This is a genomic window from Pseudomonas sp. GW821-FHT02H06 (assembly GCF_059421525.1).
Window position 1 is genome coordinate 1 of record NZ_JBWKVD010000013.1, and the last position, 115,037, is coordinate 115,037.

Sequence of the window (115,037 nt, forward strand, 5' to 3'; positions counted from 1 at the left end):
TGCCACCGACCGTTTACGAACGGACGATGGCCTTGAAACCACCTATCGAGGTGTCCGGAATTAGTTGACCACTACAGCCTTCCCGGCTAAAGCCGGTCCTACAGTCGGATTTAACCCCGGCCCACCACCGAGCAAGCGATCGGGTGCAGACCTTTCTACTTGGTCTTCATCAACGCCGAACACGCCGCTTTGTACGCCTCGTGCTGATACTTGTTCAGTGCTGCGGGCAGTTCAAAGCTGTGCTTCTTCATCTGAGCATTAATGGTTTGGGGCGACAGCAGGATGACGTCGCATTCTTCCAGCAGCTGAAAGATAGTCTCGATCTTGAAGGTCGTCGGGCCGCCGGCGAATTCGCCTTTCTTGCTGCGCTTTTTGATCGCGATATGACCAATGCCGTTATCACGCACGAACGCCTCGATCTGGCGGGCGAACGCTTTCACGTTGACGGCTTCATCGTCGTCTTCGAGTGCGATCTTTTTGGTCGGCAGTGGGATGTGTTCGAGCGCGCCAGATGCGCGAGTGGCGACAGCGAAGATGGCCTCGCTGCCTTTGATTTCTACGCCGCAGATGTTCATGTGCCTACCTTGAGCTCGGGAAGGGCGTCAGGGTAGCGCATTCGGGATCACTCAGACTGCGCGACGGTGTCCAGATACTCCGATCGTTCGTCACTGGCGCGGGTCAGGCAATCGTTCTGATCGATATTGAATTCCTTGGTACCCGGTTTGGCGGGAAACACTTCCACTGCGCAGTCCGCGTCACGCAGTTTTTTCCAGGCTTCCTGAGCGGCCTTGAGTTTGGTGGCGAATTCCTCGGCCTGGGCCTTATTCGCCCCGAACTGCGTCTGCACACGCTCAAGCACGTTCTGCACATTCTCGGTCAGCAACTTCTCCGCCGTATCGCGGGTGTATACCGAGCACTCAAGCGTCTGCTGATCTTCTTCAAGGCCCTCACAGGGGTCGGCGGCCGGAGTGGCTGCTGCGTGTGCGCCTGTCGCGAATAGAGCCAGAGCCAGAAACATGGTTTTCATTAGGGCTTTCCGAGTCAGAGATGGATTGGATTCTCGCCCAAGCGCGAGGCAATGAACAGGTATCAAATGCGGCGACCGTCTGGACGCCGTGAGCCGGCGTCGCTTGTTGACGGTTTCGACACTTTTCCAGTCGTTTTATCTCGCGATGCTTGGCCTTTTGATGCGTCAAGAAAGGAGTTTTGTCGAATCTCCACTGGGTAAAAGAACCGTCCTACGGAAAAGTCTGAAATTTTCCATCAGGGTTTTTGTAGCGAGTTTCTTTGGGTAGGATCCAATCCGCGCCGTTAACCGGCACACGCAAATAACCCAGCAACTCAGGGAGAGAACTCATGGCGCTCGACGCATTTATCCAATTTGACGGCATTCCGGGTGAGAGCCTCGACGACCAACACAAGAACTGGATTGAAATCCTCGGCTATAACTTCGGTACCCATCAGAGCGCATCGGCGACCGCAACCTCGGCGGGTGGCGCCTCGTCGGGCCGGACCACTGTCACCACATTCAACTTTTCCAAGTTCCTTGATTCGGCAAGCGCCAAACTGATGCAAGCGAGCTGCGCAGGCCAGCATTTCAAAAAAGTAACCATCGCGGTGCACCGCGCTGGCGGCGAAAAGCTCAAGTACTTTGAGATCGTGCTAGAGGAAGTGATCATTTCTGACTACAGCCACAGTGCCACCGACGGCGTGCCCCGCGAAGTGGTGCAGCTCGATTACGGACGTATCAAAACCAACTACGTTCAGCAGCGTCGTAGCGATGGTGGTGGGGGCGGCAACGTGACGGGTGGCTGGGACCGTATCAAAAACACGATTTACGCGTGAGGGTCGTCTATGTCGCGGCCTTACAGCTTCATCAATGATCAGATGCAGACCTATTTTTCTATCAAGGCAAAACTGCCCTTGGGACGCCGCGCGGCTGATAAATTCGATGTGCTTAATGCCCACATCCGCAATTCCACCGTAGCGGCGGGAGAAATCGTCATCGTCCCCGATGATCTAACCTCTGCGTGTACGTCTGAAGAAGCCGAACTCATGAGGCTTGCTACGATGACCCATCAGGGCCTCATCGATAACGACGCAGGAGGCGACGACTTCATCGTGGCCAACCACGAACTCATCACGCGGCTACTTGGCAATACCTCAATCGGTATCGGAATGGCTGCTGACGCTTGGGAAAAGCATCTGGAGCAGATCAAGACCACGCTCGACAGCATCGATGCCCTGCATAAGCAACACATGGCCTCGGGAACCCTGATCGAACGAAATCTGTTCTATACCAAACGCCGCCAGCTTTTCGACAAACTCGAAAAGCTGCTGAAAGGCTTTCTTAGTCTGGGAGCAGGACTGCGGAACACAGGCTCAATCCGGCGAATGCTGGGGATCTCAACTAAAAGCTACCTGCACACTGGCGAGATCAGACACTACGCCGAAAAAACGAGCGGCATTGCCAAAGCGGCGAAGCTAATAAAAAGAGGAGCTTATGTGGGGATAGTTCTCGATACAGCTTCGACGGCGGTTGATATCAAGACGGCTTGCTCGACGGGCCGGGAGGATGAGTGTACGAAGGCGAAGTATGTTGAGGGGAGTAAGCTGGTTGGTAATTTGGGGGGCGCTGCGGCCGGCGCGGGAGTGGCTACTGTGATTTGCGTTACCGGGTTGGGGCTTACAACAGGTCCGGGTGCACTCGCCTGCGGTGTCATCACTGCTGGGATATTGGGTTGGTTGGGGGGCGAGATAGGAGGTAAGGGAGGCGAGATGACGGGCGAGTTACTCTATGAGGTCTCTCAATGAAAGATATCGTACCTGGCCTAGTTGCAACTTCGATAATGATCCCTGGAATCCTGAACTTATTGGTGCTGCTATTCATCACCTGGTGGGTAAGGGACGAGGTGGACAGCCGTCTTTCTCGATGTTCCATAATTGTAGATATCAAGGCCACTTTTGGTGGCTTGGGATTTATCGGAGATGTCTATAGGGTAGGCACTGTGGCGTGTATCTTAATTTTCCCTAAGCTGTTCCTCAAGCGAGGAGTCATTGATGTTCGGCAGGTAGTGGACTTTCCAAAAAAATGGAAACTATTGATCGTGGTGCCGTTTTTTCTAAATATCATTTTTTTTACGGCCATGTTGGTGTTTCGTGCCTGGCTCTACTTTTATGATTTCTAACGACTTCATATGCTTTGAAGAATATCTCCATTGGCACCGAAATAGCAGCCGACGCTGGTGAGAGCTATTTTCAAAGGGTGGCATCATTAATGTAAGCATATAAGTATTTTGGTTGTATTTGCAGGGTGCGTGAAGCTATTAGTAGCTGGCAGCTTTTTTGCGATCGGCCCGGAGGTCATTATGATAATTAGAAGCGGACACTATCGTCATGGTGGCGCCATTCATTCTGCGGATCATGACTTTATCGTTTTGACGATGTGTATCCTTTTCGTAGTCACTCTGTTGTATACGGTGTTGATAACGTTGTATCTGCGAAACAAGATCAATAAATCACTGGATAACTGTTTAGCGGTCACGGACTCTAGTTTGTTCCAGATCGGGACCGGGTTTCTAGGAGATATCAGAAAATTAGCCATCGTAAGCGCGATGTTCCTTCGGCCCCGAATGTTCCTGAAACTGGGCGCCATCGACTTGGAGCAGGTCGATACATTCCCAAAAAAATTCAAATACATGATGTTGGCTCAGGTGGCTCTAGTCACATTGACGACGTTAGTCACCCTCGTTTTTTTTGTTTGGGCGTATCTTCCCGACTTCTGAATTCCGCCCCAGAGCGCCCCCCTGCCTGAATGCCTGCATCATCGTGAGGACCTGCTGCGTCGTCATGCCTATGCCCTTTGTCGTTTCTTGACGCTTTCGGCAATTCCCCTGTCGTTTTTGCACCCGGCTCCTCCGACCCTCAGGCATATGCTGACCCCAAAGCGCCGGCAGACCTTCCGGCCATTAAAGAACCCCAGGGGACCGCCTGATGAGCCCAGCCGAATTACACGCCGACAGCATCGTCATTGACGGGTTGATCATTGCCAAATGGAACCGTGAGCTGTTCGAAGACATGCGCAAAGGCGGCCTGACCATGGCCAACTGCACAGTCTCGGTGTGGGAAGGTTTTCAGCAGACCGTCAATAGCATCGCGTCCAGCCAGAAACTGATTCGTGAAAACAGCGACCTGGTGATTCAGGTGCGCAACACGGCCGACATCCGCAAAGCCAAGGAGCTGGGCAAGACCGGCATCCTGTTCGGCTTCCAGAATGCCCATGCTTACGAGGATCAGATCGGCTACGTCGAGATTTTCAAACAGCTGGGCGTGGGCATCGTGCAGATGTGCTACAACACCCAGAATCTGGTGGGCACCGGCTGCTATGAGCGCGACGGCGGCCTGTCGGGTTTCGGGCGTGAAATCGTCGCGGAAATGAATCGCGTCGGCGTCATGTGCGATCTCTCCCATGTGGGATCGAAGACTTCTGAGGAAGTCATCCTCGAATCGAAAAAGCCTGTCACCTACTCCCACTGCCTGCCTTCGGGTCTCAAAGAACACCCCCGCAATAAGTCCGACGCCGAGCTGAAGTTCATCGCCGATCACGGCGGCTTTGTTGGTGTGACCATGTTTGCGCCGTTTCTGGCCAAGGGTATCGATTCGACCATCGACGATTACGCCGAAGCCATCGAGTACGTGATGAACATCGTCGGCGAAGACGCCATCGGCATCGGCACTGACTTCACCCAGGGCCACGGCCAGGAATTTTTCGAATACCTGACCCACGACAAAGGCTACGCCCGGCGCCTGACCAACTTCGGCAAGATCATCAACCCGCTCGGCATCCGCACCGTCGGCGAATTCCCGAACCTCACCGAAACCCTGCTTAAACGCGGCCACTCCGAGCGCGTGGTGCGCAAGATCATGGGCGAAAACTGGGTACGCATCCTGGGCGATGTCTGGGGCGAATAAGCCTCCGGATTCACTCGCCGAACACAGAATTTTTCCCTCTCCCATCGCGGAGAGGGCTTCCACACGAATTTCCCGGAGTTAAGTTTCCATGGCCAAGATCGCCCCGCAATTGCCAATCGAAGTCGACAGCGAGACCGGTGTCTGGACCTCCGACGCCCTGCCGATGCTGTACGTGCCGCGCCATTTCTTCGTCAACAACCACATGGGCATCGAAGAAGTGCTGGGCGCCGAGGCGTACGCCGAAATCCTCTACAAGGCCGGTTACAAGTCCGCCTGGCACTGGTGCGAGAAAGAAGCCGAATGCCATGGCATCGAAGGCGTTGCGGTGTTCGAGCACTACATGAATCGTCTGTCCCAGCGCGGTTGGGGCCTGTTCAAGATTCAGGACATCGATCTGGAAAAAGGCACCGCCAGCGTCAAGCTCGAGCACTCGGCGTTCGTTTACGTCTACGGCAAAGTGGGGCGCAAGGTCGATTACATGTTCACCGGTTGGTTTGCCGGCGCCATGGACCAAGTCCTTGAAGCCAGCGGCAGCAACATCCGCACCGTGGCCGAGCAGGTTTACGGCGGATCGGAAGAAGGCCACGACGACGGCCTGTTTGTCGTCAAGCCGTTGTAAGTCGAGGTTTCCGTCATGGCTTTCGAAGCGATGTTTCAACCGATTCAGATCGGTAAATTGACCATACGCAACCGCGTATTGAGTACCGCGCACGCCGAGGTCTACGCCACCGACGGCGGCATGACCACCGACCGTTACGTGAAGTACTACGAGGAGAAAGCCAAGGGCGGCATCGGTCTGGCCATTTGCGGCGGCTCGTCCAGCGTGGCCATCGACAGCCCGCAGGGCTGGTGGAAATCGGTCAACCTGGCGACCGACAAGATCATTCCGCACTTCCAGAACCTCGCTGACGCCATGCACAAGCACGGCGCCAAGATCATGATCCAGATTACCCACATGGGCCGTCGCTCCCGCTGGGACGGCGATCATTGGCCAACGCTGCTGTCGCCTTCGGGCATCCGCGAGCCGGTACACCGCGCGACCTGCAAGACCATCGAGCCGGAAGAAATCTGGCGCGTGATCGGCAACTACGCCAGCGCGGCGGCGCGTGCCAAGGCCGGTGGTCTGGACGGCGTTGAGTTGTCCGCCGTGCACCAGCACATGATTGACCAGTTCTGGAGCCCGCGGGTCAACAAGCGCACCGATGAGTGGGGCGGCAGCTTCGAGAACCGCATGCGTTTCGGCCTGGAAGTGATCAAGGCAGTGCGCAAGGAAGTGGGGCCTGATTTCTGCGTGGGCCTGCGTATCTGCGGCGACGAATTTCACCCGGATGGCTTGAGCCACGAGGACATGAAAGAGATCGCCAAGTATTACGACCAGACCGGCATGATCGACTTCATCGGGGTCGTGGGTTCGGGGTGCGATACCCACAACACCCTCGCCAATGTCATCCCGAACATGAGTTATCCACCGGAGCCATTCCTGCATTTGGCGGCCGGGATCAAGGAAGTGGTCAAGGCGCCAGTGCTGCACGCGCAGAACATCAAGGACCCGAATCAGGCGACCCGTATTCTCGAAGGCGGCTACGTCGACATGGTCGGCATGACCCGCGCGCACATCGCCGACCCGCACCTGATTACCAAGATCAAAATGGGCCAGGTCGATCAGATTCGTCAGTGCGTCGGTGCCAACTACTGCATCGACCGTCAGTACCAGGGTTTGGATGTGCTGTGCATTCAGAACGCCGCGACGTCCCGCGAATATATGGGCGTGCCGCACATCATCGAAAAGACCAGCGGCGTGAAGCGCAAGGTGGTGATCGTCGGCGCAGGGCCCGCGGGGATGGAAGCGGCGCGCGTCTCGGCCGAGCGGGGCCATGACGTGACCTTGTTCGAGAAGAAAGACGCCATCGGCGGACAGATCACCACGGCGTCGAAAGCGCCGCAGCGCGACCAGATTGCCGGCATCACACGTTGGTTCCAACTGGAGCTGGCGCGTTTGAAAGTCGATCTGCGTTTGGGCACGGCGGCAGATATCGCGACCATCATGGACCTGCGGCCTGATGTGGTGGTGCTGGCGGTGGGCGGTCATCCGTTCATTGAGCAGAACGAGCATTGGGGCGCGGCCGAAGGGTTGGTCGTCAGCAGTTGGGACATCCTCGACGGCAAAGTTGCGCCGGGCAAGAACGTGCTGGTCTACGACACCATTTGCGAGTTCACCGGCATGTCCACGGCCGACTTCCTGGCGGACAAAGGCTGCCAGGTCGAGATCGTTACTGACGATATCAAGCCTGGCGTTGCCATCGGTGGTACGTCGTTCCCGACCTACTACCGCAGCATGTACCCCAAAGAAGTGATCATGACCGGCGACATGATGCTGGAAAAGGTCTACCGCGAGGGCGACAAGCTGGTCGCGGTGCTGGAGAACGAATACACCGGCGCCAAAGAGGAGCGGGTAGTCGATCAAGTGGTGGTCGAGAACGGCGTGCGTCCTGACGAAGCGCTCTACTACGGGATGAAGGAAGGTTCGCGCAACAAAGGCCAGATCGACATCGACGCCCTGTTCGCGATTCAGCCGCAGCCGTCGTTGAGTCAGCCGGGTGACGGGTATCTGCTGTTCCGCATTGGCGATTGCGTGGCACAGCGCAATACCCATGCGGCGATCTATGACGCACTCAGGCTGTGCAAGGATTTCTAGCGGCCGGCACACAACCCTGTAGGAGTGAGCTTGCTCGCGAAAGCGGCGGGTCTGTCGGCATCCATGTTGAATGTCAGCAGGGCTTCGCCAGCAAGCTCGCCTCACGGGAAACGAGTCAGGCATCCCGACGTGCAAGACCCTGAGTCTTTGGGAGCTCCACATGTTAAACACCCTTCTTCCCATCCTGCTTTTCGCTGCCCTGGGCCTCGCGGTCCTTGGCGCGTTGCGGCGGGTGAGCCTGTGGCGCAACGGGCGTGCCGCCAAGGTCGACCTGCTCGGCGGATTGCTGGCGATGCCCAAGCGCTACATGGTCGATCTGCACCACGTCGTTGCGCGGGACAAATACATCGCCAACACCCACGTGGCCACGGCGGGCGGCGCGGTTGCGTCGATCATCCTGGCGATTCTGGTACACGGCTTCGGCTTGCATAACCGCATCCTCGGTTACGCGCTGTTGCTGATGTCGGCGGTGATGTTTGTGGGCGCAATCTTCATGTACCTGCGTCGTCTTCAACCGCCAAGCCGGTTGTCGAAAGGCCCGTGGATGCGCCTGCCGAAAAGCCTGCTGGCGTTCTCGGGTTCGTTCTTTATCGTCACGCTGCCCGTCGCGGGCGTGCTGCCGGCGAACTTCGGTGGCTGGTTGCTGGCGAGCATTCTGGGCATCGGTGTGCTGTGGGGTGTGTGCGAATTGTTCCTCGGGATGACCTGGGGCGGCCCAATGAAACACGCCTTCGCTGGCGCGTTGCACCTGGCGTGGCACCGCCGCCCGGAACGCTTCGGCGGTGGCCGCTCTACGGGGCTGAAACCCCTCGATCTGACGGACAAAACCGCGCCGCTGGGTGTAGAAAAACCCAAGGACTTCACCTGGAATCAGCTGCTGGGTTTCGATGCGTGCGTGCAGTGCGGCAAGTGTGAAGCCGCGTGCCCGGCCTTCGCTGCCGGCCAGCCGCTGAACCCGAAAAAACTGATTCAAGACATGGTCGTCGGGCTGGCGGGTGGCACCGATGCCCATTTCGCCGGCAGCCCTTACCCGTCGCTCGACGGCCAGGGCAAGCCTATCGGCGAGCATGGCGGCAATCCCCATCAACCCATCGTCAACGGGCTGGTCGACGCCGACACCCTATGGTCGTGCACGACCTGCCGGGCCTGCGTGGAAGAATGCCCAATGATGATCGAGCACGTGGACGCAATCGTCGACATGCGCCGGCATCTGACCCTCGAAAAAGGCGCCACCCCCAACAAGGGCGCCGAGGTCCTGGAAAACCTCATCGCGACGGACAACCCGGGCGGCTTCGCGCCGGGCGGACGCATGAACTGGGCGGCCGACCTGAACCTTGACGTCATGAGCCACAAGAAAACCGTGGACGTGCTGTTCTGGGTCGGCGATGGCGCGTTCGACATGCGCAATCAGCGCACCTTGCGCGCCTTCGTCAAAGTGCTGAAAGCCGCCAAGGTCGACTTTGCCGTGCTGGGTCTCGAAGAGCGCGACAGCGGCGATGTGGCCCGTCGCCTGGGCGATGAAGCTACCTTTCAGATGCTCGCCAGACGCAATGTTCAGACGCTGGCCCAGTACGACTTCAAGCGCATCGTCACCTGCGACCCGCACAGCTTTCATGTTCTGAAAAACGAATACGGTGCGTTCGACGGTCACTACGTCGTACAGCATCACAGCACATATCTTGCCGAGCTGATCGGCAACGGCGCATTGCATCTGGGTACGCACAAAGGCGCCAGCGTCACCTATCACGATCCTTGCTACCTCGGGCGTTACAACGGCGAGTACCAGGCGCCGCGCGATGTGCTGCGTGCGCTGGGCATCGAGGTCAAGGAAATGGTGCGGTCCGGTTTCCGCTCACGTTGCTGCGGCGGCGGTGGCGGCGCGCCGATCACCGACATTGCGGGCAAGCAGCGGATCCCTGACATGCGCATGGATGACATCCGCGAGACCGGCGCCGAGCTGGTGGCTGTGGGTTGTCCACAGTGCACCGCGATGCTTGAAGGCGTGGTCGAGCCGCGGCCGATGATCAAGGACATCGCCGAACTCGTTGCTGATGCACTGCTTGAGGAAACCGCACCTGTAAAACCGGCAGCGGCCCGACGTGAACCTGCGGAGGCGCATTGATGAGCGACATTATCCGCCGTGACCCACGCGCTGAATGGATTGCACGAAACCGGCTGCATCCCCTGCACGCCGCCATGCAACCGGCGCAAACCAGCTGGATGGGCCCCAACGGGGTGCTGCGTAAAAATGTGCATGGCATCGGCTTTATCGGTCCCAACGGCGTCAAACGCATCGACCGAAGCGGGGCGCAGCAAGGCGGCGCGGTCAAACGCTCGGCATCGGTGGACGTGCAATTGCCGCTGCATCGGATTGCGACGCCAGCCTTCTACATCGCTGTGGTGCCCGACATGGTCGGTGGCCGTTTGAGCAGCCACGACCGAGACCTGCTGGGCTTGGCCCATGGGCTGGCGGGCAACGAGGGCGCCGTCCTGGCGGTCATTTTTGGCGAGCACAAAGAAACGGCGTTCGACACCGCTGGCGTCGATCGTCTGTTGATATTGGAAGGCAATGCGTTCACTGGCTATTCCCCCGAGCAACGTGTGCAAGGTTTGCGGGCTGTGGATAACCAGTTCGACCCCCATCACTGGTTGCTGCCTGACAGCCGAAACGGCGGGGGAGAATTGGGTCGTCGTTTTGCGGCAAGTCTGGGAGAGCGGCCGTCGACACGCGTCTGGCAAGTGGCTGGCGAACAGTGCATCGGTCGTGCAGGCGCTGGTGCGCAAGACCTGTTGCGTCCCGTGTCACGCTTGATCCTCGCCCAGGCGGAATGCGCCGAACCGGTCAGTGAGACCCGGCACGAAGTACTGCCCGTCGAGTTATCCACAGCTGTCGCGCGCAGTTTGCCGCGCATCGAAGACCTTGGCGCTGTGGCGGTCGATCCGGCACTTATCCCCATGTCCGAAGCTGAATTCATATTTTCGGGTGGTAACGGGGTCAAGGATTGGTCGTTGTTTCACCGCACCGCCGTCGCGTTGGGCGCAACTGAAGGCGCTTCCCGTGTGGCCGTCGACGATGGCTTCATGACCCGGGATAGCCAAGTCGGTGCGTCGGGCACTTGGGTCACTGCCCGGGTGTACGTGGCGGTAGGGATTTCCGGCGCGATCCAGCATTTGCAGGGCATTGGTGCCTGCGACAAGGTCGTGGCGATCAACCTCGATCCGACCTGCGACATGATCAAGCGGGCCGATCTATCGGTGATCGGAGAGAGCTCCGCCATTCTCGAAGCGCTGATTGAAGCGGTCGACAGTTACCGGGATGGGGCAAAGCGCGATGCAGCCTGAAATGGAGGTCTCTGTGGATAAAGGTGCGCTGCACGTAATCAGCCTGGTCTCCGTCGGTGCGCACCCGACGTCGGGACGGCAGCGTCGTGCCGAGCAGGATGCCCGTGCCGTTGAGCTGGGTTTGCAACTGGCTGGGGATAACTTGCACGTGTTGCATGCGGGTGATGCCGAAGAACCCGCATTACGTGGCTATCTGGGCATGGGCGTGGATGAGCTTCATGTGCTGGCTCAGCCGCCGGGTGCGGACGCGTTGCCTGGGCTGACGGATTACATCCGCGAGTCGGGCGTGCAGCTGGTACTGACCGGCAGTCAGGCCGAGACGGGCGAAGGTTCCGGCATGCTCCCGTATTTGCTGGCTGAAACGCTCGGCTGGCCGCTGGTGGTGGGCCTGGCCGAGGTCGAGTCCATGAGCAACGGCAGCGCCCAAGTGCTGCAGGCGCTCCCTCGAGGTCAGCGCCGTCGACTCAAGGTCCGATTGCCGTTCCTGGCAACAGTGGATAACGCCGCCCCGAAACCGCGGCAAAGCGCTTACGGACCGGCGCAACGGGGTCTGCTGGATGTGGAAGAGATCGAGGTGGTCATCGACGAAGTGTTCACCGGCGCAGAGCTGACGCCCGCGAAACCTCGGCCAAAACGCCTGAAGGTCATCAAAGCGAAAAGCGGCGCTGATCGTATGAAAGCCGCCACGGCAAAAGCGAGCGGAGGCGGTGGGCAGGTGCTCAAAGGGGTGACTGCTCAGGAGGGGGCTGCGGCGATTTTGAAGTTGTTGGTGGAGGAGGGGGTGGTTCGCTGAACACCGAAAGGCGCCACAATGGCGCCTTTTCTCCGTTCACGACTGAGGCGTATCGGGCTGCATTTTTCGACTTGTGGAATCTGCATCTACAATCACAACGTCGAATACCTGCTCAATGACCTGACGTGGTCCCTGTTTCAAACTCCATGCAAAGAAAACGAGGCACCCAACGAGTAAAGTGAACAAGCCCGAGCCAACGAGGCTCTGCGCAGCCCCCTTCCAGAACCCTGGCCGCGCCATTCGGATGTCGTTGGCGGCTCTTGAAGAGTAAAACGCTGCCAACTCCTCCGTTTCGGTACTCAGTGAGGACTCTAGGAAGTTTGTCGCCAGCCGGGTCGCTTGGGTTCGATAGGCTTCAATTTGCGAGCTGCTGTTGCTGATGTCGTGGAACGCAACGAGATCGCAGTCTAGCGGATCAGTACCGTTTCTCTCTTTGAACGCGTGGATATACTCGATTTTTTGACGTTTATACACCGAATAGGCCAGTTGGCCGAGTATGTCGTCCTCATCGCTTACTAACTCGCTGAAGATGTAGTTGTAGCGCTCTTCGATCATATGAAATCACTCCTGCCGGAGCCTGCGGGAGGCCGATCGGAATGCTTCCCTGATTTCTTCCGTAGTCTTAGGTTTAAAGCTGATAATGCCCAATAATTCTTTGGGCAGAGCGAACGAGGCTCCTTGCTTACGTTTGGATAGCCTGTTGTTCGCCTCGATGACGACTTTGCGTGAGAACGGTGTCCAGTGATGCATGAGCGTATTCCCTGCTGACGGTTGATGTGCGCTGAGTGTAGCGAGCGGTCCGGGACTTGGATGTCAGACGCTTCCTAAACGTACCGGCCCAAACGTCCATGTACATATACCCACAATCGCTGTTGATCCGCCTGTGGATAAACTGTTCGGCCATTGCTACAGACCATGTTGACTGTGGCTTTCAGGCAGGTGGTCAATTTTTGATCGCTCTATCCCGCGGATTCTTATAGGTGTTTTCCACAAGCCAGGCCTCGCGGTCCGTGTTCTTACCCACATTCTCTGTGTGCGGGCGTGTGGATAAGATGTTTGTGATCCGCTGTAGCCCCTGTAATCCGTGGCCTGTGGAATGGTGGCCAAATTTTAACCAATAACAGCTCTAGCGCGTCCGTTTGCGTCTCTGACCGTCATCATCACGCCCATTGCACGCTTTTCCACAGCGATGGGGAGACTTACGCACATAGGCTGTTGGTGCTTCTGTGGATAACATGTTCGCGGTCAGGGATGGGCCCCTGAATCCGGCGCGTTGAGCGATATGCTCAAAAAATGATCAACGATTCCCGCTCAATAATGACGAAGCGGCATTGAATCGGGCTAATACCCCCAAATCCTCAAACCTGATGGCGTTGTAAATCTCCTCAATCGGCACGGAGGTGAGGAGCCTCGCCGTTTGGTTCAACAGCCTCGTATCTACGCCAGCGCCTGCGCAACGACCCCGTCGTTTTGCAATTCGCTCCAGGGGCCGTCTGCAATGACCTCGCCGTTTTTCAACACAATCACACGATCAAAACGGGACAGCGCAGTCATGTCGTGGGTAGCGCACACCAGCCCCCTTTTATGGAAGTGCTCGAACAGAGTGCTCCACACACCCAAGGCAGTTTCCTGATCCAGAGCCGATGTTGGCTCGTCGAACAAGTTGAAATCTCCAGGGCGATTGATTAGCCGGAGCAGTGAAAGTCGCTTTGCTTCGCCTCCGGAAATGTTGACTGCGCCTTCAGCTATTGATCGGTAGGCGGCCAGGTGTGCCACGCCAAGATCGTCAAGGATTCGGGGGAGGTGGTCTGACATGGGTTGATCAAAGAGCACAGAGTGTTTGAATGTGCCTTCAAGAAACACTGGGTCTTGAGGACAGTAGCGAACCCGATCCAGATACGTCTGAATGTCGCACCCTCGTAATGTCCTGCCGTTTATGGAAAGGGCGTGGCGGAGTGTTTTCAGCGTTCCGGCCATCGTGTCTAAAAGCGTGCTTTTGCCGGCACCACTGGGCCCGATGATCGCAACGGATTGGTCAGGCGTGAAATGGAGCTTAAAGTTCGTTACCTGAGCAACTGCGACCAATTCCAGTCTTGATAAAGGTTCAGGTAAAGGTTCTTGCGGTACCTCTACAAGATCCTCCAGTGACAAGATTTGCAGAAGCCTCTGTCTGTCTACCGAAAACTGATCCAGTGCCCGATAGGCCTCTGCCAAAGCGCTGCAATTACTGAGAAACATGCCCGCCAGCGAAAATACCGCGACCAGCTCCCCAACAGACAAACGTGGGGATAGGGAAGCCTGATCACTGACGCCCCAGGCAAGCAGCCCGGCCGTGGACAGCCCGATGTACAACACTTTGATCGAGCTGAGAACAGCACCGGTACTTGCCACTCGTGTTGCCGCGTGTGCGTACTCCGTGTAACTCTGACGAAGCGGCTTCATGGCGAGGCCGCAAGCCTGTTCGAGCTTCAGGATTTTGCCGGCTTGCAGGGTTTCGAATAGCTTGGACGACACCCTGTCTTCTTCATCATTGACGGCAACCAGATAAGGACGCCGCCAGCAGATCAGCTGGTGGTATAGCAGTATGTAGCCAACAGAAATACCCAGCAGGGTGGTGAACATCAGTGCGCCGCCCAAGTAGGCAAAGATGATCGCGATCAAAGCCAGTTCAATCAGCAGCGGGAACCCTGATGTGATGAAAAAAATCAGAAACTTCTCGTGGGCAGTTATTCCTCGCTCCACGGATTTGATGAGGCCGCCAATCCGTAGGGACGAAAATTGCTCAAACTCTTTGCCCAGTATTTTTTCAGACCATTCGGTGGAGAGGTCTGCCAAGGTTGTCTGCACGAGCTTCACCAGTTGATAAGTCTGAAGCGGGTGCAACACGGACTGCAGCAGCACAGCGCCACAAAGAACAATCAGTAAATCGCTAAGTGTGAGTGAAGCGACATCTTCTGCGACAGAGAGGTTATCAATAATCTTCCCCAGCAATAGGGCTGGCGCTAGGGTGGACAGCTTCAATAGAACGGTAAGTGCGGTGGCGCTTATGAACAGTCTTTTCCTGGAGCTTAGTGTTTCACTGATAAAATCTATCATCCGAAGGTTTACCTCATGGATAGCACTTATTCGCGTGGAGAAGATGTTGGGGTACCACTGGAATACCTGCCCTTATTAGGTTGAATCGCTCCAGTCCAGGTACATAAACCTGCGCCACGACACACCCGTTTTCGAAATCCAGCAGCGTTCTTTTGAACGCATGTAAACCAGTTGCTGCAAACCTCTCAAGGATGAACTCTACTTGCTCCTGCACAGATAAACGCTTCGGTGGGTCTAAACGTCTGCAGCTGAGCTCGGTGTTCCGGAGTACCTCAAGATTTATCAACGGCCGTAAGGTGGATGAGAAGCTAGCTAACGCGATGGCACTATGGTCAGTAGCTTTCTCAACTTCATCATATAGCGCCATGGTCTGATGAAGTTCAGTAGCGGCGCGTTCAATGGCGATTCGCGGGTCTACAGAGCATCCGCTGCCAAGCGGGCAGATTACGTATCTGCCGTCAGGTCGCTTGGGAATAGCCATAGCGAAATATACGCCCTGAATTGTTTGGGTAATGAGTATCTTCATGCGAGCGGCTAGGGTGCGAAATCTCGAGCCATCGGGAAATACTTCTCTCATTGGGGCCGCGTCAACTGACCGCAGCAGAATGGGATCGTATTGGCCGCAGAGGGACATGAGAATTTTAGACAGCATGTGCCGCTCAAGCACTTCGTTGAGTCCATGAAGGATTGCTTCACTTTCCGAGCAGCCGAAGGCAATCCCCGAGTTTGTCGAGTAGCGGCTTAGGTACGCGATTTCGGTTAACGAGGTATTGTGTTCCACCAGAGCTTCGTCTGGAAGTTGCATGATAGCGGGGACAGTGATGAGACGGCTATTCAAGATATCTTTGAATTCGACGCAGTCTATCGGTGCCTCGCTATCGGGCAAGTTAGCGAGGACGCCATCAAGCTTAATGGATGCCTGGTGACGTACTTCGTTGATACGGCGTGTAACCAGGCCCTTGGATGAACAGTGTTCCAACGCGTAGTGCTCAATACTTTCTGCCAACGCACCTAATTGGCAATGCTGACCCTTGCCTGCGCCTTCGGCCACTGCCGCGCCGCTGTCATCAATGAGTGTGCAGGTTGCAACCGATTTTGATGAGTCTATGTATTTCACTGACGGTATAAGAGATAAAGAAAATATCGCCTCACGGATCTTCTGCTCTGAGGTCGATACGGGGAATTCACGTTCAATCATTGGCGATGCTCCTTGAACAGGCTTGGGGTATTAACCCCAAACCTGCTTTACGGTTTTTTAATCAACCCTGTGAGTAAAACTGCGCCTCAACTGGCAAAAGAGCTCCCATTGCATTTTCACTTTGATTAAAAGGCATCATCGAAATTTCTGAGCGTTTACGTCCCATGTCTATTACTCCATAAGTTTACATAAGGGGTTTTGCAGTGCTCACGTCATTTGCCGTGAGTGATGTATTAATAACATTCGTTCAAAAACGTTCAAGTTCGTACGCGGCTTTAAATCTCTGATCGTTTCGTAGGAAGATTCAGCAGTGTCGTAGGTCAATATTGATAAGGTCCTGAATTAAGGCAGGTTTTTTCGTAGGAAATGAAGTTTTTAGGATCGCGCCTCCACATGGCAGATATACAAGTGGAATCTCTGCTGGACGCCAGAAAAGAGCCGTTTCTGCCCCAGCGGTTAATCACAGGAGATGCGGATGCCCTGCTGAGCCTTCCTAAAACTCCTGATCGATCACCCAAAACGCAGCGCGGGCAAGCGCGCTCCTACAGCTCGAATGTCTGTAGAAACGCGGTTGCCCGCGAAGGTGTCAGTCCAAATCCGACAGGTAAAACCCTACTCGTGGTTAACCGCCACGCCCTTCAAATACGAAGCCGGTTCCGCGCCCATGTTTTCCAGCAATTTGGCGCTGTACCAGTCGATGAAGTTCACCACGCCGAACTCGTAGGTCTTCGAATACGGCCCCGGCTGGTAAGCAACGGAGTTGATACCGCGCTGGTTTTCTTCGGCGAGACGGCGGTCCTGGTCGTTGGTGGCGTCCCAGACTTCACGCAGGCGCGCGACGTCGTAGTCCACGCCTTCGACGGCATCCTTGTGCACCAGCCATTTGGTGGTGACCATGGTCTCCTGTGCGCTGACCGGCCACACGGTGAACACGATTACGTGGTCGCCCATGCAGTGGTTCCAGGAGTGAGGCAGGTGCAGGATGCGCATCGAGCCCAGGTCCGGGTTCTGGATGCGGCCCATCAGTTTTTTGCTGCCCTGCTTGCCGTCCATCGTCATCGAAACAGTGCCTTTGAGCAGCGGCATGCGCACGATGCGGTTGCGCAGGCCAAAGCTGGCGTGGGCGAAGGGAATCTTTTCCGCTTCCCAGGCGGCGGCGGATGCAGCAACGTGGTCCTTGAAGGCCTGGTCGGCGCGCGGGTCAGTGACGTCGTCCCACTCCAGCAAGGTGTTCAGCAGTTCGGGGTGCGACGCATTGCAGTGGTAGCACTCGCGGTTGTTTTCCAGCACCAGCTTCCAGTTGGCTTTTTCAATCAAGGTGGTTTGCACCGCCACCTTGGTGTTTTCCATGTCGTACGGTTCCATGTAGTGGTTCAGCGTCTGCAGGAACGCGTCGATGGCAGGTGGATTGCTCGCCATGCTGATGAAGATGTACCCGCCCGCGACCTTGCAGTGCACCGGCTTGAGGCCGAACTGCTTCATGTCGAAGTCCGCACCCATCTCGGTCCCCGCGTACAGCAGGCGACCGTCGAGTTCGTACGTCCACTGGTGGTAAGGGCAAACCAGCTTGGCGACCTTGCCTTTTTCCTTGGTGCACAGGCGAGAGCCGCGGTGGCGGCAGACGTTATGGAATGCATTGATCGATCCGTCCGGCGCGCGCACGACCAGGATCGGGTTCTTGCCAATTTGAAGGGTGAGGAAGTTGCCCTTCGCCGGCACTTCGCAGGTCATGCCCGCGATCAGCCACTCTTTCTGAAAGATTTCCTGCATGTCGATTTCAAACAGCCGCTCATCGCTGTAGAAAGGCTGCGGCAGCGAGTAAGTCCGCTCTCGGGTATGCAGCATCTCGGCAGTCGCCTTGCGCGCAGGTTCCAGCGGATCGCCCAAGCTCAGAGTTGCGGTGACGTCCATCTTTCAAGTCCTCAGGCCGCGCTTTGCGCAGTCTACGAATGTGGCTGATACGGTGGGTGTGTAGCGAAGCACGCGAGGCGGCAGTGATTTCTGACGCTCAGGCCGATGGATAAAGAATCTGTAATGAATTGATGGCGAGTGTGGAGCCGGGCGCGACCTGAACCTTATCCATGGGCGACATGGCCGAATCCGTTTCCGACGGCCCGACCCCTATAGACCGGGGCTGGTCGCCATAAGTATGTGAATGTCGCTGATAGGTAAATAGGCGGCTCGCGCGTTACGCAGAATCGCCACCATAAGAGGCCGACCGTCGGCCGTGGAGAGTGAGTATGTCCCAGAGTTTCCTCAGCCCGGTCAATACCCAGACGTGGGCCAACGGCCGCCATCTGGTGCGGGTCGTCAAAGTGATCCAGGAAACCTGGGACGTGCGCACGTTCTGCTTCATGGCCGATCAGCCGATTCTGTTCTTCTTCAAGCCCGGCCAGTTCGTCACCCTGGAGCTGGAAATCGACGGCGCGCCGATCATGCGCTCGTACACCATCTCCAGTTCACCCTCGGTGCCGTACAGCTTCTCCATTACCATCAAGCGCGTGCCCGGCGGCAAGGTTTCAAACTGGCTGCATGACACGTTGCACGAAGGTCAGGAGCTGGCGGTGCACGGCCCGGTGGGTCTGTTCAACGCCATCGACTTCCCCAATCCGAAAATCCTCTACCTCAGCGGCGGCGTCGGCATCACGCCGGTCATGTCCATGGCGCGCTGGTACTACGACACCAACGCCAACGTCGACATGGTCTTCGTGCACAGTTCGCGCTCGCCCAAGGACATCATCTACCACCGCGAGCTGGAACAGATGGCGTCGCGAATCAATAACTTCGCCCTGCACATCGTTTGTGAAAAGCACGGGCTGGGTGAGCCGTGGGCGGGTTATCGCGGTTATCTGAGTCAGAAGATGCTCGAACTGATGGCACCGGATTTCATGGAGCGGGAAGTGTTCTGCTGCGGACCGACGCCGTACATGAGTGCGGTGAAGCGGTTGCTTGAAGCCAACGGTTTCAACATGGCGCAGTACCACGAAGAATCCTTCGGAGCGACGCCACCGGAAGCCCGCGCCGACGCCGTGGAGCACGCCGAACAGGCCGCCGATGCGCCGGATCTGGATGTTGCTGAATTAAATCAGGTTGAATTCACTGATACCGGCAAGAGCATCCGCGTAGCACCTGGGGAAACCGTCCATGCAGCGGCTGCCAAGCTCGGCCTGATGATTCCCAAAGCGTGCGGGATGGGCATCTGCGGGACGTGCAAGGTGATGAAACTGAGCGGGGAGGTCGAGATGGAGCACAACGGCGGCATCACCGATGACGACGTGGACGAAGGCTACATCCTGGCGTGCTGCAGCGTGCCGAAGGGGGATGTGCGGATTGAGTATTGAGGTCTGACGCGGGCGTCGAACTCTCCCCGCGTCTTGATGAGCCGACCCGGTTTCGAGTCGGCTCTGTAACGTCTTTTAAACTTTGAAGCGCGCAACCATCCCGTTCAAATCCACAGCCAGACGCGACAGCTCGTTGCTCGCTGCGCTGGTCTGATTGGCGCCGGTGGCGGACTGAGTCGACAGGTCGCGGATGTTGACCAGGTTGCGGTCCACTTCCCGTGCGACTTGGGCCTGCTCTTCCGCCGCGCTGGCGATGACCAGGTTGCGTTCGTTGATTTCCACAACGGCGCTGTTAATGGTGTCCAGCGCAAGGCCGGCGCCTTTGGCGATGTTCAGGGTGGATTCCGCACGCTCGGTGCTGCTGCGCATGGAGTTCACGGCCTGTTCGGTGCCGCCCTGAATGCTGCCGATCATACGCTCGATTTCGCTGGTCGATTGCTGGGTGCGGTGGGCGAGGGCGCGAACTTCGTCGGCGACCACCGCAAATCCGCGACCGGCTTCACCCGCGCGGGCAGCTTCGATGGCGGCGTTGAGGGCCAGCAGGTTGGTCTGATCCGCCAGGCCGCGAATCACATCCAGCACCTTGCCGATGTCACGGGACTCGTCCGCCAGATTGCCGATCAGCGTGGATGTGCTCTGCACGTCAGTGCTCATGCGTTCGATGGCGCTGACGGTTTCCTGCACCAGGTCACGGCCATCGCTGGCGGACGTGGTGGCATTTTTCGACGCTTCCGAGGTGCTCACCGCGTTGCGTGCGACTTCTTCCACTGCACTGGTCATCTGGTTGACCGCAGTGGCGGCCTGTTCGATTTCGTTGTTCTGCTGGGACAGGCCGCGCGCGCTTTCGTCAGTGACTGCGTTCAGCTCTTCGGCTGCTGAAGCAAGCTGGGTCGCCGAACCGGAAATGCGCTGCAGGGTGTCACGCAGCCTGGACTGCATCTTCAACATTGCGGCCAGCAAGCGGCCCGCTTCGTCAGTACCGTCCACCGTGATGGTGCGCGTCAGGTCGCCTTCGGCAATGTCCTCGGCAGCGTTCAATGCCGATGCGATAGGGCGGGTGATGCTGTTGGTCAGCAGCCAGGCGAACAGCAAGGTCAGCACGGTGGCAATGATCAGCAGCGTGACGACCATCGTGAAAGCCGTCGAGTACTGTTGAGTGGCCGTCGCACTGGCTTCATTGACCTGTTGGGTGTTCATCTCAATCAGCTTGGCCAGCACCACGTTCATCTGGTCCGAGTTGGTCTGCAGATCGGCGCTGAGCAGGCGGGTCAGCTCGGTCATGTCGTTGGCCTGACTCAGCGACTTCATGCGGCTTTCCAGTTGGCGATAGTCATTGAGCAACTGGACGTACTGGTCGTAGGCCGACTGCTCCGCTGGCTCGGAAATCAGCTTGACGTAGATGGCCCGGGCATCGTCGATCTGCTTGTTGCGCATGGCAAACAATTCAGTGGTTTTCTGCAGTGTGTCGGGATCGCGGTTGAGCATCAGGCGATAGGACAGAACACGCAGGCGAATGCTGCCTTCGGTCAATTTATCCAGCGCCTTGATGCTCGGCATGCTTTTGCTGGCCATGGCAACGTTGGCGGTATTGATCTTGTTCATCTGCGACAGGGCAAAGACGCCCAGAATCAGCATCAGCAGGCCAATGACGGAGAAGCCGAGAAAGGCGCGGGGCGCGATATTCAAATTACGTAGGGACATTACGGTTCCAGGGCGGCCGCGATCCATGCGAGGCGAGAGATAGAAGTGTCAGAGATGCATGGGTTATCGGTCGGCCCTGTGGGGACTTGATGCCACTGGTCTACGCTGTGCGGTTATGTCGCAGCCGGGTGATCTGACGAACAGCAGGAACAAGACCGTAAAAACGTAGTCAATCAGGGCCGTTATGCGTTTGCGGAATAGAGTGGTAGAGATGCTTGTTGGTCGGTGTAGCGGCTTGGATGCCCTGATTTCACTGGTAGCTAAAGTGACTTTTCTTTATCGTACGCGCCCTTTGAAATTTGCCTGAGATATCAAAATGTTGGAAGCATCCCTAAGCCAGTTGGAAAAGCTCGTCAGTGACCTGGTACAGCACAATCAGGAGCTGCAGAACACGAACGCGCGACTCGCCGAAGAGTTGAAGCAAGCCAGGGATGACAACGACAGTCTGCAGTTGAGTCTGATGGAGCAAGAAGAGAAACAGGGTGCGACGGCTGCGCGCATTCAGGCGCTGGTTGACCGCGCCACCAGTGCCAGCGCGGTTGACGCATGATCACGGATCAGGACGGCGCCAAGGTTATTTCCATCCTTGGCAACGACTACACGATCAAGGCACCTGCCGGCCAAGAGCAGACCCTGATGGATGCCGTGTCGATGCTGAAGTCGGCATTGTTCGAAACCAAGCGCAGTTACCCGACGCTGATCGGCGATCGTCTGCTGGTGCTGGCGGCGCTGAATCTGTGCTCGAAGCAGATCGAACTCAAGCAGCAACACGCCGAAGCGCTTAGCCGTTATGAAGACAAGGTCAGCGCTACGGTCGAGGTGATCGAGAAGGTTATTGCTCAGGGGTGAGGCACCGGTTCAGTCCATCTGCAGGCTGCGGATGGGCTGCACCTACCAGTGAAGAGTAAGCCGCTTTCAGCTCCCCATCACCAACCGAATGTCCGCTGCCAGTTCCCGCACTCGGGCCTCTTCGGTGTCCCACGAGCACATGAAGCGCGCGCCGCCATTGCCGATGAAGGTGTAGAAGCGCCAGCCCCTCGCGGTCAACGCAGCAATGGCCGCTTCCGACAGTTGCAGGAACACGCCGTTGGCCTGCACCGGAAACATTAATTCAACGCCCGGAATATCTTTCACCAGATCCGCCAGCAACTGTGCGCAGCTGTTGGCGTGGCGTGCGTGCTTGAGCCAGGCGTCGTTTTCCAGCAAACCCACCCAAGGCGCTGACAAGAAGCGCATCTTCGAGGCCAGTTGACCGGCCTGCTTGCAGCGGTAGTCGAAGTCTTCAGCGAGCTTGTGGTTGAAGAACAGAATCGCCTCGCCCACTGCCATGCCGTTTTTGGTGCCGCCGAAGCACAGTACGTCAACGCCAGCCTTCCAGGTCAGCTCGGCAGGCGAGCAACCGAGAAACGCACAGGCATTGGCAAAGCGGGCGCCGTCCATGTGCAGGTTCAGGCCCAGCTCCTTGCAGGTCTCGCTGATGGCTTTGAGCTCTTCCGGCTGATACACACTGCCCACTTCCGTGGCCTGGGTCAGCGTGACGACGCGGGGTTTTGGATAGTGGATATCGGCGCGTTTGAGCGCGACTTCCCGGATGGAATCAGGCGTCAGCTTGCCGTTCTCGCTGCGTGCGGTCAGCAGTTTGGAGCCGTTGGAGAAGAATTCCGGTGCGCCGCATTCGTCCGTTTCGACGTGGGCGGTTTCCGAGCAGATGACGCTGTGGTAACTCTGGCAGAGCGAGGACAGCGCCAGGGAGTTGGCCGCCGTGCCGTTGAAGGCAAAAAACACCTCGCAGTCTGTTTCGAACAACTGACGGAATTGATCGGCCGCGCGCGCTGTCCACTGGTCGTCGCCATAGGCACGCTGGTGCCCGTGGTTGGCTTGCTCCATGGCCGCCCACGCTTCCGGGCAGATTCCCGAATAGTTGTCGCTGGCAAACTGCTGGCTTTGGTCTGACATGGCCGGTTCCCTGTAATCGAAGGCTGCGACTGTAACCAAAGTTGATCGGTTTGGTCATGCATTCTTGCGTCAGAAAATTCAGCCAGACAGCGAAGCAATATGAGCGAACCGAAATCAATGACCACACCCGGGCGGAATCGCGCGCTGGACCTGCTCAAGTGGCTGGCGATGCTGAGCATGGTGGTGGATCACCTGCGCTACGTCGGCTGGCACGCCAATTGGCTGTACGTGCCGGGGCGTCTGGCGTTCCCGTGGTTTTGCCTGGCGATCGCGGTCAATGTCGTACGTACTGGCCGGCACGATGTGGAGGCTTCGATCAAGTGGAAATACCTGACGTGGCTGGCGGTGTTTTCCGTGGTCGCGGAGCTGCCATACCGGATTTACATGGCCGGTGAGGTCACCACGCTCAATGTGCTGCCTACGCTGGCTTTGGGTTTGCTGGTCGCGCAGGGTGGATTGAGTCGCTCATGGCCGGCGAGGGTCTTGGGTATCGCTGCCCTGGCGATGGGTGTTCTGTTTGGGTCGCAATTGATGTTCGGCATGTACGGGGTGTTGCTGCCTCTGGCGTTTGTGCTCGTGCTGCGCACTTCCATATGGCTGGCGATTGTGCCGGGGATCGTCTGTTTATTGAGCAACGAGTGGCCGAAGATTATCGACGGCATGCTATGGGGCGACCCGATTTCCATCGGCGCGCTGGTGGCCTGTTTGCTGGCGCCACTGTTGGGGTTAGCGATTCTGCGCGGGCGCCCGGCATTCGGAGTGTGGCCGATGCGGCGGTGGGCGTACCTGATTTATCCAGTGCATTTTTTGCTGTTGTTTGGACTGCGGCAGATCATCGAATGACGGTGATGTGGCAGACAGGTATTCAGCGTGTATGCCCTTGGTTTTGCGTTCCGACCTCCGACGCCTGCCCGGCTAAAGCCGGTCCTACTGACCGCGCGCATATCTTCAGTGGGACCGGCTTCAGCCGGGAAGAGGCCTGTGAGAGCGCCGTCGATTTCGCGGTTTCGCTGTAGACAAACCGCCGTCCCCGCCCGTATCTTCCGCCTCAGGCCACCGCAGTGGCCAGCGTCGCTCGGACGGTTCCGGGCGCTTACGTCTTCAGAGGTTTCCATGGCAGACCAAGGTTCGCCGCGCCGTTTCGCGCGCATCGATCGACTCCCCCCTTACGTGTTCAACATCACCGCCGAGCTGAAAATGGCTGCGCGTCGTCGTGGTGAGGACATCATCGACCTGAGCATGGGCAACCCCGATGGGGCAACGCCGCCGCACATTGTCGAGAAACTGGTCACCGTCGCCCAACGTGAAGACACTCACGGTTACTCGACTTCGCGTGGCATCCCGCGTCTGCGTCGGGCGATTTCCAGCTGGTACAAAAAACGCTACGACGTGGACATCGATCCCGAAGACGAAGCTATCGTCACCATCGGCTCCAAAGAGGGCCTGGCGCATTTGATGCTCGCCACGCTGGATCAGGGCGACACCGTTCTGGTGCCGAACCCCAGTTACCCGATTCACATCTATGGTGCCGTTATCGCCGGCGCTCAGGTGCGCTCCGTGCCACTGGTGCCAGGCGTGGACTTTTTCGCTGAACTGGAAAAAGCCATTCGCGGTTCGATCCCCAAGCCGAAAATGATGATCCTGGGTTTCCCGTCCAACCCGACCGCTCAATGCGTTGAGCTGGACTTCTTCGAGCGCGTCGTTGCCCTCGCCAAACAGTACGACGTGCTGGTGGTTCACGACCTGGCCTACGCCGACATCGTCTACGACGGCTGGAAAGCTCCGTCGATCATGCAGGTGCCGGGCGCCAAGGACATCGCCGTCGAATTCTTCACCCTGTCCAAGAGTTACAACATGGCGGGCTGGCGCATCGGCTTCATGGTCGGCAACCCCGAGCTGGTCAACGCCCTGGCGCGGATCAAGAGCTACCACGACTACGGCACGTTCACGCCGCTGCAAGTGGCCGCCATCGCCGCGCTGGAAGGTGATCAGCAATGCGTGCTCGACATCGCCGAGCAGTACCGCCAGCGCCGTAACGTGCTGGTTAAAGGCCTGCACGAACTGGGCTGGATGGTCGAAAACCCGAAAGCGTCGATGTACGTCTGGGCCAAGATACCCGAGGCTTACGCACACCTGGGATCGCTGGAATTCGCCAAGAAACTGCTCGCCGAGGCCAAAGTCTGCGTTTCGCCTGGTGTCGGTTTTGGTGAATATGGCGATGACCACGTTCGCTTTGCGCTGATCGAGAATCAGGATCGCATCCGTCAGGCCGTGCGGGGTATTCGCAGCATGTTCCGGGCTGACGGATTGGTTACGCAAAAAGCCTGAATGTCGTCACTCATTTGCCGAGGTCATGACCTGACCTCGGCACATCCGCCAGCGGCATACGCTTGAGGATCGGCAATGACGCTGATTCGGGACGAGTGGTGATGCCATAGACGATCGACAGCTCGTTGGATCCGCTTTCTACATAGTAATCACCGGGCGCGGCACATCGGATTGCTTCGGCTTCCGTGACGGTTGTTGAGTAGCTGCGCCCTTCCACGGTGCGAATGTTGACCGAGACTTGGCGGTCTTCAGACACTCTGAAAGTCCTGTCCATCACAATGTCTTCTTCAGAGGGGCTTGCGTGAAAAGTCGAGCCTTTGGGAAGGTACAGCGCAAGATCCGATTCGACAGACTGCGGTGCCGCGATGGGTGGTATTTCCCATAGATAGATGTCGGCGACCAGCTCAGCGTTCGGATAGGAAATGATCTTGAGAATGACCGAATAGTAACCGCCGTCCTGGTGAACGATGTCTTGGGGGGTGGCATAAAGCCTGGCGTCACTCACTGAAACAGTGGACGAAAGAACTACATCCGAATCTTCGACGTAGACGGCAAGCAGCGCCTCAGACTCGCTCAGTTCCCGAATAATCCTCAGTTTGACCGAGCCTTCTATATCCACCGTATGAAACACGCCTTGAGTCAGAAAGAGCAGCAGCTCCGTAGCGGGTCCCTGCCGACAGACGTTTTTCCCCCTTAGCTTTTTCCATAACTGCGGAGTTAGCGTATGCGACCTTGCGATTGTGCCCATGATCATTCCCTTGAGTGAGTGGCTGTCAGCCGTTCCGTTGGCTCAAAAGTAAGCCCGTCATTGCTATTTGAATACTGTCAGTTTTGACAGTCCCCGTGCCCATTGGGCTGAGGTGTTGCGGCGTGCCGAGGATTCGCGGCGGGCTCAGGACCGACAGTCTGCGGCGCGCAGAGCCGCGCAAATCCCGCTCCCCGTTAACCCATGTCGTAAACGCGCCTTTGTGTGGCGCGCGCAGGCATCTGGGCTGTCGGCGTCAGCCATACCATCGTGGCCAAAGGGCAGTTCAAGGCCCTGTCGATCATTCAGGCGCCGCGCCGCCGCTGGGAGAACCGCGATGTTCAGCAAGCAAGACCAGATCCAGGGTTATGACGATGCACTGTTGGCGGCAATCAGTGCCGAGGAGCAGCGTCAGGAAGACCACATCGAGCTGATCGCCTCGGAGAACTACACCAGCAAGCGCGTGATGCAGGCCCAGGGCAGCGGCTTGACCAACAAATACGCCGAGGGTTATCCCGGCAAGCGTTACTACGGCGGTTGCGAGCACGTCGACAAGGTCGAGCAACTGGCGATCGATCGCGCCAAGCTGCTATTTGGTGCCGACTACGCCAACGTCCAGCCGCACTCCGGTTCGTCGGCCAACAGCGCGGTTTACCTGGCGCTGTTGCAAGCGGGCGACACATTGCTGGGGATGAGCCTGGCCCATGGCGGTCACCTGACCCACGGCGCCAAAGTGTCGTCCTCGGGCAAGCTGTACAACGCCGTTCAATACGGCATCGACGTTGCCACCGGCCTGATTGATTACGACGAAGTCGAGCGACTGGCGGTCGAGCACAAACCGAAGATGATCGTTGCCGGTTTCTCGGCCTACTCCAAAACCCTGGATTTCCCGCGCTTTCGTGAGATCGCCGACAAAGTAGGCGCGCTGCTGTTCGTCGACATGGCTCACGTGGCCGGTCTGGTTGCTGCCGGTTTGTACCCGAACCCGCTGCCGTACGCCGATGTGGTGACCACCACCACGCACAAAACCCTGCGCGGCCCCCGTGGCGGGTTGATCCTGGCCAAGGCGAACGAAGAGATCGAGAAGAAGCTCAATTCCGCCGTGTTCCCGGGTGCCCAGGGCGGCCCGCTGATGCACGTGATTGCCGGCAAGGCCGTGTGCTTCAAGGAAGCCATGGAGCCCGGTTTCAAAGCCTATCAACAGCAAGTGATTGATAACGCCCAGGCCATGGCGCAGGTGTTCATTGATCGCGGTTACGACGTCGTGTCGGGCGGGACCGACAATCACCTGTTCCTCGTCAGCCTGATTCGTCAGGGCCTGACCGGGAAAGACGCCGACGCGGCGCTGGGTCGAGCGCACATCACCGTCAACAAGAACGCCGTCCCGAACGATCCGCAATCGCCGTTCGTGACGTCGGGCCTGCGCATCGGCACCCCTGCGGTGACCACGCGCGGTTTCAAAGTTACCCAGTGCATCACGCTGGCCGGCTGGATCTGCGACATTCTCGACAATCTCGGCGACGCCGATGTCGAGGCCAATGTCGCCGAGCAGGTCGCCGCGCTGTGCGCCGATTTCCCGGTTTACCGCTGAGTCAGGAGTCGCACCATGCAGCATTACTCGGGCTTCGGCCTCTTCAAACACTCCCTCAGCCACCACGAAAACTGGCAGCGCATGTGGCGCACGCCGACCCCGAAAAAGGTCTACGACGTGGTCATCGTCGGCGGCGGCGGACACGGTCTGGCGACAGCCTATTACCTGGCGAAAGAGCACGGCATCACCAACGTGGCCGTGGTCGAAAAAGGTTGGCTGGGCGGCGGTAATACCGCACGCAACACCACCATCGTGCGCTCCAACTACCTGTGGGACGAATCCGCGCACTTGTACGAACACGCGATGAAACTGTGGGAAGGCCTGTCCCAGGACATCAACTACAACGTCATGTTTTCCCAGCGCGGCGTATACAACCTGTGCCACACCCTGCAGGACATGCGTGATTCCGAGCGCCGCGTCAGCGCCAACCGCCTCAACGGTGTCGACGGCGAGCTGCTCAACGGCAAGCAAGTGGCTGAAGAAATTCCGTACCTCGACTGCTCGAAAAACACCCGTTACCCGATCATCGGCGCAACGGTGCAGCGTCGCGGCGGTGTCGCGCGTCATGACGCCGTGGCCTGGGGCTACGCCCGTGCCGCTGATGCGTTGGGCGTGGACTTGATTCAGCAGACCGAAGTGACCGGCTTCCGCAAGGAAAACGGCGTGTGCATCGGCGTCGAAACCAACAAGGGCTTCATTGGCGCCAAACGCGTCGGTGTGGTGACGGCAGGCAACTCCGGCCACATGGCCAAGCTCGCTGGCTTCCGTCTGCCGGTGGAATCCCATCCGTTGCAGGCGCTGGTGTCGGAGCCGATCAAGCCCATCATCGACAGCGTGATCATGTCCAACGCCGTACACGGTTACATCAGCCAGTCCGACAAGGGCGACCTGGTGATTGGTGCCGGCATCGACAGCTGGGTCGGTTACGGCCAGCGCGGCTCTTACCCGGTGATCGAACACACCATTCAGGCCATCGTCGAGATGTTCCCGGTGCTCTCGCGGGTGCGCATGAACCGCCAGTGGGGCGGCATCGTCGACACCACGCCGGACGCCTGCCCGATCATTTCCAAAACGCCTGTCCCGAACATGTTTTTCAACTGCGGTTGGGGCACCGGTGGCTTCAAGGCCACCCCGGGCTCGGGCAACGTGTTTGCCGCCAGCCTGGCCAAGGGCGAGATGCACCCGCTGGCCAAACCCTTCTCAATCGACCGGTTCCACAACGGCGCGTTGATCGACGAACACGGCGCTGCAGCCGTAGCCCACTAACAGAGGACTTTTCCCATGCTGCATATCTTCTGTCCTCACTGTGGCGAACTGCGCTCCGAAGAGGAATTCCACGTCTCCGGTCAGGCTCACATCCCGCGTCCGCTGGACCCGGCCGCCTGCACAGACGAGGAGTGGGGCGACTACATGTTCTTCCGCGACAACCCGCGCGGTCTGCACCACGAACTGTGGATTCACGCAGCGGGCTGCCGTCAGTACTTCAACACCACGCGTGACACCGTGACCTACGAAATTCTCGAAACCTATCCGATCGGCACGCAGCCGCAGTTCGTCAATCCGGCGCCCGCAATCAGAAAGGGGGATCAGGTATGAGCCAGTCCAATCGCCTGCCCAACGGCGGCCGCATCGATCGCAGCAAGGTCCTGAATTTCAACTTCAATGGCCAGACGTACCAAGGCTTCGAAGGCGACACCCTGGCCGCCGCCTTGCTTGCCAACGGCGTCGACATCATTGGTCGCAGCTTCAAGTATTCCCGTCCTCGCGGCATCTTTGCGGCAGGTTCCGAAGAGCCGAATGCCGTGCTGCAGATCGGCGCCACCGAAGCCACGCAGATCCCCAACGTGCGCGCCACGCAACAGGCGCTTTACTCGGGCCTCGTCGCGACCAGCACCAACGGTTGGCCGAGCGTGAACACCGACATGATGGGCATCCTCGGCAAGGTCGGCGGCAAGCTGATGCCGCCGGGCTTCTACTACAAAACCTTCATGTACCCGCAGTCGTTCTGGATGACCTACGAGAAGTACATCCGCAAAGCAGCGGGCCTCGGGCGTTCGCCGACCGAGCTGGATCCGGACACCTACGACAACATGAACCAGCACTGCGATGTGCTGGTGGTCGGCGCCGGCCCAGCAGGTCTGGCCGCCGCACTGGCCGCTGCGCGCAGCGGTGCTCGGGTCATCCTGGCGGACGAGCAGGAAGAATTCGGCGGCAGCCTGCTGGACAGCCGCGAAAGTCTGGACGGTAAACCGGCAGCGGAATGGGTAGCGACGGTGGTGGCCGAACTCAAAGGCCTGCCCAACGTGACCCTGCTGCCGCGCGCCACGGTGAACGGCTATCACGACCACAATTTCCTGACCATTCACGAGCGGCTGACCGATCACTTGGGCGATCGCGCGCCGATTGGCCAGGTGCGTCAGCGCATGCACCGGGTTCGCGCCAAGCGCGTGGTGCTGGCGACCGGCACCCACGAGCGTCCGCTGGTTTACGGCAACAACGATGTGCCGGGCAACATGCTGGCCGGCGCGGTCTCTACGTACGTGCGTCGTTATGGCGTGGCGCCGGGCAAGAAACTGGTGCTTTCGACCAACAATGATTACGCCTATCGCGTGGCGCTGGACTGGCTTGACGCCGGCCTGCACGTGGTCGCCGTTGCCGACGCGCGTCACAACCCGCGCGGTGCGTTAGTGGAAGAAGCCCGCGCCAAAGGCATTCGTATTCTGACCGGCAGCGCCGTGGTGGAAGCCCGTGGCAGCAAGCGCGTCAGTGCCGCCCGCGTGGCCGCCATCGACGTCAAAGGCCACAAGGTCGCCAGCCCGGGCGAGTGGCTCGACTGCGATCTGGTCGCCAGTTCCGGTGGCTACAGCCCGATCGTTCACCTGGCTTCGCACCTCGGCGGCAAGCCGGTCTGGCGCGAGGACATCCTCGGCTTCGTGCCGGGCGAAGCGCCGCAGAAACGCGTCTGCGTCGGCGGTGTGAATGGCGTTTACGCCCTCGGCGACTCGCTGGCCGACGGTTTTGAAGGCGGTGTTCGTGCCGCCAGTGAAGCCGGTTTCAAACCGGTCGAAGGCGTACTGCCCAAAGCCCTGAGCCGTGTGGAAGAACCGACCTTGGCGCTGTTCCAGGTACCGCACGAAAAAGGCACTGCGCGGGCGCCGAAGCAATTCGTCGACCTGCAGAACGACGTCACCGCGGCGGCCATCGAACTGGCGACCCGCGAGGGATTCGAGTCCGTCGAGCACGTCAAACGCTACACCGCGTTGGGTTTCGGTACCGATCAGGGCAAGCTCGGCAACGTCAACGGCCTGGCCATTGCGGCTCGCTCGCTGAACGTGTCGATCCCGGAAATGGGCACCACCATGTTCCGCCCGAACTACACGCCGGTGACCTTCGGCGCCATTGCCGGGCGTCACTGCGGTCACGTCTTCGAGCCTGTGCGCTTCACCGCGCTGCACGCCTGGCACGTGAAGAACGGCGCCGAATTCGAAGATGTCGGACAGTGGAAACGGCCGTGGTACTTCCCGAAAGCCGGTGAAGACATCCACGCCGCCGTGCGCCGCGAATGCAAGGCTGTGCGCGACAGCGTCGGCCTGCTGGACGCCTCGACGCTGGGCAAGATCGACATCCAAGGCCCGGATGCCCGGGAGTTTCTGAACCGCATCTACACCAACGCCTGGACCAAGCTCGATGTGGGCAAGGCGCGTTACGGCCTGATGTGCAAGGAAGACGGCATGGTCTTCGACGACGGCGTCACCGCCTGCATCGCCGACAACCACTTCATCATGACCACCACAACCGGCGGCGCCGCACGCGTGCTGCAGTGGCTGGAAATTTATCAACAGACCGAATGGCCGGACCTGAAGGTGTATTTCACCTCCGTCACCGACCACTACGCGACCCTGACGCTGTCGGGCCCGAACAGCCGCAAGCTGCTTAGCGAAGTGACCGACATCGATCTGGGCCGTGAAGCGTTTCCGTTCATGACCTGGAAAGAAGGGCTGGTGGGCGGAGTGCCGGCGCGGGTGTTCCGGATTTCGTTTACCGGAGAGCTCTCCTACGAGGTGAACATCCAGGCCGACTACGCCATGGGCGTTCTGGAAAAAATCGCCGAAGCGGGCAAGCAGTACAACCTGACCCCGTACGGCACTGAAACCATGCACGTCCTGCGGGCCGAGAAGGGCTTCATCATTGTCGGCCAGGACACCGATGGTTCGATGACCCCGGACGATTTGAACATGGGCTGGTGTGTCGGTCGTACCAAGCCGTTCTCGTGGATCGGCCAGCGTGGCATGAACCGTGAGGACTGCGTGCGGGAAGATCGCAAGCAACTCGTCGGCCTCAAGCCAATTGATCCGAACAAGTGGCTGCCGGAAGGCGCGCAACTGGTGTTCGATCCGAAGCAGTCGATCCCGATGAAGATGGTCGGCCACGTGACGTCGAGTTATGCGGCGAACTCGCTGGGCTATTCGTTCGCGATGGGTGTGGTGAAGGGCGGGCTGAAGCGCATGGGTGAGCGAGTGTTTGCGCCGCTGGTGGATGGGTCGGTGATCGAGGCGGAGATTGTGTCCTCGGTGTTCTTCGATCCGAAGGGTGATCAGCAGAACGTGGAGTAAGTTTTGGCTTGCTTACATCCCTGTGGGAGTGAGCTTGCTCGCGATGGCGTGAGATCAGGCATACATCTGGTGACTGATACACCGCGATCGCGAGCAAGCTCACTCCTACGGGAACGTGTTCACTGAAACAACAGAATTCAACACAGGTGCTCTATGACCACAGCCAACGTTTACCAACAGCGGCCAGCGACCGATGCCAAAGCCGAGTCGCCACTGTTTCATGCTGACCTTCAGAGCCTGATTGGCAAGGGCCGCAGCAATCCGGGCGTCGTGCTGCGGGAGAAAAAACTGCTTGGCCACCTGACCATCCGTGGCGATGGCCACGACCCGGCGTTCGCGGCGGGCGTGCACAAGGCGCTGGGCATGGAACTGCCGGGCGCGCTGGCGCTGGTCTCAAGCGGCGATAGCTCGATCCAGTGGCTTGGCCCGGACGAGTGGTTGCTGATCGTGCCGACCGGTGAAGAATTCGCAGTCGAGCAGAAGCTGCGCGAGGCGCTAGCCGGTTTGCACATCGCCATCGTCAACGTCAGCGGCGGGCAATCGCTGCTGGAGCTGACTGGGCCAAAGGTCCGCGAAGTGCTGATGAAGTCCACCAGCTACGACGTGCACCCGAGCAATTTCCCTGTGGGCAAGGCCATCGGCACGGTGTTCGCCAAATCGCAGTTGGTGATCCGCCGTACCGGCGAAGACACCTGGGAACTGGTGATCCGCCGCAGCTTCGCCGATTACTGGTGGATGTGGTTGCAGGACGCGAGTGCGGAGTATGGTTTAGGCATTGCTGCTTGATTCCGGATTGACCCTACGACCTGCGCTGATCGCTCCCACGCTCTGCGAGGTAGCGCCGCCCCTGACGCTCAGCGTCACTCGACAATGGACGCGGAGCGTCCTGAACCGCATTCCCACGCAGAGCGTGGGAACGATCAAGGAATACCTATGAGCCGCGCCCCCGATACCTGGATTCTGACCGCCGACTGCCCCAGCGTGCTGGGCACGGTGGACGCGGTGACGCGTTACCTCTTTGAGCAGGGCTGCTACGTCACCGAGCACCATTCGTTCGATGACCGGCTGTCCAGCCGCTTCTTTATTCGCGTCGAGTTCCGCCAGCCGGAGGGATTTGACGAGTCGTCTTTCCGTGCCGGCCTGGCCGAGCGCGGCGAATCCTTCGGCATGATCTTCGAGCTCACCGCCCCGAATTACCGCCCGAAAGTGGTGATCATGGTCTCCAAAGCCGACCACTGCCTGAACGATCTGCTCTACCGCCAGCGCATCAATCAGCTGTCCATGGACGTGGTTGCTGTCGTCTCCAATCACCCGGACCTCGAACCACTGGCGCGCTGGCACGACATTCCCTACTACCATTTCCCCCTCGACCCCAACGACAAACCGGCCCAGGAAGCGCGGGTGATGAAGGTGATCGAAGACACCGGCGCCGAACTGGTGGTGCTTGCCCGCTACATGCAGGTCCTGTCGCCGGAGCTGTGCCGCAAGCTGGATGGCAAGGCGATCAATATTCATCACTCGCTGCTGCCAGGCTTCAAGGGCGCCAAGCCCTATCACCAGGCGTACAACAAGGGTGTGAAACTGGTCGGCGCGACGGCCCATTACATCAACAACGACCTCGACGAAGGGCCGATCATCGCCCAGGGCGTCGAAGTGGTCGACCACAGTCACTATCCCGAAGACCTGATCGCCAAGGGCCGCGACATCGAAGGCCTGACCCTGGCACGCGCGGTGGGTTACCACATTGAGCGCCGGGTGTTTCTCAATGCCAATAGGACGGTGGTGCTGTAGGTGGTAGCTGCAAGCTTCAAGCTTCAAGCCGCAAGAAAAGGCGGTGTTCACACTTCTTGCGGCTTGTAGCTTGCCGCTCGAAACCCGATCCACTCTCTATCCAACAATAAATAAAGAGGTGATGGCATGTCTGGTAATCGTGGTGTGGTGTATCTCGGCGCAGGCAAGGTCGAAGTACAGAAAATCGACTATCCCAAGATGCAGGACCCGCGCGGCAAGAAGATCGAGCACGGGGTGATCTTGCGCGTGGTTTCCACCAACATTTGTGGTTCCGATCAACACATGGTGCGTGGCCGAACGACGGCCCAGGTCGGCCTCGTACTGGGTCACGAAATCACCGGTGAAGTGATCGAGAAGGGCAGCGACGTCGAGAATCTCAAGATCGGCGATCTGGTGTCCGTGCCGTTCAACGTCGCCTGCGGCCGTTGCCGCTCCTGCAAAGAACAACACACCGGCGTCTGCCTGACCGTTAATCCGGCCCGTGCCGGTGGTGCCTACGGTTACGTCGACATGGGCGACTGGACCGGCGGCCAGGCCGAATACGTGCTCGTCCCCTACGCCGACTTCAACCTGCTCAAGCTTCCCGATCGCGACAAGGCGATGTCGAAGATCCGCGACCTGACCTGCCTTTCCGACATCCTGCCGACCGGCTACCACGGCGCAGTGACTGCCGGCGTTGGCCCGGGCAGCTCGGTGTACATCGCCGGCGCCGGTCCCGTGGGGCTTGCCGCTGCTGCCTCGGCCCGCTTGCTGGGCGCTGCAGTTGTGATCGTCGGTGACGTCAACCCGGTGCGTCTGGCGCACGCCAAGGCGCAGGGTTTTGAGATCGCCGACCTGTCCAAAGACACCCCGCTGCACGAGCAAATCGCCGATCTGCTGGGTGAGCCCGAAGTGGACTGCGCCGTCGACGCTGTGGGCTTTGAAGCGCGCGGTCATGGCCATACGGGCGCCAAGGCCGAGGCACCGGCCACCGTACTCAACTCACTGATGGGCGTGGTTCGCGTCGCTGGCAAGATCGGCATTCCCGGCCTTTACGTAACGGAAGACCCGGGCGCCGTGGACGCTGCCGCCAAGGTGGGCGCGCTGAGCATTCGTTTCGGCCTGGGCTGGGCGAAATCCCACAGCTTCCACACCGGCCAGACACCGGTCATGAAGTACAACCGTCAACTGATGCAGGCCATCATGTGGGACCGCATCAACATCGCCGATGTGGTGGGCGTGGAAGTCATCAGCCTCGACGATGCCCCGCGCGGTTATGGCGAGTTCGATGCCGGTGTGCCGAAGAAATTCGTCATCGATCCGCACAAACTGTTCAGCGCCGCGTGATCCTCTGACGCTCACAAAAGGCGACCTTCGGGTCGCTTTTTTTATGTCCGACGTAGGGCTCTAACCCGACATTTGTAGGGCGTTTCTGAAAATAATTGAGGAGCGTTTAAATTGCGTTCCTGCTTGTTTCAGCTGCCTTTTCTCCGTGCTATTTGTCCGGCCGGTTTTTCAGGTGGCGGGTCATGCATGGTTGTCAGGTGGGTTAGAACATCGATTCATTTCCTCGTCGCAACGCCGCTGCTCTGGCTGCCGGCGACGTTGGCAAGCGCTCACCTGGAGCCCTTTTCGTCGGGCTGGGCTTCCTCGGAAATATTCTTTGAAAATCCGAATGCCTGCATCTGGGCCGGGGTCGACCCGCCGGTCTGCGAGGCAGGATACCGCGCTGCTTACCGACAGCATGTGCGAGTGGCGCCGACCTACCGTGAGCTGGCGGACTGCGAGGCGGACTTCACCCCGGGTGAGTGTTTCGCGGCCGACGTTTCCCGGCTCTGGTCGCCCTGGCTGTCCGGTTTCGCGATCATCACCCAGGTTCAGCTGACATCCACCGGGGGTAGCCCCGACTCCCGGGTGCGCCTCTTCAGTGAACCGCTCTATCGCGGCGCCGATCATCAGGGCGGCACGCGCTTGATCAGCCTGCGCGAGAAGCTTAACAACGGCGAGCATTTCGATAAGGCATTCATTCGCCACCGGCTCCTGCAGGCGGGTTCGACGGCTGCAGATCAACGGCTGGCGCGGACCTTCGAGCCGCAGCGGTTGTTTTATGTCAGCAAACCCTGAGGCCCTGCGTGGAACTTCCCTTCGAGGGGCGGTCCAACGCGTGTTTACCCGGCCATGGCCGGTCTCCCGGAAAACGAGGTTGTTGCGATGAAAGTTTCACTGAAAAACGTACGCGGTGCTGCGCTGGCGAGCCTGATGGCGCTGGCAGCCACGCCGGTCTTCGCTTTCAATCTGAATGACGCGGCCAATGCTGTTTCCAATGCCACCGGCGGCCAGCAAAAGGCAACCGCCGCGCCTGAAGCAGCCGGGCTGTTGAACACGCTGGGCACCCAGTTGAACGTCACACCGGAGCAAGCGGTTGGCGGGACTGGAGCCTTGTTGGGGCTGGCCAAAAACAAGCTCGCCGGCAACGACTATTCGCAACTGAGCAAATCAGTGCCAGGCCTCGACCAACTGGCCGGCACATCAGCCCTTGGTAACCTGAGTGGTCTGGGCGGACTGTTGGGTAATTCCGGGAGCAGCAACTCTGCTCTGGATAGCGCACTGGGCAACGTGCAGAGCATGGGCGACGTGAACAAGGCGTTCAGCGCGCTGGGCATGAACAGCAGCATGGTCAGCCAGTTCGTGCCGGTGATTCTGCAATACCTGGGTCAGCAAGGCGCTGGTGGTTCGGCGTTGCAGGCGTTGAGTGGCGTCTGGGGCGCCAAGTAATTGAGTTGCCGCGCCCCTGCAAAAGGGGCGCTTGTTGCCAAGAAGTGGTGCTAGGAAATCAGGCCGCGTAGCTCGGCAATTCGCGCATCCTTCTCTTCCCAAAGCCTGTTGACCCAGTCCTGCACGTACACGCGGAGCACCGGGTCATTCTCGTAATCGCCCTGCCACAGCGCAGGGTCGAGTTCGCGGGTCTTGATGTCGACGATCACCCGCGGCACGCGTCCTGATAGCAAGTCCCAGAACCCCGGGATGCGCTCGCTGGGATACACGACCGTCACATCGAGCACCGCGTCCAGTTGCTCACCCATCGCCGCCAGCACAAATGCGACGCCGCCCGCCTTGGGCTTGAGCAAGTAACGATAGGGCGAAGCCTGCTCGGCTTTCTTGGCCGGGGTAAAGCGCGTGCCCTCCAGGTAATTCACCACCGTCACCGGCTGACGTTTGAACAGTTCGCACGCCTCGCGGGTGATTTCCAGATCCTTACCCTTGAGCTCGGGATGCCTGGCCAGAAACGCTTTCGTGTAGCGCTTCATGAACGGGTAATCGAGCGCCCACCACGCCAGCCCCAGGAACGGCACCCAGATCAATTCTTTCTTGAGGAAGAATTTGAAGAACGGCGTACGTCGATTCAGCGCCTGCACCAGCGCCGGGATGTCGACCCAGGACTGGTGGTTGCCGATGACCAGGTAGGACGTGTCGCCACGCAGGCCTTCGTCGCCGCGAATTTCCCACTGGGTCGGCAGGCAAATTTTGAAAATCAGCTTGTTGATCTCACACCAGGTCTCGGCGATCCACATCACCGCCGCCGAGCAGTTGTCGCGCATCTCACTCTGGAACACCAACTTGAGCAGCGCAAAGACCATCAGCGGGCCGATCAGCACCAGCGTATTGAGCAGAAGCAGCAGCGTGACGGCAATTCCGGTGAGCAGGTGACGCATAAGGCACTCGCGGTCGACAGGGTGGCGCGCAATGATAAGCAGGCCGGGCGCCTGGCGCAAAATCCCCGGCGATATCGACGAATGTTTCACGCCGTTTTCGGTACGCTTCCCATTGCCTGCACCGCGACTGCCCGGTGCTGCAGTTCCGGGCGCGAACCATCGGCAAAGTTATGGTCTAAACCGGGCACGCCCGACCGCTCATCCATCACGAGGAAAATGTGACGTGAAATCCCTTCTGGCGCTTATGTCTTTGCTGGCGTTGCCTGTCATGGCTGCCGAACCGACGTTGTACGGTCGTTACGAATACATTCAGGTCTCGGAGATCGGCGAGACGTTCAAAGCCAAAATGGACACCGGCGCGTTGACCGCATCGCTGTCGGCCAAGGACATCGAACTGTTCAAGCGCGATGGCGATGACTGGGTGCGCTTCCGTCTTGCGACCAAAGACGCCGACAGCAAAGTGTACGAGCACAAGGTGTCGCGCATCAGCCGAATCAAGGGCCGTTCCGAAGGCGACGATGAAGAAGAACCGGCTGACCCGACCAAGCGCCCGGTCGTGGACCTCGAACTGTGCCTGGGCAACGTCAAGCGCACCGTTGAGGTCAACCTCGTCGACCGCAGCCACTTCAACTATCCCTTACTGATTGGCGCCAAGGCCCTGCGCGAATTCGGCGCGGCGGTTAACCCGGCCCGTCGGTATACGGCGGACAAGCCTGAGTGCTGATTGACGGGCGGGACTGATATCCGGCACCGTTCCGGCTTTACGCCACGTGCTCGGATGCCATGCCCCACATTCTCATTGTCGAAGATGAAGCCGCCATCGCCGATACCCTCATCTATGCCCTGCAGGGCGAGGGTTTCACCACTGCGTGGCTAACGCTGGGACAGGCGGCCGTCGACCTGCAACGCGAGACGCCCGCTGACCTCATCATCCTCGACATCGGCCTGCCCGATATCAGCGGCTTCGAAGCCTGCAAACAACTGCGTCGGTTTAGCGAAGTACCGGTGATGTTTCTGAGCGCCCGTGATGGTGAAATTGATCGCGTGGTGGGGCTGGAAATCGGCGCGGATGACTACGTCGTCAAGCCGTTCAGCCCGCGTGAAGTCACTGCACGGGTTAAGGCGATCCTCAAACGAATCGCGCCTCTGGTCGACGCCAATCCCCCCACCGGCCATTTTTCGGTGGATGCCCAGCGCGTGCTGATCAGCTATCGCGGCCAGCCCATGAGCCTGACGCGGCACGAGTTTCGCCTGTTGCGCTGTCTGCTGGAGCAACCAGGACGGGTGTTTAGCCGAGAGCAGTTACTCGATGCGGTCGGCGTTGCCAGCGATGCCGGCTACGAGCGCAGCATCGACAGCCACATCAAAAGCGTCCGCGCCAAGTTGCGGGCGATCGTCGCCGAGGCCGAGCCGATTCAGACCCATCGCGGGCTTGGCTACAGCTACAGCCCGGATCACAGCTGATGCGGCTGGGCCTGCGGATTTTTCTGGTCTATGCCCTGTTCATTGGCCTGACGGGGTATTTCGTCCTCAACACGGTGATGAAAGAGGTGCGCCCCGGCGTTCGGCAATCTACCGAAGAGACGCTGGTGGACACCGCAAACCTTCTTGCCGAGGTGCTGCAGGCCGACGTTAAAGCGGGCACCTTGAGCCAGAGCCGCTTTCCGCAAGTGCTCACGGCCTATGGGTTGCGACAGCCGGACGCGAAGATCTGGGGCATGCCAAAGAATCAGGTCAATAACCGCGTGTATGTGACCGACGCCCACGGCATTGTGTTGCTCGACTCCAGCGGAGAGGCTGTGGGGCAGGATTATTCACGCTGGAATGATGTGTTTCTCACCTTGCGTGGCCAATATGGCGCGCGCTCGACCCGCAGCGATCCTCAGGACCCTAACTCATCGGTCATGCACGTTGGCGCGCCGATTCGCGACGGTGACCGCATTATCGGTGTCGTGACCGTGGCCAAACCCAATAGCTCGCTGCAGCCTTACGTCGACCGGACAGAGCGGCGTTTGCTGTATTACGGCGCGGGGCTGATCGTTCTGGGGTTGATGTTCGCTGGGTTGCTGTCGTGGTGGGTGAGCAGCGCGCTGCGTCGATTGACCGAATACGCCCAGGCCGTGAGCGAAGGGCGCCGCGTCGAGCTGCCCCGGTATCGAGGCGGCGAGCTGGCGCAGTTGTCTGCAGCCGTCGAGCACATGCGCACACAGCTGGAAGGCAAGGACTACGTCGAGCGCTATGTGCATACCCTCACCCATGAACTGAAAAGCCCCCTTGCTGCGATCCGCGGCGCTGCCGAGCTGTTGCAGGGCGACATGCCCGTCGATCAGCGGCAGCGCTTCGTCAGCAACATCGATAACGAAAGCGCGCGCGTCCAGCAGTTGATCGAACGGCTGCTGAATCTGGCCATGGTCGAACAACGCCAGGGACTGGAAGAGCGCGTCCTGGTGCCACTTGCCGGGCTGGTCGAGGACACGCTGGCGGCGCAGGCCGCGCGCATCGAGCGCAAGGGTTTGATCGTCGAACGGCTGATTACGGCTGAGGTGTTTGTGACTGGGGAGCGCTTTCTGTTGCGCCAGGCGTTCTCCAATTTGCTCGACAACGCGCTGGACTTCACGCCAGACGGAGGCACGTTGCGCTTCAGCGCCGAGCGGGAGGGCGAGCGCGTGAACGTGCTGTTTTTCAACAGCGCCGACCCCATTCCCGAATACGCACTGCCTCGCCTGAGCGAGCGCTTCTATTCCTTGCCCAGGCCCGACAGTGGCCGCAAAAGCACTGGCCTTGGGCTCAACTTCGTTGAAGAAGTGATGCAGTTGCACGGAGGGGAAATGCAGATACGGAATGTTGCAGGCGGGGTGATGGTGGTGTTGCAGCTGCGAGTAACGCTGCGATAAAACAAGCCGGTCCGTTAACGTTGTAGACCTGGAGATGGAAGGGTTTCATCGTCCGAAACACTCCACACAATCTCCACACTTCCCCCACGATTGCTCCACACAGACTTTTCAGAATCTCCCCATCAAAAACCGGGAGAGTTCGATGAACAAGGGCATGTCGATTTACAAGGTGGGAATGATCGGTCTGTTGATACTGGCGCTGATGATCCCGTTGATGATGATCAATGGCCTCATCCAGGATCGACAGAGCAGGCGCGACGAAGTGGTCGAAGACATCGCGCGCAGCTCCAGTTACAGCCAGCACATCAGCGGGCCGCTATTGATCGTGCCGTATCGCAAGTTGACCCGGATCTGGAAGCTCAACGCGGAGTCGCGCGAGCGCTATCAGGAAACGGTTGAGGAAAAGGGCCGCTTGTACTTCCTTCCCGAACGCTTTGCACTGGACGGCAAGGTCCAGACCGAAGTGCGTTCGCGCGGCATTTACGAGGCTCGCCTTTATCACGCCGATAACACGCTGAGCGGGCAGTTCGTGCTGCCCGAGCACTTTGGCCTGGGCAATGATTTCGAGAACTACCGGTTCGATGCCCCTTTTCTGGCTGTCGGCATTACAGATGTTCGTGGCATCGAAAGTGCGCTGAAGCTTGATCTCAATGGCGAACAACTGGACTTCGTTCCGGGTACCGACGTGGCGCTGTTGGGGGAGGGCGTGAGCGTCGTGCTGCCGCTGGAAACCGGCGTCGAGCAGAAGCGCCTGAATTTCGCGTTCGATCTGCGTCTGCAGGGCACTGGACAGTTGCAGATCACGCCCGTGGGCAAATCGAGTGTTGTACGGGTGTCGGCTGACTGGCCGCATCCGAGTTTCATCGGCAACTACCTGCCCGCCAGTCGCGACGTTTCCAAGCAGGGCTTCACCGCCAATTGGCAGACTTCTTTCTTCGCAACCAATCTGCAGGAAATTCTCAACCGCTGTTCATCCAGCGAAGTGTGTACCGAGTTCGCCGGTCGCAGTTTCGGCGTGAGCTTCATATCGCCGGTCGACCAGTACCTCAAGAGTGATCGCTCGATCAAATATGCGCTGCTCTTCATCACGCTCACCTTCGCGGGCTTCCTGCTGTTCGAAGTGCTCAAAGGGCTGGCGGTCCACCCGGTGCAATACGCTCTGGTCGGTGCGTCGCTGGCGTTGTTCTATCTGCTGCTGTTGTCGCTGTCCGAACATGTGGGCTTCACGCTCGCGTACCTGGTGTCGGCCAGTGCCTGTGTGGGGCTGATCGGGTTCTACGTCTGCCATGTGCTGGGCAGCGTTCGTCACGGACTGTCATTCGGCGTGGCGCTGGGAATCCTGTATGCATTGCTTTACGGCCTGCTCGGTGCCGAAGACTACGCCTTGCTGATGGGCGCGTTGTTACTGTTCGGAGTGCTCGGCGTGTTCATGGTGCTGACGCGCAAGCTGGACTGGTATGCGCTGGCGCAACGTCCCGCAAAACCTGCCGCGCTGGTGGTCGAGGCGAGTCATGAGTAGTCGGGTGGGACTGCGCGAAGACCAGCAGATCGGGCACGCGCTTGCAGTGGAAATAGCAAACTGGTTGTGGGCTGACGAAAGCAGATTCCCTCGCGGTCCGACGGCGCAGCCCTCACCGAAGCGGACCGATTCGCGTCTCGCGAATGAATCCGGCTTCGTCGATACCTGTGATTTGAAAGCAATCAGGCGGGCGGCTGGGTTTCAAGCATCGATGGCCGCTGACTGACTTCGTAATACCAGTTCGCCAATCGCGGGTAGCTGCTGCGCCAGCCCAGATTTGGCTGGCGGAAATCCAGATAGCCCAGCGCACAGGCCACGCTGATCGACGCAACGTCGAAATGCGTACTCAGTTCAGTGACGGCTTCGGCTTCGAAGTAGGCCAGCGTGCGAGCGATTTTCTCTTGCTGGGCGTCGAGCCATTCCGCCCAGTGTTTCTCCTCGGGCCGCAGGAAGGTCTCGTACCGGATGAGCAGCGCAGCGTCCATGAGGGCATCGGCCAGTGACGCGAGCGTCAATCGCCGCCAGCGCGCCGAGCCTTCTTTCGGAATGAGAGGGTTGCCGACGTGCTGTTGATCCAGGTATTCGAGAATGACCCGGCTGTCATGGATCACGTTGTCGTCAGCCAGGCACAGCGCCGGAATCTTCCCGCACGGATTGTCGCGGCAGACTTCGGCGTCGGGGCTGACGGGGGTGAGCGCAACCGCTTTGAGACTGACCCGGCTTGCCTGTCCGGTTTCATGAAGCAGGATCAGCACCTTGCGCGCGAAGGGTGAAGCGGCGTTGTAATGCAGCGTCATGCTGGGCGCAGACATGGATATTCCTCTGATCGACCTGGCCCTCCAGACTAGTGAGGGCAAGGACGCTGTGCAATATCCGGATGATATGCCGGGCCGATTTGCGACGGCCCGGACCTGAATGTCAGACCGTCGGGACCCCGTCTGCCGAGTCTGCCGATGCCGTTCCGGATTGCGCCGAAGGTGTGCCGGTCAACAGCGGCTTGGCGACAAACCAGATGATCGTGGCGGCGACGAGATCGAAAGCGGCCAGGGCCACAAACAGCGGGCTGTAGCCAACCTTGGTGACCATGATCCCGAGCACCAGCGTGAACAGCGCCGCGCCCAGAAACCCGAACATGCCACCCAGGCCGGTTGCCGTACCCACTTCGTTCTTGCCGAAAGAGTCCGACGTGATGGCGTACAACGCGCCTGACAGCGTCTGGTGCGCAAAACCGCCAGCGCACAGCAGCGCGATGGCGACGTAAGGGCTGTCCACCAGACCGATGCAGCCAGGGCCGATCATGCACAGCGAACCGAACACCATCACCATCTTGCGCGACGTCAGCAGCGAGACGTTGAAGTGCTTGTAAAAGAACGGGCTCAGGTAACCGCCCAACACGCAGCCAATGTCGGCGGCTAGAAACGGCAGCCAGGCAAACATCGCGATTTCCTTGATGTTCATGTGGCGTTCGGTCATCAGGTACAGCGGAATCCACGCGTTGAACGTCTGCCAGGCCGGCTCCGACAGCATGCGTGCCGAAGCGATTGCGTAGAAATTGCGGGTGCCGACGATCTTCTTCCAGCTGGCGTGCTTGGTCGGCGCGTCCTTCAGGTGGGATTCCTGACCGGCAAGAATGTAATCGCGTTCCTCATCGCCCAGCAGACGCTGATTGCGCGGGTGCTTGTAGAAGAACAGCCAGCCTGCGCTCCACAGCAGACCCAGCCCGCCGACGATGACGAACGCGATCTGCCAGCCGCTGTGCAGGATCGCCCAGACCACGAGGGGAGGGGCCAGCAACGCGCCGATCGACGAACCGATGTTGAACCAGCCGATGGCGACCGAGCGCTCTTTGGCCGGAAACCATTCAGTGGTCGCTTTGATCGCCGCAGGAAAACCCGCCGCTTCAGTGATGCCCAGCAAGCTGCGCAGGAACGCCAGACTCTGCCAGCCGGTGGCCATGGCCGCCGATGCGCACGCCACCGACCAGGCAATGGCGAAAACCGCAAAACCGATTTTGGTCCCGATGGCGTCAATCACGTAGCCGGCAACCGGCTGCATGAAGGCATAGCCCATCTGCCACGCGATGACGACGTGCGAGTACTGTTCGGTGGAAATGTTCAGCTCGCTCATCATGGTGGGAGCGGCGACGGAGAGGGTGTTGCGCGCGAGATAGTTGACGATCAGCCCGCCGGTTATCAGCGCGACCATCCACCAACGGATGCCTTTGATTTTCATCGAGTCCACTCTGGGTATTGTTTTTATTTAGCGGCGATCGTTATACGTCGTCGTATGACTCGATTTAGTCAAACGCACGTTTTGTTGTCAATTGAAATACCTGTAAATCGCCATTGTATTTCTTTATGTAACTGGATTGTCACCGGCGGGGCTGGGTTTTGGGGCGATCGATTGCCTATGGAGTCGTGAGATTCGGAGGCAGAACACGGGCCAGCCGGATGTGTAAATGGCGGGAGGTCATGTGATGACTAGGATGGCGGAACGTGCTTGCCCCGCGCGAGGAGGAGCGTGGGACAAGCCAGTTGGTGGGTGGGGCAATGCGATTCGCTACTTTGGCTCGTCGTCACGCCACCAGTTGTCGCCCAGTAATCCCAATCCTACGTAGAGCAGGCCTTCGAGCAATATTTCATAATCAAGAAACTGCTCATCTTCAATTGCTTCCGCTCTCACGACCCAAGGGACAACGTAAGAGAACCAAAAGACGATGATGGCGAGGCCAAGCACCCACTGATAGCGCCATCGTCTTGTGACTCGACAGGCGCTCCAGATGGCAGCCGCGACGATGACTAACGAGATATAAAACGCCATCTAGCCATCACCGTTGTTTTTAAGCAGCAATGCTGACGAGGATCTCTGAGGGCCAATACCTCCCGCAACTTGTGCGTCGATACTGACTATTACATCACCGACGTGGTAGGTCGGAATTCCTTGTTTGGCCTTCCCTCCTGAGAACATGCCCGCCATCCCCCCTACTATCGGACCGAACACCTCTGTAACAGCTTTGCCGCTCAGCGAGGATATGGCGCCACCCACTCTCACTCGTTGATCATTTAATAGATCGGCAGTATTCCGGCTCAGGCGATTAGACACCGCAAGCACCATCCGGCAAGGCCGCCCCTGTGCAAGCATTCGCTCGTAGGTTTCTTCAATCAACCGGATGACCTCAAAATGACCCTTGGTTATTTCCGGCAGGTTGATCGTTCTCAACGATGCGGCATCGTCCGGCTGCACGGTGAAGTGAATAAGCGTAAACACGACACCGTAATGGCCGACATGTTGGGTACGTTCGACGTCCATGACCTGTCCCTCGCTCAGCAATATTGCTTATTGCCGATCCTGTCCCATCCGCCTGTTACGCTGCCGGCCGCGCGCCCATCGTTTCTGTTTTGCAGGGTGTAGGTCGAGCGGATACGGCCGTAGTTGAGCTGGATGAGTTCGGTGGGAATGCCGTCGTTGGCGAGTTGGTTGTATTCGGCAATGATCACTTCTTCGAGAATGATTTCGTAGAACTTCATTTTGTCGCCCCCTGCACGGTGTACGGAAAGCTTCATTTCCTTGAAGTGCTGTCCGGCGCAGTTGGCTGCCATCAGTTTGCAGCTCGACTTGTCGAGCATCTTGGTCAGCGTCAGGTTGCTGAGCGTGGTACGCCCGGAAGTTGCGCCGCCTGCCGTGCTGGCTGTAACGGACGCGCTCTGGTCGGTGCCGAACGAATATCCGGTGATTTCAATCCAGTCTTTGCACTGCTCATCCAGTGCTTCGCCAGCAATGCCTTCAATCTTCAAAAAAGCGTCGAGCGCCATGGTGGGTCTTCCCGATGGATAGTGTGGATGCCCTGCCAGGGCGGAATATCGATTATCGGGAGGGTGACTCGCAGGGGAGGCCAGCGTGGGAGTCGGAGCGTGTAGGACGCTTAGTGTTGTTGCGAGGGAAGTTTCTTACGGACTTGTTCGACTTATAACCAAGGGAGGCCAGGCAGGATGCGATGTTTTACTGCAGATGCGCGTGCCCCTGCCATCGTCAAAGCAAACCGGTTCATTGGGTACGGTTCGATGTCAATCATGCAGAAGCGGGGTTCGGCGGATCAAACCCGCTTGCGCGCCATCAATCCTTTGCAGCTGTACCAGGTCGGAATGGCCATGCCCACCCAGGCGAGTACATCCCACGCGCCGTCGCCGAGCAGCGCGGCGAACAGGCCGACTGCGGTCAGCAGGGCGATCCAGCCGGGCGTGCCGAAGGTCTTCCAGAACGCCGAATGCTTCTTGTGCCGGGTCATGCGACTTCTGCCTCGACTGCGACGTTCTTGGCCGCAGCGACTGTGGCGCGACGTCGGACCCACCACAGATACAAGCCACTGCCGAGGACGATGATTGTCAGCACATCCAGCGCGGCCCAGAGGATTTTCATCGGCATGCCGCCGTAGTCGCCGAAGTGCAGCGGTTGCGACAGCAGCAGGGCGTCCATGTACCACGGGCGTCCCAGTGTTGCGGTGACGTGCAGGTCCTGAGCGTCGATCAGGACAGGGGTCAGCAGGTGGGACGTCAGGTGCGTGTCGCCTTTCATGAAGACCGCGTAGTGATGCTCGCTGGAAAAGCGCGAGCCGGGAAAGGCAATGAAGCTCGGCTCGGCGCCGGGGACAGTGGCTTTGGAAATGTCGATCAATCGGGTCGCCGGTGCGCGTTCGGCCAAGGGCGGGGCGTCCTTGTACGGCGCGATCATGGTCATCAGCGCGTCGGTGCGCCATTGCGCGATCACCAGATCAGCGCAGGCGTTGAGCACGCCGGTCAAGCCGACGACCATGGCCCAGGTCAGCGTGACGACGCCGATCAGGTTGTGCAGATCAAGCCAACGCACTCGCTTCGATTTATTCGGGCGCACCGTGGCGAAATCCAGTCGGCGCATGAAGGGCGCATACAACACGACGCCGGACACGATCGCCATGACAAACAGCAATCCCATGAACGCCAGCAACAGCTTGCCCGGCAGCCCCGCGTACATGTCCACGTGCAGGCGCAGCATGATCATCATGAAACCGCCATTGGCGCTCGGCGTTTCCATCGCCTCGCCGGTGCGCGCGTCGAGCATGAAACTGTGGGATTCGTTCGGGTCGCCGCCGGCAGTCTTGCCCATGATGGCGTAGACGCCGTTGGGGTCATCGTCGTCCCAGCCGAAATACTGCATCACGTCGCCGGGGCGATGGGCCTCGGCTGAGCGGACCAGTTGTTCGAGGTCGAGATGCGGCGTGCCTGCGGGCATTTCCTTGAATTCCGGCGCGTCGCCCGTCAGGTGAGCGATCTCGTGACTGAAGATCAGCGGCAAGCCAGTGATCGCCAGCATCAGCAGGAATGCCGTACAGATCAGGCTGGTCCACGTGTGGATGAAAGACCAGCGGCGGATGGTTTGGCTTTTCATGTGGAAATCCGGAGTCAGCGAAAGCAACAAAGGCCGCTGTGTGGGAGCGGCCCTTGTTTCAGGTAATGAGAGTTTAAACGATTACCATTTGTAGTCTACGCTCGCGAGCACCGTACGACGGTCACCGTAGTAGCAATAGAAGCCGTCGCAGGTGGAAATGTATTCCTTGTCGAAGACGTTGTTGGCGTTGACCGACACGCTCACACCCTTGAGCGAGTTGGTCATGCGGCCAAGGTCGTAATGCACGGCGGCGTCGTAGACGGTGTAAGCGTTGCTGTGGCCGTAGTTGGAATCGGCGACGAAACCGTAACTGCCGATTGCAATATTGTCGGTCTCGCCAATGTAGCGCGCGCCGAAGCCCAGGCCGAAACCGTCGAGCACGCCGTTGTGCCAGGTGTAATCACCCCAGATCGCCGCCTGGTTTTCCGGCGTCAGTGGCAGCGGACGATTCTTGTCCAGCGGGTCGGTGACCTTGGTCATCTTGCTGTTGGCGTATGTGTAGGACGCCGTCACTTTCAGGTTGTCGGTGACATCGCCTACCGCTTCAAGCTCGAAGCCGCGCACCTTCGCCTCACCCAGTGGGCGCTGCACGCCGAGGGTGTCGCTGAGCACGATGTCGCGACGGGTCAGGTCGTAGGCCGCCGCAGTGAAGATGATGTTGCTGCCCGGCGGCTGGTATTTGAGGCCCACCTCGTACTGCTTGCCCGTCCCCGGCTGGAACGCCACGCCATTGGCGCCGCCTTGCTCGGCCTGGAATGACTCGGCGTAGGAAATGTAAGGCGTGAAGCCGGAATCGAAGACGTAGCTGAGCGCGGCGTTGCCGGTGAACGCGCTGTCGGTGCGGTCGTCGGACTGATCGGTGTTGTAGAACTTCGATTCGGTCTTGAGCAGATCCTGCCGGCCGCCCAGGGTCAGACGCCAGTTATCCAGGGCCAGTTGGTCCTGAATGTAGACGCCGACGTCCTGGGTTTTCTGGTTGTAATCCTGATACGCGGTGTAATCGACGTTGCTGAAGTCCTGCCCGTAAATCGGCTTGGCGATGTTGCTGGTCGGCGCGTTGCCGTACTGCCACTTGTAGTTGTGGTTCACGCGCTGGTAGTCGAGCCCCAGCAACACGGTGTGTTTGAGTGCGCCCGTGTCGAAGTCGGCTTGCAGATTGTTGTCCAGCGCGAACTGGGAAATGTCCTCGTTCACGACGTTGGCGCCGCGAGCAACGGTGCCATCGTCGGACACCGAGCCGAAGTAACCGCCTGCCGTGATCCCCTGAAAGGACAGGTCACTCTTGGTGTAGCGGACGTTCTGCTTGAACTGCCACACGTCATTCAGACGGTGCTCGAACGCATAGCCCAGCGCGTAATAGGTTTTGTCGTAGAACTCCCAGTCCGGATCACCGAGGTTTTCGTGGTACTTCACGCGCCCCACGGCCGACGGGTATTTGGTGCCCTGAATCGGCAGGAACTGGCTGGTGATGCCGGTATCGTCGCGGTTGAACTGGCTGAGGAAAGTCAGCTTGGTGTCCGGGTCGATGTTCCAGGTCAGGCTCGGCGCGATGTTGTAACGCTTGTCGTCGATGTGGTCCACCGAGGTGCCGCTGTCACGCACGACGCCGCTGACGCGGTACTCGAAATTGTCGGCGTCGTCGATCTTGCCGGTGCTGTCGAAGCTGATCTGCTTGCGGTTGTAAGTACCGACCTGAACCTGCACTTCGTGGCTGGCTTCCGCTTCGGGGCGACGACTGACCATGTCGAGCATGCCGCCCGGCGGGGTCTGACCGTAAACCGAAGAGGCCGGGCCACGCAGGAGGGCGATGCGCTCCAGGTCCCACGTCTCCATTTTCGGCATGACGTAGGCGCCTTTTGGCAGCGGCAGGCCGTCGAGGAACTGGGTGGGTTCAAAGCCGCGGACTTTTAGCCACTCGGCCCGGCTGTCGCTGCCGTAACTGCTGGCGACCACGCCTGGCATGTAGCGAACGGCGTCGTCGATGTTCTGTACCGCGCGATCCTGCATCTGCTGCCGGGTCGCGACCGAGATCGAGCGCGGTGCTTCGACCAGTGCAGTATCGGTTTTGGTGCCCGCTGCGGTGCGACTGGCGGCGTATCCCTGCGCCGGCCCCCACGCGCTTTCGAAACTTTCCTGACTGCCTTGAATGCTGGTCGCCGGTAACGCCATCGCCCCTTCAGGCGCAGCCACCAGCGTGTAGGTCCCCGCCGTGGTCAGATTCAATTGCAAGCCGGTGCCACGCAGCGCCTGCCCCATCGCGCCTGATGCGTCGAATTGACCCTGAACCGGTGCCGACGTGCGGCCTGCGGCCAGTGCCGGATCCAGCGACAGGGCCAGGCCTGCCTGACTGGCGATCTGCGTCAGCGTCGTGGACAACGGCGCGGCCGGCAGATCGTAGGCGCGAACGCTGGAAGCCTGAGAAGCGGCCATCAGCGGCGCACTGAGCATCGGTGCGGCAATGGCGACGGCGATAGCCAGCAGACTCGGTCGCAGGAGGGTTTGAAGCGTGCGGGACATGAACGGCACCTCGATGGAAATGGTTCTCAATGCCTATGTGCCGAACGAGATCTGGAAAGTGATAGGGCCGGGCGAAAATAATTTGCGCAGGCGCTAAGTAGGCCGTGATCAATGACCTTGGGTGAAAGTTACCCTTTACCAGACAGCGGCGCTTTCGCGCATCAAATATGGTCCATGTGGGAGCGAGCTTGCTCGCGAAGACGGTGTTTCAGCTACGGAAGATTTAGCGGATGTACTGACTTCTTCGCGAGCAAGCTCACTCCCACAAGTTCTGTGGCCAGGCGATCGCATGCATCCACGAGGGCACCCGAATTACAGCGCCGTCGCCGGCTTCTTGTCGCTGCCGACCACCGTCACCCACCACTGCGTCCGCGCCTCGATCTGCACCGGCAGCGTGGGCGTCAGTGCCTTGAGCGCCAGATCCGTGTTGGTCAGCGGAAAGCTGCCGGTAATGCGCAGGTCGGCGACGTCCTTCGCCACGCCGAGATGGCCCTGACGATAACGGGCAAGCTCCGCGACCACGTCTCCCAGGCGGGCGTTGTCGACCACCAGCATGCCGCGCATCCAGGCACCGGTGCCGGGCGCAAGGGCGAGCATGGGGCCGAGGCTGTTGCGATGAATCAACATCTGCTGCCCTTCGTGCAGCACTAATTCGTGGCTGGAAGCCTGCGGATGAGCGGCGACGGCTGACTGCAGCACGCTCAACAGCGTGCCGTCAGTCTGCCGCTTGACCAGAAACTGCGTGCCCAGGGCGCGCATCTGTCCTTCGGGGGTTTCGACGATGAACGGACGCGTGTCGTTGTGGCTCCCGGTTTCCACAAAGATTTCGCCTTCCTGAAGCACGATCCGTCGCTGTGTGGCGTCGAATCGCACGTCCAGCGCGGTGTGAGTGTTGAGCCGGATCAGGGTGTTATCCGACAGGCGAATGGTGCGCTGCTCACCGGTGGCGGTGCGCAGATCCGCCAGCCAGTAATCCACCGGCAGCAGTCGATTCCCCAGAAAAACCGTCAAGCCCAGCGCCAGCGCGACCCCTGCAACCCCGCGGCCCAGCTTGCGCAACCGCAAGCCCATGCCATCACGGGAACGCAAAAGCGCCGAACGTGCCGGGCCAGTGGTCCCGGCGAAACGCTGATCGACCATGCCCAACTGCATCCAGGCGCGGGCATGTTCGTCGCTGGCGGCGTACCACTTGGCGAACTCTTCGCGCTCGACCTCACTGCCCCGGCCGCAGTCCAGGCACAGTTGCCAGGCGATGGCGGCGTCCAGCACGTGGGAAGAGACAGGTCGGGTGGACAGGCGGCTCATGTTGGCTCGCCATACAGCGCGATGTAGCACTGGCGCAAACCCTGGGCGAGGTACTGACGCACGCGAGGCACCGAGACGACGAGCTTCGTGGCGATCTCCGCGTGGGGCATGCCGTCCAGGCGGTTGTACAAAAAGGCGGCGCGCGCCTTGCTGGATAGCTTGCCCAACAGGCGATCAATGGCTTTCAGGTCTTCGAGAATCAGCTGCTGTTCTTCAAGCGAAGGTTGTTCGCCTTCGGGAATCAGCATCAGCTCGTCCAGATACGCTTGTTCCAGCGCGGCCCGACGAAAGTGGTCGAACAACAAGCCCTTCGCGATCGAAACCAGAAAGGCTCTGGGCTCGCGGGGTTCAAGCAATTGCTCGCGGCCCAGCAAGCGAATGAACGTGTCCTGGCTAAGGTCTTCGGCGCGATGGGGGCAGGCCACGTTGCGTCTTAGCCAACCCAGCAACCAGCCGCGATGGTCGCGATAGAGCGTTCCGACGAGCTGCTGCTGGGGACTTTGAAGTGACGACACAAGCGCACCGAGGAGAACAAAGGGGCTAACGAGAATTGTTCGCGATTGTGTCAGAGCCGCCCAATGCTGGCAATTGGTCCTTGTAGGAAGAAGCCGAACGGTTGATGTACGAATCGACCATTGGATTTGTGAGGCGAGACGGGATCTAGAGGTGAAACGCTAAAACGAATGCGATTGCTGCTGCCGTCGCCATTTCGCCACGCCTTGCTCCAGCTGTGCCGGGGTTTCGATCCCTTGTCGCTTGGCGTGACTGAACAGGATCATCGCGAGTTCGGCGGTTACCAAGGCATCGGCGCTGGCGTGATGGCGCTCTTCGGCGTGGAGCCCGAAGAATCGAGTCCAGTCGTCCAGGCCTGCCTGACGCAAATTCGCGTTCGGGCAAACGAAAGGCGCGATGTGAGCGACATCAATAAAAGGGTGCAGCAGGCGATAGCCGAGGCTTTCCTTTAATGCGCGGCCCAGCATGTGCTCGTCGAACGCCGCATGGAACGCCAGCAGCGGGCTGTCGCCCACGAACGCCATGAAATCCAGCAGTGCGTCCACCGGCTCGCTCCCTGCGGCGATCGCGCTGGGCCCCAGCCCGTGAATCAACACGCTCGGGCTGAGTTTGTGATCGCTGCGCATCAGCGTGCGCTCGAATTGCTGCCCCAGATCGATCGCACCGTCTTCGATGACCACTGCGCCGATCGACAGCACTTCGTCCCGCTGCAGATTCAGCCCACTGGTTTCAAGATCGACCACCACCCAGCGTTGCTGGCGCAGCGTGTTCTGATCCAACGCGCCCGGGCCGGGCAGGGCGCGCAGGCGCTGTTGCTGTTCAGGCGTGAGCTCAGGAGCAACGGTGCGTTTGGGTCGCTTGAGCCATTGGAACAAATTCATGATCAGTCGCTTACAGTTGGTAGCGCACGGTGAGGCTGGTCTGCAGCCGCTGCGCCTGACGGAACGACTCACGCAGAATGCGTCGGTCCAAATGATTGAGCACATCCGGGTCGATGCGATTGGAGTAGGGCAGGTTTTGCCGGTTCTGCTGCTGATGCTGTTGCATGCGGGTTTGCTGAATGAAGTGGTAGGCCTCTTCATACGCCGCACCGTCCAGCGGGTCGATAACCTCTTTGGCCACCAGCTGACGCAGCCTTTCCAGGGTGTTGCAGGCTTCGACGCCGTTGGCCAGCGCCAGCAATCTCGCCCCGTCGACGAATGGCGTCAGGCCTTGGGTTTTCAGATCCAGCGTATCTTTTTCACTGCCTTTGCGGGCGACCACGAAATCCTTGAAACGGCCCACCGGCGGCCGTTGACGCAGGGCGTTGTCGGCCATCATGCGCTGAAACAACGCGTTGTCTGCCACCTGGGCAAGAATGCTCTGCCGCAATTGATCGCCGCCGCTTTCATCGCCCCAGACCACGCGTAGATCGAAATAGATGGAAGACGACAGCAGGTTCTCCGGCGTGGCTTCGCGGATGAACGAGCCGAAGCGCCGCGCCCACTCGATGCGCGACAGGCACAGCTGCGGATTGCTCGCCATGATCCCGCCCTTGCACAGCGCGAATCCGCATACGGCCAGGCTTTGATTGATCCGCTCGGCGAGGGGCAGCAACCGGCCGCGAATCTCGGCGGCCTCGGCGGCGTCCCTGGCTTCGAACAGAATGCCGTTGTCCTGATCGGTGTACAGCGTCTGCTCGCGGCGGCCCTCGCTGCCAAAGCAAAGCCAGCTGAAAGCGATGCCGGGATCGCCTTTGTCTTCCAGCGTAAGTTCGATGACGCGACAGACCATGTGGTCGTTGAGCAGCGTGATGATCTGAGTGATCTGCGTGGACGAGGCACCGTGGGCGAGCATGCGGTCCACCAGTTGAACGATGTCGCCGCGCAGGTTGGCCAGCGAATCGATGCGCGGCGCGCTGCGGATGGTGCGCGCCAGATGCACCAGGTCCACGCGCTGCAGCGAGAACAGGTCGCGCTCGGAGACCACGCCACACAGGCGCTGATCCTTGACCAGACAAACGTGGGCGATATGCCGCTGGGTCATGGCAATGGCGGCATCGAAGGCGCTGGCGTCCGGGGTCAGGTAAAAAGGCGCCTGAATCATGCTGCGCTCGATGGGCGCGCCGAAGTCGGCATCGACGTTTGCGACGACCTGGCGCAGATCGCGCAGCGTGAAAATCCCCAGCGGCGCCTTGGCCTCGTCCACGATGACAATACTGCCGACCTGCTGCTCGTCCATCTGGCGCACGGCCTCCCGCAGCGGCGTGTCGGGGGAGCACGTCACCGGGTGACGCATCGCCAGTTCACCCAGTCGCGTATTCAGTGAGTATTGCGTGCCGAGTGTTTCCACCGCCTTCTGCTTTACTTGCTGATTCACCTGATCGAGCAGGCTGCTGACACCGCGCAGAGCGAAGTCGCGGAACTCATTGGAGAGCCCGAACAGCTTGATGAAGGCTTGCTTGTTCAGCTGCAGGCAGAAGGTGTCTTCGGCCGCCAGATGCTCGGTTCGCGTGGCGCGTTCGCCGAGCAGCGCTGCGAGGGGAAAGCACTCGCCGGTGGTGATTTCGAACGTGGTCTCGGTGCCGCCTTTTGCCGAATGGGGGCGCTCGCCTACTACGCGGCCTTGTTTGACGATGTAAAAATGTTCTACTGGCCCATCGCTAGGCTTGATGATGCTCTCGTCTGTAGCGTAGAAACGCAGGTGACACTGTTCCACAAGGTAGGCCAGGTGGGCGTTTTCCATCTGGTTGAAGGGCGGGAATTTTTGCAGGAACTGCATCGTGCCGTGGATGTTCTGCAGAACGGCTGTTTTGCCTGCCTGGGTAAAAGCGTCCGCTTTGCTCATGACCGATACCGCTTGTTTTTATTGACCCCATGGTCGACCGCTTATCGGGCAGTGCCCATTGGACGTAAGTCTTAGGTGACTGCGAAGGCGTTGAATCGCATCGAACCAAGGTGTAATACCGCAGCGATGCAGTTAGCGCGAGGCTCAAGGGCCCGGCATGAAGCCGACAGGATGTGCAGCGTATCTATCGCTTGCGCTGTCAGAATTGGAGTCGACAGGAAGATGAGACGGGTATGTTCGATCACAGTATTTTGAGTGATGAAGAGCGCGAAGCCCTCAATGAGGTGATGCTCGCGCCTGCGTCCCAATCGCCACAACGGGTGTTGATCGTCGATGACGACAAGGATGCTCGGGAAGTTCTGGCCGAAATTCTCAGTCTCAATGACATCAGCTGCATCACCGCCGCCGGCGGCACCAGCGCCATGCACTTGCTGCAGACCCGGCCGTCCATTGCGCTGCTGATCACCGATCTGCGCATGGCGCCGTGCGACGGGCTGGATCTGATCCGTCGGGTTCGCGAATCGGACCGTGCGGAGTTGCCGATCATTATCGTGTCCGGCGACGCCAACGTACGCGACGCCATCGATGCCATGCACCTGAGCGTGGTGGATTTTCTGCTCAAGCCGATCAACACCAAGCAGCTGTTGCGGCTGGTGAAGCGGGAACTGGAAATGGCCTGATAACGCCGCCTTCGGGCTGCGTTGAAGCAATGAAAGCTGTGCATTAAAAAAGGCGGTGTCCATTTACGTGGACACCGCCTTTTTGTTTGGGTGCTGGTTACGCCCCGTGTTTCGCCTTGAACTCCCGACGGCGACGATGCAGCACCGGCTCGGTGTAGCCATTGGGCTGCCGCGTGCCCTCGATCACCAGCTCAACCGCTGCCTGAAACGCGATGTTGCTGTCGAAGTCCGGCGCGAGCGGGCGATACAGCACATCGCCTGCGTTCTGACGGTCCACTACCGGGGCCATGCGCTTCAGACTTTCCATCACCTGCTGCTCGCTGACCACGCCGTGGCGCAGCCAGTTGGCAATGTGCTGGCTGGAAATCCGCAGCGTGGCACGGTCTTCCATCAGGCCGATGTCGTTGATGTCCGGCACCTTCGAGCAGCCAACGCCCTGATCGATCCAGCGCACCACATACCCGAGGATGCCCTGTGAGTTGTTGTCCAGCTCGTTCTGAATCTCTTCCGCCGTCCAGTCGGTGTTCGGTGCCAGCGGGATGGTCAAAATGTCGTCGACCGAGGCCGCCGCGCGCTGGGCGAGTTCAGCCTGACGCGCGAACACATCGACCTTGTGGTAGTGCAACGCGTGCAGCGCAGCGGCAGTGGGCGATGGCACCCACGCGGTGTTGGCGCCGGCCAGTGGATGGGCGATTTTCTGTTCGAGCATCGCGGCCATCAAGTCAGGCATCGCCCACATGCCTTTGCCGATCTGCGCGCGCCCTTGCAGGCCGCATTTCAAACCGATATCGACGTTGGAATTTTCATACGCGCCGATCCACTTTTCCGCTTTCATCTGTGCCTTGCGTACAACAGGCCCTGCTTCCATGGACGTGTGGATCTCGTCGCCGGTGCGGTCCAGGAAACCCGTGTTGATGAACACCACACGTTCGCTCGCCGCCTGAATGCAGGCCTTGAGGTTGATCGTGGTGCGACGCTCTTCGTCCATGATCCCGACTTTGAGCGTGTTGCGCGGCAGGTTCAGCACCGCTTCGATGCGCCCGAACAATTCGTTGGTGAACGCCACTTCCTCAGGGCCGTGCATCTTCGGTTTGACGATGTACATCGAGCCCGTGCGGCTGTTGGCGCGAGAGGTCTTGCCCTTGAGGTTGTGGATGGCCGCGAGGCTGGTCAGCAGGCCGTCGAGAATGCCCTCCGGCACTTCGTTGCCCTGATTGTCGAGGATCGCATCAATGGTCATCAGGTGGCCGACGTTGCGCACGAACAACAGCGAGCGGCCATGCAGCGTGACGAGTTCGCCGGTGGGCGAGGTGTAGACGCGGTCGGCGTTCATCGTACGGGTAAAACGGGTGCCGCCTTTGGAGACTTCTTCGGACAGATCGCCCTTCATCAGCCCCAGCCAGTTGCGGTACACCACGACCTTGTCATCAGCGTCCACGGCCGCGATGGAGTCTTCGCAATCCATGATGGTGGTCAGCGCCGCTTCCATCAGCACGTCTTTGACACCGGCCGGGTCGGTCTGGCCGACCGGGCTCGCCGCGTCGATCTGGAGTTCAAAGTGCAGGCCGTTATGCTTGAACAGCAAAGCAGTCGGCGCCGATGCGTCGCCCTGAAAACCGATCAGTTGGGCATCATCGTGCAGGCCGGTGTTACTGCCGCCCTTGAGGCTGACGATCAACATGCCATCGACCAGCTTGTAGCCGGTGGAGTCGACGTGGGAGCCCGCCGCCAGCGGAGCCGCTTCGTCCAGGAACGCTCGGGCGAAGGCGATGACTTTGTCGCCGCGGACCCGGTTGTAGGTTTTGCCCTTTTCCGCGCCGCCGGCTTCGCTGATGGCGTCGGTGCCGTACAGCGCGTCGTACAGCGAGCCCCAGCGGGCATTCGAAGCATTGAGCGCGAAGCGCGCGTTCATCACCGGCACCACCAATTGCGGGCCGGCCATGCGGGCGATTTCTTCGTCGACGTTTTGCGTGGTGATCTGGAAGTCCGCCTCTTCTGGCAGCAGATAGCCGATCTCCAGCAGGAACGCCTTGTAGGCGGCTGCGTCGTGGGCGTTGCCGGCATTGGACTGATGCCAGGCGTCGATACGCGCCTGGAATTCGTCTCGTTTGGCGAGCAAGGCTTTGTTCTTGGGTGCGAGCTCGTGAATGAGCGCATCGGCACCGGCCCAGAATTCAGCGGCGTCGAGGCCGGTTCCGGGAATGGCTTCGTTGTTCACAAAATCCAGCAGGACGTTGGCGACCCGCAGGCCACCGACTTGAACGTGTTCAGTCATTGCTTGCCTCACTCTGCTCATCTATCTGCGCTTCAATCATGAGCGCTTTCTTGTTAAAGCCATCGACGTCGCTGCGTGCCCTTCCAGAACATGCCGTTGCGGGCGGCTGGGCGGGGCGGCGGGCACCTGAGATAAAGCGCTGGAACAGGTTTTGGCCTTGCAGGAACATCGGATCAGGCCTGGATTCGACATCTATGTAGTGAACGCGAGGCGATACTACATGATGAGTTGCGGCATGAAAATCAGACTGAATGTGCACCGAGCGACCGGACTTGGGCATTCGGTCACGCTGTAGTGTCTGATGTTCTCAAAGAATGTGAAGATTGTTCCAGATAATTATCAGAATCGTACACAAAAATTCGTGAAACGGTGACGGCACTGCGCGCCGGGCAGACATGCCTATACTCCCCCACAACCCATGGGGCGTGGTATTAAACAGGCCTCACTCGCTGCGGATAAAGGAGTCGTTTGTGGATCATCTTATCGTCACGGTGTCTGCGCCAGACAAGCCAGGCGTGGTCGAGCAGCTCGCGGCCTGCATTGCCGATCACGGTGGCAATTGGCTGGAAAGCCGTATGTCACACATGGCCGGGCAGTTCGCCGGGATCCTGCGGGTCAGCGCACCGGTCGACGCGCATCAGCCCCTGCGCAGCGCGCTGGAAGGGCTTTCGGCAAAAGGCATTCGCGTTCTGTTCGCCGAAGTCCTTCCGGAATCCTTGCCGGAGTGGAGGCCCATCACCATGGATCTGGTGGGCAATGATCGGTCCGGGATCGTGCGCGACGTCACTCGCGTGCTGGCCGAGCAAGGCGTCAACCTGGAGCATCTGGTGACCAGCGTCGAGCCAGCACCCATGAGCAGCGAAACGCTGTTTCGCGCCCATGCCGAGTTGGGATTGCCGATGGATCTTTCACTGGATGTGCTGCAGCAGCGGCTGGAAACCCTGGCGGATGACCTGATGGTGGAATTACATCTGCCCACGGACGAGTAATTGATGTCACCGCTGCAGGCTCCGGTTTTGGCGGGCCTGCAGCGATTCCTCCTGCCTGCTCAGGCCTGGGCGCGTTTGCGTAGCGAGCGCCAGGCGTCGACGCTGTAAATGATCAACCCGGCCCAGATGAAGGCGAAGGTCACCAAGGTGGCCGAGGGCATGTGTTCGTCGTACAGCACAACCGCCAAAGCCAGCACGAGGGTCGGTGCGATGTACTGCAAAAAGCCCAGCGTCGCGTAGGGCAAATGCCTTGCTGCGGCGTTGAAACACACCAGCGGCACGAGGGTCACCGGACCGGCCGCCGCAAGCCATAGCGCTTGCGATGTGGTCCAGAACGCCGGCTGAGCGCTGTGGGCCAGCGGGTTGAAAATCAACCAGCCCACGGCCAGCGGCACCAGAATCCAGGTCTCCACCACCAGCCCGGGCAACGCCGCCACCGGCGCTTTTTTGCGAATCAGGCCGTAGAACCCAAAGGTGAATGCCAGGGCGAGCGACACCCACGGCAGACTGCCCACTTGCCAGACCTGCTGAAGCACGCCGATCAACGCCAGCATCACCGCTACCCATTGCAATGGGCGCAGTCTTTCGCGCAGCAGCACCATGCCGAGCATCACGTTGATCAGCGGGTTGATGAAGTAACCCAGGCTGGCTTCGACCATGTGGTTGTTGTTCACGGCCCAGACGTAGATCAGCCAGTTGGCGGCGATCAGCGTACCGCTGCAGGCGAGAATGGCGAGGCGTTTGGGATTATCCCGTAGCTCTTGCCACCAGCCGGGATGCTTCCAGACCAGCAGCAGAAGCGAGCCGAAGATGGCCGACCAGATCGCCCGATTGACGATGATTTCCAGCGAGGGAACGCTGGCAAGCACCTTGAAGTAGATCGGAAACAGTCCCCAGATGATGTAGGCGCTCAGGCCCAGAATGTACCCGCGACGCGGGTTGGCAGCTTGCATGAGTGGTCCTTCGGCAAGTTTCTTGTTGTGGTGTCCTGCAGGGTGTTCAGCGTTTTCAGAACAGCTTCAGCGGTTCCTCGTTCAGCGCGGACAATTGCTCGCGCAGGGCCAGCACCTGGTCGCCCCAATAGCGTTCGGTGCCGAACCAGGAAAAGCTGTGGGGGAACGCCGGATCATCCCAACGACGGGCCAACCAGGCGCTGTAATGCAACAGGCGCAGCGCGCGCAGGGGTTCGATGAGTGCCAGCTCACGGGGATCGAAGTCGTGAAACTCGTTGTAGCCGTCCATCAATTCCGATAACTGACTCAGACAATCCTGACGATCACCCGCGAGCATCATCCAGACATCCTGCACCGCCGGGCCCATGCGGCAGTCGTCGAGGTCGACGATGTGGAAGATGTCGTCGCGGGTCATCATGTTGCCGGGGTGGCAATCGCCGTGCATGCGGATGTTCTGATGGGGCGTGGCGGCGTAGACGTCTTCCACGCGCTTGAGCAGGTCTTTGGCAACGGATTCATAGGCCGGCAGCAGGCTGCGGGGAATCACGTTGTTGTCCAGCAGATAGTTCAGCGAGTTGTGGCCGAAGTTCTGCACGCCAAGGGCTTCGCGGTGCTGGAACGGGCGCGTGGCGCCGACAGCGTGAATGCGCCCGAGCAACTGGCCGAGACGGTACAGCTGATCAAGGTTGCCGGGCTCTGGCGCGCGGCCGCCACGACGGGGGAAGAGGGTGAAACGAAAACCGGCGTGCTCGAACAAGGTCTCGCCGTTGTGCACGAGGGGCGCGACGACCGGGATTTCGACGTCGGCGAGCTCGGCGGTGAAGCTGTGCTCTTCGAGAATGGCGTCGTTGGTCCAGCGATCGGGCCGGTAGAACTTGGCAATCAGCGGCTGCTGTTCATCGATGCCGACCTGATAGACGCGGTTCTCGTAGCTGTTGAGCGCGAGAATACGGGCGTCGGTGACAAAGCCGATGCTCTCGACGGCGTCCAGCACCAGGTCAGGTGTAAGTGTTGCGAACGGGTGGGCCATGCTAACTCCTGCGCGCAGCAGGCTGCCGCGTCGGGCCAGTCATGGTAACTCAGGCGTGTTACACCTGACACAGTGGCAAGCTCACTTCCGCAACTGCGATGCGGATTGGAAGGCTGCATCAACAGACGACCGCGATCGTTGTGGGAGATATGCCGGCGACCAAACGCCGCGCTGTCGCGCAGCAAACACCGTCCATGTGGGAGCCGAGCTTGCTCGCGAAGAGGCCAGGACACCCGCTGCATCTTTAGCGCCTGAATCGCCGTCTTCGTGAGCAAGCTCACTCCCACAGAGGCTGTGTTTGCAGCGAGATAGCGCCTCGCCTGGACAATGGGAGATCTCCCAAAAATCAGGCGCCGATCACGCCGCCATCCTCCCGCGTGATCACCATCACCGATGACCTCGGCTTGCCGTTCGGCAAGTGCTCCGGGAAGGTCGAACCGCCGTTTTCACCAGGGTGCTGAATGCCGACGAACAGCGCTTTCTGGTCGGGCGCGAAGCTGATGCCGGTCACTTCACACCCCACCGGCCCGACCATGAATCGGCGAATCTCGCCGCTGGCCGGGTCAGCGCACAGCATCTGGTTATTGCCCATGCCGGCGAAGTCGCCCGCGTTGGTGGCGTCGCCATCCGTCAGAATCCACAGCCGCCCGGCAGCGTCGAAACCCAGGCCATCCGGGCTGTTGAACATGTTCTGCGGATTGATATTGGTTGATCCACCCTGGGGCGTTCCTGCATGCACACCCGGGTTGCCGGCGACGACGAACAAGTCCCATGCGAAATCCATGGCGGCTGCATCTGACCCGGTTTCCTGCCAGCGCAGAATCTGCCCGTACTGGTTTTTCGCCCGGGGATTTGGCCCGCCCACTGGCTGCCCTTCATCGCCACGCTTGATGTTGTTGGTCAGCGTGCAATAGACCTGGCCGTCCTTGGGGCTGACAACGATCCACTCGGGCCGGTCCATGCGCGTCGCTTTCACCTGACTGGCCGCCAGGCGCGCATGGATCAGCACTTCGGCTTGATTGGCAAAACCGCTGCCCGCGTCGATGCCGTTCTTGCCGTGGCTCAACTCAATCCATTTGCCTTGGCCTTTCGGGTGATCGGGGTTGCTGTCGCCAGCGTCGAACTGCGCCACATACAGCGTGCCGTGGTCGAGGATGTCGCGGTTGGCTTTCGGGTTCTTGTGATCGACTTTGTCCCGGCTGATGAATTTGTAAATGAACTCGCCACGCTCGTCGTCGCCCATGTACACCACGACGCGGCCGTCCTTGGTTTCGGTCAGTGCGGCGTTTTCGTGCTTGAAGCGGCCCAGGGCGGTGCGTTTGACCGGCGTGGATTTCGGATCGAACGGATCGATCTCCACCACCCAGCCATGGCGATTGGGTTCGTTGGGGTTTTTCGCGACGTCGAAACGCGGGTCATGCAGGTGCCAGTTAACTTCCTTGCTGGCGGCCGTCACCCCGTAACGCTTGGTCGCGGCATCGAAGGCATGCGCGGGATCGCTGCTGCCGAAGCAGTCAGTGAAGTTCTCTTCGCAGGTCAGATAGGTGCCCCACGGCGTCTTGCCGTTGGCGCAGTTCTGAAACGTCCCGAGGACGTTCTTGCCGGTCTTGTCGGCGGCGGTTTTCAACCACTCATGGCCGGCTGCCGGGCCGCTCAGATGAATCGGCGTGTTGCCGTGGATGCGCCGGTTGTATTTGGAGCCCTGCACGAACGCCCATTGCTGACCTTCGCGTTTGACCTCGATCACCGAAACGCCTTCGCTGGCCTGGGCCTTGTGCACGTCTTCGGCGGATTGCGGGTCTTTGCCGTGATCAAACAGGTAGCGGTAATTGGTGTATTCGTTGTTGATCGCCATCAGCGCGCGGCTGGCAGTGTCCGGCTTGTCGCCGGGGAAGGTAAACAGACTCATGCCGTCATTGTTGTCGCCGAACTGCAGCTCCTGCATCTTCGCCGTGCCTTTGCCACTGGGGTCGAAGGCCGGGCCGTTGGTGTGCAGCGGCTGGCCCCAACTGATCAGGACCGAGGAGCGATAACCGGGCGGCAGGCTGATGCTGTCGGCGGTGGAGGAGGGGATGCTGTCGAAGCCGAGCAGCGTCCCGTTGGCAGCGCTGACGCTGGCGGCCATTACGCTGCGGCTGAGCAGGTTGCCCCCGAGAAACATCGCCGCGCCGCACAGGGCGCCCGCGCTGATGAATCCGCGTCGGGTCAGGCCAACCATGTTTTCGAGGTCGGTGGATTGGTTATCTTTTAATAGCGTCATCACGGGCTCCCTGCGGTTTAGGGCAAAACCCTATGCAGTTCGGATGACGTTATTGTGTCGGTCAAATGACGAGTCGGGCGCCAGTGGTGCGTGCAAGCGGCGCTTAAAGCGGCGTACCGAGCAGAATGTTTGAGGGCGCAAATTGAACCTTAATCTCACCGCCGACCTTGAGCTGCAAGGCATGCAGCCGGTCCGCGTCGACCACCGCACAGAGAATCTGGTGGCTGGGAAGGACAATTCTGACTTCACTTGGGCCATCCTCGGCGTCGAGAATTTCCTCGATTTGACCGGTGAGGCAATTGTGTCCGGTTGTTTCAGCCTGGTCAGGCGCTACTAATTCCAGCCAGCCGGCCTTGATCAGGGCGAACACATCCGTGCCGATCTCAAGCCCCAGTCGCAAGGTGCTGTCGTGGGTGATCTGCGCCTCGATCGACAAGCCGCCAGCGAGCTGCAACGTGATCATGTCGTTGCGGCCCTGAGCACGAACGCCGCTGACCTGACCATGCAGCTGATTCCGAGCGCTAGTTCGCAGCATCAAGCGGCTGAGCAGAGCGAGGTCGTCAGATTCCTCCGAGGTTTCCAGCAGCTGGGTCTGTAACGCCTGCAGGCGCTGATAAAGCCGCAGGACCCGCTCGCCTTCGGCCGACAATTTGGCGCCGCCACCCCCACGGCCGCCAACGCTGCGCTCGACCAGCGGTTTTTGTGCCAGATTGTTCAGCTCATCGATGGCGTCCCACGTCGCCTTGTAACTCAGCCCGGCGCTTTTCGCCGCTCGAGTGATCGAACCCTGCTCGGCAATGTGCTGCAACAGCGCGATGCGATGCGGGCGACGGACCATGTGCTGGGTAAGGGAAGGCGGTAGTGACATAGGGGTCGGATGCGCTGGAAGTGATGACGCCGGAGTGTAAGCCAAAACGGCTTGCTCACGAATGCTGCGGATTTTCTGATCTCCTGGCTGGCTAGTCCCCGGGCTTCGGCGTTCTTGCCAGGCAATACACATCCACCGATCTGGCGCCGGCCTTGATCAACAGTGCTGCCAGCGCATTCGCCGTCGAGCCGGTGGTGAGGACGTCGTCAATCAGTGCAAGGCGCTTGCCGATAATCGGCGTGGCGTCCCTCAGCGAAAAGGCAGACGCCAGATTGCGCCTTCTGGCTTTTGCATCCAGACCCTGCTGCGAAGGTGTTTCTTTCACGCGGCGGATCACGCGCTCATCAACAGGCAGTCCCAGGCGAGCGCCGAGCCAGTTCGCCAACATCGCTGCCTGATTGAAGCCTCGCTGGCGCAGCCGTTTTTTGGCGAGCGGCACCGGGATAAGACAATCGGGTCGGCGCATGCCATCGTTGAAGCGATGCTGCAGGGTCTCGCCCAACAGCTCCGCCAGCAGTCGGCCGAGCGGCCATTTCCGCTGATGCTTGAAGCGTGTGACCAGCGCGTCGATCGGGAAGTCGTACAGCCACGGAGCGACGACGTCATTAAAGGCGGGAGGGTTGCGATTGCAGGCGCCGCAGGTCAGTCCGGACATCGGCATGGGCAGCGCGCAACGGTCGCACTGGTCAATCAGCCACGGGAGTTCGCGCTCACAGGGCATGCAGATCGGGGTGCTTGAATCAGTCGCTTCATCGCACAACAAACACGTTTGTGCGTTTTTTAACCAGATGTAAACCTCGTGCCCGTTATATGGTTGACAGCGCATGTCGCTTCCTTAAATATGCCCAACATCCGTGTTGCGCCTGTGGGCTTTCCGGTTTTGCCGCTGGGCAAAGCCGCCCGGGTCATCGTCCAGAAAACATCAAGGAGCCGCCCATGAGCGCCAGCATCAATGCCAACCTGCGTCACGACTGGAATCTAGCCGAGGTCAAGGCGCTGTTCACACAGCCATTCAATGACCTGCTGTTTCAGGCGCAAACCGTGCACCGCGCTCACTTCGACGCCAACCGCGTGCAAGTCTCGACCCTGCTGTCGATCAAAACCGGCGCCTGCCCGGAAGACTGCAAGTACTGCCCGCAATCGGGCCACTACAACACCGGTCTGGAAAAAGAAAAGCTCATGCAAGTCCAGCAAGTGCTGGAAGAAGCCGCACGCGCCAAGGCCATTGGTTCGACCCGTTTCTGCATGGGCGCGGCGTGGAAACATCCGTCGGCCAAAGACATGCCCTACGTGCTGGAGATGGTCAAAGGCGTCAAGGCCATGGGCCTGGAAACCTGCATGACCCTTGGCAAGCTGGACCAGGACCAGACCCAGGCGCTGGCTGACGCTGGCCTCGATTACTACAACCACAACCTCGACACGTCGCCGGATTTCTACACCAGCATCATTACCACCCGTACCTACAGCGAGCGCCTGCAGACGCTGGCGTACGTGCGTGATTCGGGAATGAAGATCTGCTCCGGCGGCATCCTGGGCATGGGTGAATCCCTGGACGACCGCGCCAACCTGCTGATCCAGCTGGCTAACCTGCCAGAGCATCCGGAATCCGTGCCGATCAACATGCTGGTGAAGGTGGCCGGCACGCCGCTGGAGAACGCCGAGGATATCGACCCGTTCGACTTCATCCGCATGCTGGCCGTCGCGCGCATCCTGATGCCGCAATCCCACGTGCGCCTGTCCGCAGGCCGCGAAGCCATGAATGACCAGATGCAGGCCCTGGCGTTCTTCGCCGGCGCCAACTCGATCTTCTACGGCGACAAACTGCTGACCACCGCCAACCCTCAGTCCGACAAGGACATGCAGCTGTTCTCGCGTCTGGGCATTCAGCCCGAAGCGCGCGAAGAGCACTCGGACGAGGTGCATCAGGCAGCCATCGAACAAGCGCTGATCGAGCAGAAAAGCAGCGAGCTGTTTTACGACGCGGCTGTTTGATGCGCCTTCGATCCTCCGGTCGGAGTGCAACACACTGTGGGAGTGAGCTTGCTCACGAATGCGTCAGGTAAGGCGGCATCCATGCTGAATGTGCCGTCCTATTCGCGAGCAAGCTCACTCCCACAGGTCTGCGTCCGAGCGGGAGATAACGGCGTAGTCATAAATCCGCTCACGAGGCCTGCATGTCCTTTGATCTGAACGCACGTCTCGCTGCCCGTCGTGCCGAGCACCTTTATCGTCAGCGGCCCTTGCTGCAAAGCCCGCAGGGCCCTGAAGTCATTGTCGACGGCAAGCCGCTGCTGGCGTTCTGCAACAACGATTACATGGGCCTGGCAAATCACCCTGAAGTCATCGCGGCCTGGCAGGCCGGCGCCGAACGTTGGGGCGTAGGCGGTGGTGCCTCGCATTTGGTGATCGGCCACAGCATGCCCCATCACGCGCTCGAAGAAGCCCTCGCCGAGTTCACCGGTCGGCCCCGCGCGCTGTTGTTTTCTAATGGTTACATGGCCAACCTCGGCACCGTTACTGCGTTGGTGGGCCAGGGTGACACCGTGCTGGAAGACCGCCTCAATCATGCTTCGTTGCTCGACGCCGGCCTGCTTAGCGGCGCCCGTTTCGCCCGCTACCTGCACAACGATTGCGACAGCCTCGCCAGCCGGTTGGACAAAGCGGTGGGCGACACGCTGGTAGTCACCGACGGTGTGTTCAGCATGGACGGCGACGTCGCTGACCTCCCCGCGCTGGCCAAGGCGGCGAAAGCCAAAAACGCATGGCTGATGGTCGACGATGCACACGGCTTTGGCCCGCTGGGTGCAAACGGTGCGGGTATCGTCGAGCACTTCGGCCTTGGCATCGATGACGTCCCGGTGCTGATCGGCACGCTGGGTAAGTCCTTCGGCACCGCGGGCGCGTTCGTTGCGGGCAGCGAAGAGTTGATCGAAACGCTGATCCAGTTCGCCCGCCCCTACATCTACACCACCAGCCAGCCGCCGGCGCTGGCGTGCGCGACGCTGAAAAGCCTTGAACTGCTGCGCACCGAACGCTGGCGGCGCGAGCACCTGACCGCACTCATCAAACAGTTTCGCGCCGGCGCCCAAGCCCTCGGCCTTGAGCTGATGGACAGTTTCACGCCCATTCAGCCCATCCTGATCGGCGACAGCGGTCGCGCGTTGCGGCTGTCGCAGTTGCTGCGAGAGCGCGGTGTGATGGTCACCGCCATTCGGCCTCCGACGGTGCCTGCGGGCAGTGCGCGTTTGCGCGTGACATTGTCGGCAGCCCACAGCGAAGCGCAGGTGCAGCTATTGTTGCAGGCACTGGAGCAGTGTTATCCGCTGCTGGGCGTAGACGAATCTTCGGAGCTGGACCATGCGTGATCAGTTGATCCTGTTGCCGGGCTGGGGCCTTGGCGTCTCGCCCCTTGAACCGCTGGCTGCAGCGCTGCGAGGGCTCGACGAACATTTGCGGGTGGTGATCGAGCCGTTGCCTGACATGGACACCGACAACCTCGACGACTGGCTCGATGAACTGGATTCGACATTGCCCGACAACGTCTGGCTGGGCGGTTGGTCGCTGGGCGGCATGCTGGCGACCGAACTGGCCGCGCGCAGGGGCGAGCGCTGCTGTGGTCTGGCGACGTTCGCCAGCAACGTCTGCTTCGTGGCCCGCAGCGAGTGGCCCAACGCGATGCCGCAAACTGATTTCGACGCCTTTATTGCCGGTTGCAAAGCCGATCTGGACGGAACGCTCAAGCGTTTCAGTCTTTTGTGCGTGCAAGGCGCCGAAGAGCCACGGGCGCTGTCGAGACAGTTAAAAGCCTGCGCGCCCCACGGCACCAGCGCCGGCTTGATCGAAGGCCTGAAGCTGCTCGAGCAAATGGACACGCGCAAAGCGCTGCAAGCGTTTCGCGGCCCTCAATTGCACCTGTTTGGCGGCCTTGATGCGTTGGTGCCGGCAGAAGCATCGGCGGATGTTCTGACCTTCCAGCCTGACATCGAAGTCGGCGTGATCGAGCAGGCCAGTCACGCTTTCATTCTGGAAAACCCGCACGGCGTCGCCGCTGCAGTTCATGCGTTTTTACACGAGTCCGGTGATGACTGATCTTTCCCACTGCGCGGTGCTGAAGGCCGTGAAACAGCAACAGATTAATGGGCAACAGGCACTACCTGACAAGCGTCAGGTGGCGGCGTCCTTCTCGAAGTCCGCGACCAGCTACGACAGCGTGGCCGATTTGCAGCGCGCCGTCGGCATCGAGCTGATGACACGGCTGCCGGCTCAGATGCCGAAGACAGCGCCATCCCGGTGGCTGGACCTGGGCAGCGGAACAGGGTGTTTCAGCCGCGCGCTGGCGCAGCAGTTTCCCCAAAGCGAAGGGGTTGCGCTGGACCTCGCCGAAGGCATGCTGCGTTATGCACGGCCATTGGGTGGGGCGATTCATTACGTGGCTGGCGACGCCGAGAACCTGCCGCTGCGCGACGCGAGTGTTGATCTGATGTTCTCCAGCCTGGCGGTGCAATGGTGCCCGGATTTCTCCGCGGTGCTGAGCGAAGCGCGTCGCGTGCTCAAACCGGGTGGCGTATTCGCCTTCGCCAGCCTCTGCGTCGGGACGCTGTTTGAACTGCGCGACAGCTGGCAGGCGGTGGATGGCATGGTCCACGTCAATCGCTTCCGCGAGCGCGAGGAGTATCAACGCCTCTGCACTGCCAGCGGTTTGAACGTGCGCAGCCTCGAAGTCTTGCCCCACGTGTTGCACTATCCCGACGTGCGCAGCCTGACCCATGAACTCAAGGCACTGGGCGCGCACAACATCAATCCGGGTCGTCCGGGAGGCCTGACTGGCCGTGCGCGAATCCAGGCGTTGATGGAGGCGTACGAAAGGTTTCGTCAGAAAGACGGCCTGCCCGCCACGTATCAGGTGGTGTACGGCATTCTGGCGAAATCCGGCATTGATTAAAGAATGATCTATTTTGTCGGCGTCTGTTAGACGGGCGCTATAGTAAGCAGGGAATAGTTTGAAATATCTGAACGGATGGTCGCCACGATGAGCGCTGCGTATTTCATCACGGGAACCGATACCGACGTCGGCAAGACCACCATCGCCACGGGGCTTCTCTACGCGGCGCGGCAGTCAGGGTTGAGCACGGCGGCGGGCAAGCCGGTCGCCTCCGGCTGCGACGTCAAACCCAAGGGGTTGCGCAACTCGGACGCCGTCGCCTTGCGTGCCGAATGTTCGATTCAACTGACCTACAACGAGGTCAACCCGGTGGCCTTCGAGCCTGCCATCGCGCCCCATCTGGCCGCGCGGGAAGCGGGAGTCGCGCTGACCGTGCAGTCCTTGCTCGGCCCGATGCGGCATATCCTCGATAAGCAGGCTGATTTCACCCTGATCGAAGGGGCTGGCGGCTGGCGCGTTCCACTGGCCGATCAGGCCAATCTGTCTGACCTGGCCATCGCGCTCAACCTGCCGGTGATTCTGGTGGTGGGCGTGCGCCTGGGCTGTATCAGCCATGCGTTGCTGTCAGCGGAAGCCATCGCCAACGACGGTCTGCAGCTGGCGGGCTGGGTGGCGAATATCATCGATCCCAAAACCTCTCGGCTTGAAGAGAACCTCGCCACCTTGGCTGAGCGTTTGCCGGCGCCGTGCCTGGGGCGCGTGCCATACATGAAAAAAGCGACCGCGGAAATGATCGCCGAGCATCTGCATCTGGAGTTGCTGGATTAAGCGTTAGAGCGTCGCCGAGTGTGAGGTGCGTCACAAGGCGCAATGCCACTAGTCGCGTCGCCGAGTAATCCGGGCGCATTGCTGCTTTAATCGCTGTGTTCGCTCCGAACAGAGGATCGTGCTCATGCAAATCTCACTGAACAACACGCTGTACCCGGGCCTTAGCGCAATCCAGGTCGGGCAGAGCCGTGTCGATCAGGCTGCGACGCAGTTGGCCAGTCCCGCGACTGAAGTGTCCGGGCGCAGTCAGTCTTCGGATTTCCAGCTTGAGCGCCTGCGCTCCGTGGATCGTCCGCAACGCTCCGACATGGCTACCAATGTGGTTGAACTGACCCAAGGCCGGATTCAAGTCCAGGCTGGCGTCAAAGTTGAAAAAGCCAGCGATGAAGCACTCGGCACGCTGATCGATACCTTCGCCTGACCCCCCCCCCCCCCGGTCGTGCGCCAAAGCGCACGGCTTTGGTCGCTCTTCCTTTCCTGAATAACGCCTCATTCACGCGCCCATCCCGTGCGCGCAGTGGCCTGTACTTTCCTCACGCTCTCTAGACTCAACGCACCGGTCTAAACCGCATGGCGGCGTACGCGCGCGCCTGCATCTCGCACACCGGGAGGTGATGAAAGGTGCAGGGCGTCCCTTGACAAGGTATAGGCGTAAACGTATGTTTCAAACACCTGTTTGATCGCCGCGTGATCCCAAACGCCGGCGCCGGGGCAATGCCCCACAGTGACCACACGGTCATCCAATTCCAGGATTCACCAGCAGAGGTTTATCGCTATGCCTGACTACAAGGCCCCCTTGCGTGATATTCGCTTCGTCCGTGACGAGCTGCTCGGCTACGAAGCGCACTATCAGAGTCTGCCAGCATGCCAGGACGCCACGCCTGACATGGTTGACGCCATTCTCGAGGAAGGCGCCAAGTTTTGTGAGCAGGTCCTGGCCCCGCTGAACCGTGTCGGTGACACCGAAGGCTGCACCTGGAGCGAGTCCGGCGTAAAAACGCCGACCGGATTCAAGGAAGCCTACAAACAGTTCGTCGAAGGCGGCTGGCCGAGCCTGGCCCACGACGTCGCCCATGGTGGCCAGGGTCTGCCCGAGTCGTTGGGGCTGGCGGTCAGTGAAATGGTCGGCGAAGCCAACTGGTCGTGGGGCATGTACCCGGGCCTTTCCCATGGTGCGATGAACACCATCTCCGAGCACGGCACCCCTGAGCAGCAAGACGCTTACCTGACCAAACTGGTTTCGGGTGAGTGGACCGGCACCATGTGCCTGACCGAACCTCATTGCGGCACTGACCTGGGCATGCTGCGCACCAAGGCTGAGCCTCAGGCTGACGGCTCGTACAAAGTGTCCGGCACCAAGATCTTCATTTCCGCTGGCGAGCACGACATGGCCGATAACATCGTCCACATCGTGCTGGCCCGCCTGCCCGACGCACCTGCTGGCACCAAGGGCATTTCCCTGTTCATCGTGCCGAAATTCGTGCCGGCCGCTGACGGCAGCGTCGGCGAGCGCAATGCTGTGACCTGCGGTTCGCTGGAACACAAGATGGGCATTCACGGCAACGCCACCTGCGTGATGAACTTCGACGGCGCCACGGGTTTCCTGATCGGCCCGCCGAACAAGGGCCTGAACTGCATGTTCACCTTCATGAACACCGCACGTCTGGGCACTGCGCTGCAAGGCCTCGCTCACGCCGAGATCGGTTTCCAGGGCGGCCTGAAATACGCCCGTGAGCGTCTGCAGATGCGTTCGCTGACTGGCCCGAAAGCGCCGGAAAAAGCCGCTGACCCGATCATCGTTCACCCTGACGTGCGTCGCATGCTGCTGACCATGAAGGCCTTCGCCGAGGGGACTCGTGCGATGGTGTACTTCACCGCCAAGCAGGTCGACATCGCCAAGTACAGCGACGACGCCGAAGCCAAGAAGCAAGCTGACGGCCTGCTGGCATTCATGACACCGATCGCCAAGGCGTTCATGACCGAAGTCGGTTTCGAAGCCGCCAACCACGGCGTGCAAATCTATGGCGGCCACGGCTTCATCGCCGAGTGGGGCATGGAGCAGAACGTTCGCGACGCCCGTATTGCCATGCTGTACGAAGGCACCACCGGTATTCAGGCGCTCGACCTGCTGGGTCGAAAAGTACTGATGACTCAAGGCGAGGCGCTCAAGGGCTTCACCAAGATCGTCCACAAGTTCTGCCAGTCCCAGGAAGGCAACGACGCGATCAGCGAGTTCGTGGCGCCGCTCGCTGCGCTGAACAAAGAATGGGGCGAACTGACCATGAAGGTTGGCATGGCCGCCATGAAAGACCGTGAAGAAGTCGGTGCCGCTTCGGTGGATTACCTGATGTTCTCCGGTTATGCCTGCCTGGCGTACTTCTGGGCTGACATGGCTCGTGTGGCAGCCGAGAAACTGGCGGCCGGCACCAGCGAAGAAGCCTTCTACACCGCCAAGCTGCAGACAGCGCGCTTCTACTTCCAGCGTATCCTGCCGCGCACCCGCACTCACGTGGCAACCATGCTGTCGGGCGCGAGCAACCTGATGGACATGAACGAAGAACACTTCGGCCTGGCTTACTAAGTCACCGCGAGCGTTTCCCTCAAGCCGCTTGTCCTCAGGGACAAGCGGCTTTTTTGTGCCTGCCGATCCTTGCCCCAAGACCATGCACATTCTTCCTCATCCTATGCATGACGCGGCCGATACAGGCACAATGCCATTTAACCAGCGCTCGCATCTTTCGGTGAGGAGATAGTCCTTTTGCTGCGCCCCTCTGCCGCACGGCTCAGTCATTTTTTACCCTCTCTGGCCTTGCTGATTGCCGGACTGGCGGCCGCGTACGTGAAAGACCTCAACGTCTTCTTCACCTCACTCTTCAACGTGCTGCCCACGCTGGTGCTGTTGCTGGGCGGCGCGTATTGCGGGGTTTACAAGCGGCAGCGTGAACTGTTCCTGATGATCACGGTGTACATCGCCTATTTCCTGCTCGACACACAGACCGACTATTACCGCGATAACGGGAAGGTCCGAGAGGACGCCGCCGTGGTGTTTCATCTGTGCTGCCTGTTGCTCCCGGTCATGTTCGGCCTGTTTGCCGCGTGGGAAGAGCGGACCCATCTGTTTCAAGACCTTGTCGCTCGGCTGGCGGTACTGGTCGCCGTCGGCAGCGTCGCGCTGGGACTCGAACAGAGCTTCCCCGCCGTGCTGCTCGCTTGGCTCGCCGACATCCGCTGGCCGGCGCTGCACGGAGACTGGATGAGCCTCATCCAGTTGTCCTACGTGACGTTTTTCATCGCGTTCGCCGTGTTGATCACCCAGTACCTCTATAAGCCGCGCCCCCTGCATGCCGCTCAACTGGTGGGGTTGCTCGGAATGTTCTGGGCGTTGCCGAAAACCTTCATCCTGCCGTTCACCCTGAACATCATGTGCAGCCAGGTGATGTTGATGATTGCCGCAGCGGTCGCGCACGAGGCCTATCAAATGGCGTTCCGCGACGAACTGACCGGGCTGCCAGGCCGACGCGCACTCAATGAGCGGATGCAGCGACTGGGCCGCAATTACGTGCTGGCGATGAGCGACGTCGATCACTTCAAGAAATTCAACGACACACACGGTCATGATGTCGGCGATCAGGTGCTGCGTCTGGTGGCGAGCAAATTGTCGAAGATCACCAACGGCGGCGGGCGCGCCTATCGATATGGCGGTGAAGAGTTCGCCATCGTGTTTGCCGGCAAAACCCTGGAAGAATGCATGCCGCATCTCGAAGTCATCCGGGAAACCATCGCCAGCTATCAGATTCACCTGCGCAACCAGGACAATCGTCCAAACGATGACCTGCAAGGGCGTCAGCGTCGGGCGGGCTCTCCGGCATCAACAGTTTCGGTGACCGTCAGCATCGGCGTGGCCGAGCGTCTCCCCGAGCACCGCAATCCGGAAGAAGTCCTCAAATCCGCCGATCAGGCGCTGTATGCCGCCAAAGGCGCTGGCCGTAACTGCGTCATCAGCCATGCGCAAACCAGCAAGCGCGGCGCTGTTCGCATGGCCGCGGCCGGCTAAAACCTACTCCTTTTCATCACTCAACGAACGCATACGCAGCCATGTGCGGTAAGAACTCGACTGTCGCTCGATCGTGACCGGATCCTTGTTAATAGTCACGCGTTGACCCTATGTGTCGCAAATGGTGTTCAGGTACACTCGTTCCACTGACACATCGGCGCCGCAATCTCAGTGCTGTGCCGCTCCTCCCCCGAGTTCTTTGCCGCTGAAACGAGGTTTGCCATGGCTGACTACAAAGCGCCCTTGCGCGATATGCGCTTCGTCCTCAATGAAGTGTTCGAAGTCTCCCGACTTTGGGTCACGCTTCCCGAACTGTCTGAAACCGTGGACGCCGAGACCGTCGAGGCGATTCTCGAAGAGGCGGGCAAAGTCACTGGCAGATCCGTCGCACCGCTGAGCCGCGCGGCCGATGAGGAAGGCTGCCACTGGAAAGACACCGTTGTCACCACACCTGCAGGTTTCGTTCAAGCGTACAAAACGTATGCGGAAGGGGGATGGGTCGGCGTCGGCGGCAATCCGGAGTTCGGCGGCATGGGCATGCCCAAGGCGGTCTCTGCTCAAGTCGAAGAGATGGTCAACTCCGCCAGCCTGGCGTTCGGGCTGTACCCGATGTTGACGTCAGGCGCCTGCGTCTCGATCAATAACCACGCCAGCGAAACGCTGAAAACCAAATACCTGCCGAACATGTACGCCGGCATATGGGCCGGTTCGATGTGCCTGACCGAAGCCCACGCCGGCACGGATCTCGGGATTATCCGCGCGAAAGCGGAGCCGCAGACCGATGGGTCCTACAAGGTCAGCGGTACTAAAATCTTCATCACCGGCGGCGAACACGACCTCACCGAGAACATCATCCATCTGGTGCTGGCCAAACTGCCCGACGCACCGGCCGGGCCGAAGGGCATTTCGCTGTTCCTCGTGCCGAAAATCATGGTCAACGACGACGGCAGCCTGGGTGAGCGCAACACGGTGTTCTGCGGATCCATTGAGCACAAAATGGGCATTCAGGCGTCGGCCACCTGCGTGCTGAATTTTGATCAGGCCAAGGGCTACCTGATCGGGGAGCCGAATAAAGGCCTCGCGGCGATGTTCACCATGATGAATTACGAGCGCCTGGGTGTAGGCATTCAGGGCCTGGCGTCCGGCGAGCGTTCGTATCAGAACGCGATCGAGTACGCCCGCGACCGTCTGCAAAGCCGGGCCCCGACAGGCGCGCAGTCCAAAGACACCATTGCCGACCCGATCATCGTTCACCCCGATGTGCGCCGCATGCTGTTGACCATGAAAGCGCTGAACGAAGGCGGTCGCGCGTTCTCGACGTACGTGGCCATGCAACTGGACACCGCCAAGTACAGCGAAAACGCCGACGTGCGTCAGCGCGCCGATGCGTTGGTTGCACTGCTGACCCCGGTCGCCAAGGCCTTTCTCACCGACATGGGCCTGGACACCACCGTGCACGGTCAGCAGGTGTTCGGCGGTCATGGCTACATTCGCGAATGGGGCCAGGAACAACTGGTGCGTGACGTGCGCATTACCCAGATCTACGAAGGCACCAACGGCATTCAGGCACTGGACCTGATGGGGCGTAAGGTTGTCGCCAGTGGCGGGGCGTACTACAAGCTGTTCTCTGACGAAGTCCGTGAATTCATTGCGTCGTCTGACAGCTCGCAGGCCGAGTTCACCAAGCCGTTGGCCGCTGCCTTGACCACGCTGGACGAATTGACCGACTGGGTGCTGGACCGGGCGCGTGGCAACCCGAATGAAATCGGTGCCGCTTCCGTCGAGTATCTGCATGTATTCGGATACACGGCGTACGCCTACATGTGGGCGATGATGGCAAACGCGGCGTGGGGCAAGGAAACTCAGGAAGATTTCTACGCCAGTAAGCTGGGCACTGCGCGTTTCTACTTCGCGCGTCTGCTGCCTCGAATTCAGTCCCTTTCAGCGTCGGTGAGGGCTGGCAGTGAGTCGCTGTACCTATTGAAGGCGTCACAGTTCTGACACCAGGAAAATCATGTAAGCATTTGCTTACATGACGTGGTGGCATTCGGCTCTATCGCTCCAGTGGATCCAAGTTTAATCTACTCACATGGACGTAGCGCAGGACGCGCAACAGATAACAGGGACACGTAAGGGATTGCCTGCCAGGACGGCGGGGAGAAATGGAAGTCATGGGAAACAGTCTGGAAAACCTCGCTTAGGCGGGGTTTTCTTTTTTCTGCGTCTTGGAAAATACCTACTCCTTCGACCGCTTCGGTTGGCGCGGCTGCGCGAGAAGGTAATGGCTTGATGATTGCGCTGCGGAACCCCTGTAACGGCCCAAGGTCGATTAGCTGTGCGGCCCCCATTGGGCCATTAACCAGGAGCTTCACCCATGGACATCATTCGCATCATCATCGCCATCCTGCTGCCACCCCTGGGCGTGTTCCTGCAAGTCGGCTTCGCCGGTGCCTTCTGGCTGAACATCCTGCTGACCCTGTTGGGCTACATCCCGGGGATCATCCACGCGATCTACATCATTGTCAGTCGCAAGTAACTCAATCCGCTAAACACCGCGCTTCCTGTCTCAGGTCAGCTGACATAGAGTCCGACGTCGGACTTTATGGTCAGGAAGGTCAGGGATGGACGTTGTTTTAGGGTTACTCGCCGCTCTGTTCTGGGGCGGCACAGATTTTCTGGTAGGGCTCAATGCCCGTGCCGTTGGGGTCAAGCGAGCGGTTTACTTCGGTCAGGCGCTTGGCTTCCTGATCATGTGCATTCTGTTGCTGTGCTTCCCGGCTTTCATCTCCAAATCATTCTCTGCTCCTTGGCACACGTGGCTTCTGGGTGTGCTCGCTTCGGTTTTCACGGTCAGTGGTGCGCTGGCGTTATCCAAAGCGTTCTCGCTCGGCAAAGCTTCGATTGTGGCTCCACTGGTGACGTCGTACGGCGTCTTCACCACGCTGTTCTCGTGGGCGAGCGGCGAGCACATCTCGATGACGCAGCTGTTGTTGATCGCGTTGTGCGTGCTGGGAGTCGTTCTGTCGAGCATCACGTCAGGTAACGATTCCACGGCGAAAAAGCACAACCAGCAAGCGATTGTCTACGCACTGGGCGCCGCCTTGCTGTACGGATCGAGCTTCTGGATGCAGGGCCGTTACGCGCTGCCAGCACTGGGCCCCGTCACGATGCTCTGGCTGGGGTATCTGGTCGGGCTCGCCGTTTTGTCGCCGATGATTTTGCGAATGAAAGACGCCCTGAAGTTGCCGCCTGCACGCGCCGGGGTAACCCTTGTGGCGGCAAGCCTGCTCAACCTGGGTGGGTTTTCTGCGTTCTCGTATGGCGCGATGGTGGGATCGATTTCCGTGGTCACCGTCATCAGTACCCTGTCAGGGGGTATCGCCGCCGTGCTTGGCTTCCTGTTCTTTAAAGAGCGGCTCAGCGCCATTCAGGTCTGCGGGGTGGGGCTGGTATTGATCGGTGCCGTGGCGCTGCACGTTTATGGATGAGCCAATCACGGATTCGCGCGTTACACATGGCGATGTCGCGGGTTTGACAGTTTACGCACAACCTGTGGGAGCGAGCTTGCTCGCGAAGGGGCCGGTACAAACGTTAAAATTCCAGCGGTTGAAATGCCTTCTTCGTGAGCAAGCTCACTCCCACATGATCGCGTTGGCCAGGTGCGTCAGTGGCTAACGCGCAAAACGTCTGACGCCTCACCCATCAATCACCTTCCGGTAAAACGCCCATTCGGTTTCCAGTGCATGGGCCAGGTTGGCGGCTTTGCGGAAGCCGTGACGTTCGTCGGGGTAGAAGTGCCCTTCCGCCTGTATGCCGTTCTCCAGCAATGCATTGAGCATGTCGCGGGTTTGGGCGGGGACGACCACGGCGTCGAGTTCGCCCTGGAAGAAGATCACCGGGACTTTGATCTGATTGGCATGCAGCAGCGGCGTGCGTTCCCGGTAGCGCGCCATGTCGACATCGGGGTCGCCGATCAGCCAGTCCAGATAATCCGCTTCGAACTTGTGCGTGGCTTCCGCCAGTGCCAGCGGATCGCTCACCCCATACAGGCTTGCCCCTGCGCGGAACACATCCTTGAACGCCAGTGCGCACAGCGTCGTATAGCCACCGGCACTGCCGCCGCGGATGAATGCGTTTGCCGGGTCGATCAGGCCCTGATTGCCCAAGTATTCAACCACTGCGCAGGCGTCTTCGACATCGACAACGCCCCATTCCAGAAACAGAGCCTGGCGATAGGCGCGGCCGTAACCGGTGCTGCCGCGATAGTTGAGGTCGGCGACGGCGAAGCCCCGCTGCGTCCAGAACTGAATGCGCGGGTCCAGGGCAGGGTAGCAGGCGGAAGTCGGGCCGCCGTGGATAAACACCACCAGCGGCGGCTTACCGTCGCCATTCATGGCCGGATAGAAATACCCGTGCGCTTCGCTGGAGCCGCTCGGATAACGCAGGGTTTGCGGCTGGCTGATGCGCTCAATGGGGAGCGGGCTCATGCCGCCGGCCAGCACCTGAACGCGCTTGTCAGCACGACTGATGGCAATGACAGCAGAAGGGCTGACGGGCGACGCGGCGATGCAATAGACATGGTCCGAGTCCACCGCGAGGCTTCTGAAACGGCTGTAATCGCCGCTGAAATCTTCAACTGAACCCGGCGCCGAGCGCACGCCGAGCAGGCCTTTGCCGTCTTCGAACCAGGCGGCGAGGTACGCACCGTCGCCAAGCGGCGCCCAAGTTGACGCGCCCAGTTGCCACGGCGCCGACGCGTGGTCGGCAGGGGCGGCAGGAAGTGCTTCAAAACCATCCAGCGTCTCAACCCACGGCTGCCAGAATCCAGCGCGGTCAGTCAGGCAATACAAGCGGCCCGCGTCATCAAAGCGGGGTTGCTGCAGCGATTCCAGTCCCAACCCGCCCGCGAGGCAGTGCGGCCTGCCCCATGAGAAGTCGGGCTGGCGTTCGACGCTCATCAGTCTCGAGGACGTCCAGGGCTGATGGGGCCGCCACCACTCGATCCACACCAGGCGGTTGCCATCCGGGCTGACGGAGGGCGACGCATAAAAGTCGGCACCTTCGGCCAGTACGTGGCGGCGGCCGTCGGCGACGTCGAATCCGACCAACCGATGAGTATCCTTATCCTCCTCAACCGCCAGAATCTGCCCACGCGCATAGCGGACATCTCCGAAGAGCTTGTCGCCTTGTGTCAGGGGTTGAGGCGTTTGGGAATCGAAGGGCTGGAGGTAAATCTGCTGGTCCGCTTCGTTGACGAACACCACGGCATCGTCAGTCAGGCAGAACGAACCGCCGCCATATTCATACACCCGGCTGCGCACGCTGAAACCCTCGGGGGTCAGGCAAGCAGTCGCGCCGTGGTGCCAGCGCCAGATGCGCGTTGCGGCATCCTGCGGGCGGAATTCACTCCAGAAAAGCCCCGCAGGGCTGACGCTGAGTTCGGCGAAATCGGTGCCTGCCGCCACAGCCTGGGCGGCAGAAAGAAGGTCAAGACTTGGCGATGAGGCGTGAATTTCGTTCATTGCGGAAGGCCAGTTGCTCGATGGTCTGGCTAGCATACTCGGCTTCATCACGGGCCTGGGTGATCAAGTGATGCTGCGGCGACTTGCTGCACACCGGGTCCGTGTTGCTCGCATCGCCGGTGAGCATGAATGCCTGACAACGGCAGCCGCCGAAGTCCTTTTCCTTCTCGTCGCAGGAGCGGCAAGGCTCTGGCATCCACTCGTAACCGCGAAAGCGATTGAAGCCGAACGACTCATACCAGATGTGCTGCATCGTGTGATCGCGCACGTTGGGGAACTGGATTGGCATCTGCCGCGCGCCATGGCACGGCAGCGCAGTGCCGTCCGGCGTCACGGTCAGGAACAGATTGCCCCAGCCGTTCATGCACGCTTTTGGGCGCTCTTCGTAGTAATCGGGGGTGACGAAGATCAGCTTCACCGGGTGGTTTTCCGCGGCGAGCTTGACCCGGTATTCGTTGGTGATGCGTTCGGCGCGCACAAGTTGGTCTTTGGTCGGCAGCAAGCCCACACGATTCAGGTGCGCCCAGCCGTAGAACTGACAGGTCGCCAGCTCCACGAAGTCAGCTTCCAGCGCCACACAAAGCTCGATGATCTTGTCGATCTTGTCGATGTTATGCCGGTGGGTCACGAAGTTGAGGACCATCGGATAGCCATGCTTTTTCACGGCGCGGGCCATTTCCAGCTTCTGCGCAAAGGCTTTCTTCGAGCCGGCAAGCATGTTGTTCACTTGCTCGTCGCTGGCCTGGAAACTGATCTGGATGTGGTCCAGCCCGGCTTCCTTGAAGTCGATGATCTTCTGCTCGGTCAGGCCGATGCCGGAGGTGATCAGGTTGGTGTAGAAGCCCAGCCGCCGCGCTTCAGCGATCAGCTCGGCCAGGTCCTGACGCACCAGCGGCTCGCCGCCCGAGAAGCCGATCTGGGCTGCGCCCATTTGCCGGGCTTCGGCCATGACTTTGAACCACTGCTCGGTGCTCAACTCCTGCCCCTGCTTGGCGAAATCCAGCGGGTTGGAGCAATACGGGCATTGCAACGGGCAACGATAGGTCAGCTCGGCGAGCAGCCACAATGGCAGCCCGACCGGGGGCGTGGGCGGAATGTAGACATCGGACTGAGTATTCACTGAGTCAGGCAAATTCGATCCAGAGCTCTGCACGGGCGACCTCCATGAATTGCTCGACGTCAGTGCCGAGTTCGGGGACGCCGGGGAATTTTTCGTCGAGCAACGCAATGATGGCGTCGACGCTGCGCTGACCGTCAATCAGGCCACCGATCGCGCTCGCGCTTTCATTGAGCTTGATCATGCCCTCGGGGTAGAGCAGCACGTGACCGTTTTGCGCAGGCTCGAACTGAAAACGATAACCGCGGCGCCAGCTGGGCACCTGTTCGCGATTGAAGCTCATAGGGCGATTCCTTTGTGCCAGACGCGTTGGTCGGTCACGCTGTGATAGGGCGGGCGGTTCAGCTCGTAGGCCATGCTCATGGCATCGAGCATGCTCCACAAAATGTCGAGTTTGAACTGCAGAATTTCCAGCATGCGCTGCTGGCCTTCCCGCGTGGTGTAGTGCTGCAGCGTGATCGCCAGACCATGCTCGACGTCGCGGCGGGCCTGACCCAGGCGGGTGCGGAAGTATTCGTAGCCGGTCGGGTCGATCCACGGGTAGTGCTGCGGCCAGCTGTCCAGGCGCGACTGATGGATCTGCGGCGCAAACAGCTCGGTCAGCGAACTGCTCGCTGCTTCCTGCCAGTTGGCGCGGCGGGCGAAGTTCACGTAGGCGTCGACGGCAAATCGTACGCCGGGCAGGACGAGTTCCTGCGAGCGCAACTGGTCAGGGTCCAGTCCCACGGCCTGACCCAGACGCAGCCAGGCTTCAATGCCACCGTCTTCACCGGGGGCGCCGTCATGATCCAGCAAGCGCTGTATCCACTCGCGGCGGATTTCCCGGTCCGGGCAGTTGGCCAGGATCGCAGCGTCCTTCAGCGGGATATTCACCTGATAGTAGAACCGGTTGGCGACCCAGCCCTGAATCTGCTCGCGGGTCGCGCGCCCTTCGTACATCGCCACATGGAAAGGGTGATAGATGTGGTAATACGCGCCCTTGGCGCGCAGGGCCTGTTCGAATTCAGCGGGGGACAGCGGCGTTGCATCGTTCATGTCGGCAGTTCTCGTCAAGAATTTCCGCAGATCCCGTGGGCGTGAGCTGCTCACGAAGGCGATCTACCTGTGCCTCATCGGCTGGCTGACCTGACACCTTCATGAGCAAACTCACCCTACAGTCGGTTATTCAGCATTCTTAAAGCTCGATGCTCATCCCGTCGAATGCCACTTCGACGTTCCGCCGCGCCAGTTCAGCGCGCTCGGGCGAGTCTTCGTCGAGGATAGGGTTGGTGTTGTTGATATGGATAAGCACCTTGCGCTGTTGCGGCAGCTTTTCCAGCACTTCGAGCATGCCGCCGGGGCCGTTTTGCGCCAGATGACCCATCTCTGTCCCGGTGCGGGTGCCGACGCCACGGCGCTGCATCTCATCGTCGTCCCACATCGTGCCGTCGACCAACAGGCAGTCGGCGCCGCTCATCTTCTCCATGAGGGCGTCATCGACTTTGCCCAGGCCCGGCGCGTAGAACAGTTTGCCGCCCGTGCTCAGGTCCTCGACCATCAAGCCGATGTTGTCGCCCGGGTGTGGGTCGAATCGGTGTGGCGAGTAGGGCGGTGCCGCGCTGCGCAGTGGAAATGGCGTAAAGCGTAGATTCGGGCAGGCGGGAATGACAAAGCTGCCTTCCAGCTCGATGCGATTCCAGGTCAGACCGCCATTCCAGTGGGTGAGCATGTTGAACAGCGGGAAACCCGTGCTCAGGTCCTCGTGAACCATGTCCGTGCACCAGACTTGATGCGGGCAGCCCTCACGCAGGCTCAGCAAACCGGTGGTGTGGTCGATCTGGCTGTCCATCAGAATGATCGCGCTGATCCCTGTATCGCGCAGGCCGCGATTGGGCTGCATCGGGGCGAACCCCTGAAGCTGTGCGCGGATGTCGGGAGAGGCGTTGCACAGGATCCAGTTCACACCGTCGTCCGACAGCGCGATGGACGACTGGGTGCGCGCGTGCGCCCGCAAGCTGCCGTCGCGAAAGCCTGCGCAATTGACGCAGTTGCAGTTCCACTGAGGGAAACCACCGCCGGCGGCGGAACCGAGAATCTGGATGTGCATGTAAACCCCGTAGCGACGGGCCAGGCCGGCCCTGAATCAGAATCGCGTTAATAAAAAAGCCCCGGCGAACCGAGGCTTCTCACCGCGCAACAATCAACGGCTTGCGAAGTACATGGTGACTTCAAAGCCGATACGCAGATCAGTGTAAGCAGGTTTAGTCCACATAATTGACTCCTTCTGGGTTAGTGCAGCGGTGGGTGAGTACATTCGTTAGTGCTCCTGCGAGCGGAGACGTTCAAATGCTTAGGGGGCTATGTTACTAAAATTATCGAACGGCCAATGATGAAATATCCGATAAAGATCCTTGCACAACGGGCAATGATCAGCGGGTTGTGGTCTGCGGTCGGGGCGGGCTAGAGGGCGTCAGGGCGGTTCGATAGGCAGAGTCTGGGGCTGTCGGGCTGGGCCAGCCGATGAGCGGTTTCGAGCAGAGCGGCTTGCTGAAGATGTGCAAGGGAATGTTGCAGGCATGCGCTGTAGTCGCTTCCGTGTCCCGCCAGATGTGCTTGCCAGAGCAGCTCGGCCGCTTGCGAGTGCTCCATGTCAGTCGTTTCGAGTTGATCCTGCAGGATTTTTACCTGCCCGGGTAAGTCTGCGGCGTTAATCATTGTCGGCAGACTCTTGATGAACGTCTCAATGTGCGCAACGAGTTGCTCCGCGCTCGCGCCTGGCGATTGCACGCCGAACAGCAGACCGCCCTGGCCAGCGATCTGTCGGAAACCACTGAAAACGGCGTAACCCAACTGCAACTCGACCCGTAGGCGCTGGTAGAACGGAGCCTGCATCAGCTGTGCGAAGAGTCGCCACGTGGCTTCGTCGTCAAGGGAGTGGGAGGGCGTTGGGTAGAAGATCAGCAGCGCAGTTTCGGAAGATTCTGACGGTTCGATTGCCCACCGTGTGCCTGTGGCCCGAGGTGCTGTGAGTGCTGAATGCTCCGGGAGACCGGGGATGAGCCGAGCGGCGTGACTCAACAACTGTTGCGCTGAGGGTGTGAAACCCGTGGCAAACCCTGTCCAACCAGCCTCAGCCCACGCGCGCTGCAGATTGTCGGTCTGATGTGTGATTGGGTTGTTCAAATAATGATCAGGCAACGTCTTTAACAGCTGACGGATCGGGATAAAGGCCGGTTCATTAGCTGGCGCACCGTAGCGCGCCAAGGTCTGAGCATCCGGCTTGCCGAGCAAAAGCAGAGCCTGCTCCAGCACGGCGGGCAGCGGTTGCGCCAGGCCTGAGACTTTCAACTGCCAGAATCTGCCGTAGGCACTGAATGCCAGCGTGACCCCCGCTTGACAGGCTTGGGCCGTTAGCGGTTTCAGGCTTTCACCCAACATCCGTGCAAGCGTTGGTTGCGCCGTGGCAAACGCCCATCGCAGGTACAGTGCGGCTTCGCCGTTTTCTGGCAGCGCGTCGCTGAATGTCAGCGCGGGCAGCGGCACGGTCGGCGCCGTGGCCGGCGTTGTCTGGTTCAAAAATGGATTGGGGTCGGGCAGCCGCCAATGGACGGTTGAGGCGTCGTACGCCGGAGATTCGGCTTGCGCCTGCAACAGCGCGTCTGGTGTGAGCTGGCTGAGCAGTGCTTCGACCGCATCTACCGACAGGCCCGCCGCATTAGCTTCCGCGCTGAAATACCGCGCCAGCGAAAGTGCGCCGCTGACGGCCAGACGCCGCTGTTCCAGTCGCGCGTATTCTCCGAGCAACGGGCGGTAATGGGATTTGAAAAAGGCGAGCCAGCCGAACACCGTTGCTGATACGTGCGATGACGCGTCGGGTGTCTTCGCGGCCAATGCGACCTCAATGTCGATGACTGCCTGGCCGCCAAACTCATACATGACCTCGGCCTTCAGCGACTCAATCAAGCCTCGGTCACGCAGCTCCGCCACCAGCCCGCCCCCTTGCGCTTCATTCATCCAGGTGCAGAGAAACGCCGCGGCCTGTTCTTGCCCTGCCGGTAAGCCTTCGCATGCGAACGTCAGATGCATCCGACGCTGATCAGCCTCGCCGATTGGCTTCGGTGCATCAGTGAGCAGCGCAGGCGCTTGCTGTTGCTCAACCCGAAGACCTTGAGCGAAACACCCGCCAGACTGCGTGGCCAATTGTTCCAGTTCATCCAGCGACTGAGGCCCCGCGAGGCTCAACGTCATCTGTCCGGCCTGATAGAACCGTCGGTAGAAATCCTGCAGCGCATGCTGGAATGCCTGACGGGGAACCGGAAGACTGAAGCGATTGCCGGCATGAAACCATCGAATCGGATGCAAGGCCGACAAGGGCTGCAGGCGCTTCAGCAGCTCACAAGAGGCATCGTCCCGCGACCAGGCGATGAATTCCGCGTGCAGCACCTCCCGTTCTCGCAGCTGATCGGCAATCGTCATACGCGGATGTGCGAGCATTTCGCACAGCCGCTCGAGACCGTCGGGGAACACGGCGCGCGGCAGTTCGAAGAAAAAGTCGGTGGTGCGCTCGCGTGTGCTGGCGTTCACTTGCCCGCCATGACGCTGCACGAACGCCATCAGCTTCTCGTCATCCGTGAAGCGCTCGGTGCCGAGAAAAAACAAGTGCTCAAGAAAATGCGCCAGCCCCGGCCAGCGGGCCGAGACATCATGACTGCCTGCCGCCACCCGCAATGCCGCCGCGCAACGCTTCAAACGTGGGGCCGAAACAAGCACCACGTTCAGGCTGTTGGGCAGGGTCAGGGATCGCTGGCTGATGGGGTTGGGCATGGCGATTGTGAGGTTTGATGAATGAGCGGCCATGCTAGCGGATTACGGGCGTGCAGGTGTGGGACGTGCGCAGGGGGCGGCGCAGGAGAATTACCTTACGGTTTACTCAGGCCGGAATAAAACCCCGGTCGGCGATCCTTGAAATACGTATTGATCGCCTGAGATTCGCTCATCGATTCACGGTCCAGATCCGCAATCACCAGCGCCTCATCCTGTCCAGCAAGACCGATTTGCCGGCCGTCCGGCGCGCAGATGCTGCTCAAACCGCAGTAATGGATCTCGCCCTCACTGCCGCAGTAATTGGCGTACACGAGGTAGCACTGGTTCTCGAAGGCGCGGGCCCGCACGGTGACTTCCGCGACGAAATCGTAGGGCGCCATGTTGGCGGTCGGTACCAGAATCAGGTCGGCGCCGGCCAGGGCCAGACGCCGTGTGTTCTCGGGAAACTCGACGTCGTAGCAGATCAAAAAGCCGAGTTTCCAGCCTCCGAATTCCACCACCGGAAAGTGCTCATCCCCCGCACTGAACATCGCGTTGTCCAGGTCGCCGTACAGATGGGTCTTACGGTAATTGCAGAGCCGCACACCTTGCGCGTCGATCAACTGCACCGCGTTGTAAACCTGGCCGTCGGTGCTCAACTCCGGATAGCCGTACAGAATCGCGACGCCCGTGGCTTGAGCGATCTCGGCAATCTTCAACGCAGCCGGGCCGTCGTTCGTTTGCGCCAACTCCTGCGCGGCCTGTGCGCCAATGTTGTACCCGCTGAGAAACATCTCCGGGAAGACCAGCAGCTTCGCCCCCTGCGCCGATGCATCGATCGCCTGAGCTTCCAGGCGCATGAGGTTGGCGCTGACATCCAGCGGCAGCGGCGGGCATTGGTAGAGGGCGACGCGCATTGTGGCTTCCTTATTCCGGCAAAACGATCGGGCCGATCTCGTGGAACACGTCACCCGGGCCCGGGTTCTCGGCGTGAGTCTTGCCGCCAAAGTGGGTCATGATGCCCCACACCGCGTTCAGCGACGTCTGCACAGCGCCTTCGACCCAGGCGGGCGTCCAGGACACGTCGTCACCGGCAATGAAGATGCCGCGTTGCTCGTCAGGCATGTCCTTCTGCATGAAATGCGCGTACATCCGCTGGTTGTAGCGGTAGTGGCCCGGCAGCGCGCCTTTGAAAGCACCAAGGAAGTGTGGGTCGGATTCCCACGACACGGTAATCGGGTCTCCGATGACGCGTGCGGCGATATCGACCTTCGGGTAGATCTTTTTCAGCGCACCGAGCGCCAGGCTGACGCGTTTTTCAACGGGGTGGGGCAGCATTTTCAGCGCGTCACTCATCCACGAGTACGACAGGCAAATCACCCCCGGCTTCTCGACGCCGTTGGAATAGGTGCCGTTGTCGAATAGATAGGTGCCACGAGTCAGGCGGTCGGTCAGGGTCATGCTCATCATGTCGCGGCCGGTCTCCGGGTCTTTGTCCTTCCAGAACGGCCGGTCCACCATGACGAAGGTTTTCGACGCCTGCATGTAACGCGTGCGGTCCAGTGCCATCCACATCTTCTGGGAAAACAGCGACTCTTCGCACTCGATCTGGGTGGTCAGCAACCAAGTCTGGCACGTCGCCAAAACCGCATCGTAATGGCGAACGTCACCCAGATTGTCCGTGACCGCGAACTGGCCGTTGGCGGCGCGGCTGATGCCTTTGACGCCCGTGCGTGGGGCGCCTCGGTGCAGCGTCGACAGGCTGGTGCCTTCTGGCCAATGGGCGCAACGTTCAGGGGCGTGGCGCCAGATGCCGATAGGGACTTGCGCGACGCCGCCGACGATCAGGTGCTGGTGATCGTCGCAGTTGGTCATGACCACGCGGAAGATCTCCAGCATCGAGTTCGGGAAGTCCGAGTCCCAGCCACCGGTGCCGAAACCGACCTGCCCAAACACTTCGCGGTGATAGAACGACAGTTTGGCGAAGGCTTTGGACGTGGCGACGAAATCATAGAACGTGCGGTCGTCCCACAACGGCACCAGCTTGTTCCACAACTCCTTGAGCCGAGGCACATCGCGGTCGCGGATGGCTTGCTGGATCTCGGCGAACTGCGAGCCGTCCTCCAGCGCGTCCGCCCAGGCGTCAGCCACTTCCTGAAACAACGCAGGCAAGTCCGACAGTTTCTGTGCGTAGTGAGTGCTGCCTTCCAGATCAATCACCGTGCTGCCCGACGCAGCCGTCAGTGGATTGGGAAAGGGTTTGGATTCTAGGCCGAGCTTGTCGACGTAGTGATAAAAAGCGGTGGAGGACACCGGGAAGCGCATGCCACCCAGCTCGGCGATGATGCCTTCAGCGCCTTCGAACTGTTGCGAACGCAGGCGGCCGCCCATTTTGGAGGCTTCATAAACGACGGGTTTGAGACCCAGCTTCATCAGCTCATAAGCCGCCACCAGCCCGGCGATGCCTGCGCCGACAATCGCCACCTCTTTGCCGAGGTTTTCCGTAGGAATACTGCCAAGGCCCGCCGGGTGTTCGATCCAGTCATCGAAGGCGAACGGGAAGTCCGGGCCGAAAATCGTGATCGGTTTTTTTCCGTTGGCGGGGTGGCGATTGTTCTTCATGACTGACCTTGTTCGACTGGGGCGCGAAAGTGAACAAGTCTAGATAACAGTTGGGACGTTAATAAGACGCAGAGTGCCGTCGTTGTGTCGAGAACCCCAGCAAAGTGACGGATATTTTCGTCATATTGTCGGAAATGGCACGTCAGGACGGCTGGCCGCGATCAATCTTGCTGCTGAGGATGATCGACGTGGTGGTCTTCTCGACCCCGTCGACGCTGCCGATCAGATCAAGCATCTGATCCAGCTGCTCCGGCGAGTCCGTGCGCAGCCACGCCACGTAATCGAATTCGCCACTCACTGCGCACAACTGTTGCACTTGGGCGAGCGCACTCAGCCGCCGCAGCACTTCCTTGCCGGAGCGAGGCTGCACGGTGATGCCGACGTAAGCCTGCAGACCTCCATCCACCAGCCGCTGACCCAGTCGCACGCCGTAGCCGGTGATGATTTTGGCTTTTTCCAGGCGCGCCAGTCGCGAGGTCACGGTCGTCCGCGCGATGCCCAATTGCCGAGCCAGATTGGCGACCGGTTCCCGGGCATTGATTTGCAGCGCGGCGATCAGTTTGCGGTCGATGTCGTCGAGCGCTGGTGGGCGGGTGTCAGGCAAGGGCGGATCTCCTTCGGCAAGCGGGGCATGTTAGGAGATTCCGTAGGGGTTTGGGTGATATTCGAATGGCAAGGCGACGCGAAAGCCCAAGCATTCTGCGTTGATCGTCCACCAGAGATGGGCGTCAGAGAACCTGCGTCGGTCATGTAGGACTTTTCCGCGCTGTAAGGCTTTTGTCATTCTTCTGTCACCCCTGGCGTGCCTAAATTCTCCCCCCACCCCCTTTGAATCCACGCCGGGAGCCTCGTCATGACTCTGGATTTCTCCGAAACCGCCCGCTACATCCAGGCCGATATCCTCGACAGCTTCGACGAAGAACTGGAAATGGAGTACGACGACGCGCGCCTGGATGGCCTGTTGGCTGACTTAGGTGAGGAGGTGCCCAAAGGGATTGATCGCCGCCTGTATTTCCGTGAGCTGCTGCGCCTTCAGGGCGAGCTGGTGAAACTGCAGGACTGGGTGGTGAGCCAGAAGCTCAAGGTGGTCGTGCTGTTCGAAGGCCGGGATGCGGCAGGCAAGGGCGGTGCGATCAAGCGCATCACTCAGCGGCTCAACCCGCGGGTCTGCCGTGTGGCTGCACTGACCGCGCCGAGTGAGCGCGAGCGCACGCAGTGGTACTTCCAGCGCTACGTCGCGCACCTTCCTGCGGCTGGCGAAATGGTGCTGTTCGACCGCAGTTGGTACAACCGGGCCGGCGTCGAGCGGGTCATGGGCTTCTGCAATGACGAGGAGTACGAAGAGTTTTTCCGCACCGTCCCCGAGTTCGAAAAAATGCTGGTGCGCTCGGGCATCATCCTGATCAAGTACTGGTTCTCCATCACCGATGACGAGCAATACCGGCGCTTTCTGATGCGCATCCATGACCCGCTGAAACAGTGGAAGCTTTCGCCCATGGACCTCGAATCCCGTCGTCGCTGGGAGGCCTACACCAACGCGAAGGAAGAAATGCTCACGCGTTCCCACACTGACGTCGCGCCGTGGTGGATTGTCGAGGCCGACGACAAGAAACGCGCGCGCTTGAATTGCATTCACCACCTGCTGGAGCAGATCCCGCGCGGCGATACCGAGACACCGCAAGTGGTGCTGCCGGAGCGCGAGTACAACGCCAATTACCTACGGGCACCGGTACCGCGTGAGATGGTTGTTCCGCCGGTTTATTGATCCTCCGCCGATATGTGATTACAGCGCTGGCGTGGTTCAGATTTTCCACGCCGGCGCTGTTTTCGCCAGTCGCTGTTGCAGGCTTTCGAGATTCTGCGTGAACTGGCGGGTCATCAGCTGATAACCGAGCACCTCGGTCGAGGCGGTTGGAACGTCGGGCCCGACGGTCAAGCTCTCGGTCGGCCGCTGCAAACGCTCGGTCGCACCGGTCTGCAGCGCACGGGCCATGCCGATCAGCATGCGACGAATGCGCCGTTGCTCCGCCGTCACGCCCGTGCTGCCAGCGTCTGCCGGACGCAGGTTCGAAAGAATCTCGAGGATGCTCAGGCACATTCGGTAGTGGCTCTGAATAGCGTCCAGCTCAACGATCGAAATCTTCACTTCCTTGGACACCGACGGCATCAGCGAACGCAGCTGCAACAACGTCGCGCCCATCCGTGCCGTCAGCTTCACGTGCTCATCTGCGGTGATCGACTGCCCGCTGGCGATGCGATCGTAAGCCAGGGCACAGTCCCGCAGGCCACTTGCCAGGTTGTAGCGCCACGAATACACGGCGTACAGCGGCAGCGCGAATGAGAACGCCAGGGCGAGGGCGATGCCGATCAGGATATCCACCGTCCGCCACAACCCGTCCGTGATCGGGTTATCACCGTGGCCCGCCACGATAAACAGGGTGATCGCCGACAGCAGTGCCGTGTAGCCGCCCTTGCCGATGGCGTGATACGCGAAGAAGCCGCAGATCAGCGACATGATCACGTACGTCAACAACGGCATGCCCAGATAGCTTTCCTGCGCCACGATCGCCAGGCCCAAGGCCGCCCCTATCAACGTCCCGTAGGCCCGCTCTACCGACTTCTTGCCGATGTTGCCGTGGTGCTGCAACCCGCCAATCACGATCAGCATCGTGACCGACGCCCACTCACCGTGGGGCAAATTAATGCCGGTCGTCAGAAGAATCGACACCAGTAGTCCGACCACGATGCGGCCGGCGTGAATGTAGCGGGCATGGCGATAGCGGCGGTATGGGTCCAGAAGCGGACGCAGGGCGCGGCGAAGCCAGGAGGGGGGAGAGGCTGAGTTCATGGGGTTACAGACCATGGGGATGATGAATATATCCGAAGCCCGGCAAACGCGGCGCGTCACCACCGGCATTGCCTCATTCATAAAATCATCACATGTGAGATGTTGCGTATCGGGATGCTTGCGCGTAGGGTGCGTTGCTATCACATGTGATGTTCAGGAAAAACCTCAATGGCTCGGAAAACTTCAACCGACTACATGCGCGAAATGCGCGCTCGGCTGACGGCTGCCGGGTACGTGAAACGAGAGCTGTACGTACTTCCAGAAAACGCGGAAGTGCTGAGAGACATCGAAAAAGTGCTGCGCCAGCCCTACTTGGGTAACCGGATCAAACTGGAGGGATTCATGACTGAGAACACCAATTGGACCATCGACACGCTTCACTCGGCCTTCGCCGAACTGGACGTGGTGAAGAACGAAGACATCAAACTGACCCTTATTCACGGTGCCGAGCCGAGTCTGAGCCTGGTGATGAACCAGTTCGGCGGCTTGCCCATCATCATTGCCATTGCGGGCGACCAGATCCTGGTTGATTCCGTCCTGGTCTACGCCTCTCAGGTCAAAGACCCCGCGTCTTTCAACGAGACAGTGTTGCGTAGTCGGGACCTCTTCCCGCTGTCGTCGATTGGCATCGAGACCATGCCAAACGGCGAAACCGTCTACAGCATGTTCGGCGCCCTGAGTGCCGCCTCTTCGCTGACGGTCATCGTCCACGAAGTCCTCACGCTGGCAGACAACGTGATTCGTGCGGCTGATGCCTACGAATACCTTCTAACAGTTGATTCACAGTAATCGGGAGACACATCAATGAGCCTTTGGAAAAAAATGGTCACAGCGCTGCGTGGTGGGGCTTCCGAGGTGGGTGAAGCCATCGTCGATGCTCAGGCACTGCGAATCCTCGACCAGGAAATCCGTGACGCCGACGCCTCTATGCTTGCGGCGCGCAACCAGCTGATTCAGATCAAAGCCAAGCACAAGCTCTCGCTGCAACGCGTCGAAGAGCACGACAAGAACATCGCCAACTGGGAGCAGAAAGCCCTCGCAGCGATGAATAAAGGCGAAGAAGCCCTCGCCCTCGAGTGTGCCGAGAAAGTGGCCGAGCTGACGGCCCTGCGCGATCAAGAGAAGCTTGCCGCCGATCAGTTTGGCGTCCATGTGGCCAAGCTGACCGCGCAAGTCATCAAGGCCGAAAGCCAGATCAAAGGCTTGCGTCAGCAGACCGATATGGCCAAGGCCCGCGACAGCGTGCAAAAGGCGCAGATCAACGCCGCTGCCGCAACCGGTGGTGCCAACGGCCGACTCGAAACCGCAGTGGGTTCGCTGGCCCGTATCAAGCAGCGTCAGGATGAGCAGGACGCGAGGCTTGAAGCGGCCGACGAGCTGACCGAGGCTGCCAATGGCGGCGATCTGGAGCGGCGTCTTCAGGATGCCGGGATCGGCGCAAAAACAGGCGGCGCGGCTGACGTGCTGGCCCGCTTGAAAGCGCAAAACCAGAGCGGTAACGCTGGGCAATAAGCACCGTTAAAAATAGGCAGCCGGATTTCCGTCTGCCTTTTTTCGGTTTCAGTTTTTTGGGCTCCAGCGGTGTACAGATGAATATCGGAAATGGACTACGAACGATACTCTGCCTTGCCGCTGTGATGATCGTTGTGCAGATGGTTAACTCCCTGACCGCCAACAGCCTGCTGTTCCACGGCCTGGTGCCCAGAACAGTATCAGGACTCCAAGGCGTCGTTTTCTCCCCGTTTCTCCATGGCTCTGTCCGTCACCTGCTGAGCAATCTGCTGCCTTTTGTGGTGCTGAGCTGGCTGGTTGCGACCGAGGGGCTTCAACGTTATGTCCGTGTGGTGCTGCTTATCGTTGTCCTCGGCGGGCTGATGGTCTGGGTGGTTGGCCGGCCGGTCATCCATGTGGGCGCCAGCGGTCTGATCTTTGGCCTGTGGGCGTATCTGCTGGCGCGCGCGTGGTATCAACGCAGTCTGGCGAGTTTCGCGATTGCACTGGTGACTCTGCTGGGCTACAGCGGATTGATTTTTGGGTTCATTCCGGTGCCGGGCGTATCGATTGAGTCACACCTGTGTGGCGCGCTTGCCGGTATTGTGACGGCCTGGCTGATGCACTCGCGGCGGCTTCTCGAGCGAGATCCGGCGCAGTGAATTTAAAAATTTTTTACATCGCCTCGGCGCGAATTCAAAGGAGATGAAACATGAGCTGGATCAAACGCGCGTTAGGCTTGGAGTCCCCCACTCCACCGGGCGGTCTCGGCAATCCAAGCCTGGCTAATCCGTTCGGGCTGGCGACCGGTCGTATGCTCGACCTCGACGACTCGCTAAAGCTGATGCTCGACGGCCATTCGGAGCTGGTGGTACCTGACGAAGAAGTGGTCTGGGCGGTGGGTCAGGTTGATCTTGGGCAATCGGTCCGTCTGGTGCGCTTCTACTTCGAGGACGAAGATTACTGGCTGCAAGTCATGATGAACGGGCCTGCCGCTGAAGACGTTCAGGACATCATTCTGTTTGGCTACAGCAGCGTCGTCACGATCAACAGCGAGGCAGAGCTCAAGCGTCTGGTGGGGCCTGCGTCCAAAGTCGGTCTGCCGGTGTTCGAACATGACGGCTGGGAGTACGGTCGTCAGTGGGGTACGGAACAAGGCCAGACCGAGCTTACGCCCATGGACGAGCACGTCGTCAGTCCTGACGGTGCCTACCGCATCAAGCACCTGAGCATGTTGTACGCGCGGGACACCGGACTGGTGGATCGTCGCGAGTTTCTGTTGCTGTCCGTTGAAGAGGACGAGGAGGGCGTTGTCTCCTTCACCACGTCGGTCGGCGTGACCCTGCAGTCCACCGATTTCACCGTCATTTAAAAGGAAGTAAAAAATGCTTGAAGCGCTTCGTATGTCTGTCAGCTTCCAGTCGTTGCTGAGTTTTGTGGTCTACATCATTGTGGCCGGCGGATTGTTCTCGTTGTTTCAGATGGCCTACACGCGTCTGACGCCGCACAAGGAATTTGCCCAGATTCGTGAGGGAAATGTTGCCGCCGCCGTCGCCCTCGGCGGTGCGCTGATCGGTTTCGCTCTTCCTGCCAGCAACGTGATCACCTACAGCATCAGCGTGCTGGATGTGGTGATCTGGGCAGTAATCGCAGCAGTCGTACAGCTGCTGGCCTTCACCGCCACCAGCATGGTGCTCAAGGATCTGTCCGCACGCATCACCCGAGGCGAGCTTGCGGCGGCCATCTACGCCGCCAGCGTCTCGATCAGTGTCGGTTTTCTTAATTCGGCCTGCATGACGCCGTCGACCTGATCGCCCGTTATCGAAAAAGGAGTTATCGATGAGACGTAGTTCCCTCAAGCTGGTCCTGGCCAGCACCCTGCCGTTGGCGATCAGCGCATGCAGCAAGTCCGATACCGTCGAGGTTTCCGCGCAGCAGACCTATCCGTCGGTTCAGTCCTGCGTTGACCAGAAAGTACCGGTCGACATCTGCTCGGACGCTTACATGAGCGCCCTGGCGGAGCACCGCCGCATTGCCCCGACCTACGACGACAAGACGGCTTGCGAAGCAGATTTCGTCCCCGATTACTGCCAGCAGAATGCCGATGGCAAGTTCACGCCCAAGCTTGGCGGTTTTCAGCTGGAAGTTTCCGGTGAGCTTCCTAAGTCACAGGTTGATGCAGCGAAGGCTCAGGCTAACCAGTCGGGTGGCGGTGGCGGTGGCTTCGGTTCCGGGGTGAACGGATTCCTGATGGGCATGCTCGTCAGCAACATGGTCAACGGATTCACCGGCGGTGGTGGTCGTTACTACGCTCAGCCCATCTACCAGGAGCGGGACTCGCGGGGTGGGTATGGGTATTCCACACTGTCGCGCCAGATCGAGCAGGGCAAAACCTTCGGCAACTCCACCCAGGCGCGAAGCAGCTCGACCGGCACTTACAGCAAAAGCACCCTTGGTCGTAACTCCTCCGTCTCTTCTTCTGTTTCCCGTGGCGGTTTCGGCAGCCAGGCCACCGCTCGCAGCGGTTGGGGTGGCAAAAGCAGCGGTTCAAGCTTCGGCGGATAACAGGGACGTTACCCATGAAAAGGATCAGCATCCAGGAACGTCCTGACTGGCGCCAGACGGCCGAGCGTGAAGGCTTCAACTTTCACACCATCGACGGCGAGCGCTACTGGGATGAGCGGGCCTACTACCAATTCACCGAAGCGCAGATCACACGCGACATTGAAGCGCCGACTCAGGAGCTTCATGCCATGTGCCTGGACGTTGTGGAAAGGGTCGTCGAGAGCGAAGAGCTGCTGACCCGGCTGGCCATTCCGCCGGCGTTCTTCGATCTGGTTCGCACCTCGTGGAAGGAAGGCCACCCGCATCTGTATGGCCGCTTTGACTTCAGCTATGACGGCATAAACCCGGCCAAGCTGCTGGAAGCCAACATGGACACGCCTACGTCAGCGTATGAAGCGGGCGCGTTTCAGCTCATCTGGCTTGAAGAGCAGATCCAGCGTGGCGTATTGCCGGCCCACGCTTCGCAATTCAACTCGATAGCGGAGGATCTGGTCCGGGCTTTTGCGGCGATCAAGGAAGGCGGGCCGTTCTACTTTTCGTGTATGTCAGGCTCCATCGAAGACCGGGGTACGACGGAATTTCTGCGCAAAATGGCTGAACATGTTGGGATCGAAACCCGCCACATCGACATCGAGGACATTGGCCTGAACGCCAACGGCCGATTTGTCGATCTTGAGGGCCGATGGATCGAACGCATCTTCAAGCTGCACGCTTGGGAGCATGTCTTTCATGAGCCCCACGGCCAGGCCATCCCCCAGTGCGATACGCAGTTCATCGAACCTGCCTGGAAGGCGATCATTTCAAACAAAGGCATCTTGCCGTTGCTTTGGGAATTCAACGAAGGGCATCCCAATCTGTTGCCGTCCTTCGTTGATAAGCACCCGCAATCTGCGGTGCCAAAGGGTTGGGTCCGCAAGCCGTACTTTTCCCGCGAAGGCGCCAACATCGAAATCCGCACCCCGACTGACCAGGTCATTTTCGAAGACGGCCCTTATAACGATGCTCCTTACATCCTTCAAGAGTTTGCGCCACTGCCTCGTTTTGGCGACAGCTACACGCTGATCGGGTCTTGGGTCGTGGGTGATACGGCTTCGGGGATCGGGATTCGTGAAGATGACAGTTTGATCACCAAAGACAGCAGCCGGTTTTTGCCGCATGTGGTGATTGATTGAGGGGATTTGGCGTGCGGTCGGTGTGCCGCGCCAGAACGAAAAAAGCCGCGCATTGCGCGGCTTTCTATTTGGTGGGCCCACACGGACTCGAACCGTGGACCAAGGGATTATGAGTCCCCTGCTCTAACCAACTGAGCTATAGGCCCTCAGTAGGCCGCGGATTATAACGACGGTTTACGCGCTGTGCTATCCGAAACGTCTGAAACGGTTGTACGAAGAAATGTCGTGCAGAATTCCTCCGCGCGCAGGGGGAGGCTGACGAGGTAACCCTGGATTTGTTCGCAGCCCTCGTCCGCCAGGAATTGCTGCTGTTCGAGGGTTTCGACGCCTTCTGCGATGACTGTCAGCTGCATGCTGCGGCCCAGCGCAATGATGGCGCGGACAATCGCCGCATCGTGGGGGTCATCAGGCAAACCGCGCACGAACGATTGGTCGATCTTAAGGATGTCCAGCGGCAGGCGCTTGAGGTAACTGAGCGAAGAGTAGCCGGTGCCGAAGTCGTCGATCGCCAGCTGTACACCGAGTGTTTTCAGGCGATGCAGGACTGAAAGCGCTTCCTCGGTCTGCGACATGATGAAGTTCTCGGTGATCTCCAGTTGCAGACACCCTGGCTGCAGCTGGTGCTGGAGCAGCAGTCGTTCGATCTTGTTGACGAGATCGGTCTGACGTAACTGGGCGCCGGCAAGGTTCACTGACAATGGGCCGGACATGTCGTAGCGCTGGTTCCACGCATGCAATTGCTGGCAGGCCGTATCGAGCACCCATTCCCCGATCTGCAGGATCATGCCATTTTCTTCTGCCAGCGGGATGAACCGCTCAGGTGGGACATCGCCGAACGTCGGGTGAAACCAGCGTATCAGCGCTTCGGCGCCGACCAGTCGGTGTGTCAGCAGGCTGATCTTGGGCTGGTAGGACAGGGTGAACTCGTTACGCTCGATGGCGCGCCGCAGTTCGTGCTCCAGGGCGACTCGCTCGCTGGCCTGAGCGGTCAGATCGCGCGTGTAGTGCTCGACGCGGTTACGCCCTTTGGCCTTCGAACGATACATCGCCGCATCGGCGTTCTTGATCAGCGTGGCGACGTCCGCGCCGTCTGTGGGAAACAGCGCGCTGCCAATGCTTGTGCTCATGAAGAACTCGTGTTCGCCCGCCTGAAACGGAGCTGAAAAGCTGTTGAGCAGCTTGGTTGCGACGACTTCTGCGTCCGCCGGGTTTTGCAGGCCCGGCAACAGGATGATGAATTCGTCGCCTCCAAGTCGCGCGACGGTGTCGATGTCACGCAGGTTCTCCTTCAGGCGCACCGCAATGCTCTTCAGCAGCAGATCGCCGACCGGGTGACCGAGACTGTCATTGATGTGCTTGAAGCGATCCAGGTCGAGGAACAACACCGCGCCGAGGCTGTAAGCCGCTCTTGAGTGAATCAGCGCGGCGTGCAGTCGGCTTTCGAACAGCGTCCGATTGGGCAGGCCGGTCAGCGGGTCGTGGTGCGCCTGATAATCCAGCCGTGCCTGAGCCTGCTTCAGGCTGGAAATATCAGCGAACACCGCGACAAAATGGGTGATGAATTTATCGCGATTGCGCACGGCACTGATGGTCAGCCAGCTCGGGTAGATCTCACCATTTTTGCGCCGGTTGCTGATCTCGCCCTGCCAGTGACCCTCTGCCGTCAGTTGGTACCACATGGCGGCGTAGAATGCGCTGTCGTGGAATCCGGACGCCAGGAGACGCGGTGTCTCGCCGAGGGCTTCCTGCTCGCTGTAGCCGGTGATCTCGCTGAAGGCGCGGTTGACGGCATTGATCCGCTGTTGGGTGTCGGTGATCAACACACCCTCCGCCGTGCTCTCAAATACCGTCGCGGCCAGTTGCAGTTTCTCCTGCATCTGGTGGCGGTCGGTGATGTCGCGCGCGATGGTAAGCATGTAATCCTCACCGGCAATCGGCAGCGATCGCGCGGAAATCTCGCACAGGCGGATCTGACCATCCCTTCGACGAATGTGGCTGGTGAAGTCCTTCACGAAGCCGTCGCGGTTCAATTGCTCAAGCAGTTGCTGTCGCTCGTTCAGGTTTACCCAGATGCCCAGGTCGAGGGTGGTACGGTCTACGGACAGCGAGCTGTGATAACCGGTGATCCGGCTGAAACCGTCGTTGACCTCCACCAGCAACCCGTCGTTTTGCCGTGTAATCAGCAGTCCGTCTGGCGAAGAATGGAAGGCCTTGGCAAATTTCTCTTCGGACATTTGCAGCTGTTGCTGGGCTTCCTTGAGCGGCGTGATGTCCCTCACCACCAGAACCACTGCGGCCGTGGAGTCCAGATCAAAGGGCTCGGCTGACAGAAGCCCGGTGAACAGGCGGCCATCACTGCGCCGAAACGGCATTTCCAGATTGCGTATGCTGCCCCTTTGAAGGCGTTGCAGCAGACTGTGGCCGATGTCGGGAATGCCCCAGATATTCAACTCGGAGGGCAGGCGTCCTACAACGTCGGCCGGGCTGACGCCAATTTGCTCGGCAAAGGCCGGATTGGCCTCCAGAAAACAGCCATCGGAAAGGCGCGCGATCACCAGCATGTCAGGGCATTGCGCGAACACCGAGGCGAACTTCCCTTCCGACAGGCGCAGCGCTTCTTCGGTCTGCTTGGCTTCGCTGATGTCGATCATCAGCCCGCGCATCACGGGCTCTCGGCCACAGCCGATCATGCTCACGATATCGCGAATCCAGACCACCCTGCCGTCGGCGCTCAGGACTCGGTAATCGACGCTGTGATCATTGCCTTCCGCCACCTCACGGTCGCAGTAGGCTTGGGCGTAGTCGCTGTCCTCGGGATGAACGATGCTGCGCCAGAATCCGGGCCTTCGCCATTGGTGCAGCGGATACCCCAGCAATTCCTGCGCATGGGGCGAGACGTAGTTGTAGGAGTAGTCGTGAGTGTTGGCTTCCCATGCGATGGCCGAAAGGCTCTCGATCATCCCGCGATAGTGGTACTCGCTGCTGCGCAGCTCTTGTTCCAGCGCGATCCGGCGGGAAATTTCCGAGCTGAGGCGACGGTTGACCCGCACCACAATGGCCAGCACCGTTGTCAGCACCAGCAGCCCGGGCAGTCCGATCAGCAAGAACTCGTGCCAGAGCTTGCTGCGTTCGCTGGCATGGTTACCTGCCGGCAATGCGGCTGACGAATCCGTCAGGTCGTTGTGTCGTTCTGATGGGCGCGCCTGATTGACACCGACAAATCGGTCGCTGAGCAGGGGAGTGGATAAGTTTTGGTTTATATCGACTGGATTTCTGGATTGGGCGTCTTCGGTGGACTGTAACCCTTGCCGCATCGCTTGCCCTTCATCTTCGTTGTGAAGCAATGCCTGGGCGGAGACTGCAGAGGGGGTAAGCAAGCATAAGAGAGCAATGGCCGGCATCCAAATCATGGCAGCCTCGGTGATTCATTGGTAAGAATCAAACGAGTGTAGCCGGGCTGGACAACAGTGGCACTGTGCCGAAAATTTATTCCTTAAAACGCAAAACCCCCAGCAATGCCGGGGGTTTTGGTATGACGCGTCGCTTACTCGTCGAGGAACGAACGCAGGTGTTCGCTTCGCGTCGGGTGACGCAGCTTGCGCAACGCCTTGGCTTCGATCTGACGGATACGCTCACGGGTTACATCGAACTGCTTACCGACTTCCTCAAGGGTGTGGTCAGTATTCATGTCGATACCGAAACGCATACGCAGAACCTTGGCTTCACGGGCGGTGAGGCCCGACAGCACTTCGCGCGTCGCTTCTTTCAAGCTCTCTACCGTGGCGACATCGATTGGCGACTGCATGGTCGAGTCTTCGATGAAGTCACCCAGGTGGGAATCTTCGTCGTCACCGATCGGCGTTTCCATGGAGATCGGCTCTTTAGCGATCTTCAACACCTTGCGGATCTTGTCCTCAGGCATTTCCATGCGTTCGCCCAGCTCTTCCGGCGTCGGTTCGCGACCCATTTCCTGCAACATCTGACGGGAAATGCGGTTGAGCTTGTTGATCGTCTCGATCATGTGCACCGGAATACGAATGGTGCGTGCCTGGTCAGCGATCGAGCGAGTGATCGCCTGACGAATCCACCAGGTGGCGTACGTCGAGAACTTGTAACCACGACGGTATTCGAACTTGTCCACCGCCTTCATCAAACCGATGTTGCCTTCCTGGATCAGATCGAGGAATTGCAGGCCACGGTTGGTGTACTTCTTGGCGATCGAGATCACCAGACGCAGGTTGGCTTCAACCATTTCTTTCTTCGCGCGGCGGGCCTTGGCCTCACCGATCGACATCCGACGGTTGATGTCCTTGATTTCCAAAATGGTCAGGCCGGTTTCTTCTTCCAGCGCGGTCAGCTTTTGCTGGCAGCGCTGAATGTCGGCCTGAAGACGACCAATGGCTTCAGCGTATTTGCTTTTGCCTTTGGCCAGCCCATCGGTCCAGCTCTGGTCAACTTCGTTGCCCGGGAACTGGCGCAGGAAGTCGGCGCGCGGCATGCGTGCATCACGAACACACAGCTGCATGATGGCGCGTTCCTGGGCACGCAGACGCTCAAGGGCACCGCGGACGCGCTCAACCAGACCTTCAAACTGTTTCGGAACCAGCTTGATCGGCATGAACAGCTCGGCCAGAGCCAGCAGTTCAGCGTTGGCCTGCTTGCTGCCACGACCGTGCTTTTTCAACGCCTTGAGGGCGATTGCCATCTGGTCTGAAACGGCACCGAAGCGCTGGGCGGCGATGACTGGATCCGGGCCGCTTTCGACCTCGTCCTCTTCATCGTCGGTAGCGTCGTCCTCTTCGTCGTCAGCCCCTTCGACCTTCTCGGCCTTGGGATCTACCGGCGGCGGGACTTCGGCTGGCGGCGCTATGCCGTCATCCGGGTCGATATATCCGCTCAAAACGTCGGACAGGCGACCGCCTTCGGTGGTAACGCGAGTGTACTCGGAGAGAATGTGCTCAACCGTGCCAGGGAAGTGCGCGATGGCGCCCATCACTTCACGGATGCCTTCTTCGATACGCTTGGCGATTTCAATTTCGCCTTCACGTGTCAGAAGCTCGACGGTACCCATTTCGCGCATATACATGCGCACTGGGTCAGTCGTGCGACCGATGTCGGTCTCCACCGCAGCCAGCGCAGCAGCGGCTTCTTCAGCAGCTGCCTCGTCGGTATCGGCGTCGGCCAACATAAGGGCGTCCGCATCCGGAGCACTCTCGTGTACGGGGATCCCCATGTCGTTGATCATGCGGATGATGTCTTCCACCTGCTCTGGATCTGAAATATCCTCAGGCAGGTGGTCGTTGACCTCTGCGTAAGTCAGATACTTCTGCTCACGACCCAGGGTGATCAACTCTTTGATACGAGACTGCTGTTGCGCTTTTCCGGACATAACACCCTATCCACTGAAGGTCTTGGCGGGCAAAAAACAAGCCGGGGATTATACCCGAGCTATGACCTCACACGCCAGTTGAGGTCGGGGTTTGTGCAGGAACTTTGCGATTTAACAGGTTGAGCAGCTGAACTTTTTCTTCCGCGCTCAGGCCTGACTGCCGTTCCTTCCTGATCAATTGCTCCAGATGTCGCTCGCGTTGGCGAGCAGACAAGCTAGTTATAGTGTCGAAAAACTGTTGTTCAAGGTTATCGGCCGAGATCAGCCATTCCTTTTCCGCCAGTTGACGCAGCAATCGTCCTTGATCGGTGCCATGCCAGCGGGCAATCAACTGCATCGTGCGCAGCTTCGGGTTTTTCTGTGTAGCGTCGATCAGGGCCACCAGAAGCTGTGAATACACATTCTCTTCATCGGCGAACGTACTGGCGTTGGCGACCTGCGCTGACAGTTCAGGGTGATGCAGCAACGTTCTGAGTGCTGTCAACGCCGGCGGCTCAACCGTCGCCGGTGTGCGTGGTCCCCGAGGTTCGAAATCAGGACGCTTGCCGTTCTTGTCCCATTTCTTGCCTTTGTCCCACGGCTTCTTGTCCCATTTCTTCTGCTGACCGCCCGGCGCGCTCGGTGTCCATTCCTGCTGCGCCTGGTAATCGTGCTGCTGGTAATCGCCGTAATCCGGCACGGCGTCGTAATCAAAGCCCGGATCGTAGCTGGGCTGGGCTTCCGCCGGAGCAGACTGCATCAACTGGCTGACTGCAGCGGTGTCCAGTCCGGTGATCTCTTTCAGGCGTCGACGCATCAGCTCACGCAAATTCGCGCCCGGCACTTTTTCGATCAGTGGCGCGGCCAGCGTTACCATGTGTGCCTTGCCTTCCAGGGAGCGCGGGTCGGCCTCCTTGGTCAGTTGCTCGAAAAAATAGTCGGCCAGCGGCTGTGCGTGCTGGTTGATCCTGGCCTTGAATGCGTCGGTACCTTCGGCCCGCACCAGAGTGTCGGGATCTTCTCCTTCGGGCAGAAACAGAAACCTCGCGCGTCGGCCGTCTTGCAAACCGGGAATCGTCGCTTCCAGCGCACGCCAGGCGGCGTTTCGGCCAGCCTGGTCACCGTCAAAGCAGAACAACACGTTCGGTACCACGCGAAACAGCCGCTTCAAATGCTCTTCACTGGTCGCCGTACCCAGCGTCGCAACGGCATTGCGCAAGCCTTGTTGGGCCAGCGCAATAACGTCCATGTAGCCTTCGACGACGATAATCTCGTCCAGGTTACGGTTAAATTTGCGAGCTTCGAATAAACCGTATAACTCCTGACCCTTATGAAACACCGGGGTTTCAGGAGAGTTCAGGTATTTGGGCTTGTCGTCGCCCAGTACCCGCCCGCCAAATGCGATAACACGGCCGCGACTGTCGCGAATGGGGAACATCACCCGGTCGCGAAAGCGGTCGTAGCGTTTGCCGGTTTCGGCGTTTTCGATCAACAGGCCGGCATCGATCATCGCCTTCTGTTGAAGGGTGTCGCTGCTAAGGTGTTTGTAGAGGTTATCCCAGCCAGGAGGGGCGAAGCCGAGTCCGAAGTCCCGGGCAATCTCGCCTGACAGGCCACGGCCTTTCAGGTATTCCACCGCAGATTTTCGCGTTGGATGGCTCTTCAGCGCAGCGCGATAGTAGTCGGCGGCGGCTGTTAATAGGGGGTAGAGCGGCGAATCGGTAGGCTGCCTGGGCTTTTGCCCTTTGACGCCTTGTTCGCGTGGGACTTCCATCCCGGCGGCTTTGGCCAGGTCTTCGACGGCCTGGGGGAAATCCAGGTTGTCGTGGTCCATGATGAAGCCGAGGGCATTGCCACCCGCGCCACAGCCGAAGCAGTAATAGAACTGTTTGTCCGGGCTGACGCTGAACGACGGTGTCTTCTCTTTATGAAAAGGACAACAGGCGCTGAAGTTCTTGCCGGTCTTTTTTAATTGAACGCGTGAGCTGACAACATCGACGATGTCGGTGCGGTTCAGGAGGTCGTCAATAAAACCTTGGGGAATCAGTCCGGCCATGGCGTTCTCATCATCAGGCGCCCCGCCAGAAAGATCGTGGCGAATCCAAACCGTAACGACGGTTGCTTGGTCAGTGTAGACGGGTCAACGCGGCCTGAGTCAGGCTGGAAGAAATCGACGGGGTTTGTCTCGGTCGCATCTGCGGCGTCAACAGCCTCTGTCTTGTGTTGCTTGATCGGTGTTGCCTGAGGCTAAAACTGCAACTGCCGACAGCCCGGCTTTGAAGGCCGGGCAAGGCAGAAGCTTGCGTCAGACGTCTGTATTAATACAGACGAACGGCGCGGCGCTGTTCGCGCTGTACTTTCTTGGCGTGACGCTTAACAGCAGCTGCTGCTTTACGCTTACGCTCAGAAGTCGGCTTCTCGTAAAATTCGCGGCTACGAACTTCAGCCAGAACACCGGCTTTTTCGCAGGAGCGCTTGAAACGACGCAGAGCTACGTCGAAGGGTTCGTTCTCTTTAACTTTGACGGCTGGCATCCAGAGCTACCTTCATTCATTACCGGGGTCAACGCTTACTGCAACGCTTGCACTAAGTACGTCGGTTTTTAAGGGTTGCGGATGTTAACCCCTTGCTTCGCGGAATGCAAAGCCTCTGATCGAAAAGCACTGGTCGCAGGCATGAGCGGCGACTATTATGCGCGCCTTCGAATTCAGCCTCCACAAGGCGTACCCCATGCTAGTACTGGGAATGGAAACTTCCTGCGATGAGACCGGCGTCGCGCTGTACGACAGCGAACGCGGGTTGCTTGCCGATGCATTATTCAGCCAGATCGACCTGCACCGCGTCTACGGTGGCGTGGTCCCGGAGCTTGCCTCGCGTGACCACGTAAAACGCATGCTGCCCTTGATTCGTCAGGTGTTGGCCGAGGCGGACTGCGCCGTGACCGAGATCGATGCCATCGCTTATACCGCAGGCCCGGGACTGGTCGGGGCCCTGCTGGTAGGGGCTTCGTGCGCACAGGCTCTGGCGTTTGCGTGGGACATTCCGGCGCTGGGTGTTCACCACATGGAAGGGCATCTGCTGGCGCCGATGCTGGAGGAAAATCCGCCTGAGTTTCCGTTCGTCGCTTTGTTGGTTTCCGGCGGCCATACACAGCTGGTTCGCGTCGATGGCATTGGTCTTTACGAGATGCTGGGCGAGACCCTGGACGACGCCGCCGGCGAAGCTTTCGACAAAACCGCAAAGATGATGGGGCTGAACTACCCCGGTGGTCCGGAGATTTCCCGTCTGGCGCAATCCGGTGTGGCTGGGCGGTTTGTCTTTCCGCGTCCGATGACGGACCGCCCCGGGCTGGATTTCAGCTTCAGCGGCTTGAAAACCTTTTCGCTGAACACGTGGCAGCAGTGCCAAAGCGCCGGGGACGACAGCGAGCAAACCCGTTGCGACATCTCGCTGGCCTTCCAGCAGGCGGTGGTGGACACTTTGACCATCAAGTGCAAACGCGCGCTGAAGCAGACCGGGCTCAAGCGTCTGGTCATCGCCGGTGGCGTGAGCGCGAACAAGGCGTTGCGCCAGTCGCTGGAGCAGATGCTCGATGGCCTGGGTGGCAATGTCTACTACGCGCGTCCTGAGTTCTGCACCGACAACGGCGCGATGATCGCCTTTGCCGGCTGCCAGCGTTTGCAGGCGGGGCAGAGGGAAAGTCTGAGCATTACGGTTCAGGCGCGCTGGCCGATGGAGCAGTTGCCCGGTCTTTGAGGGCAAATAGGTTCGAGCGCCTGATTGGGATGTGAAAGGGGGCAGCGTCAGAAATGCCGTTCGCGCCCGGCAAACAGGTCGCGTAGATTGCCCCGATGGCGCCAGACGATGAGCAACGTCAATACGCTCATCGGCAGCAAAGCGTGGGGTTCCTGCCAGGCAAGCAGCGGAAGGGTGAGCGGCGTGGCAATCAGGGACGCCAACGAGCTGGTGCGAGTGAGGTAGAACGTCAGCAGCCAGGCGCCTATGGCGAGCAGGGCGGCTGGCGGATACAAGGCTAGCAACATGCCGGCGGCCGTGGCCACGCCCTTGCCGCCACGAAAACGGAAGTACAGCGGGAACAGATGCCCCAGCACTGCGCACAGTCCGATCCAGGCCTGCAGGCGTGGGTCGAGGTCCAATCCTCTGGCGATCAGCACCGGGATCATGCCTTTGCAGACGTCGCCAATCAGGGTCAGTACCGCGAGTTTCTTGCCGGCCAGGCGCAGCATGTTGGTGGCGCCGGCGTTGCCCGAGCCACTGGCGCGAGGGTCCGGGCGACCGGTTATGCGGCTGATCAGGATGGCAAAGGACAGCGAACCGAGCAGGTAGGCGAGGACCGCCAGTAACCAAAACATGCTAACCATTCCGGGCGAGGTTGCCTTGATTCTAACGGCGCATCGCGCCCTTGTCGTGCAGCGGAGAAACAGGCTTGGACAGAGTTTTCATTGAGGGTCTGGAGGTCGATACCGTCATCGGCGCGTACGACTGGGAGCGTGGCATTCGCCAGTGCCTGCGTCTGGACCTGAGTTTTGCCTGGGACAATCGGCCTGCAGCCGCAGGCGACGACCTGAGCAAGGCGCTCGATTACGCCAGTGTGTCCGCGCGAATTCAGACGTTCGCCGAAGCCTCTCAATTCCAGCTGGTCGAGACCTTTGCCGAACGACTCGCCGACGTGCTGATGAGCGAGTTCAACATTCCCTGGCTGCACCTCAAATTGACCAAGCCGGGAGCCGTGCCTGCGGCGAAGGGCGTTGGGGTGGAGATCGAGCGCGGATGTCGCTGACACGGATTTTTCTGGGACTGGGCAGCAACATCGAGCGGGAGCGCCATCTGTGCGCAGGCCTCGACGCCCTTGCCGGCTTTCTGACCGACATGACCTGCTCGCCTGTGTTCGAAAGTCATCCGGTGGGGATCAAGAGCGGGCCGTTTTTCAATCTGGTGATGTCGGCGCTGACCGACCTGCCGCTGACTGAACTGGACCGCCGCCTCAAATTCATCGAAGCCGATAACGGGCGTTATGCCCCTGATCGAAAGGGGCTGCCGCTGGACATCGACGTCCTGCTGTATGGCGAACAGGTCGGAAACTTCGACGGCCTGATTCTGCCTCGGGCTGAAATCCTCAAAAACGCGTTCGTGCTGTGGCCGCTGTCACTGATCGCGCCGCAACGCCTGCATCCAGAGGCCTACGTGTCATTTGCCCAGCTTTGGGCCGATGCGAACATCGATCAGACACTCTGGCCGGTTGCCTTTGAATGGCGCGGCGAGCAACTCACCCCGGCCACCCTGCTGGCTACGATGTAGCAGCCAGCCAGCCAGCTAGCCAGCCAGCCCGACCGAGCCGCAGCCAAGCCAGGGGCTTATAGCTGATACGACGCCTTGTATACCTTCAGCGTATCCAGCCGCTCCCGCTTGAGCGCCTCGCCCAGTTGCTGGCCCTGAAAACCCTTCTCCAGCAGCGGTTGCACTGCCACTTGCCGCGCCGCTTCGGCAGCGCCGCGCAGGTACTCGGCTTGCGGATAGGTGCGCGACTCAAACCCCTTGCGGCCTCGCGCGTCCATCTCACAGGCAGCGATGAATTCCTCGAAGCGCTGCGGGCGGCGATACACGTCAAAGCTCTGCAACAGATCCAGCAATGTCGAAGGCTTCAGCTCCAGCGCGCGATGGCCATGGGTGTGATATTCGCCCACCAGCAGCGCCAGTTCCTGACAGTCCCTTGGCACCTTGAAACGCTGGTTCATTGCCTTGATCGCCTTGAGTCCTTTGTGCTCATGGGCGATATGCCGCGGCCATTCCTCTTGCGGCGTGAGGCCCTTGCCCAAGTCGTGCAGCAAGCAAGCCCAGCGAACGCTTAGCGGCTGGCGGTGCAGGGCGGACTGATGCAACACGCTGAGAACGTGCACACCGGTATCGATTTCAGGGTGATGGGCTTCCGGCTGAGGCACGCCAAACAGCGCGTCGACTTCTGGCATCAGCACGTGCAGGGCGCCGCATTCGCGCAGGACTTCGATGAACACCTGCGGCTCTTTTTCCATCAGCGCGCGGGAGATTTCCTTCCAGCTGCGCTCCGGTGTCAGCGCTTCCAGTTCACCGGAGCCGCTCAGTTGGCGCATCAGTTCGAGGGTTTCCGGGGCGATGGTGAAACCGTCGGGAGCATAGCGCGCAGCAAATCGGGCCACGCGCAGGACGCGCAGTGGATCTTCGGCGAACGCGGGGGAAACGTGACGTAATACTTGGGCTTCAAGGTCCTGCTGACCGTGATAGGGATCAGTCAGTTGTCCATTCTTGTCTTCGGCAATGGCATTGATGGTCAGGTCGCGGCGGATCAGGTCTTGCTCCAGCGTGACGTCCGGGTGGGCGTGAAAAACAAAGCCGCCGTAGCCTTTGCCGGTCTTGCGTTCGGTGCGGGCCAGTGCGTACTCCTCACCGGTCAGCGGATGCAGGAAGACGGGAAAATCCGTTCCCACCGGCCGGTAGCCCTTGACCAGCATCTCCTCGGTCGACGCACCCACCACTACCCAGTCAATGTCAGTGACCGGTTTGCCAAGCAGGCGATCGCGTACCGCGCCGCCAACTTTATAAATCTGCATAAAAAAGCCTCCGTGAGGGCGACAGGATAAACCTTAAGTCGCGATCGCGGAGGCTGGAAACGCTCAAGGTTTATAAGTGGACGACCGCCAGGTCCAGCCGGGGATATTCACTGTCAGCGTGTTCGCTTCTCGGCGGCACATGGTGGACTTTCATCACCTGGTCGCCTTGCAGCGTTTCCAGATGGATATCAAAACCCCACAACCGATGCAGGTGTTTCAGCACCTCATCCGTCGAATCGCCCAAGGGTTTGCGGTCGTGCTGTTGATGACGAAGGGTCAGGGAGCGGTCGCCGCGCCGGTCAATGCTGTAGATCTGCACGTTGGGTTCGCGGTTGCCGAGGTTATATTGCGCGGCGAGAGTTTCACGAATCACCTTGTAGCCGGTTTCATCGTGGATGGCAGGCACGAGAAGATCGTCCTTTTGATCATCGTCCAGAATGCTGAACAACTTCAGGTCACGGATCACCTTGGGCGACAGGTACTGCAGGATGAAGCTCTCGTCCTTGAAGCTGCTCATCGCAAACTTCACCGCGGTCAGCCAGTCGGTGCCGGCCAGATCGGGAAACCAGTGGCGGTCTTCCTCGGTCGGGTGCTCGCACATCCGCCGGATGTCCTGATACATGGCAAAGCCCAGCGTGTAGGGATTGATACCGCTATAGTAGGGACTGTCGAAGCCCGGCTGGTAGACGACACTGGTATGAGAGGTCAGGAATTCGAGCATGAAACCGTCAGTCACCAGCCCCTCGTCGTACAGATCGTTCATCAGCGTGTAATGCCAGAACGTTGCCCAGCCCTCGTTCATCACTTGGGTCTGACGCTGCGGGTAGAAATACTGGGCAATCTTGCGCACGATGCGCACCACTTCACGCTGCCAGGGCTCTAGCAATGGGGCGTGCTTTTCGATGAAGTAAAGGATGTTTTCCTGGGGCTCGGCGGGGAAGCGCGAGAAGTCCTCTTTGTCGTGCTTGCTCGCACTTTTCGGAATCGTACGCCACAGATCGTTGATCTGCTTCTGCAGGTGCTCTTCCCGGTCCTTCATGCGGCGGCGTTCTTCCTCTGCCGAAATCGGATAGGGCCGCTTGTAGCGATCCACGCCGTAGTTCATCAGCGCGTGGCAGGAATCGAGCAGATCCTCGACCGCATCGATCCCGTGGCGCTCTTCACACTGCATGATGTACTGCTTGGCGAAGACGAGGTAATCGATGATCGAACTGGCGTCGGTCCAGGTGCGGAACAGGTAATTGCCCTTGAAGAAGCTGTTATGCCCATAGCAGGCGTGGGCCACGACCAGCGCCTGCATGCAGATGGTGTTCTCTTCCATCAGATAGGCGATGCACGGGTCGGAGTTGATGACGATCTCGTAGGCCAGACCCATCTGGCCCCGCGAGTAGGATTTTTCCGTGCTGAGGAAGTGCTTGCCGTAGGACCAATGGTGATAACCCAAGGGCATGCCGACAGACGCATAGGCGTCCATCATCTGCTCGGCGGTGATCACCTCGATCTGGTTGGGGTAAGTATCCAGCGCATAACGTTCGGCAATGCGGCTGATCTCCCGGTCGTAGGCCTGGATCAGTTCGAACGTCCACTCTGAACCCGTGGAGAGGGGTTGGCGCTTCTGCTCTCTAGCGGTCATGTCACTAACCTGCGCTGGAAGAGTTCACGGAACACCGGATAGATATCACCGGCAGAGACCAGCTGCTGCTGGGCGAACGTGTCGGCGAAGGCTTCGCCGATGCGCTCGTATTCGAACCACAGCGCCTGATGTTCGCGCGGGGTGATTTCGACGTAGGTGTAGTACTGCACGAACGGCATGATCTGTTTGATCAGGATATCGCGACAAATGGGCGAGTCATCGTTCCAGTTGTCGCCGTCCGAGGCCTGGGCTGCATAGATATTCCATTCGTTGGTGGGGTAGCGCTCGGCCATGATTTCCTGCATCAGCTTCAATGCGCTGGAAACGATGGTGCCGCCGGTTTCCCGTGAATAGAAAAACTCCTCTTCGTCGACTTCCCGCGCACTGGTGTGGTGGCGGATGAAGACGACTTCGATTTTGTCGTAGTTACGCTTGAGGAACAGATACAGCAGGATGAAAAAGCGCTTGGCGATGTCCTTGGTGGCCTGGGTCATCGACCCGGAAACGTCCATCAGACAGAACATCACGGCTTTGGAGCTGGGGTTCGGCTGTTTGACCAGCAGGTTGTATTTGAGGTCGAAGGTGTCCAGATACGGGACGCGACGAATGCGCGCCTGAAGTTTTGCGGCCTCGATTTCCAGCTCCTGGATGTCGCCGAAGTTGTCGGGCTCCTCGATCCTCAGGCGTTCCAGTTCAGCCTGCACCTGGCGCAGCTTGGCCCTGCTGCTGCCGGACAGCGCGATACGCCGTGCATGTGCCGAGCGCAATGTGCGGATGATGTTGATGCGTGACGGGTTGCCTTCGTTACTGATGCCCGCGCGAACGGTCTTGAACGTGTCAGTGCCGCTCAGGTTGCGCTTGACCAGATTGGGCAGCTCCAGATCCTCGAACATGAATTCGAGAAACTCTTCCTGAGTGATCTGGAACACGAACTCATCCATGCCCTCGCCGGAGTTGCCCGCCTTGCCAGGCCCTTTGCCACCGCCGCCACCTTGCGGGCGTGCGATGTGCTCACCGGTGGTGAACTCTTTGTTACCCGGATGAACAACCGTTTGCTTGCCGCCGCGACCATGGTGCAACACCGGTTCGTCGATATCCCGCCCCGGAATACTGATCTGTTCGCCGTGCTCCATATCGGTAATGGAGCGCCGGCTGACGGCTTCTTCAACTGCCTTCTTGATGTGGTCACGATAACGGCGAAGAAAGCGCTGCCGATTCACCGTGCTCTTGTTCTTCCCATTGAGACGTCGGTCGATCACATAGCTCATAGGCCCCTCCGGGGAGCTTCAAGTTGTGAGCCGCAAGCTGCGAGTAGAGGCGGTTATCCGGATAGCAGATGACGCGCTTTCTTCCTGCAGCCTGTGGCTTGACGCTTGCAGCTGCCTTACTGCGATTTCCGGACCCGTAGGTACCATTCGGAAAGAAGCCTTACCTGTTTATCGGTGTAGCCCCGCTCGACCATTCGTGTGACAAAGTCGTTGTGCTTCTGCTGGTCCTCTTTGCTGGCCTTGGCGTTGAAACTGATGACAGGCAGCAGGTCTTCGGTGTTCGAGAACATTTTCTTCTCGATCACCACCCGCAGCTTCTCGTAGCTCAGCCAGGTCGGGTTCTTGCCGTTGTTGTTGGCGCGGGCTCGCAGCACGAAGTTGACGATCTCGTTGCGGAAGTCTTTCGGGTTACTGATGCCAGCCGGTTTTTCGATCTTCTCCAGTTCCTCGTTCAGCGCCACGCGATTGAGGATCTCGCCGGTCTCCGGATCACGGTATTCCTGATCCTGAATCCAGAAGTCCGCGTACAGCACGTAGCGGTCAAAAATGTTTTGGCCGTACTCGCTGTAGGACTCGAGGTACGCAGTCTGGATTTCCTTGCCGATGAACTCGATGTAGCGCGGCGCCAGGTATTCCTTGATGAAGCGCAGATACCGCTCGCGGGTTTCGGCCTGGAACTGCTCCTGCTCGATCTGTTGCTCCAGCACGTACAGCAAATGGACCGGGTTGGCGGCGATCTCATGGGGGTCGAAGTTGAAAACCTTCGACAAGATCTTGAACGCGAACCGGGTCGAGAGTCCGTTCATGCCTTCGTCGACACCGGCGCTGTCGCGGTATTCCTGAATCGACTTGGCTTTTGGATCGGTGTCCTTGAGGTTCTCGCCGTCGTAGACCCTCATCTTGGAATAGATGTTGGAGTTGTCCGGCTCTTTAAGCCGCGACAGCACGGTGAACTGCGCGAGCATTTTCAGCGTGTCCGGCGCGCAGTGGGCTTTGGCCAGCGAGCTGTTGAACAGCAGCTTGTCGTAAATCTTGATCTCGTCACTGACACGCAGGCAGTACGGCACCTTCACGATGTAAATCCGGTCGATGAAGGCTTCGTTGTTCTTGTTGTTGCGGAAGCTGTGCCATTCCGATTCGTTGGAGTGGGCCAGCAAAATACCGGTGAACGGAATCGCGCCCAGGCCTTCGGTACTGTTGTAGTTACCTTCCTGGGTGGCGGTCAGCAATGGGTGAAGCACCTTGATCGGCGCCTTGAACATTTCCACGAATTCCATCAGGCCCTGGTTGGCCCGGCACAGCGCGCCCGAATAGCTGTAAGCGTCGGCGTCGTTCTGTGGGTATTCCTCGAGCTTGCGGATATCGACCTTACCCACCAGCGCCGAGATGTCCTGGTTGTTCTCGTCACCGGGCTCGGTTTTGGCGACGGCGATCTGGTTGAGAATGGAAGGGTAGAGTTTCACCACTTTGAACTGACTGATGTCGCCGCCGAATTCGGCCAGTCGCTTGGTCGCCCATGGCGACATGATGGTGTTCAGGTACCGGCGCGGGATGCCGTAGTCCTCTTCGAGGATCGTCCCGTCTTCGGTGGGTTTGAACAGGCCCAAAGGGGATTCGAAAACCGGGGACCCTTTGATGGCGTAGAACGGTACTTTTTCGACCAGCGTTTTGAGTTTTTCAGCCAGGGACGACTTGCCGCCGCCTACCGGGCCGAGCAGGTAAAGGATCTGTTTCTTCTCTTCCAGGCCTTGGGCGGCGTGGCGGAAGTACGAGACGATTTGCTCGATGCAGTCCTCCATGCCATGGAAATCCTCGAACGCCGGATAGCGCCGAATGACCTTGTTGGAGAAGATTCTGGACAGCCTGGAATTGGTCGACGTGTCGAACAACTCAGGCTCACCGATGGCCATCAGCAGACGTTCTGCGGCGGAAGCGTATGCGCTGCGATCGGTTTTGCAGAGCTCGAGATACTCCTGTAGCGAGAGCTCTTCCTGCCGTGTCGATTCAAAGCGTTGTTGGAAGTGGCTAAAAATACTCATGACGTCACCTCGCTCGATACGTGGAGCCGGCGGCGGATCGTCAGTTGATGCTGGATGGAAGCCGATCACGCGGCTGCCATTACCCCCCAAACACCATAAAAGTAGCTACCGATGACCCACGCGCCGGTGTACCGGCTCTCCCCTGATTCGGATGGCCTGAGGCTAAGAGTAGTTCGGATTCGGGCACAGAAAGAAGCGATGGAGATGAACAGGGCATACCCGTTCGTCAGATGAGGGCGCGAGCCCGCGTAGGACGCGGGATAGCGACCAGCAAAAATATTTTTCGATCAGCCTTGCGTGGTTTCAGCAGGGAATTGGGTTTTCCACAACTCGAAACCGCCATCCATGCTGTAGACCTCGGAGAAGCCCTGACCTACAAGATAGGCCGCTGCGCTCTGACTGGAGTTGCCGTGATAGCAGAGGACGACCAACGGTTTATCCAGATCGGCCTGACGGATGAAGTCGGCGATGGAGTGATTGTCGAGATGATGGGAATCCGGAATGTGCTGGGACGCGTAGGTCTGCGCGTCACGTACGTCCACCAGTACCGCGCCTTGTTCGCGCAGGGCATGGACTTGTTCGGGTGAAATGCGTTTGAAGTCAGTCATGGCTCGGGCTCCTGGGCCGTCGGGTCCTCGAACGGTCGAGAACGTAGTGAGATCTTTACTGCTGCAGCGGAATTGGCTCGCTGAGGGGGGTTAGCGCAGGGGCGGGTACCTTTGCGTTGCCGCGCTCGTCGCAGTCGCAACGGATCAGCGCGCGAGTGTCGACGTTGAGCAGCGTCATGGCGCCGCCCCAGACACAGCCCGTGTCCAGCGCATACACCCCGGGCTCGTCACATCGGCCTTCAAGTGCGGCCCAATGACCAAAAATGATACCGACGCCCTTGGTCTTGCGCTCCTTGTGCTTGAACCACGGCGCGTAACCCGCCGGCGCACTGTCGAGGCCTTCCTTGCTCTTGAGGTCGAGCTTGCCATCGCTGGTGCAAAAACGCATGCGGGTGAAGTAATTGGTGATCACACGCAGCCGGGTGACGCCCTGCAGGTCTTTGTCCCACTTGGCAGGCTCGTTGCCGTACATGCCGTCGAGAAAAGGCTCGAAGCGATTGTCATCGCGCAATGCCTCTTCCACCTCTTCGGCGCAGCGCAGAGCTTTCTTCAGCGTCCATTGCGGCGGAATCCCTGCGTGCACCAGTGCGATGTCGCGTTCGGCGTCGTAATGCATCAGCTTCTGTTGGCGCAACCAGTCGAGCAGCACGACGGCGTCTGGCGCTTCCAGAATCTCCCGCAGCGTGTCGCCTTTCTTCAAGCGCTCGATATTGCGGCCGGCCGCCAGCAGGTGCAGGTCGTGATTGCCCAGCACGCAGACGATCGAGTCGCGCATGGCGTAGAGATAGCGCAGGGTTTCCAATGACTGTGGACCTCGGTTGACGAGGTCGCCGACCAGCCAGAGCGTGTCTTTGCCGGGCTCGAATGCAACGCGTTCGAGCAGGCACTTCAGCGGTTCAAGGCAGCCTTGCAGGTCGCCGACTGCGTAGACCGCCATCAGTGAAGCGCCCCCGGGACGGCCAGACGGAACGGAGCGATGACAGCATCGAAGCGCTTGCCGTCTTCGGCGAGCATTTGATAAGTGCCCTGCATGTTGCCCACCTTGGTGGTCATCACGGTGCCGCTGGTGTAGGTGTGGCTTTGTCCCGGCTGGATCAGCGGTTGCTGTCCCACAACGCCGTCGCCGCGCACCTCTTCAACCTGACCGTCGCCGTCGGTAATCACCCAATGGCGTGACAGCAACTTGGCTGGCAACTCGCCGTTGTTCTGCACGGTGATGGTGTAGGCGAAGGCGAAGCGGTTTTGCTCAGGCTGAGACTGTTCGGCTAGGAATCGGGTCTCGACGCTGACGTCGACCTGGTAACGAGAATCAGACATGCAAGAGGCCTTAGAAGCGAAGCGGAAATAGCCGGAAGTCGTCCGGTTGGAAATCAGTCTAGGACATGTCACGGATAAAGACCGATGAGGCTTTGACCGGACATGTCCCGAGAAAGTCAGGCGGCGACTGGCTTTTCGCTGAGCTTGTCGGCCAGTCGCACAAACGCCGCCAGATCCAGCTGCTCCGGACGCAGGCTGCCATCAACGCCGGCTTCGGTGATTTCTTCGCTGGTCAGCAGGGCTTTCAGCGTATTGCGCAGGGTCTTGCGGCGCTGGTTGAAGGCCTCACGGACGACGCGCTCAAGCACGCGGTGATCCTTGGCCGGGTGCGGCAGGGTTTCATGGGGCACCAGACGAACGATGGCGGAATCCACTTTCGGCGGCGGATTGAACGCGCCCGGACCAACGTTGAA

General features: G+C 59.6%; 104 protein-coding genes, 1 tRNA gene and 2 pseudogenes (1 of these 107 running past the window's edge). 52 read left to right on the forward strand and 55 right to left on the reverse strand.

What is annotated here, in order from left to right; genetic code table 11:
• Positions 1-155 precede the first annotated feature (155 nt).
• Entirely contained in the window at positions 156-575 is a 420-nt protein-coding gene (locus AC07VF_RS19450; protein WP_495009375.1) for a DUF3010 family protein, read from the reverse strand.
• Between the two features lie 47 nt (positions 576-622).
• Positions 623-1,027, reverse strand: coding sequence for a lysozyme inhibitor LprI family protein (locus AC07VF_RS19455; protein ID WP_192173190.1), 405 nt, complete (start codon positions 1,025-1,027; stop codon positions 623-625).
• A 329-nt stretch (positions 1,028-1,356) separates the two neighbouring features.
• Here AC07VF_RS19455 and AC07VF_RS19460 point away from each other — a divergent pair, with 329 nt between their 5' ends.
• The 10 genes from AC07VF_RS19460 (at position 1,357) to etfB (ending at position 11,801) form a co-directional block, all read left to right on the forward strand.
• Positions 1,357-1,845 carry an Hcp family type VI secretion system effector gene (locus AC07VF_RS19460; protein WP_074886727.1) on the forward strand — a complete coding sequence of 163 codons (489 nt, stop codon included), beginning with the start codon at positions 1,357-1,359 and terminating at the stop codon, positions 1,843-1,845.
• A gap of 9 nt (positions 1,846-1,854) precedes the next feature.
• Positions 1,855-2,814 (forward strand): hypothetical protein, encoded by a 960-nt coding sequence (locus AC07VF_RS19465; RefSeq protein WP_495009376.1) that lies wholly within the window; start codon positions 1,855-1,857, stop codon positions 2,812-2,814.
• The gene (locus AC07VF_RS19470; protein WP_108121072.1) at positions 2,811-3,188 is read left to right on the forward strand and encodes a hypothetical protein; all 378 of its coding nucleotides are present in this window, start codon (positions 2,811-2,813) and stop codon (positions 3,186-3,188) included. Before AC07VF_RS19465 ends, AC07VF_RS19470 begins: the two co-directional genes overlap by 4 nt.
• A 129-nt stretch (positions 3,189-3,317) precedes the next feature.
• On the forward strand, positions 3,318-3,785 hold the full coding sequence (locus AC07VF_RS19475) for a hypothetical protein (RefSeq protein ID WP_495009377.1): 468 nt from the start codon (positions 3,318-3,320) through the stop codon (positions 3,783-3,785).
• A gap of 208 nt (positions 3,786-3,993) precedes the next feature.
• On the forward strand, positions 3,994-4,971 hold the full coding sequence (locus tag AC07VF_RS19480) for a dipeptidase (protein ID WP_074886739.1): 978 nt from the start codon (positions 3,994-3,996) through the stop codon (positions 4,969-4,971).
• 88 nt (positions 4,972-5,059) lie between these two features.
• Positions 5,060-5,590 (forward strand): 4-vinyl reductase, encoded by a 531-nt coding sequence (locus AC07VF_RS19485; RefSeq protein WP_192173186.1) that lies wholly within the window; start codon positions 5,060-5,062, stop codon positions 5,588-5,590.
• Positions 5,591-5,605: 15 nt separating this feature from the next.
• Positions 5,606-7,666, forward strand: coding sequence for a dimethylglycine demethylation protein DgcA (gene dgcA / locus AC07VF_RS19490; protein ID WP_192173185.1), 2,061 nt, complete (start codon positions 5,606-5,608; stop codon positions 7,664-7,666).
• A 160-nt stretch (positions 7,667-7,826) separates the two neighbouring features.
• Entirely contained in the window at positions 7,827-9,788 is a 1,962-nt protein-coding gene (gene dgcB, locus AC07VF_RS19495; RefSeq protein WP_192173184.1) for a dimethylglycine demethylation protein DgcB, read from the forward strand.
• On the forward strand, positions 9,788-11,008 hold the full coding sequence (gene etfA / locus AC07VF_RS19500) for an electron transfer flavoprotein subunit alpha (protein ID WP_495009378.1): 1,221 nt from the start codon (positions 9,788-9,790) through the stop codon (positions 11,006-11,008). The genes dgcB and etfA overlap by 1 nt, the downstream gene beginning before the upstream one ends.
• Positions 10,998-11,801, forward strand: a complete 804-nt coding sequence (etfB, locus tag AC07VF_RS19505; RefSeq protein WP_192173182.1) for an electron transfer flavoprotein subunit beta — start codon at positions 10,998-11,000, stop codon at positions 11,799-11,801. The genes etfA and etfB overlap by 11 nt, the downstream gene beginning before the upstream one ends.
• Before the next feature lie 36 nt (positions 11,802-11,837).
• Here etfB and AC07VF_RS19510 read toward each other — a convergent pair whose 3' ends face one another.
• From AC07VF_RS19510 to gbca, 4 genes are all read right to left on the reverse strand, one after another.
• Complete coding sequence (locus AC07VF_RS19510; RefSeq protein ID WP_192173181.1) at positions 11,838-12,356, reverse strand: hypothetical protein; 519 nt, start codon at positions 12,354-12,356, stop codon at positions 11,838-11,840.
• Between the two features lie 882 nt (positions 12,357-13,238).
• On the reverse strand, positions 13,239-14,897 hold the full coding sequence (locus AC07VF_RS19515) for an ATP-binding cassette domain-containing protein (RefSeq protein ID WP_192173180.1): 1,659 nt from the start codon (positions 14,895-14,897) through the stop codon (positions 13,239-13,241).
• Positions 14,898-14,910: 13 nt separating this feature from the next.
• Positions 14,911-16,095, reverse strand: coding sequence for a YcaO-like family protein (locus AC07VF_RS19520; protein ID WP_192173179.1), 1,185 nt, complete (start codon positions 16,093-16,095; stop codon positions 14,911-14,913).
• Between the two features lie 612 nt (positions 16,096-16,707).
• The gene (gene gbca / locus AC07VF_RS19525; protein ID WP_192173178.1) at positions 16,708-18,006 is read right to left on the reverse strand and encodes a glycine betaine monooxygenase oxygenase subunit; all 1,299 of its coding nucleotides are present in this window, start codon (positions 18,004-18,006) and stop codon (positions 16,708-16,710) included.
• A 329-nt stretch (positions 18,007-18,335) separates the two neighbouring features.
• On the opposite strand from gbca, the gene gbcB reads away from it, so the two are divergent.
• Positions 18,336-19,436, forward strand: a complete 1,101-nt coding sequence (gbcB, locus tag AC07VF_RS19530) for a glycine betaine monooxygenase reductase subunit (protein WP_495009379.1) — start codon at positions 18,336-18,338, stop codon at positions 19,434-19,436.
• A gap of 75 nt (positions 19,437-19,511) precedes the next feature.
• Here gbcB and AC07VF_RS19535 read toward each other — a convergent pair whose 3' ends face one another.
• A complete protein-coding gene (locus tag AC07VF_RS19535) occupies positions 19,512-20,384 on the reverse strand; it encodes a methyl-accepting chemotaxis protein (protein ID WP_463584546.1) in 873 nt (290 codons plus the stop codon).
• A pseudogene (locus AC07VF_RS19540) lies at positions 20,367-21,164 on the reverse strand (MCP four helix bundle domain-containing protein); the annotation flags it as partial. The gene AC07VF_RS19535 and the pseudogene AC07VF_RS19540, both read right to left, overlap by 18 nt.
• A 289-nt stretch (positions 21,165-21,453) precedes the next feature.
• Between AC07VF_RS19540 and AC07VF_RS19545 the strand changes: the two are divergent.
• Positions 21,454-21,687, forward strand: coding sequence for a hypothetical protein (locus AC07VF_RS19545; protein WP_192173175.1), 234 nt, complete (start codon positions 21,454-21,456; stop codon positions 21,685-21,687).
• Entirely contained in the window at positions 21,684-21,986 is a 303-nt protein-coding gene (locus tag AC07VF_RS19550; protein ID WP_065991262.1) for a cell division protein ZapA, read from the forward strand. The genes AC07VF_RS19545 and AC07VF_RS19550 overlap by 4 nt, the downstream gene beginning before the upstream one ends.
• 66 nt (positions 21,987-22,052) lie before the next feature.
• Here AC07VF_RS19550 and AC07VF_RS19555 read toward each other — a convergent pair whose 3' ends face one another.
• Positions 22,053-23,093 carry a threonine aldolase family protein gene (locus AC07VF_RS19555; protein ID WP_192173174.1) on the reverse strand — a complete coding sequence of 347 codons (1,041 nt, stop codon included), beginning with the start codon at positions 23,091-23,093 and terminating at the stop codon, positions 22,053-22,055.
• Positions 23,094-23,192: 99 nt separating this feature from the next.
• Between AC07VF_RS19555 and AC07VF_RS19560 the strand changes: the two genes are divergently transcribed.
• Entirely contained in the window at positions 23,193-23,936 is a 744-nt protein-coding gene (locus AC07VF_RS19560) for a TraX family protein (protein ID WP_495009380.1), read from the forward strand.
• 270 nt (positions 23,937-24,206) lie between these two features.
• Positions 24,207-25,421 (forward strand): alanine transaminase, encoded by a 1,215-nt coding sequence (gene alaC, locus AC07VF_RS19565; RefSeq protein ID WP_192173172.1) that lies wholly within the window; start codon positions 24,207-24,209, stop codon positions 25,419-25,421.
• A gap of 10 nt (positions 25,422-25,431) precedes the next feature.
• Here the strand turns inward: alaC and AC07VF_RS19570 are convergent, their stop codons facing one another.
• On the reverse strand, positions 25,432-26,169 hold the full coding sequence (locus AC07VF_RS19570) for a hypothetical protein (protein ID WP_495009381.1): 738 nt from the start codon (positions 26,167-26,169) through the stop codon (positions 25,432-25,434).
• Between the two features lie 334 nt (positions 26,170-26,503).
• On the opposite strand from AC07VF_RS19570, the gene glyA reads away from it, so the two are divergent.
• The 9 genes from glyA (at position 26,504) to AC07VF_RS19615 (ending at position 36,915) form a co-directional block, all read left to right on the forward strand.
• Positions 26,504-27,757: a serine hydroxymethyltransferase gene (glyA, locus tag AC07VF_RS19575; protein ID WP_282371162.1), complete on the forward strand. Its 1,254-nt coding sequence runs from the start codon at positions 26,504-26,506 to the stop codon at positions 27,755-27,757.
• A gap of 15 nt (positions 27,758-27,772) precedes the next feature.
• Positions 27,773-29,023: a sarcosine oxidase subunit beta family protein gene (locus AC07VF_RS19580; RefSeq protein ID WP_192173169.1), complete on the forward strand. Its 1,251-nt coding sequence runs from the start codon at positions 27,773-27,775 to the stop codon at positions 29,021-29,023.
• A 15-nt stretch (positions 29,024-29,038) separates the two neighbouring features.
• Positions 29,039-29,353: a sarcosine oxidase subunit delta gene (locus tag AC07VF_RS19585; RefSeq protein ID WP_074886785.1), complete on the forward strand. Its 315-nt coding sequence runs from the start codon at positions 29,039-29,041 to the stop codon at positions 29,351-29,353.
• A complete protein-coding gene (locus tag AC07VF_RS19590; RefSeq protein WP_495009382.1) occupies positions 29,350-32,370 on the forward strand; it encodes a sarcosine oxidase subunit alpha in 3,021 nt (1,006 codons plus the stop codon). Before AC07VF_RS19585 ends, AC07VF_RS19590 begins: the two co-directional genes overlap by 4 nt.
• 153 nt (positions 32,371-32,523) lie before the next feature.
• Positions 32,524-33,156 (forward strand): sarcosine oxidase subunit gamma, encoded by a 633-nt coding sequence (locus AC07VF_RS19595; protein WP_495009383.1) that lies wholly within the window; start codon positions 32,524-32,526, stop codon positions 33,154-33,156.
• A 147-nt stretch (positions 33,157-33,303) separates the two neighbouring features.
• Positions 33,304-34,161, forward strand: a complete 858-nt coding sequence (gene purU / locus AC07VF_RS19600) for a formyltetrahydrofolate deformylase (RefSeq protein ID WP_122536486.1) — start codon at positions 33,304-33,306, stop codon at positions 34,159-34,161.
• Positions 34,162-34,287: 126 nt separating this feature from the next.
• Positions 34,288-35,487: a formaldehyde dehydrogenase, glutathione-independent gene (gene fdhA, locus AC07VF_RS19605; protein ID WP_192173166.1), complete on the forward strand. Its 1,200-nt coding sequence runs from the start codon at positions 34,288-34,290 to the stop codon at positions 35,485-35,487.
• A 123-nt stretch (positions 35,488-35,610) separates the two neighbouring features.
• A complete protein-coding gene (locus AC07VF_RS19610; RefSeq protein WP_495009384.1) occupies positions 35,611-36,264 on the forward strand; it encodes a DUF1190 domain-containing protein in 654 nt (217 codons plus the stop codon).
• Positions 36,265-36,351: 87 nt separating this feature from the next.
• Positions 36,352-36,915, forward strand: coding sequence for a DUF2780 domain-containing protein (locus AC07VF_RS19615; protein ID WP_495009385.1), 564 nt, complete (start codon positions 36,352-36,354; stop codon positions 36,913-36,915).
• 50 nt (positions 36,916-36,965) lie between these two features.
• On the opposite strand, the gene yihG is transcribed toward AC07VF_RS19615, so the two are convergent.
• Positions 36,966-37,853, reverse strand: a complete 888-nt coding sequence (gene yihG / locus AC07VF_RS19620; RefSeq protein ID WP_495009386.1) for a 1-acylglycerol-3-phosphate O-acyltransferase, YihG family — start codon at positions 37,851-37,853, stop codon at positions 36,966-36,968.
• Between the two features lie 223 nt (positions 37,854-38,076).
• On the opposite strand from yihG, the gene rloA2 reads away from it, so the two are divergent.
• From rloA2 to creD, 4 genes are all read left to right on the forward strand, one after another.
• Positions 38,077-38,577, forward strand: a complete 501-nt coding sequence (rloA2, locus tag AC07VF_RS19625; protein WP_133775519.1) for a retropepsin-like aspartic peptidase RloA2 — start codon at positions 38,077-38,079, stop codon at positions 38,575-38,577.
• 59 nt (positions 38,578-38,636) lie between these two features.
• A complete protein-coding gene (gene creB, locus AC07VF_RS19630; RefSeq protein WP_495009387.1) occupies positions 38,637-39,317 on the forward strand; it encodes a two-component system response regulator CreB in 681 nt (226 codons plus the stop codon).
• Positions 39,317-40,747 (forward strand): two-component system sensor histidine kinase CreC, encoded by a 1,431-nt coding sequence (gene creC, locus AC07VF_RS19635; protein WP_495009388.1) that lies wholly within the window; start codon positions 39,317-39,319, stop codon positions 40,745-40,747. Before creB ends, creC begins: the two co-directional genes overlap by 1 nt.
• 142 nt (positions 40,748-40,889) lie before the next feature.
• Positions 40,890-42,266: a cell envelope integrity protein CreD gene (creD, locus tag AC07VF_RS19640; protein WP_495009389.1), complete on the forward strand. Its 1,377-nt coding sequence runs from the start codon at positions 40,890-40,892 to the stop codon at positions 42,264-42,266.
• 182 nt (positions 42,267-42,448) lie between these two features.
• Here the strand turns inward: creD and AC07VF_RS19645 are convergent, their stop codons facing one another.
• The 12 genes from AC07VF_RS19645 to AC07VF_RS19700 all read right to left on the reverse strand — a co-directional run bounded on the left by AC07VF_RS19645 (position 42,449) and on the right by AC07VF_RS19700 (position 54,848).
• On the reverse strand, positions 42,449-43,078 hold the full coding sequence (locus AC07VF_RS19645) for a glutathione S-transferase family protein (RefSeq protein ID WP_192173159.1): 630 nt from the start codon (positions 43,076-43,078) through the stop codon (positions 42,449-42,451).
• Positions 43,079-43,184: 106 nt separating this feature from the next.
• Entirely contained in the window at positions 43,185-44,498 is a 1,314-nt protein-coding gene (locus tag AC07VF_RS19650; protein WP_282368314.1) for an MFS transporter, read from the reverse strand.
• 327 nt (positions 44,499-44,825) lie between these two features.
• Entirely contained in the window at positions 44,826-45,086 is a 261-nt protein-coding gene (locus tag AC07VF_RS19655; protein ID WP_346627192.1) for a hypothetical protein, read from the reverse strand.
• Positions 45,087-45,575 carry a hypothetical protein gene (locus tag AC07VF_RS19660; RefSeq protein ID WP_423573536.1) on the reverse strand — a complete coding sequence of 163 codons (489 nt, stop codon included), beginning with the start codon at positions 45,573-45,575 and terminating at the stop codon, positions 45,087-45,089.
• A gap of 14 nt (positions 45,576-45,589) precedes the next feature.
• Complete coding sequence (locus AC07VF_RS19665; RefSeq protein WP_495009390.1) at positions 45,590-46,078, reverse strand: Hcp family type VI secretion system effector; 489 nt, start codon at positions 46,076-46,078, stop codon at positions 45,590-45,592.
• A 281-nt stretch (positions 46,079-46,359) separates the two neighbouring features.
• Positions 46,360-46,551: a hypothetical protein gene (locus AC07VF_RS19670; protein ID WP_074886829.1), complete on the reverse strand. Its 192-nt coding sequence runs from the start codon at positions 46,549-46,551 to the stop codon at positions 46,360-46,362.
• Positions 46,548-47,687 (reverse strand): PepSY-associated TM helix domain-containing protein, encoded by a 1,140-nt coding sequence (locus tag AC07VF_RS19675; RefSeq protein ID WP_463584469.1) that lies wholly within the window; start codon positions 47,685-47,687, stop codon positions 46,548-46,550. The genes AC07VF_RS19670 and AC07VF_RS19675 overlap by 4 nt, the downstream gene beginning before the upstream one ends.
• Positions 47,688-47,768: 81 nt before the next feature.
• Positions 47,769-50,204, reverse strand: a complete 2,436-nt coding sequence (locus tag AC07VF_RS19680) for a TonB-dependent siderophore receptor (RefSeq protein ID WP_495009391.1) — start codon at positions 50,202-50,204, stop codon at positions 47,769-47,771.
• Between the two features lie 312 nt (positions 50,205-50,516).
• Entirely contained in the window at positions 50,517-51,509 is a 993-nt protein-coding gene (locus AC07VF_RS19685; RefSeq protein ID WP_282368305.1) for a FecR family protein, read from the reverse strand.
• Positions 51,506-52,024, reverse strand: a complete 519-nt coding sequence (locus AC07VF_RS19690; protein WP_495009392.1) for an RNA polymerase sigma factor — start codon at positions 52,022-52,024, stop codon at positions 51,506-51,508. The genes AC07VF_RS19685 and AC07VF_RS19690 overlap by 4 nt, the downstream gene beginning before the upstream one ends.
• 159 nt (positions 52,025-52,183) lie before the next feature.
• Entirely contained in the window at positions 52,184-52,903 is a 720-nt protein-coding gene (locus tag AC07VF_RS19695) for a 3'-5' exonuclease (protein ID WP_346627187.1), read from the reverse strand.
• Positions 52,904-52,913: 10 nt separating this feature from the next.
• Positions 52,914-54,848: a putative nucleotidyltransferase substrate binding domain-containing protein gene (locus tag AC07VF_RS19700; protein WP_346630973.1), complete on the reverse strand. Its 1,935-nt coding sequence runs from the start codon at positions 54,846-54,848 to the stop codon at positions 52,914-52,916.
• 233 nt (positions 54,849-55,081) lie between these two features.
• Here AC07VF_RS19700 and AC07VF_RS19705 point away from each other — a divergent pair, with 233 nt between their 5' ends.
• Positions 55,082-55,528, forward strand: a complete 447-nt coding sequence (locus AC07VF_RS19705) for a response regulator (RefSeq protein WP_163022123.1) — start codon at positions 55,082-55,084, stop codon at positions 55,526-55,528.
• A 97-nt stretch (positions 55,529-55,625) separates the two neighbouring features.
• Here AC07VF_RS19705 and AC07VF_RS19710 read toward each other — a convergent pair whose 3' ends face one another.
• Entirely contained in the window at positions 55,626-57,803 is a 2,178-nt protein-coding gene (locus AC07VF_RS19710; RefSeq protein WP_495009393.1) for a malate synthase G, read from the reverse strand.
• Positions 57,796-57,972 carry a hypothetical protein gene (locus AC07VF_RS19715; RefSeq protein ID WP_495009394.1) on the reverse strand — a complete coding sequence of 59 codons (177 nt, stop codon included), beginning with the start codon at positions 57,970-57,972 and terminating at the stop codon, positions 57,796-57,798. Before AC07VF_RS19715 ends, AC07VF_RS19710 begins: the two co-directional genes overlap by 8 nt.
• 301 nt (positions 57,973-58,273) lie before the next feature.
• Between AC07VF_RS19715 and AC07VF_RS19720 the strand changes: the two genes are divergently transcribed.
• Positions 58,274-58,792 carry a glycine cleavage system transcriptional repressor gene (locus tag AC07VF_RS19720; protein ID WP_495009395.1) on the forward strand — a complete coding sequence of 173 codons (519 nt, stop codon included), beginning with the start codon at positions 58,274-58,276 and terminating at the stop codon, positions 58,790-58,792.
• Positions 58,793-58,851: 59 nt separating this feature from the next.
• Here AC07VF_RS19720 and rarD read toward each other — a convergent pair whose 3' ends face one another.
• The 5 genes from rarD to AC07VF_RS19745 form a co-directional block, all read right to left on the reverse strand.
• Positions 58,852-59,745: an EamA family transporter RarD gene (gene rarD / locus AC07VF_RS19725; RefSeq protein ID WP_495009396.1), complete on the reverse strand. Its 894-nt coding sequence runs from the start codon at positions 59,743-59,745 to the stop codon at positions 58,852-58,854.
• A 55-nt stretch (positions 59,746-59,800) separates the two neighbouring features.
• Entirely contained in the window at positions 59,801-60,775 is a 975-nt protein-coding gene (locus AC07VF_RS19730) for a serine/threonine protein kinase (protein ID WP_192173144.1), read from the reverse strand.
• Between the two features lie 346 nt (positions 60,776-61,121).
• Positions 61,122-63,035 carry a PhoX family protein gene (locus AC07VF_RS19735; RefSeq protein WP_495009397.1) on the reverse strand — a complete coding sequence of 638 codons (1,914 nt, stop codon included), beginning with the start codon at positions 63,033-63,035 and terminating at the stop codon, positions 61,122-61,124.
• A 103-nt stretch (positions 63,036-63,138) separates the two neighbouring features.
• Positions 63,139-63,903: a TOBE domain-containing protein gene (locus AC07VF_RS19740; protein ID WP_495009398.1), complete on the reverse strand. Its 765-nt coding sequence runs from the start codon at positions 63,901-63,903 to the stop codon at positions 63,139-63,141.
• A gap of 91 nt (positions 63,904-63,994) precedes the next feature.
• Complete coding sequence (locus tag AC07VF_RS19745) at positions 63,995-64,729, reverse strand: double zinc ribbon domain-containing protein (RefSeq protein ID WP_495009399.1); 735 nt, start codon at positions 64,727-64,729, stop codon at positions 63,995-63,997.
• A gap of 110 nt (positions 64,730-64,839) precedes the next feature.
• Here AC07VF_RS19745 and bioB point away from each other — a divergent pair, with 110 nt between their 5' ends.
• From bioB to AC07VF_RS19800, 11 genes are all read left to right on the forward strand, one after another.
• On the forward strand, positions 64,840-65,895 hold the full coding sequence (gene bioB, locus AC07VF_RS19750) for a biotin synthase BioB (protein WP_192173140.1): 1,056 nt from the start codon (positions 64,840-64,842) through the stop codon (positions 65,893-65,895).
• 182 nt (positions 65,896-66,077) lie between these two features.
• Entirely contained in the window at positions 66,078-67,268 is a 1,191-nt protein-coding gene (gene bioF, locus AC07VF_RS19755) for an 8-amino-7-oxononanoate synthase (protein ID WP_495009400.1), read from the forward strand.
• Positions 67,261-67,992, forward strand: a complete 732-nt coding sequence (locus AC07VF_RS19760) for an alpha/beta fold hydrolase (RefSeq protein ID WP_282368280.1) — start codon at positions 67,261-67,263, stop codon at positions 67,990-67,992. Before bioF ends, AC07VF_RS19760 begins: the two co-directional genes overlap by 8 nt.
• A complete protein-coding gene (gene bioC, locus AC07VF_RS19765; protein WP_495009401.1) occupies positions 67,985-68,845 on the forward strand; it encodes a malonyl-ACP O-methyltransferase BioC in 861 nt (286 codons plus the stop codon). The genes AC07VF_RS19760 and bioC overlap by 8 nt, the downstream gene beginning before the upstream one ends.
• An 87-nt stretch (positions 68,846-68,932) precedes the next feature.
• Positions 68,933-69,613, forward strand: a complete 681-nt coding sequence (gene bioD / locus AC07VF_RS19770) for a dethiobiotin synthase (RefSeq protein ID WP_495009402.1) — start codon at positions 68,933-68,935, stop codon at positions 69,611-69,613.
• Between the two features lie 124 nt (positions 69,614-69,737).
• The gene (locus tag AC07VF_RS19775; RefSeq protein WP_495009403.1) at positions 69,738-70,034 is read left to right on the forward strand and encodes a pyrroloquinoline quinone biosynthesis protein PqqE; all 297 of its coding nucleotides are present in this window, start codon (positions 69,738-69,740) and stop codon (positions 70,032-70,034) included.
• A 354-nt stretch (positions 70,035-70,388) separates the two neighbouring features.
• Positions 70,389-72,194: a phenylacyl-CoA dehydrogenase gene (locus AC07VF_RS19780; RefSeq protein WP_192173134.1), complete on the forward strand. Its 1,806-nt coding sequence runs from the start codon at positions 70,389-70,391 to the stop codon at positions 72,192-72,194.
• A 177-nt stretch (positions 72,195-72,371) separates the two neighbouring features.
• Positions 72,372-73,667 carry a GGDEF domain-containing protein gene (locus AC07VF_RS19785; RefSeq protein WP_495009404.1) on the forward strand — a complete coding sequence of 432 codons (1,296 nt, stop codon included), beginning with the start codon at positions 72,372-72,374 and terminating at the stop codon, positions 73,665-73,667.
• A 222-nt stretch (positions 73,668-73,889) separates the two neighbouring features.
• Complete coding sequence (locus tag AC07VF_RS19790) at positions 73,890-75,668, forward strand: acyl-CoA dehydrogenase C-terminal domain-containing protein (RefSeq protein WP_495009405.1); 1,779 nt, start codon at positions 73,890-73,892, stop codon at positions 75,666-75,668.
• A gap of 373 nt (positions 75,669-76,041) precedes the next feature.
• Positions 76,042-76,203: a YqaE/Pmp3 family membrane protein gene (locus AC07VF_RS19795; protein ID WP_037019089.1), complete on the forward strand. Its 162-nt coding sequence runs from the start codon at positions 76,042-76,044 to the stop codon at positions 76,201-76,203.
• Positions 76,204-76,288: 85 nt separating this feature from the next.
• Entirely contained in the window at positions 76,289-77,155 is an 867-nt protein-coding gene (locus AC07VF_RS19800) for a DMT family transporter (protein WP_495009406.1), read from the forward strand.
• 207 nt (positions 77,156-77,362) lie between these two features.
• On the opposite strand, the gene AC07VF_RS19805 is transcribed toward AC07VF_RS19800, so the two are convergent.
• From AC07VF_RS19805 to AC07VF_RS19850, 10 genes are all read right to left on the reverse strand, one after another.
• Positions 77,363-79,189: a S9 family peptidase gene (locus AC07VF_RS19805; RefSeq protein WP_495009407.1), complete on the reverse strand. Its 1,827-nt coding sequence runs from the start codon at positions 79,187-79,189 to the stop codon at positions 77,363-77,365.
• Complete coding sequence (gene pqqE, locus AC07VF_RS19810) at positions 79,155-80,342, reverse strand: pyrroloquinoline quinone biosynthesis protein PqqE (protein ID WP_346627172.1); 1,188 nt, start codon at positions 80,340-80,342, stop codon at positions 79,155-79,157. Before pqqE ends, AC07VF_RS19805 begins: the two co-directional genes overlap by 35 nt.
• Entirely contained in the window at positions 80,314-80,589 is a 276-nt protein-coding gene (gene pqqD / locus AC07VF_RS19815) for a pyrroloquinoline quinone biosynthesis peptide chaperone PqqD (protein ID WP_346627171.1), read from the reverse strand. The genes pqqE and pqqD overlap by 29 nt, the downstream gene beginning before the upstream one ends.
• On the reverse strand, positions 80,586-81,341 hold the full coding sequence (gene pqqC, locus AC07VF_RS19820; protein WP_122536522.1) for a pyrroloquinoline-quinone synthase PqqC: 756 nt from the start codon (positions 81,339-81,341) through the stop codon (positions 80,586-80,588). Before pqqC ends, pqqD begins: the two co-directional genes overlap by 4 nt.
• 139 nt (positions 81,342-81,480) lie before the next feature.
• Positions 81,481-82,392, reverse strand: coding sequence for a pyrroloquinoline quinone biosynthesis protein PqqB (pqqB, locus tag AC07VF_RS19825; RefSeq protein WP_192173127.1), 912 nt, complete (start codon positions 82,390-82,392; stop codon positions 81,481-81,483).
• A 93-nt stretch (positions 82,393-82,485) separates the two neighbouring features.
• A complete protein-coding gene (gene pqqA, locus AC07VF_RS19830; protein WP_008365141.1) occupies positions 82,486-82,557 on the reverse strand; it encodes a pyrroloquinoline quinone precursor peptide PqqA in 72 nt (23 codons plus the stop codon).
• Between the two features lie 188 nt (positions 82,558-82,745).
• Complete coding sequence (pqqF, locus tag AC07VF_RS19835) at positions 82,746-85,109, reverse strand: pyrroloquinoline quinone biosynthesis protein PqqF (RefSeq protein WP_495009408.1); 2,364 nt, start codon at positions 85,107-85,109, stop codon at positions 82,746-82,748.
• A 95-nt stretch (positions 85,110-85,204) separates the two neighbouring features.
• Positions 85,205-86,005, reverse strand: a complete 801-nt coding sequence (locus AC07VF_RS19840; RefSeq protein WP_495009409.1) for a carbon-nitrogen hydrolase family protein — start codon at positions 86,003-86,005, stop codon at positions 85,205-85,207.
• A gap of 10 nt (positions 86,006-86,015) precedes the next feature.
• A complete protein-coding gene (locus tag AC07VF_RS19845) occupies positions 86,016-87,710 on the reverse strand; it encodes a flavin monoamine oxidase family protein (protein ID WP_495009410.1) in 1,695 nt (564 codons plus the stop codon).
• A 142-nt stretch (positions 87,711-87,852) separates the two neighbouring features.
• The gene (locus AC07VF_RS19850; protein ID WP_192173123.1) at positions 87,853-88,314 is read right to left on the reverse strand and encodes an Lrp/AsnC family transcriptional regulator; all 462 of its coding nucleotides are present in this window, start codon (positions 88,312-88,314) and stop codon (positions 87,853-87,855) included.
• 249 nt (positions 88,315-88,563) lie between these two features.
• On the opposite strand from AC07VF_RS19850, the gene ppk2 reads away from it, so the two are divergent.
• The gene (gene ppk2 / locus AC07VF_RS19855; RefSeq protein ID WP_192173122.1) at positions 88,564-89,475 is read left to right on the forward strand and encodes a polyphosphate kinase 2; all 912 of its coding nucleotides are present in this window, start codon (positions 88,564-88,566) and stop codon (positions 89,473-89,475) included.
• A gap of 36 nt (positions 89,476-89,511) precedes the next feature.
• Here the strand turns inward: ppk2 and AC07VF_RS19860 are convergent, their stop codons facing one another.
• Entirely contained in the window at positions 89,512-90,558 is a 1,047-nt protein-coding gene (locus tag AC07VF_RS19860) for an FUSC family protein (RefSeq protein ID WP_495009411.1), read from the reverse strand.
• Between the two features lie 168 nt (positions 90,559-90,726).
• Between AC07VF_RS19860 and AC07VF_RS19865 the strand changes: the two genes are divergently transcribed.
• The 7 genes from AC07VF_RS19865 to AC07VF_RS19895 all read left to right on the forward strand — a co-directional run bounded on the left by AC07VF_RS19865 (position 90,727) and on the right by AC07VF_RS19895 (position 95,786).
• The gene (locus AC07VF_RS19865; protein ID WP_495009412.1) at positions 90,727-91,347 is read left to right on the forward strand and encodes a YjfI family protein; all 621 of its coding nucleotides are present in this window, start codon (positions 90,727-90,729) and stop codon (positions 91,345-91,347) included.
• A gap of 15 nt (positions 91,348-91,362) precedes the next feature.
• The gene (locus AC07VF_RS19870) at positions 91,363-92,070 is read left to right on the forward strand and encodes a PspA/IM30 family protein (protein ID WP_074886925.1); all 708 of its coding nucleotides are present in this window, start codon (positions 91,363-91,365) and stop codon (positions 92,068-92,070) included.
• Positions 92,071-92,147: 77 nt separating this feature from the next.
• Positions 92,148-92,711, forward strand: coding sequence for a rhomboid family intramembrane serine protease (locus AC07VF_RS19875; RefSeq protein WP_282368243.1), 564 nt, complete (start codon positions 92,148-92,150; stop codon positions 92,709-92,711).
• Positions 92,712-92,761: 50 nt separating this feature from the next.
• Positions 92,762-93,421 carry a DUF2491 family protein gene (locus AC07VF_RS19880; protein WP_495009413.1) on the forward strand — a complete coding sequence of 220 codons (660 nt, stop codon included), beginning with the start codon at positions 92,762-92,764 and terminating at the stop codon, positions 93,419-93,421.
• 13 nt (positions 93,422-93,434) lie between these two features.
• Positions 93,435-93,860, forward strand: coding sequence for a DUF350 domain-containing protein (locus tag AC07VF_RS19885; RefSeq protein ID WP_074886933.1), 426 nt, complete (start codon positions 93,435-93,437; stop codon positions 93,858-93,860).
• A 28-nt stretch (positions 93,861-93,888) separates the two neighbouring features.
• Positions 93,889-94,614 carry a DUF1190 domain-containing protein gene (locus tag AC07VF_RS19890; RefSeq protein WP_133775475.1) on the forward strand — a complete coding sequence of 242 codons (726 nt, stop codon included), beginning with the start codon at positions 93,889-93,891 and terminating at the stop codon, positions 94,612-94,614.
• Between the two features lie 14 nt (positions 94,615-94,628).
• A complete protein-coding gene (locus AC07VF_RS19895; RefSeq protein WP_495009414.1) occupies positions 94,629-95,786 on the forward strand; it encodes a glutathionylspermidine synthase family protein in 1,158 nt (385 codons plus the stop codon).
• Between the two features lie 69 nt (positions 95,787-95,855).
• Here the strand turns inward: AC07VF_RS19895 and AC07VF_RS19900 are convergent.
• From AC07VF_RS19900 to rpsU, 5 genes and pseudogenes are all read right to left on the reverse strand, one after another.
• Positions 95,856-95,932 (reverse strand) — tRNA-Ile (locus AC07VF_RS19900).
• A 15-nt stretch (positions 95,933-95,947) separates the two neighbouring features.
• Positions 95,948-98,890, reverse strand: a pseudogene (locus AC07VF_RS19905) (sensor domain-containing protein); the annotation flags it as partial.
• Positions 98,891-99,330: 440 nt separating this feature from the next.
• Positions 99,331-101,175 carry an RNA polymerase sigma factor RpoD gene (gene rpoD / locus AC07VF_RS19910; protein ID WP_192173115.1) on the reverse strand — a complete coding sequence of 615 codons (1,845 nt, stop codon included), beginning with the start codon at positions 101,173-101,175 and terminating at the stop codon, positions 99,331-99,333.
• Positions 101,176-101,242: 67 nt separating this feature from the next.
• Positions 101,243-103,210 (reverse strand): DNA primase, encoded by a 1,968-nt coding sequence (gene dnaG, locus AC07VF_RS19915; protein WP_192173114.1) that lies wholly within the window; start codon positions 103,208-103,210, stop codon positions 101,243-101,245.
• Positions 103,211-103,472: 262 nt separating this feature from the next.
• Positions 103,473-103,688 carry a 30S ribosomal protein S21 gene (gene rpsU, locus AC07VF_RS19920; protein ID WP_002551877.1) on the reverse strand — a complete coding sequence of 72 codons (216 nt, stop codon included), beginning with the start codon at positions 103,686-103,688 and terminating at the stop codon, positions 103,473-103,475.
• A 196-nt stretch (positions 103,689-103,884) separates the two neighbouring features.
• On the opposite strand from rpsU, the gene tsaD reads away from it, so the two are divergent.
• Positions 103,885-104,910 carry a tRNA (adenosine(37)-N6)-threonylcarbamoyltransferase complex transferase subunit TsaD gene (gene tsaD / locus AC07VF_RS19925; protein WP_495009415.1) on the forward strand — a complete coding sequence of 342 codons (1,026 nt, stop codon included), beginning with the start codon at positions 103,885-103,887 and terminating at the stop codon, positions 104,908-104,910.
• 47 nt (positions 104,911-104,957) lie between these two features.
• Here tsaD and plsY read toward each other — a convergent pair whose 3' ends face one another.
• Positions 104,958-105,527: a glycerol-3-phosphate 1-O-acyltransferase PlsY gene (plsY, locus tag AC07VF_RS19930; protein ID WP_074886952.1), complete on the reverse strand. Its 570-nt coding sequence runs from the start codon at positions 105,525-105,527 to the stop codon at positions 104,958-104,960.
• A gap of 74 nt (positions 105,528-105,601) precedes the next feature.
• Between plsY and folB the strand changes: the two genes are divergently transcribed.
• Positions 105,602-105,955, forward strand: a complete 354-nt coding sequence (gene folB / locus AC07VF_RS19935) for a dihydroneopterin aldolase (protein ID WP_192173112.1) — start codon at positions 105,602-105,604, stop codon at positions 105,953-105,955.
• Complete coding sequence (gene folK, locus AC07VF_RS19940) at positions 105,946-106,473, forward strand: 2-amino-4-hydroxy-6-hydroxymethyldihydropteridine diphosphokinase (protein ID WP_495009416.1); 528 nt, start codon at positions 105,946-105,948, stop codon at positions 106,471-106,473. Before folB ends, folK begins: the two co-directional genes overlap by 10 nt.
• A 56-nt stretch (positions 106,474-106,529) precedes the next feature.
• On the opposite strand, the gene AC07VF_RS19945 is transcribed toward folK, so the two are convergent.
• The 8 genes from AC07VF_RS19945 to rsmA all read right to left on the reverse strand — a co-directional run.
• Positions 106,530-107,759, reverse strand: a complete 1,230-nt coding sequence (locus tag AC07VF_RS19945; protein WP_495009417.1) for a multifunctional CCA addition/repair protein — start codon at positions 107,757-107,759, stop codon at positions 106,530-106,532.
• Between the two features lie 70 nt (positions 107,760-107,829).
• On the reverse strand, positions 107,830-109,392 hold the full coding sequence (locus AC07VF_RS19950) for a SpoVR family protein (protein ID WP_495009418.1): 1,563 nt from the start codon (positions 109,390-109,392) through the stop codon (positions 107,830-107,832).
• Positions 109,389-110,660: a YeaH/YhbH family protein gene (locus AC07VF_RS19955; RefSeq protein ID WP_074886967.1), complete on the reverse strand. Its 1,272-nt coding sequence runs from the start codon at positions 110,658-110,660 to the stop codon at positions 109,389-109,391. The genes AC07VF_RS19950 and AC07VF_RS19955 overlap by 4 nt, the downstream gene beginning before the upstream one ends.
• Positions 110,661-110,776: 116 nt before the next feature.
• A complete protein-coding gene (locus AC07VF_RS19960; protein WP_192173109.1) occupies positions 110,777-112,699 on the reverse strand; it encodes a PrkA family serine protein kinase in 1,923 nt (640 codons plus the stop codon).
• 287 nt (positions 112,700-112,986) lie between these two features.
• Positions 112,987-113,307 carry a thiosulfate sulfurtransferase GlpE gene (gene glpE / locus AC07VF_RS19965; RefSeq protein WP_192173108.1) on the reverse strand — a complete coding sequence of 107 codons (321 nt, stop codon included), beginning with the start codon at positions 113,305-113,307 and terminating at the stop codon, positions 112,987-112,989.
• A 55-nt stretch (positions 113,308-113,362) separates the two neighbouring features.
• Positions 113,363-114,244: a symmetrical bis(5'-nucleosyl)-tetraphosphatase gene (locus tag AC07VF_RS19970; protein ID WP_192173107.1), complete on the reverse strand. Its 882-nt coding sequence runs from the start codon at positions 114,242-114,244 to the stop codon at positions 113,363-113,365.
• On the reverse strand, positions 114,244-114,624 hold the full coding sequence (gene apaG / locus AC07VF_RS19975; protein ID WP_192173106.1) for a Co2+/Mg2+ efflux facilitator ApaG/CorD: 381 nt from the start codon (positions 114,622-114,624) through the stop codon (positions 114,244-114,246). The genes AC07VF_RS19970 and apaG overlap by 1 nt, the downstream gene beginning before the upstream one ends.
• Before the next feature lie 116 nt (positions 114,625-114,740).
• Positions 114,741-115,037, reverse strand: partial view of a 16S rRNA (adenine(1518)-N(6)/adenine(1519)-N(6))-dimethyltransferase RsmA gene (rsmA, locus tag AC07VF_RS19980; RefSeq protein ID WP_423573484.1) — the final stretch only. The gene runs 510 nt beyond the window's last position; the window shows 297 of its 807 coding nt (coding positions 511-807); its start codon lies off the right edge, out of view; it ends in the stop codon at positions 114,741-114,743.

Excerpts from the sequence above, each read along its gene's own strand:
- AC07VF_RS19450 (WP_495009375.1), bottom strand. The coding sequence starts at position 575 with ATGAACATCTGCGGCGTAGAAATCAAAGGCAGCGAGGCCATCTTCGCT.
- AC07VF_RS19455 (WP_192173190.1), bottom strand. The coding sequence starts at position 1,027 with ATGAAAACCATGTTTCTGGCTCTGGCTCTATTCGCGACAGGCGCACAC.
- AC07VF_RS19460 (WP_074886727.1), top strand. The coding sequence starts at position 1,357 with ATGGCGCTCGACGCATTTATCCAATTTGACGGCATTCCGGGTGAGAGC.
- AC07VF_RS19465 (WP_495009376.1), top strand. The coding sequence starts at position 1,855 with ATGTCGCGGCCTTACAGCTTCATCAATGATCAGATGCAGACCTATTTT.
- AC07VF_RS19470 (WP_108121072.1), top strand. The coding sequence starts at position 2,811 with ATGAAAGATATCGTACCTGGCCTAGTTGCAACTTCGATAATGATCCCT.
- AC07VF_RS19480 (WP_074886739.1), top strand. The coding sequence starts at position 3,994 with ATGAGCCCAGCCGAATTACACGCCGACAGCATCGTCATTGACGGGTTG.
- AC07VF_RS19485 (WP_192173186.1), top strand. The coding sequence starts at position 5,060 with ATGGCCAAGATCGCCCCGCAATTGCCAATCGAAGTCGACAGCGAGACC.
- dgcA (WP_192173185.1), top strand. The coding sequence starts at position 5,606 with ATGGCTTTCGAAGCGATGTTTCAACCGATTCAGATCGGTAAATTGACC.
- dgcB (WP_192173184.1), top strand. The coding sequence starts at position 7,827 with ATGTTAAACACCCTTCTTCCCATCCTGCTTTTCGCTGCCCTGGGCCTC.
- etfA (WP_495009378.1), top strand. The coding sequence starts at position 9,788 with ATGAGCGACATTATCCGCCGTGACCCACGCGCTGAATGGATTGCACGA.
- etfB (WP_192173182.1), top strand. The coding sequence starts at position 10,998 with ATGCAGCCTGAAATGGAGGTCTCTGTGGATAAAGGTGCGCTGCACGTA.
- AC07VF_RS19510 (WP_192173181.1), bottom strand. The coding sequence starts at position 12,356 with ATGATCGAAGAGCGCTACAACTACATCTTCAGCGAGTTAGTAAGCGAT.
- AC07VF_RS19515 (WP_192173180.1), bottom strand. The coding sequence starts at position 14,897 with ATGATAGATTTTATCAGTGAAACACTAAGCTCCAGGAAAAGACTGTTC.
- AC07VF_RS19520 (WP_192173179.1), bottom strand. The coding sequence starts at position 16,095 with ATGATTGAACGTGAATTCCCCGTATCGACCTCAGAGCAGAAGATCCGT.
- gbca (WP_192173178.1), bottom strand. The coding sequence starts at position 18,006 with ATGGACGTCACCGCAACTCTGAGCTTGGGCGATCCGCTGGAACCTGCG.
- gbcB (WP_495009379.1), top strand. The coding sequence starts at position 18,336 with ATGTCCCAGAGTTTCCTCAGCCCGGTCAATACCCAGACGTGGGCCAAC.
- AC07VF_RS19535 (WP_463584546.1), bottom strand. The coding sequence starts at position 20,384 with ATGTTGAAGATGCAGTCCAGGCTGCGTGACACCCTGCAGCGCATTTCC.
- AC07VF_RS19545 (WP_192173175.1), top strand. The coding sequence starts at position 21,454 with ATGTTGGAAGCATCCCTAAGCCAGTTGGAAAAGCTCGTCAGTGACCTG.
- AC07VF_RS19550 (WP_065991262.1), top strand. The coding sequence starts at position 21,684 with ATGATCACGGATCAGGACGGCGCCAAGGTTATTTCCATCCTTGGCAAC.
- AC07VF_RS19555 (WP_192173174.1), bottom strand. The coding sequence starts at position 23,093 with ATGTCAGACCAAAGCCAGCAGTTTGCCAGCGACAACTATTCGGGAATC.
- AC07VF_RS19560 (WP_495009380.1), top strand. The coding sequence starts at position 23,193 with ATGAGCGAACCGAAATCAATGACCACACCCGGGCGGAATCGCGCGCTG.
- alaC (WP_192173172.1), top strand. The coding sequence starts at position 24,207 with ATGGCAGACCAAGGTTCGCCGCGCCGTTTCGCGCGCATCGATCGACTC.
- AC07VF_RS19570 (WP_495009381.1), bottom strand. The coding sequence starts at position 26,169 with ATGGGCACAATCGCAAGGTCGCATACGCTAACTCCGCAGTTATGGAAA.
- glyA (WP_282371162.1), top strand. The coding sequence starts at position 26,504 with ATGTTCAGCAAGCAAGACCAGATCCAGGGTTATGACGATGCACTGTTG.
- AC07VF_RS19580 (WP_192173169.1), top strand. The coding sequence starts at position 27,773 with ATGCAGCATTACTCGGGCTTCGGCCTCTTCAAACACTCCCTCAGCCAC.
- AC07VF_RS19585 (WP_074886785.1), top strand. The coding sequence starts at position 29,039 with ATGCTGCATATCTTCTGTCCTCACTGTGGCGAACTGCGCTCCGAAGAG.
- AC07VF_RS19590 (WP_495009382.1), top strand. The coding sequence starts at position 29,350 with ATGAGCCAGTCCAATCGCCTGCCCAACGGCGGCCGCATCGATCGCAGC.
- AC07VF_RS19595 (WP_495009383.1), top strand. The coding sequence starts at position 32,524 with ATGACCACAGCCAACGTTTACCAACAGCGGCCAGCGACCGATGCCAAA.
- purU (WP_122536486.1), top strand. The coding sequence starts at position 33,304 with ATGAGCCGCGCCCCCGATACCTGGATTCTGACCGCCGACTGCCCCAGC.
- fdhA (WP_192173166.1), top strand. The coding sequence starts at position 34,288 with ATGTCTGGTAATCGTGGTGTGGTGTATCTCGGCGCAGGCAAGGTCGAA.
- AC07VF_RS19615 (WP_495009385.1), top strand. The coding sequence starts at position 36,352 with ATGAAAGTTTCACTGAAAAACGTACGCGGTGCTGCGCTGGCGAGCCTG.
- yihG (WP_495009386.1), bottom strand. The coding sequence starts at position 37,853 with ATGCGTCACCTGCTCACCGGAATTGCCGTCACGCTGCTGCTTCTGCTC.
- creB (WP_495009387.1), top strand. The coding sequence starts at position 38,637 with ATGCCCCACATTCTCATTGTCGAAGATGAAGCCGCCATCGCCGATACC.
- creC (WP_495009388.1), top strand. The coding sequence starts at position 39,317 with ATGCGGCTGGGCCTGCGGATTTTTCTGGTCTATGCCCTGTTCATTGGC.
- creD (WP_495009389.1), top strand. The coding sequence starts at position 40,890 with ATGAACAAGGGCATGTCGATTTACAAGGTGGGAATGATCGGTCTGTTG.
- AC07VF_RS19645 (WP_192173159.1), bottom strand. The coding sequence starts at position 43,078 with ATGTCTGCGCCCAGCATGACGCTGCATTACAACGCCGCTTCACCCTTC.
- AC07VF_RS19650 (WP_282368314.1), bottom strand. The coding sequence starts at position 44,498 with ATGAAAATCAAAGGCATCCGTTGGTGGATGGTCGCGCTGATAACCGGC.
- AC07VF_RS19655 (WP_346627192.1), bottom strand. The coding sequence starts at position 45,086 with ATGGCGTTTTATATCTCGTTAGTCATCGTCGCGGCTGCCATCTGGAGC.
- AC07VF_RS19660 (WP_423573536.1), bottom strand. The coding sequence starts at position 45,575 with ATGGACGTCGAACGTACCCAACATGTCGGCCATTACGGTGTCGTGTTT.
- AC07VF_RS19665 (WP_495009390.1), bottom strand. The coding sequence starts at position 46,078 with ATGGCGCTCGACGCTTTTTTGAAGATTGAAGGCATTGCTGGCGAAGCA.
- AC07VF_RS19670 (WP_074886829.1), bottom strand. The coding sequence starts at position 46,551 with ATGACCCGGCACAAGAAGCATTCGGCGTTCTGGAAGACCTTCGGCACG.
- AC07VF_RS19675 (WP_463584469.1), bottom strand. The coding sequence starts at position 47,687 with ATGAAAAGCCAAACCATCCGCCGCTGGTCTTTCATCCACACGTGGACC.
- AC07VF_RS19680 (WP_495009391.1), bottom strand. The coding sequence starts at position 50,204 with ATGTCCCGCACGCTTCAAACCCTCCTGCGACCGAGTCTGCTGGCTATC.
- AC07VF_RS19685 (WP_282368305.1), bottom strand. The coding sequence starts at position 51,509 with ATGAGCCGCCTGTCCACCCGACCTGTCTCTTCCCACGTGCTGGACGCC.
- AC07VF_RS19695 (WP_346627187.1), bottom strand. The coding sequence starts at position 52,903 with ATGAATTTGTTCCAATGGCTCAAGCGACCCAAACGCACCGTTGCTCCT.
- AC07VF_RS19700 (WP_346630973.1), bottom strand. The coding sequence starts at position 54,848 with ATGAGCAAAGCGGACGCTTTTACCCAGGCAGGCAAAACAGCCGTTCTG.
- AC07VF_RS19705 (WP_163022123.1), top strand. The coding sequence starts at position 55,082 with ATGTTCGATCACAGTATTTTGAGTGATGAAGAGCGCGAAGCCCTCAAT.
- AC07VF_RS19710 (WP_495009393.1), bottom strand. The coding sequence starts at position 57,803 with ATGACTGAACACGTTCAAGTCGGTGGCCTGCGGGTCGCCAACGTCCTG.
- AC07VF_RS19715 (WP_495009394.1), bottom strand. The coding sequence starts at position 57,972 with ATGTTCCTGCAAGGCCAAAACCTGTTCCAGCGCTTTATCTCAGGTGCC.
- rarD (WP_495009396.1), bottom strand. The coding sequence starts at position 59,745 with ATGCAAGCTGCCAACCCGCGTCGCGGGTACATTCTGGGCCTGAGCGCC.
- AC07VF_RS19730 (WP_192173144.1), bottom strand. The coding sequence starts at position 60,775 with ATGGCCCACCCGTTCGCAACACTTACACCTGACCTGGTGCTGGACGCC.
- AC07VF_RS19735 (WP_495009397.1), bottom strand. The coding sequence starts at position 63,035 with ATGACGCTATTAAAAGATAACCAATCCACCGACCTCGAAAACATGGTT.
- AC07VF_RS19740 (WP_495009398.1), bottom strand. The coding sequence starts at position 63,903 with ATGTCACTACCGCCTTCCCTTACCCAGCACATGGTCCGTCGCCCGCAT.
- AC07VF_RS19745 (WP_495009399.1), bottom strand. The coding sequence starts at position 64,729 with ATGCGCTGTCAACCATATAACGGGCACGAGGTTTACATCTGGTTAAAA.
- bioB (WP_192173140.1), top strand. The coding sequence starts at position 64,840 with ATGAGCGCCAGCATCAATGCCAACCTGCGTCACGACTGGAATCTAGCC.
- bioF (WP_495009400.1), top strand. The coding sequence starts at position 66,078 with ATGTCCTTTGATCTGAACGCACGTCTCGCTGCCCGTCGTGCCGAGCAC.
- AC07VF_RS19760 (WP_282368280.1), top strand. The coding sequence starts at position 67,261 with ATGCGTGATCAGTTGATCCTGTTGCCGGGCTGGGGCCTTGGCGTCTCG.
- bioC (WP_495009401.1), top strand. The coding sequence starts at position 67,985 with ATGACTGATCTTTCCCACTGCGCGGTGCTGAAGGCCGTGAAACAGCAA.
- bioD (WP_495009402.1), top strand. The coding sequence starts at position 68,933 with ATGAGCGCTGCGTATTTCATCACGGGAACCGATACCGACGTCGGCAAG.
- AC07VF_RS19775 (WP_495009403.1), top strand. The coding sequence starts at position 69,738 with ATGCAAATCTCACTGAACAACACGCTGTACCCGGGCCTTAGCGCAATC.
- AC07VF_RS19780 (WP_192173134.1), top strand. The coding sequence starts at position 70,389 with ATGCCTGACTACAAGGCCCCCTTGCGTGATATTCGCTTCGTCCGTGAC.
- AC07VF_RS19790 (WP_495009405.1), top strand. The coding sequence starts at position 73,890 with ATGGCTGACTACAAAGCGCCCTTGCGCGATATGCGCTTCGTCCTCAAT.
- AC07VF_RS19795 (WP_037019089.1), top strand. The coding sequence starts at position 76,042 with ATGGACATCATTCGCATCATCATCGCCATCCTGCTGCCACCCCTGGGC.
- AC07VF_RS19800 (WP_495009406.1), top strand. The coding sequence starts at position 76,289 with ATGGACGTTGTTTTAGGGTTACTCGCCGCTCTGTTCTGGGGCGGCACA.
- AC07VF_RS19805 (WP_495009407.1), bottom strand. The coding sequence starts at position 79,189 with ATGAACGAAATTCACGCCTCATCGCCAAGTCTTGACCTTCTTTCTGCC.
- pqqD (WP_346627171.1), bottom strand. The coding sequence starts at position 80,589 with ATGAGCTTCAATCGCGAACAGGTGCCCAGCTGGCGCCGCGGTTATCGT.
- pqqC (WP_122536522.1), bottom strand. The coding sequence starts at position 81,341 with ATGAACGATGCAACGCCGCTGTCCCCCGCTGAATTCGAACAGGCCCTG.
- pqqB (WP_192173127.1), bottom strand. The coding sequence starts at position 82,392 with ATGCACATCCAGATTCTCGGTTCCGCCGCCGGCGGTGGTTTCCCTCAG.
- pqqF (WP_495009408.1), bottom strand. The coding sequence starts at position 85,109 with ATGCCCAACCCCATCAGCCAGCGATCCCTGACCCTGCCCAACAGCCTG.
- AC07VF_RS19840 (WP_495009409.1), bottom strand. The coding sequence starts at position 86,005 with ATGCGCGTCGCCCTCTACCAATGCCCGCCGCTGCCGCTGGATGTCAGC.
- AC07VF_RS19845 (WP_495009410.1), bottom strand. The coding sequence starts at position 87,710 with ATGAAGAACAATCGCCACCCCGCCAACGGAAAAAAACCGATCACGATT.
- ppk2 (WP_192173122.1), top strand. The coding sequence starts at position 88,564 with ATGACTCTGGATTTCTCCGAAACCGCCCGCTACATCCAGGCCGATATC.
- AC07VF_RS19860 (WP_495009411.1), bottom strand. The coding sequence starts at position 90,558 with ATGAACTCAGCCTCTCCCCCCTCCTGGCTTCGCCGCGCCCTGCGTCCG.
- AC07VF_RS19865 (WP_495009412.1), top strand. The coding sequence starts at position 90,727 with ATGGCTCGGAAAACTTCAACCGACTACATGCGCGAAATGCGCGCTCGG.
- AC07VF_RS19870 (WP_074886925.1), top strand. The coding sequence starts at position 91,363 with ATGAGCCTTTGGAAAAAAATGGTCACAGCGCTGCGTGGTGGGGCTTCC.
- AC07VF_RS19875 (WP_282368243.1), top strand. The coding sequence starts at position 92,148 with ATGAATATCGGAAATGGACTACGAACGATACTCTGCCTTGCCGCTGTG.
- AC07VF_RS19880 (WP_495009413.1), top strand. The coding sequence starts at position 92,762 with ATGAGCTGGATCAAACGCGCGTTAGGCTTGGAGTCCCCCACTCCACCG.
- AC07VF_RS19885 (WP_074886933.1), top strand. The coding sequence starts at position 93,435 with ATGCTTGAAGCGCTTCGTATGTCTGTCAGCTTCCAGTCGTTGCTGAGT.
- AC07VF_RS19890 (WP_133775475.1), top strand. The coding sequence starts at position 93,889 with ATGAGACGTAGTTCCCTCAAGCTGGTCCTGGCCAGCACCCTGCCGTTG.
- AC07VF_RS19895 (WP_495009414.1), top strand. The coding sequence starts at position 94,629 with ATGAAAAGGATCAGCATCCAGGAACGTCCTGACTGGCGCCAGACGGCC.
- rpoD (WP_192173115.1), bottom strand. The coding sequence starts at position 101,175 with ATGTCCGGAAAAGCGCAACAGCAGTCTCGTATCAAAGAGTTGATCACC.
- dnaG (WP_192173114.1), bottom strand. The coding sequence starts at position 103,210 with ATGGCCGGACTGATTCCCCAAGGTTTTATTGACGACCTCCTGAACCGC.
- rpsU (WP_002551877.1), bottom strand. The coding sequence starts at position 103,688 with ATGCCAGCCGTCAAAGTTAAAGAGAACGAACCCTTCGACGTAGCTCTG.
- tsaD (WP_495009415.1), top strand. The coding sequence starts at position 103,885 with ATGCTAGTACTGGGAATGGAAACTTCCTGCGATGAGACCGGCGTCGCG.
- plsY (WP_074886952.1), bottom strand. The coding sequence starts at position 105,527 with ATGTTTTGGTTACTGGCGGTCCTCGCCTACCTGCTCGGTTCGCTGTCC.
- folK (WP_495009416.1), top strand. The coding sequence starts at position 105,946 with ATGTCGCTGACACGGATTTTTCTGGGACTGGGCAGCAACATCGAGCGG.
- AC07VF_RS19945 (WP_495009417.1), bottom strand. The coding sequence starts at position 107,759 with ATGCAGATTTATAAAGTTGGCGGCGCGGTACGCGATCGCCTGCTTGGC.
- AC07VF_RS19950 (WP_495009418.1), bottom strand. The coding sequence starts at position 109,392 with ATGACCGCTAGAGAGCAGAAGCGCCAACCCCTCTCCACGGGTTCAGAG.
- AC07VF_RS19955 (WP_074886967.1), bottom strand. The coding sequence starts at position 110,660 with ATGAGCTATGTGATCGACCGACGTCTCAATGGGAAGAACAAGAGCACG.
- AC07VF_RS19960 (WP_192173109.1), bottom strand. The coding sequence starts at position 112,699 with ATGAGTATTTTTAGCCACTTCCAACAACGCTTTGAATCGACACGGCAG.
- glpE (WP_192173108.1), bottom strand. The coding sequence starts at position 113,307 with ATGACTGACTTCAAACGCATTTCACCCGAACAAGTCCATGCCCTGCGC.
- AC07VF_RS19970 (WP_192173107.1), bottom strand. The coding sequence starts at position 114,244 with ATGGCGGTCTACGCAGTCGGCGACCTGCAAGGCTGCCTTGAACCGCTG.
- apaG (WP_192173106.1), bottom strand. The coding sequence starts at position 114,624 with ATGTCTGATTCTCGTTACCAGGTCGACGTCAGCGTCGAGACCCGATTC.